The 115,343-nt window shown below is 27.3% G+C and carries 112 protein-coding genes and 2 other annotated features (1 of these 114 running past the window's edge); of the genes, 85 read left to right on the top strand and 27 right to left on the bottom strand.

Going from position 1 to position 115,343, the window contains the following annotated elements:
• Both Q3304_RS05750 and Q3304_RS05745 read left to right on the top strand, forming a co-directional pair.
• On the top strand, window positions 1-458 hold the end of the coding sequence (locus Q3304_RS05750; protein ID WP_219673078.1) for a DUF917 domain-containing protein. Its footprint begins 622 nt before the window's first position; 458 of the gene's 1,080 nt are visible here — the last part of the coding sequence; its start codon lies beyond the left edge, outside the window; the stop codon is at window positions 456-458.
• A 19-nt stretch (window positions 459-477) separates the two neighbouring features.
• On the top strand, window positions 478-2,022 hold the full coding sequence (locus Q3304_RS05745) for a hydantoinase/oxoprolinase N-terminal domain-containing protein (RefSeq protein WP_407814899.1): 1,545 nt from the start codon (window positions 478-480) through the stop codon (window positions 2,020-2,022).
• A gap of 75 nt (window positions 2,023-2,097) precedes the next feature.
• On the opposite strand, the gene Q3304_RS05740 is transcribed toward Q3304_RS05745, so the two are convergent.
• The 5 genes from Q3304_RS05740 to Q3304_RS05720 all read right to left on the bottom strand — a co-directional run bounded on the left by Q3304_RS05740 (window position 2,098) and on the right by Q3304_RS05720 (window position 6,447).
• Window positions 2,098-2,382: a hypothetical protein gene (locus Q3304_RS05740; protein ID WP_021384547.1), complete on the bottom strand. Its 285-nt coding sequence runs from the start codon at window positions 2,380-2,382 to the stop codon at window positions 2,098-2,100.
• Window positions 2,383-2,444: 62 nt separating this feature from the next.
• Window positions 2,445-3,209 carry a 1-acyl-sn-glycerol-3-phosphate acyltransferase gene (locus Q3304_RS05735; protein WP_054270200.1) on the bottom strand — a complete coding sequence of 255 codons (765 nt, stop codon included), beginning with the start codon at window positions 3,207-3,209 and terminating at the stop codon, window positions 2,445-2,447.
• Between the two features lie 275 nt (window positions 3,210-3,484).
• On the bottom strand, window positions 3,485-4,594 hold the full coding sequence (tnpB, locus tag Q3304_RS05730) for an IS200/IS605 family element RNA-guided endonuclease TnpB (RefSeq protein WP_407815415.1): 1,110 nt from the start codon (window positions 4,592-4,594) through the stop codon (window positions 3,485-3,487).
• 729 nt (window positions 4,595-5,323) lie between these two features.
• On the bottom strand, window positions 5,324-5,596 hold the full coding sequence (locus Q3304_RS05725) for a DUF3795 domain-containing protein (protein WP_407814049.1): 273 nt from the start codon (window positions 5,594-5,596) through the stop codon (window positions 5,324-5,326).
• Between the two features lie 41 nt (window positions 5,597-5,637).
• On the bottom strand, window positions 5,638-6,447 hold the full coding sequence (locus Q3304_RS05720) for a helix-turn-helix domain-containing protein (RefSeq protein WP_407814048.1): 810 nt from the start codon (window positions 6,445-6,447) through the stop codon (window positions 5,638-5,640).
• 311 nt (window positions 6,448-6,758) lie between these two features.
• Here Q3304_RS05720 and Q3304_RS05715 point away from each other — a divergent pair, with 311 nt between their 5' ends.
• Window positions 6,759-7,040 carry a hypothetical protein gene (locus Q3304_RS05715; protein WP_003420428.1) on the top strand — a complete coding sequence of 94 codons (282 nt, stop codon included), beginning with the start codon at window positions 6,759-6,761 and terminating at the stop codon, window positions 7,038-7,040.
• 338 nt (window positions 7,041-7,378) lie between these two features.
• Window positions 7,379-7,783 carry a hypothetical protein gene (locus Q3304_RS05710; RefSeq protein WP_407814047.1) on the top strand — a complete coding sequence of 135 codons (405 nt, stop codon included), beginning with the start codon at window positions 7,379-7,381 and terminating at the stop codon, window positions 7,781-7,783.
• A 135-nt stretch (window positions 7,784-7,918) separates the two neighbouring features.
• On the opposite strand, the gene Q3304_RS05705 is transcribed toward Q3304_RS05710, so the two are convergent.
• From Q3304_RS05705 to Q3304_RS05695, 3 genes are all read right to left on the bottom strand, one after another.
• On the bottom strand, window positions 7,919-8,113 hold the full coding sequence (locus Q3304_RS05705; RefSeq protein ID WP_054270207.1) for a hypothetical protein: 195 nt from the start codon (window positions 8,111-8,113) through the stop codon (window positions 7,919-7,921).
• A 268-nt stretch (window positions 8,114-8,381) separates the two neighbouring features.
• Entirely contained in the window at window positions 8,382-10,001 is a 1,620-nt protein-coding gene (locus Q3304_RS05700) for a Na/Pi cotransporter family protein (RefSeq protein ID WP_054270208.1), read from the bottom strand.
• A 308-nt stretch (window positions 10,002-10,309) separates the two neighbouring features.
• Window positions 10,310-11,050 carry a helix-turn-helix transcriptional regulator gene (locus Q3304_RS05695; protein WP_407814046.1) on the bottom strand — a complete coding sequence of 247 codons (741 nt, stop codon included), beginning with the start codon at window positions 11,048-11,050 and terminating at the stop codon, window positions 10,310-10,312.
• Window positions 11,051-11,198: 148 nt separating this feature from the next.
• On the opposite strand from Q3304_RS05695, the gene Q3304_RS05690 reads away from it, so the two are divergent.
• From Q3304_RS05690 to Q3304_RS05660, 7 genes are all read left to right on the top strand, one after another.
• The gene (locus Q3304_RS05690; RefSeq protein WP_407814045.1) at window positions 11,199-11,948 is read left to right on the top strand and encodes an AAA family ATPase; all 750 of its coding nucleotides are present in this window, start codon (window positions 11,199-11,201) and stop codon (window positions 11,946-11,948) included.
• Window positions 11,949-11,990: 42 nt separating this feature from the next.
• On the top strand, window positions 11,991-12,881 hold the full coding sequence (locus Q3304_RS05685) for an ABC transporter substrate-binding protein (RefSeq protein ID WP_407814044.1): 891 nt from the start codon (window positions 11,991-11,993) through the stop codon (window positions 12,879-12,881).
• A 16-nt stretch (window positions 12,882-12,897) separates the two neighbouring features.
• On the top strand, window positions 12,898-13,878 hold the full coding sequence (locus Q3304_RS05680) for a FecCD family ABC transporter permease (RefSeq protein WP_407814043.1): 981 nt from the start codon (window positions 12,898-12,900) through the stop codon (window positions 13,876-13,878).
• Complete coding sequence (locus Q3304_RS05675) at window positions 13,878-14,672, top strand: ABC transporter ATP-binding protein (protein WP_407814042.1); 795 nt, start codon at window positions 13,878-13,880, stop codon at window positions 14,670-14,672. The genes Q3304_RS05680 and Q3304_RS05675 overlap by 1 nt, the downstream gene beginning before the upstream one ends.
• Window positions 14,673-14,769: 97 nt before the next feature.
• Complete coding sequence (locus tag Q3304_RS05670; RefSeq protein ID WP_407814041.1) at window positions 14,770-16,047, top strand: nitrogenase component 1; 1,278 nt, start codon at window positions 14,770-14,772, stop codon at window positions 16,045-16,047.
• Window position 16,048: 1 nt separating this feature from the next.
• Entirely contained in the window at window positions 16,049-17,254 is a 1,206-nt protein-coding gene (locus Q3304_RS05665; RefSeq protein ID WP_407814040.1) for a nitrogenase component 1, read from the top strand.
• A 194-nt stretch (window positions 17,255-17,448) separates the two neighbouring features.
• Window positions 17,449-17,640 (top strand): hypothetical protein, encoded by a 192-nt coding sequence (locus Q3304_RS05660; RefSeq protein ID WP_407814039.1) that lies wholly within the window; start codon window positions 17,449-17,451, stop codon window positions 17,638-17,640.
• A gap of 86 nt (window positions 17,641-17,726) precedes the next feature.
• Here the strand turns inward: Q3304_RS05660 and Q3304_RS05655 are convergent, their stop codons facing one another.
• The gene (locus Q3304_RS05655) at window positions 17,727-18,539 is read right to left on the bottom strand and encodes an Mrp/NBP35 family ATP-binding protein (RefSeq protein ID WP_054270210.1); all 813 of its coding nucleotides are present in this window, start codon (window positions 18,537-18,539) and stop codon (window positions 17,727-17,729) included.
• Between the two features lie 419 nt (window positions 18,540-18,958).
• Between Q3304_RS05655 and Q3304_RS05650 the strand changes: the two genes are divergently transcribed.
• The 4 genes from Q3304_RS05650 to Q3304_RS05635 all read left to right on the top strand — a co-directional run bounded on the left by Q3304_RS05650 (window position 18,959) and on the right by Q3304_RS05635 (window position 22,509).
• The gene (locus Q3304_RS05650; protein ID WP_407814038.1) at window positions 18,959-20,110 is read left to right on the top strand and encodes a GNAT family N-acetyltransferase; all 1,152 of its coding nucleotides are present in this window, start codon (window positions 18,959-18,961) and stop codon (window positions 20,108-20,110) included.
• Between the two features lie 78 nt (window positions 20,111-20,188).
• Window positions 20,189-20,875, top strand: a complete 687-nt coding sequence (locus tag Q3304_RS05645) for a B12-binding domain-containing protein (RefSeq protein WP_407814037.1) — start codon at window positions 20,189-20,191, stop codon at window positions 20,873-20,875.
• Between the two features lies 1 nt (window position 20,876).
• Window positions 20,877-21,899: a uroporphyrinogen decarboxylase family protein gene (locus tag Q3304_RS05640; RefSeq protein WP_407814036.1), complete on the top strand. Its 1,023-nt coding sequence runs from the start codon at window positions 20,877-20,879 to the stop codon at window positions 21,897-21,899.
• A complete protein-coding gene (locus Q3304_RS05635; RefSeq protein ID WP_407814035.1) occupies window positions 21,889-22,509 on the top strand; it encodes a hypothetical protein in 621 nt (206 codons plus the stop codon). The genes Q3304_RS05640 and Q3304_RS05635 overlap by 11 nt, the downstream gene beginning before the upstream one ends.
• Before the next feature lie 126 nt (window positions 22,510-22,635).
• On the opposite strand, the gene Q3304_RS05630 is transcribed toward Q3304_RS05635, so the two are convergent.
• A complete protein-coding gene (locus Q3304_RS05630; protein ID WP_407814034.1) occupies window positions 22,636-23,322 on the bottom strand; it encodes a YjjG family noncanonical pyrimidine nucleotidase in 687 nt (228 codons plus the stop codon).
• 13 nt (window positions 23,323-23,335) lie between these two features.
• Complete coding sequence (locus Q3304_RS05625) at window positions 23,336-23,881, bottom strand: helix-turn-helix domain-containing protein (protein ID WP_054270216.1); 546 nt, start codon at window positions 23,879-23,881, stop codon at window positions 23,336-23,338.
• Between the two features lie 232 nt (window positions 23,882-24,113).
• On the opposite strand from Q3304_RS05625, the gene Q3304_RS05620 reads away from it, so the two are divergent.
• The 8 genes from Q3304_RS05620 to Q3304_RS05585 all read left to right on the top strand — a co-directional run bounded on the left by Q3304_RS05620 (window position 24,114) and on the right by Q3304_RS05585 (window position 34,623).
• On the top strand, window positions 24,114-25,361 hold the full coding sequence (locus Q3304_RS05620; RefSeq protein ID WP_407814033.1) for a GntP family permease: 1,248 nt from the start codon (window positions 24,114-24,116) through the stop codon (window positions 25,359-25,361).
• An 82-nt stretch (window positions 25,362-25,443) separates the two neighbouring features.
• Window positions 25,444-27,438, top strand: coding sequence for an ATP-binding protein (locus tag Q3304_RS05615; protein WP_407814032.1), 1,995 nt, complete (start codon window positions 25,444-25,446; stop codon window positions 27,436-27,438).
• Window positions 27,438-28,760 carry a sigma-54-dependent transcriptional regulator gene (locus Q3304_RS05610; protein WP_407814031.1) on the top strand — a complete coding sequence of 441 codons (1,323 nt, stop codon included), beginning with the start codon at window positions 27,438-27,440 and terminating at the stop codon, window positions 28,758-28,760. The genes Q3304_RS05615 and Q3304_RS05610 overlap by 1 nt, the downstream gene beginning before the upstream one ends.
• 281 nt (window positions 28,761-29,041) lie before the next feature.
• Window positions 29,042-30,328, top strand: a complete 1,287-nt coding sequence (gene grdG, locus Q3304_RS05605) for a sarcosine reductase complex component B subunit alpha (protein WP_407814030.1) — start codon at window positions 29,042-29,044, stop codon at window positions 30,326-30,328.
• 84 nt (window positions 30,329-30,412) lie between these two features.
• Complete coding sequence (gene grdF, locus Q3304_RS05600; RefSeq protein ID WP_407814029.1) at window positions 30,413-31,720, top strand: sarcosine reductase complex component B subunit beta; 1,308 nt, start codon at window positions 30,413-30,415, stop codon at window positions 31,718-31,720.
• Window positions 31,721-32,021: 301 nt separating this feature from the next.
• Window positions 32,022-32,738, top strand: coding sequence for a LytTR family DNA-binding domain-containing protein (locus Q3304_RS05595; protein WP_223195665.1), 717 nt, complete (start codon window positions 32,022-32,024; stop codon window positions 32,736-32,738).
• Window position 32,739: 1 nt separating this feature from the next.
• A complete protein-coding gene (locus Q3304_RS05590; protein WP_407814028.1) occupies window positions 32,740-34,098 on the top strand; it encodes a sensor histidine kinase in 1,359 nt (452 codons plus the stop codon).
• A gap of 90 nt (window positions 34,099-34,188) precedes the next feature.
• A complete protein-coding gene (locus Q3304_RS05585; protein WP_407814027.1) occupies window positions 34,189-34,623 on the top strand; it encodes a hypothetical protein in 435 nt (144 codons plus the stop codon).
• Window positions 34,624-34,842: 219 nt separating this feature from the next.
• Here the strand turns inward: Q3304_RS05585 and Q3304_RS05580 are convergent, their stop codons facing one another.
• Window positions 34,843-35,067: a ferrous iron transport protein A gene (locus Q3304_RS05580; RefSeq protein ID WP_021384566.1), complete on the bottom strand. Its 225-nt coding sequence runs from the start codon at window positions 35,065-35,067 to the stop codon at window positions 34,843-34,845.
• Between the two features lie 97 nt (window positions 35,068-35,164).
• The gene (locus tag Q3304_RS05575; RefSeq protein ID WP_407814026.1) at window positions 35,165-36,385 is read right to left on the bottom strand and encodes a sodium/glutamate symporter; all 1,221 of its coding nucleotides are present in this window, start codon (window positions 36,383-36,385) and stop codon (window positions 35,165-35,167) included.
• Window positions 36,386-36,635: 250 nt separating this feature from the next.
• Here Q3304_RS05575 and add point away from each other — a divergent pair, with 250 nt between their 5' ends.
• From add to Q3304_RS05550, 5 genes are all read left to right on the top strand, one after another.
• Window positions 36,636-37,625, top strand: a complete 990-nt coding sequence (add, locus tag Q3304_RS05570) for an adenosine deaminase (RefSeq protein ID WP_407814025.1) — start codon at window positions 36,636-36,638, stop codon at window positions 37,623-37,625.
• Window positions 37,626-37,696: 71 nt separating this feature from the next.
• A complete protein-coding gene (locus Q3304_RS05565; protein WP_407814024.1) occupies window positions 37,697-38,437 on the top strand; it encodes an EcsC family protein in 741 nt (246 codons plus the stop codon).
• A 196-nt stretch (window positions 38,438-38,633) separates the two neighbouring features.
• Window positions 38,634-39,785 carry a double-cubane-cluster-containing anaerobic reductase gene (locus Q3304_RS05560; RefSeq protein WP_054270229.1) on the top strand — a complete coding sequence of 384 codons (1,152 nt, stop codon included), beginning with the start codon at window positions 38,634-38,636 and terminating at the stop codon, window positions 39,783-39,785.
• Window positions 39,786-39,809: 24 nt separating this feature from the next.
• Complete coding sequence (locus tag Q3304_RS05555) at window positions 39,810-40,565, top strand: acyl-CoA dehydratase activase (RefSeq protein ID WP_054270230.1); 756 nt, start codon at window positions 39,810-39,812, stop codon at window positions 40,563-40,565.
• 192 nt (window positions 40,566-40,757) lie between these two features.
• Entirely contained in the window at window positions 40,758-43,145 is a 2,388-nt protein-coding gene (locus tag Q3304_RS05550) for a cell wall-binding cysteine protease Cwp13 (protein ID WP_407814023.1), read from the top strand.
• 215 nt (window positions 43,146-43,360) lie between these two features.
• On the opposite strand, the gene Q3304_RS05545 is transcribed toward Q3304_RS05550, so the two are convergent.
• Entirely contained in the window at window positions 43,361-43,594 is a 234-nt protein-coding gene (locus tag Q3304_RS05545) for a hypothetical protein (RefSeq protein WP_054270232.1), read from the bottom strand.
• 277 nt (window positions 43,595-43,871) lie between these two features.
• Between Q3304_RS05545 and Q3304_RS05540 the strand changes: the two genes are divergently transcribed.
• From Q3304_RS05540 to Q3304_RS05480, 13 genes are all read left to right on the top strand, one after another.
• On the top strand, window positions 43,872-44,462 hold the full coding sequence (locus tag Q3304_RS05540; RefSeq protein WP_223195669.1) for a TetR/AcrR family transcriptional regulator: 591 nt from the start codon (window positions 43,872-43,874) through the stop codon (window positions 44,460-44,462).
• Window positions 44,463-44,575: 113 nt separating this feature from the next.
• The gene (locus tag Q3304_RS05535) at window positions 44,576-45,421 is read left to right on the top strand and encodes an ABC transporter ATP-binding protein (protein ID WP_054276655.1); all 846 of its coding nucleotides are present in this window, start codon (window positions 44,576-44,578) and stop codon (window positions 45,419-45,421) included.
• Window positions 45,418-46,101 carry an ABC transporter permease gene (locus Q3304_RS05530; RefSeq protein ID WP_407814022.1) on the top strand — a complete coding sequence of 228 codons (684 nt, stop codon included), beginning with the start codon at window positions 45,418-45,420 and terminating at the stop codon, window positions 46,099-46,101. Before Q3304_RS05535 ends, Q3304_RS05530 begins: the two co-directional genes overlap by 4 nt.
• Window positions 46,098-46,814: an ABC transporter permease gene (locus Q3304_RS05525; protein ID WP_407814021.1), complete on the top strand. Its 717-nt coding sequence runs from the start codon at window positions 46,098-46,100 to the stop codon at window positions 46,812-46,814. Before Q3304_RS05530 ends, Q3304_RS05525 begins: the two co-directional genes overlap by 4 nt.
• Window positions 46,815-46,910: 96 nt before the next feature.
• Window positions 46,911-47,165, top strand: a complete 255-nt coding sequence (locus Q3304_RS05520; protein WP_054276657.1) for a helix-turn-helix transcriptional regulator — start codon at window positions 46,911-46,913, stop codon at window positions 47,163-47,165.
• The gene (def, locus tag Q3304_RS05515) at window positions 47,146-47,601 is read left to right on the top strand and encodes a peptide deformylase (protein WP_054276658.1); all 456 of its coding nucleotides are present in this window, start codon (window positions 47,146-47,148) and stop codon (window positions 47,599-47,601) included. Before Q3304_RS05520 ends, def begins: the two co-directional genes overlap by 20 nt.
• A 51-nt stretch (window positions 47,602-47,652) precedes the next feature.
• On the top strand, window positions 47,653-48,114 hold the full coding sequence (locus Q3304_RS05510) for a pyrimidine dimer DNA glycosylase/endonuclease V (protein ID WP_407814020.1): 462 nt from the start codon (window positions 47,653-47,655) through the stop codon (window positions 48,112-48,114).
• Window positions 48,115-48,167: 53 nt separating this feature from the next.
• A complete protein-coding gene (locus Q3304_RS05505; RefSeq protein WP_074179394.1) occupies window positions 48,168-49,070 on the top strand; it encodes a radical SAM protein in 903 nt (300 codons plus the stop codon).
• 353 nt (window positions 49,071-49,423) lie between these two features.
• On the top strand, window positions 49,424-50,254 hold the full coding sequence (locus Q3304_RS05500) for a class I SAM-dependent methyltransferase (RefSeq protein ID WP_054270241.1): 831 nt from the start codon (window positions 49,424-49,426) through the stop codon (window positions 50,252-50,254).
• A gap of 249 nt (window positions 50,255-50,503) precedes the next feature.
• Window positions 50,504-51,730 carry an RtcB family protein gene (locus Q3304_RS05495; protein WP_167640195.1) on the top strand — a complete coding sequence of 409 codons (1,227 nt, stop codon included), beginning with the start codon at window positions 50,504-50,506 and terminating at the stop codon, window positions 51,728-51,730.
• A gap of 19 nt (window positions 51,731-51,749) precedes the next feature.
• A complete protein-coding gene (locus tag Q3304_RS05490) occupies window positions 51,750-52,511 on the top strand; it encodes an EFR1 family ferrodoxin (protein WP_407814019.1) in 762 nt (253 codons plus the stop codon).
• Window positions 52,512-52,542: 31 nt separating this feature from the next.
• On the top strand, window positions 52,543-53,325 hold the full coding sequence (locus Q3304_RS05485; RefSeq protein WP_407814018.1) for a PhzF family phenazine biosynthesis protein: 783 nt from the start codon (window positions 52,543-52,545) through the stop codon (window positions 53,323-53,325).
• A 167-nt stretch (window positions 53,326-53,492) separates the two neighbouring features.
• Window positions 53,493-53,912, top strand: coding sequence for a YjdF family protein (locus Q3304_RS05480; RefSeq protein ID WP_054270245.1), 420 nt, complete (start codon window positions 53,493-53,495; stop codon window positions 53,910-53,912).
• A gap of 101 nt (window positions 53,913-54,013) precedes the next feature.
• Here the strand turns inward: Q3304_RS05480 and Q3304_RS05475 are convergent, their stop codons facing one another.
• Window positions 54,014-54,280 carry a DUF1294 domain-containing protein gene (locus Q3304_RS05475; RefSeq protein ID WP_054276665.1) on the bottom strand — a complete coding sequence of 89 codons (267 nt, stop codon included), beginning with the start codon at window positions 54,278-54,280 and terminating at the stop codon, window positions 54,014-54,016.
• 225 nt (window positions 54,281-54,505) lie between these two features.
• Here Q3304_RS05475 and Q3304_RS05470 point away from each other — a divergent pair, with 225 nt between their 5' ends.
• The 23 genes from Q3304_RS05470 to Q3304_RS05360 all read left to right on the top strand — a co-directional run bounded on the left by Q3304_RS05470 (window position 54,506) and on the right by Q3304_RS05360 (window position 83,085).
• Window positions 54,506-55,207, top strand: coding sequence for a B3/4 domain-containing protein (locus tag Q3304_RS05470; protein WP_054270247.1), 702 nt, complete (start codon window positions 54,506-54,508; stop codon window positions 55,205-55,207).
• A 73-nt stretch (window positions 55,208-55,280) separates the two neighbouring features.
• Window positions 55,281-55,889 carry an NUDIX hydrolase gene (locus Q3304_RS05465; RefSeq protein ID WP_054276666.1) on the top strand — a complete coding sequence of 203 codons (609 nt, stop codon included), beginning with the start codon at window positions 55,281-55,283 and terminating at the stop codon, window positions 55,887-55,889.
• Between the two features lie 437 nt (window positions 55,890-56,326).
• Complete coding sequence (gap, locus tag Q3304_RS05460; protein ID WP_021384519.1) at window positions 56,327-57,343, top strand: type I glyceraldehyde-3-phosphate dehydrogenase; 1,017 nt, start codon at window positions 56,327-56,329, stop codon at window positions 57,341-57,343.
• Window positions 57,344-57,728: 385 nt separating this feature from the next.
• Window positions 57,729-58,898 (top strand): hypothetical protein, encoded by a 1,170-nt coding sequence (locus Q3304_RS05455; RefSeq protein WP_054270249.1) that lies wholly within the window; start codon window positions 57,729-57,731, stop codon window positions 58,896-58,898.
• A gap of 367 nt (window positions 58,899-59,265) precedes the next feature.
• Window positions 59,266-63,519 (top strand): acyl-CoA dehydratase activase-related protein, encoded by a 4,254-nt coding sequence (locus tag Q3304_RS05450; protein ID WP_407814017.1) that lies wholly within the window; start codon window positions 59,266-59,268, stop codon window positions 63,517-63,519.
• A gap of 147 nt (window positions 63,520-63,666) precedes the next feature.
• Window positions 63,667-64,161, top strand: a complete 495-nt coding sequence (locus Q3304_RS05445) for a methylated-DNA--[protein]-cysteine S-methyltransferase (protein ID WP_407814016.1) — start codon at window positions 63,667-63,669, stop codon at window positions 64,159-64,161.
• Window positions 64,162-64,275: 114 nt separating this feature from the next.
• Window positions 64,276-64,653, top strand: a complete 378-nt coding sequence (locus Q3304_RS05440) for a C-GCAxxG-C-C family (seleno)protein (RefSeq protein WP_054270252.1) — start codon at window positions 64,276-64,278, stop codon at window positions 64,651-64,653.
• A gap of 216 nt (window positions 64,654-64,869) precedes the next feature.
• Entirely contained in the window at window positions 64,870-65,313 is a 444-nt protein-coding gene (locus Q3304_RS05435; protein WP_407814015.1) for a SufBD protein, read from the top strand.
• A gap of 560 nt (window positions 65,314-65,873) precedes the next feature.
• Entirely contained in the window at window positions 65,874-67,181 is a 1,308-nt protein-coding gene (locus tag Q3304_RS05430; RefSeq protein WP_054270254.1) for a hypothetical protein, read from the top strand.
• Window positions 67,182-67,266: 85 nt separating this feature from the next.
• Window positions 67,267-67,529, top strand: a binding site (T-box leader).
• Window positions 67,530-67,655: 126 nt separating this feature from the next.
• Window positions 67,656-68,459, top strand: a complete 804-nt coding sequence (locus tag Q3304_RS05425) for an amino acid ABC transporter substrate-binding protein (RefSeq protein ID WP_054270255.1) — start codon at window positions 67,656-67,658, stop codon at window positions 68,457-68,459.
• 37 nt (window positions 68,460-68,496) lie between these two features.
• Window positions 68,497-69,108: an amino acid ABC transporter permease gene (locus Q3304_RS05420; RefSeq protein ID WP_021384590.1), complete on the top strand. Its 612-nt coding sequence runs from the start codon at window positions 68,497-68,499 to the stop codon at window positions 69,106-69,108.
• Window positions 69,109-69,139: 31 nt separating this feature from the next.
• On the top strand, window positions 69,140-69,811 hold the full coding sequence (locus tag Q3304_RS05415; RefSeq protein ID WP_054270256.1) for an amino acid ABC transporter ATP-binding protein: 672 nt from the start codon (window positions 69,140-69,142) through the stop codon (window positions 69,809-69,811).
• A 284-nt stretch (window positions 69,812-70,095) separates the two neighbouring features.
• Window positions 70,096-70,458, top strand: coding sequence for an arsenate reductase family protein (locus tag Q3304_RS05410; protein WP_074179406.1), 363 nt, complete (start codon window positions 70,096-70,098; stop codon window positions 70,456-70,458).
• A 633-nt stretch (window positions 70,459-71,091) separates the two neighbouring features.
• On the top strand, window positions 71,092-71,793 hold the full coding sequence (locus tag Q3304_RS05405; RefSeq protein WP_407814014.1) for a DUF4253 domain-containing protein: 702 nt from the start codon (window positions 71,092-71,094) through the stop codon (window positions 71,791-71,793).
• 384 nt (window positions 71,794-72,177) lie between these two features.
• Complete coding sequence (gene larE / locus Q3304_RS05400; protein WP_054276672.1) at window positions 72,178-72,981, top strand: ATP-dependent sacrificial sulfur transferase LarE; 804 nt, start codon at window positions 72,178-72,180, stop codon at window positions 72,979-72,981.
• Window positions 72,982-73,034: 53 nt separating this feature from the next.
• Window positions 73,035-74,183: a class I SAM-dependent RNA methyltransferase gene (locus tag Q3304_RS05395; protein WP_054270260.1), complete on the top strand. Its 1,149-nt coding sequence runs from the start codon at window positions 73,035-73,037 to the stop codon at window positions 74,181-74,183.
• 159 nt (window positions 74,184-74,342) lie between these two features.
• On the top strand, window positions 74,343-75,722 hold the full coding sequence (locus Q3304_RS05390) for a hypothetical protein (RefSeq protein WP_407814013.1): 1,380 nt from the start codon (window positions 74,343-74,345) through the stop codon (window positions 75,720-75,722).
• A 28-nt stretch (window positions 75,723-75,750) separates the two neighbouring features.
• A complete protein-coding gene (gene walR / locus Q3304_RS05385; RefSeq protein ID WP_054270262.1) occupies window positions 75,751-76,449 on the top strand; it encodes a cell wall metabolism DNA-binding response regulator WalR in 699 nt (232 codons plus the stop codon).
• Between the two features lie 2 nt (window positions 76,450-76,451).
• Window positions 76,452-77,885, top strand: coding sequence for a cell wall metabolism sensor histidine kinase WalK (gene walK, locus Q3304_RS05380; protein ID WP_074179386.1), 1,434 nt, complete (start codon window positions 76,452-76,454; stop codon window positions 77,883-77,885).
• Window positions 77,886-77,906: 21 nt separating this feature from the next.
• Window positions 77,907-78,644 carry a tRNA pseudouridine(38-40) synthase TruA gene (gene truA / locus Q3304_RS05375; protein WP_054270264.1) on the top strand — a complete coding sequence of 246 codons (738 nt, stop codon included), beginning with the start codon at window positions 77,907-77,909 and terminating at the stop codon, window positions 78,642-78,644.
• A gap of 113 nt (window positions 78,645-78,757) precedes the next feature.
• Window positions 78,758-78,965: a binding site (T-box leader), on the top strand.
• A gap of 259 nt (window positions 78,966-79,224) precedes the next feature.
• On the top strand, window positions 79,225-80,424 hold the full coding sequence (locus tag Q3304_RS05370) for an argininosuccinate synthase (protein WP_054270265.1): 1,200 nt from the start codon (window positions 79,225-79,227) through the stop codon (window positions 80,422-80,424).
• 238 nt (window positions 80,425-80,662) lie between these two features.
• Window positions 80,663-81,715: a BtrH N-terminal domain-containing protein gene (locus Q3304_RS05365; protein ID WP_407814012.1), complete on the top strand. Its 1,053-nt coding sequence runs from the start codon at window positions 80,663-80,665 to the stop codon at window positions 81,713-81,715.
• A gap of 206 nt (window positions 81,716-81,921) precedes the next feature.
• Entirely contained in the window at window positions 81,922-83,085 is a 1,164-nt protein-coding gene (locus tag Q3304_RS05360; protein ID WP_407814011.1) for a TipAS antibiotic-recognition domain-containing protein, read from the top strand.
• A gap of 119 nt (window positions 83,086-83,204) precedes the next feature.
• On the opposite strand, the gene Q3304_RS05355 is transcribed toward Q3304_RS05360, so the two are convergent.
• The 5 genes from Q3304_RS05355 to Q3304_RS05335 all read right to left on the bottom strand — a co-directional run bounded on the left by Q3304_RS05355 (window position 83,205) and on the right by Q3304_RS05335 (window position 86,967).
• Window positions 83,205-83,585 carry a DUF4363 family protein gene (locus tag Q3304_RS05355; RefSeq protein WP_407814010.1) on the bottom strand — a complete coding sequence of 127 codons (381 nt, stop codon included), beginning with the start codon at window positions 83,583-83,585 and terminating at the stop codon, window positions 83,205-83,207.
• 2 nt (window positions 83,586-83,587) lie between these two features.
• Window positions 83,588-84,247 (bottom strand): DUF421 domain-containing protein, encoded by a 660-nt coding sequence (locus Q3304_RS05350; protein WP_054276677.1) that lies wholly within the window; start codon window positions 84,245-84,247, stop codon window positions 83,588-83,590.
• Between the two features lie 107 nt (window positions 84,248-84,354).
• Complete coding sequence (locus Q3304_RS05345) at window positions 84,355-85,326, bottom strand: exonuclease domain-containing protein (RefSeq protein ID WP_407814009.1); 972 nt, start codon at window positions 85,324-85,326, stop codon at window positions 84,355-84,357.
• 39 nt (window positions 85,327-85,365) lie between these two features.
• Window positions 85,366-85,713, bottom strand: a complete 348-nt coding sequence (locus Q3304_RS05340; RefSeq protein WP_054276678.1) for a hypothetical protein — start codon at window positions 85,711-85,713, stop codon at window positions 85,366-85,368.
• A 297-nt stretch (window positions 85,714-86,010) separates the two neighbouring features.
• Window positions 86,011-86,967: an L-threonine 3-dehydrogenase gene (locus tag Q3304_RS05335; protein WP_407814008.1), complete on the bottom strand. Its 957-nt coding sequence runs from the start codon at window positions 86,965-86,967 to the stop codon at window positions 86,011-86,013.
• Between the two features lie 446 nt (window positions 86,968-87,413).
• Between Q3304_RS05335 and Q3304_RS05330 the strand changes: the two genes are divergently transcribed.
• The 3 genes from Q3304_RS05330 (at window position 87,414) to Q3304_RS05320 (ending at window position 88,804) form a co-directional block, all read left to right on the top strand.
• Window positions 87,414-87,782 (top strand): C-GCAxxG-C-C family (seleno)protein, encoded by a 369-nt coding sequence (locus Q3304_RS05330; RefSeq protein ID WP_054270273.1) that lies wholly within the window; start codon window positions 87,414-87,416, stop codon window positions 87,780-87,782.
• A gap of 414 nt (window positions 87,783-88,196) precedes the next feature.
• Window positions 88,197-88,442, top strand: a complete 246-nt coding sequence (locus Q3304_RS05325) for a hypothetical protein (RefSeq protein ID WP_407814007.1) — start codon at window positions 88,197-88,199, stop codon at window positions 88,440-88,442.
• 98 nt (window positions 88,443-88,540) lie between these two features.
• Entirely contained in the window at window positions 88,541-88,804 is a 264-nt protein-coding gene (locus Q3304_RS05320) for a DUF1883 domain-containing protein (RefSeq protein WP_054270275.1), read from the top strand.
• A gap of 313 nt (window positions 88,805-89,117) precedes the next feature.
• On the opposite strand, the gene Q3304_RS05315 is transcribed toward Q3304_RS05320, so the two are convergent.
• Together Q3304_RS05315 and Q3304_RS05310 are read right to left on the bottom strand one after the other, a co-directional pair.
• Window positions 89,118-90,065 carry a 4Fe-4S dicluster domain-containing protein gene (locus tag Q3304_RS05315; protein ID WP_407814006.1) on the bottom strand — a complete coding sequence of 316 codons (948 nt, stop codon included), beginning with the start codon at window positions 90,063-90,065 and terminating at the stop codon, window positions 89,118-89,120.
• 2 nt (window positions 90,066-90,067) lie between these two features.
• Complete coding sequence (locus tag Q3304_RS05310) at window positions 90,068-91,699, bottom strand: FAD-dependent oxidoreductase (protein WP_407814005.1); 1,632 nt, start codon at window positions 91,697-91,699, stop codon at window positions 90,068-90,070.
• 129 nt (window positions 91,700-91,828) lie between these two features.
• On the opposite strand from Q3304_RS05310, the gene Q3304_RS05305 reads away from it, so the two are divergent.
• Window positions 91,829-92,746: a LysR family transcriptional regulator gene (locus Q3304_RS05305; protein WP_167641123.1), complete on the top strand. Its 918-nt coding sequence runs from the start codon at window positions 91,829-91,831 to the stop codon at window positions 92,744-92,746.
• Window positions 92,747-92,863: 117 nt separating this feature from the next.
• Here Q3304_RS05305 and Q3304_RS05300 read toward each other — a convergent pair whose 3' ends face one another.
• The 3 genes from Q3304_RS05300 to Q3304_RS05290 form a co-directional block, all read right to left on the bottom strand.
• Window positions 92,864-93,445 (bottom strand): TerD family protein, encoded by a 582-nt coding sequence (locus tag Q3304_RS05300; RefSeq protein ID WP_054270279.1) that lies wholly within the window; start codon window positions 93,443-93,445, stop codon window positions 92,864-92,866.
• Between the two features lie 42 nt (window positions 93,446-93,487).
• On the bottom strand, window positions 93,488-94,054 hold the full coding sequence (locus Q3304_RS05295) for a TerD family protein (RefSeq protein WP_074179380.1): 567 nt from the start codon (window positions 94,052-94,054) through the stop codon (window positions 93,488-93,490).
• A gap of 307 nt (window positions 94,055-94,361) precedes the next feature.
• Window positions 94,362-95,222, bottom strand: a complete 861-nt coding sequence (locus Q3304_RS05290; protein ID WP_054270281.1) for a YitT family protein — start codon at window positions 95,220-95,222, stop codon at window positions 94,362-94,364.
• Between the two features lie 148 nt (window positions 95,223-95,370).
• Between Q3304_RS05290 and Q3304_RS05285 the strand changes: the two genes are divergently transcribed.
• Window positions 95,371-96,261 (top strand): MBL fold metallo-hydrolase, encoded by an 891-nt coding sequence (locus Q3304_RS05285; RefSeq protein ID WP_407814004.1) that lies wholly within the window; start codon window positions 95,371-95,373, stop codon window positions 96,259-96,261.
• Between the two features lie 268 nt (window positions 96,262-96,529).
• On the top strand, window positions 96,530-98,287 hold the full coding sequence (locus Q3304_RS05280) for a cell wall-binding repeat-containing protein (RefSeq protein WP_407814003.1): 1,758 nt from the start codon (window positions 96,530-96,532) through the stop codon (window positions 98,285-98,287).
• A gap of 84 nt (window positions 98,288-98,371) precedes the next feature.
• Here the strand turns inward: Q3304_RS05280 and Q3304_RS05275 are convergent, their stop codons facing one another.
• The gene (locus Q3304_RS05275) at window positions 98,372-98,974 is read right to left on the bottom strand and encodes a flavodoxin family protein (RefSeq protein WP_054270283.1); all 603 of its coding nucleotides are present in this window, start codon (window positions 98,972-98,974) and stop codon (window positions 98,372-98,374) included.
• Window positions 98,975-99,598: 624 nt separating this feature from the next.
• Here Q3304_RS05275 and Q3304_RS05270 point away from each other — a divergent pair.
• A complete protein-coding gene (locus Q3304_RS05270) occupies window positions 99,599-100,810 on the top strand; it encodes a diaminopimelate decarboxylase family protein (RefSeq protein ID WP_407814002.1) in 1,212 nt (403 codons plus the stop codon).
• Window positions 100,811-100,939: 129 nt separating this feature from the next.
• Here Q3304_RS05270 and Q3304_RS05265 read toward each other — a convergent pair whose 3' ends face one another.
• The gene (locus Q3304_RS05265; RefSeq protein ID WP_054270285.1) at window positions 100,940-101,419 is read right to left on the bottom strand and encodes a hypothetical protein; all 480 of its coding nucleotides are present in this window, start codon (window positions 101,417-101,419) and stop codon (window positions 100,940-100,942) included.
• A gap of 243 nt (window positions 101,420-101,662) precedes the next feature.
• Between Q3304_RS05265 and Q3304_RS05260 the strand changes: the two genes are divergently transcribed.
• The 14 genes from Q3304_RS05260 (at window position 101,663) to bcp (ending at window position 115,286) form a co-directional block, all read left to right on the top strand.
• Window positions 101,663-101,860 carry a hypothetical protein gene (locus Q3304_RS05260; RefSeq protein ID WP_021384623.1) on the top strand — a complete coding sequence of 66 codons (198 nt, stop codon included), beginning with the start codon at window positions 101,663-101,665 and terminating at the stop codon, window positions 101,858-101,860.
• 33 nt (window positions 101,861-101,893) lie between these two features.
• Window positions 101,894-102,865, top strand: a complete 972-nt coding sequence (locus Q3304_RS05255; protein WP_407814001.1) for an MFS transporter — start codon at window positions 101,894-101,896, stop codon at window positions 102,863-102,865.
• Window positions 102,866-103,116: 251 nt separating this feature from the next.
• On the top strand, window positions 103,117-103,677 hold the full coding sequence (locus Q3304_RS05250) for a TetR/AcrR family transcriptional regulator (RefSeq protein WP_407814000.1): 561 nt from the start codon (window positions 103,117-103,119) through the stop codon (window positions 103,675-103,677).
• Between the two features lie 270 nt (window positions 103,678-103,947).
• Window positions 103,948-104,325 carry a BlaI/MecI/CopY family transcriptional regulator gene (locus tag Q3304_RS05245; protein ID WP_054276690.1) on the top strand — a complete coding sequence of 126 codons (378 nt, stop codon included), beginning with the start codon at window positions 103,948-103,950 and terminating at the stop codon, window positions 104,323-104,325.
• Window positions 104,326-105,937: 1,612 nt separating this feature from the next.
• Window positions 105,938-106,279 carry a LytTR family DNA-binding domain-containing protein gene (locus tag Q3304_RS05240; protein ID WP_054276692.1) on the top strand — a complete coding sequence of 114 codons (342 nt, stop codon included), beginning with the start codon at window positions 105,938-105,940 and terminating at the stop codon, window positions 106,277-106,279.
• A gap of 128 nt (window positions 106,280-106,407) precedes the next feature.
• Complete coding sequence (locus tag Q3304_RS05235; RefSeq protein ID WP_223195487.1) at window positions 106,408-106,845, top strand: DUF1653 domain-containing protein; 438 nt, start codon at window positions 106,408-106,410, stop codon at window positions 106,843-106,845.
• A 200-nt stretch (window positions 106,846-107,045) separates the two neighbouring features.
• Window positions 107,046-107,687, top strand: a complete 642-nt coding sequence (locus Q3304_RS05230) for a histidine phosphatase family protein (RefSeq protein ID WP_284181913.1) — start codon at window positions 107,046-107,048, stop codon at window positions 107,685-107,687.
• A 23-nt stretch (window positions 107,688-107,710) separates the two neighbouring features.
• Window positions 107,711-108,964, top strand: coding sequence for an NAD(P)/FAD-dependent oxidoreductase (locus Q3304_RS05225; RefSeq protein WP_407815176.1), 1,254 nt, complete (start codon window positions 107,711-107,713; stop codon window positions 108,962-108,964).
• 48 nt (window positions 108,965-109,012) lie between these two features.
• Window positions 109,013-109,663, top strand: a complete 651-nt coding sequence (gene cmk, locus Q3304_RS05220; protein WP_407815175.1) for a (d)CMP kinase — start codon at window positions 109,013-109,015, stop codon at window positions 109,661-109,663.
• 48 nt (window positions 109,664-109,711) lie between these two features.
• Entirely contained in the window at window positions 109,712-110,308 is a 597-nt protein-coding gene (locus Q3304_RS05215; protein ID WP_054270294.1) for a 1-acyl-sn-glycerol-3-phosphate acyltransferase, read from the top strand.
• Window positions 110,309-110,321: 13 nt separating this feature from the next.
• Window positions 110,322-111,161: a 4-hydroxy-3-methylbut-2-enyl diphosphate reductase gene (locus Q3304_RS05210; RefSeq protein ID WP_065388390.1), complete on the top strand. Its 840-nt coding sequence runs from the start codon at window positions 110,322-110,324 to the stop codon at window positions 111,159-111,161.
• A gap of 252 nt (window positions 111,162-111,413) precedes the next feature.
• Window positions 111,414-112,559 carry a putative manganese transporter gene (locus Q3304_RS05205; protein WP_407815174.1) on the top strand — a complete coding sequence of 382 codons (1,146 nt, stop codon included), beginning with the start codon at window positions 111,414-111,416 and terminating at the stop codon, window positions 112,557-112,559.
• Between the two features lie 292 nt (window positions 112,560-112,851).
• Complete coding sequence (gene ade / locus Q3304_RS05200; protein ID WP_407815173.1) at window positions 112,852-114,549, top strand: adenine deaminase; 1,698 nt, start codon at window positions 112,852-112,854, stop codon at window positions 114,547-114,549.
• A 272-nt stretch (window positions 114,550-114,821) separates the two neighbouring features.
• A complete protein-coding gene (bcp, locus tag Q3304_RS05195) occupies window positions 114,822-115,286 on the top strand; it encodes a thioredoxin-dependent thiol peroxidase (RefSeq protein ID WP_021384605.1) in 465 nt (154 codons plus the stop codon).
• Window positions 115,287-115,343: the final 57 nt, after the last annotated feature.

Below are 115,343 nucleotides of genomic sequence, written 5' to 3'. Positions count from 1 at the left end.
TAGCTGAAACTATAGGAGGATTTTTGCTTGAAAATAAGTCTGATTCAAAAGGTGCTGTTGAGAATATATTGAAAGAATTAAAAGGATATAAGTTATTTGAAGGAAAGGTAATTGATATTAAGAGAGAATTGAAAGGTGGATTTACTAGAGGGCATGCTTTTTTTGCTGGAATTAATGAATATGATGGAGAGTATTCTATATTATTTCAAAATGAGAATTTAATTGCAAAAAAAGGTAATACACCACTTTGTATTACACCAGATTTAATAGCAGTATTAGATTTAGAAACTGGATTTCCAATAACTACAGAAAGAATAAAATACGGTTCTCGTGTTATGGTAGTAGCTTTTCCTTGTAATGAAAAATGGAGAACAGAAAAAGGAATTGAGACAGTTGGACCTGGATACTTTGGATATGATGTGGAATATAAAACAGTAGAAGAATTACAAGGAAAATAAAGTTTAGGAGGAAATTTTGATGTATCGTGTAGGAATTGACGTTGGAGGAACAAATACAGATGCTTGTATACTGGATGGGGAATTAAAAGTAATTCATTCAGTTAAGGTAGCAACTACAAAAGATGTTGAAACAGGTGTTTATAATGCTTTAAAAAAAGTTATAGATGAAAGTAAGATTGACCATTCTTTAATAAAGTATGCTATGCTTGGTACAACTCATTGTACAAATGCTATTGTAGAAAGAAAAAGACTTAATAATGTAGCAATGATAAGAATAGGAAAGCCAGCGACAACTGCTATTCTTCCTTTTATAGATTGGCCAGAAGATTTAAGAGAAAAGATAGAACTAGATTCAATACTAGTGTCTGGTGGATATGAGTTTGATGGTAGAAAGATAAATGAACTTTGTAAAGAAGAAGTTGTAGAATTTTGCAATAAAATAAAAGACAGAGTGGAAAGTGTTGCAATAAGTGGAGTATTTGCTCCAGTAAATAAACAACAAGAAGAGGAAGTTGCAAAGTGGGTTAGAGAAATTTTAGGTGATATTCCCATATCTTTATCAAATGAAATAGGCAATATAGGTATACTAGAAAGAGAAAATGGAGCCATTTTAAATTCTGCATTATCTCAAGTAGGTAAAGCAGTATCTTTAGGATTTGAAAAAGCACTTAAAGATTTAGGTATAGATGCACAAATTTATTTTAGTCAAAATGATGGAACATTAATGAATTTAGAGTATACAATGAAATATCCAATTTTTACAATTGGATGTGGAATAACAAATTCTATAAGAGGAGCTTCTTTCTTATCAGAAGTAAAAAATGCAATAGTATTGGATGTTGGAGGAACTACAAGTGACCTAGGTGTACTATATAATGGATTCCCTAGAGAATCATCAATTCCAGTTACAATTGGAGGAGTACATACAAACTTTAGAATGCCTGATGTTTTAACTATTGGGCTTGCTGGTGGGACATGTGTAAAAGGTGAAAAAGATAATATAAAGATAGGTCCTGAAAGTGTTGGTTACAAAATAACTGAAGATGCAATAATATTTGGTGGAGATACTTTAACTTTGTCAGATGTTGTTACAAGGTTAGATATGGCATTTGAAGATAGAAAAACTAATGTTGAACATATAGATAAAGAGTATTGTGATGAGGTATATAAAAAGGTAATTTTAAAGCTAGAAGATGCTGTAGACCAAATGAAAACTAGTCAAGATGATGTTGAGTTAGTTTTAACAGGTGGAGGAAGTATAATTGTTCCTGAAAAATTAAAAGGCATAAGTAATGTTATAAGACCTCCTCATTATACTGCTGCAAATGCTATTGGTGCTGCATTAGGACAAATAAGTGGAGATGTAGAAAAGGTGTATAGCTTAGATAAAATGTCTAGGGAAGATGCTATAGAAGATTCAAAGCAAGAGGCAGTAAATAAAGCTCTAAAGGCTGGTGCTAAAAAAGATACTATAGAAGTATTAAACATAGAAGATGTTCCACTTGCATACCTTCCTGGAAATGCACTTCTTATAAAAGTAAAAGTTGTTGGTGATTTAATTTAAAAAAGAATTTAATTATTTTTAAAATTATTTTAAATATCAAAAAATCGGTGCTTAATTTGTACCGATTTTTGTTTTTTAATAAAGAACTCGTTTTTTTGCTTCTGCTATAGCTCTAGCAGCACTTTTAGCTTGTATTCTTTTTTCTTCTTCTTTTTTGAACGCATTTATTGTTTCATTTAAATTCTTATCATGTTCATTTTTTTCCTTATCTTCATTTTCTCTATATACCAATACATAATTTATTATTGATTCATTTATTATCTGGGATATACTCTTATTTTCATTAATTCCTATTCTTTTAACCTCTTTGAGTAATGTTTCATCAATATGAACCGTTGTTTGTTTTGTGTTTTTTGCCATGTTAATCACCTCTTAAAAAGAATTTTAACATTAAAATTTTTTTTAGTCAATAAATTTTAATATTAAAATTCTTTAAATGTTTTATTTGATTTTCTAAAGCTTTCTATTGCTTTTATCATATTATTTTTTATATTTTCACCTAGTACAGAAGATTTTAGTCTAGGATTTTCAATATGGTCATAAATCGGTTCTAAAAATTCAACTTCAACAGGAAGAGAATTAATCTTGCCAATAGGTTGATATCCTTCATAAGTATCTTTTGAGTTTTTTATTACCAGTGGAACAATAGGGCATTTTGCTTTGTATGCTATTTTTAAGGCCCCACTTCTAAAATCTGATACCAATGAATTTGGTTCTTTAATCCATGTCAAATCTCCTTCTGGAAATACAGCCATGCTTTGACCTTTAAGTATATTTTGAGAAGCTTCAGATATACTTTTTATACCTTCTCGATTGTTTTTTCTGTTTACATATACACATCTTAATAGTTTTGCCCATTCTTTAAATATAGGTATATTTCTCCAAACTGGTTCGTCTGCAATTACACATCCAATTGGTCTTTCCACACTTGCTGCTAATATAAAACTATCAAGCATACTAGAATGATTTACAACAAATAGAAGAGGTTCTTTTGGTAATGTTTCTTTTCCAATTATATTAAGGTCTATATTTACTATATCTAAAGATTTTCTAGCTTGCTTTTGCATAAATTCAAATTTTTCTTTTAAGCTAAATTTATCAGGATTCTTTTTAATTTTAATAAGTCTAGGTATAGAAGATGTAAAGCCTATAAGTTGATATGTAGCAAATTTTAAGTAATTATTCATAAAATTATCTCCTTAAAATAAAATTATTTATTACTGTAAAGATTTTAACATAAAATAAAATTTAAGTCTATTTTAATTCAGTTATATAATCTATATTTAAAATAGACAGATATTAAAATTTTATACTTTTAATTTTCCAGTTATATTCTCTGAACCTCCCATGACTGAAGTCACTGGGTTCCTGCTTCATAGAATTTCGCATACTAAAATATGTCTTACCAATTCTCCACAGGCTATCCCCGTAGTTCCTACGGTTCTTACATAAGTTATTTATTTTAAACTGTTATTAGTCTTAATCCTTCTTTTAGTATATTTATACTCGCATTTATATCTCTATCGTGAGTTACATTACAACAAGGACAAATCCATTCTCTTATATTTAAATTCTTCATTTCCTCGTTTTTGTACCCACATTTATTGCATATTTGTGAACTTGCAAAGAATTTACCTACCTTTACAATTTGTCTACCATACCAATTAGCCTTATATTCTAATTGACGAACAAATTCTGACCATGACACATCAGAAATTAAGCGAGATAGTTTACGATTTCTAGTCATATTCTTTACTTGTAAATCTTCTATGCAAATAATATCATTCTCTCGTATTAATTTAGTAGATAGTTTTTGTAGAAAATCCTTCCTTTGATTAGCTATATGTTCTTGAAGTCTTGCAACTTTTAATCTTGCTTTATTTCTATTTAAACTACCAATTGTTTTTCTCGATAGTTCTCTTTGTAATTTAGCAAGTTTGTTTAATGACTTCTTAAGATACTTAGGATTTTCTATAAAGTCTCCACAACTTGAGATACAAAATTCTTTAATTCCTAAATCTAAACCTATCTGATTATTAGTATTTTCAAATGCTTTAATATCTATATCAGTACAACATAATGATACATAATATTTACCACTTGGTTCTTTGGATATAGTAGCATTAAGTATTCTCCCTTGAGGTATTTGTTTATCCCTTACTTTAACCATACCAAGTTTAGGTAATTTTATATATTGACTAAGGTACATAATATTTCCATTTGTAAAGTTCGTTCTATATGAAAATCTATTAGTTTTCTTTGATTTAAATTTAGGAAATCCTGTATTTTCTTTAAAGAATTTTTTATATGCGTTTTCTAAATCTTTTAAGGTGTTTTGTAGTGAAAATTTATCAGGTTCTTTAAGCCACTCTAATTCTTTTTTTAAATTGGTCAAATCAGAACTACACTGTTTATAAGTAAAAGTTTCTTTATTGTTTTCATAAACTTCTATTTTTTTAGCAAGATATTTATTATATACAAATCTACAACATCCAAAAGTTTTGTTAATTAACTCTTGCTGTTTTTTATTTGGATACATTCTAAACTTATAAGCTTTTTCCACTACTATCACCTCACTTTACTTGTTTTTTATGATTTTTCATCACCCATCCTAATATTAACAAGTACAATTTTTTAAAACAAGTTTTTTGAAGGTTTTTATATTTATTTTTAAATAACATATGTAAGAACCGTAAGTCCTAACTTTTATCATTTTTGAGGTTGTCGTTCACATAAGTTCGCTACTACCTATGCAGTTCTCTTATGAACTTCTTACACTTTCATGTAAGCACAGACTATATCTTATCCTTCGGCATTATCCGTTAAGGTCTACCCACTTCCACTACCAATAGCTTGTAGTGTACTTCCCTTAAGAGGAATAGTCGTTGAAGTTTCTCCTACTTAGGAGCTTACCTGCTGATTGCCCATTTTAAAGTACTTAGGGTTTAACCTTATACCATCTAACCAATTTTTTCTACTTTCGTAACTTTTACACTTAGGTTTATTTTTCACACTTAGGTTTATTTCATCCTTATGTTTTAGTTTGGTTAGCTTTAGGGGTTTCCAGCAATTCAAGTAGTATTGGATAGGTTCTATCCTATCTCTACATATAAGTTTCCCTATATGCTGACTATTTTAGCTACTAACTCATGACTAAAGTCACAAGTGTGCGTAGCTATTTTTCAATCAATAAATTACTATTCTATTAAATTAACTTAATAACCTTTAAATTAAATTATAAAAACTGTTGTAGGTTATCAACAACAGTTTAAAAAGATTTACTTTATAATATAGAGATATATTAAGTCGTAATGCTAGAACTAGCCCATTCTTTACACTGAGCAATTCTTTTTCCATCATCACCTTGTTCTTTATCATATGCAAATTGATTAAGCATTTCACATGGAAATGTATCACATAGACCACAATGTGTAAGATTTTTATTTTCACAACATGATTTTACAGGGCATTCTTCACCCCAAAAAGGTTTATAAATATATGTACATCCTTTGCAATTGACCTTTCCTTTGTACTCACATTCATAACATAAAATTCCACATCTTGATTCTATCATTGTTACTCACTCCTTAAATATAAATTTTATATGATTGTACATCAAAACTTATACTTTTCATTGTAAAAATCGGACAAATTTTTTATATAGGTTGTTGGATTAACCCCACAGATAGATTTAAAATCATTTATAAAATGGGATTGGTCATAATATCCAATATCTTGAGCTAAAGTTGTAAATGGCATATTATTATTTTGTACTTCTTGTAATACAAGATTTATACGAAGTAATCTAAGATAGGATTTGATACTCATTCCAAGAGAATTATTAAAAATCCTATTTATATGACGTTCACTATAACAACTGATTTGAGAAATATTTTTAACTGACATAATGGAGTTCTGTTTTCTTGCATTTTCAAGGATTGGGATAGTCATATCTATTATATTTGATTTGAACAAGTATGACAAAAATAACATATCTAATTCTTCTATTAATTCTTTTAGAGTGCTCGTTTTTTCAAAAATAGAATTAATCTCTGAGCTAAATAATGTATTAAAATCTTCAAGTTTAATTTTTAAGTCAGTGGATTCTCTTTGAGAAAAACCTGTTAAATAATATACTCCACCTGGACGAAACTCAACAAATACTCTAAATAGTACACTTTCTATGTCATTTTTTACAATTATAGTTTTCGTTGTAGCTCCCCAAAATTCACTATCCATACCCTTTTTATCAAATTCAAATATCATACATCCACTAGCATCAGGTATTAATGTAAGATTTTCTTTAGTATTTATATCAGGAATAGATATTGTATAGTGTGCTATATATGGTCTTAATAATTTATGTGGCAAAATATATGTATACTGTTTGCAAGTATTTAAAATATTATTGATTATTTTATTCATAAGTAAATCCTCCTAATATATTAAGAACAAATATGCCAATTTATTTTAATATATAATAAACAAAATTTGATTCAACTGAAATATTTTAATAATATGTTCTTGTTAAATTCAGATACAATAATTGTAAGGTAAAATTTCAAAATATACAATTATTATAAATTATAGATGCCACTAAATGTATATTAAATAAGAGTAAATATAAATCAAGATTAGAAAATAATAGTGTTACTTTCATAATAAACACATATAAAGATATTTTTAAGAATAAAATTTATTATTAAATAAAAAATAAAGGAGAGTGGTTTAATAGCATGGCATCAAAACAAACACCAAGAAACAATTTAGAAAAGTTTTTGAGAATAAGAGTTTTATCACATACAGGCGATAAAATACATATAAAATTACCTGTAAATTTTGCAAAGAGAATGATTGAGAATAATGCTTTGGATTTATTTAATGGAAAAGATGATGTAGTTGATGGTAAAAAGGTTACTGAGATATTAGTCAAAGCATTTGACTATGACCTAACTGGAGAGGTAGTTCACTTGGAAAGAAAAAATGGAGATATTATTAAGGTCTCAATCGTGCAATAGACCTAATTTATATGAATTTTATTTTGAAAAAATATAACTAATTAAGAATTAGTAGGAAAGTTCAGCTTATTGTTAGTATATAATACACATTTATAATTTATAGATGTGTATTTTTTGTATGTAAAGTTTAAATGTATATATTATTAAAATATTACCATTTTGGAAATAGATGTAAATGTATGTTGTATAGTATAATATAAATAGTATATTACTTTGTAAAGTTAGCAAATAAATCCAAGTTAAAAAATAAGTTAAAGAATACAGTGTTATTAAGTAGAATATTGGGAGTATTTTTTATAGCCAAAGGGTCAGAACTAGAAAAAGTGGAGGAGGAAAACATGTTTACAGATGGAAGAAGCAAGAAAGTAGTTTTTATAGCACATTGTTTATTAAATCAAAATGCTATTTCAGATGGGACTGCCATATATCCTGCAACATTTAAGGATGTAATTGAATTATTTGTTAATGAAGAAGTAGGTATTGTTCAATTACCATGTCCAGAACTTAGTTGTTTGGGAATTGATAGGGGAAATGAAAATGGTGCTAATCGTTCTCCAAATTGTGGAGTTGATACTACTTCAGACAATGATGAAGAAATCAATGGTAAGGGTTTGTTTATGTCAGAACTTTATGAAAAACTTGAAAAAGAGAATTTATCAATTCCAATGATAGGATTAAAGAGTACAGATGACTACATAGTGAAGATAACAACATTAATTCAAAAAAATGAGTTATTACATTGATTTGGTACTTATTTTTGGAATAAGATTTATTATTATAAAGGCAGAATAATAAAAAAACGGGACGTAGTAGCCAAGTGCTGGCAAAGACGCCCTGTTTTTTTATATAACCTAAAAATATGTACTTTTTTAAATTTATTATATTCTTTTAAATTGAATTTTTTCATCTGAACACAAAGTTTCAAACCTGTATGTATCTGTCATCTCATAAAAACCAAAAAATATAAAACCATCACGAGAAGTAAATTCATATTGAATATTTTCACTTTTCAGTGTCTTTTCTACTTCACTTATTTTTTCACTATATATAATGTCCACCATATAATTTATCATTGTAGAATCCCTCCTATTAATATGACAATATTCAAATATATAATAACATATTTAGATGATACAATTGTATTAAAAATGAAATAAATCTATTATATTAAGGTATTAAATTTTTATTAAAATGCTTATGAATAATCTAAATAATAATAGTTTGATACTAAATAAGATAAGAATTTGAATCTTGAATAAAAAATAAGAAGCTATAAATAATATAAGTATCATTTATGGCTTCTTATTTTTTATTTATTAGGATTACATATAAAAGCAATCACTATATTTTTTGTTTAAGTTTTAATACTTGTTTTACGATATTTGTTGAATGGTCAGAAATTCTTTCTAAATTAGTAAGTAAGTCAAGATAAAGCACACCAGCATCTATTGTACAACTTCCATTATTTAATCTAATCATGTGTGAATTTCTAAAAGTTTTTTCTAAGTAATTTACTTCATTTTCAACTTCTAAAACCTTGTTTGCTAACTCAAAATCTTTAACATCTAAAACTATTAAAGCATCCTTGAAGTTAGTCATAGTTTTATTGTATATTTGGTATATTTCTTTTATTGCACTGTCAGAGAAGCTAATATTCATTTCTTTAACACTCATAGCTAATTCAGCTATATTTTCTGCATGGTCAGATACTCTTTCAATATCATTTACAGTGTTAAAAAGTAAATCTGTTCTAAAACGTTCATCATCTCTAAGAGGTTCTTTAGAAAGTTTTAATAGATAGTTCAGTATATCTTTTTGTAATTTATTGACAACTTTTTCTGATTCAAAAGTTTTATTAATATCATCACTACTCTTATTTAAGAATCCTGCAATTGCATGTTCTAAAGAATTTGTAGCTTTGTGTCCCATTCTTACAACTTCTTGTACAGTATTACCAAGTGCTATAGATGGAGTACTAAACATTCTTTCATCTAAGTACTTAGTATTATTTACTACTTCTGATTCAGTTTCTTTAATAGGTATAAGTTTACTTGCTAATTTAACTATGTATTTAGAAAATGGTAATAATATTATAACATTTGTAAGGTTAAATAAAGTATGTGCATTTGCTATTTGTCTAGCCGTATCAGTTGGGTCAAAATGAGTAACTATAGCTGATATAGGCTTATTTAAAATAAGCATAAATATGATTGTACCAATTACATTAAAACTTAGATGCATTACAGCTGCACGTCTAGCATTCCTGCTTGCACCCACACTTGATAAAAGTGAAGTAACACAAGTACCAATATTATCTCCATAAAGGATAGGTAAAGCAGCTGATAGAGGTAGTATTCCTTGAGAAGCCAAGGCTATTAACATACCCATAGATGCACTTGAACTTTGTATAATACCTGTTATAGCAAATCCTGCTAATATACCTAATAGAGGATTTTTACTAAAATATAAGAGTACATCAGTAAATGCTTTATATTCAGCAAGTGGTGCCACTGCATCTTTCATAAATTCCATTCCTGTAAACAATATACCAAAGCCAATAAGTATTTCAGATAAATGTTTTGTTTTTTGATTTGATGTAAATAAATAGAATACAATACCTACACCTAGAGCAATTGGTGCTATTCCTTCAAGATTAAATGAAACTAATTGGGCAGTAACTGTAGTACCTATATTTGCCCCCATTATTACACCAATAGCTTGACTTAGATTCATTATTCCTGCATTTACAAATCCTACAACCATAACCGTAGTAGCACTTGAACTTTGTATAATACCTGTAACAACTGTACCTACCAGTACACCCATAACAACATTACTTGTTAAGAGTTCAATAATTTTTTTTAATTTGTCTCCTGCCGATTTTTGTAAACCTTCTCCCATTAAACTCATTCCATAAAGAAAAAGTCCAAGTCCACCGATAAGACTAATTGCTATATTCACGATATTTCCTCCCTTAAGAAATTAATAAATTTTTTATCTGAATTATAAACTTTATTAACTAAAATTTATCGTTTCCTTAATATAGAATAACAAATTTTGTCAATAAAAATATTAATGTTTTGTTAAGTATACGTTAAGAGAATGTTAAATCTTTAAGTTGTTGTTAATTTGAGAAAATTCACTATATATAGTAATTTAAAGACTTTAACTAAGATTTGGCTTATTTTATGTATAATTGATTTAACAAAGAATTAACCATATTTGTAAAAATCATGTAAAAAATATCATTCTTTTTAGAATTATATTTTTTAATTATAAATATTCTTATATTCAATTGGTGTAAGATTATTAAACTTTTTAAAAACCATGCTATAGTAGTTTTGACTATTGAATCCAACGAGTACAGCAACATCTAAAATAGATAAATCTTTTTTTAGTAAGTATCTTTTACTCTTTTCAACTCTGACTTTATTCAAAAAATTAGTAAAAGTATATCCACTTTCTCTTTTGAATAGAGAACAAAAATAACTTTTATTAAGTTGTAGGTCATTACATACATCAGTTACTGTTATGTCTTCTGAGTAGTTTTTATGAATATAATCTATAGTTTTCTTTACATAAAAACTAAGAGCTGGTTTATGTTTCATTTTATCATGACATATCTCCAATAAGAGATTGGATATGTAATTTAAACATGATAAAGGCTTAAATGGTATGTCAATAAACTCAATGTCATTATTGATACAGGACTTAAATGGACCTACAATAAAATAACCACTAGAGACATCAAACTTATGTATAGGCATAACTAAAAAATGTAGGTCATCACAAAAACTTAACATTACATAGGAAAGATTTTTATTAGATATAAAATCTGTACTATTTATGTTATTAAATATATTTAAACTTAGAAAATATGTTTCTAAAGTAGAATTATATCCAATACTGCAAATCTCTTTTAAGTCCTTACTAACTGCTTTTGTGGGAATATTACAGCAGTCAAAAAAATCGTTAATAATGAGTTCCATATCATCTTTAAAATCTTTCAAAAAATCACCTCTTTTAAATTTATACAAATATTTTTATAAAAAAACAAATATAGTTAAGAATTAAAAAAATATATCGATTAAAATAGTTATTGCGAATGATAATTAATTTCGTTAAATAATATTATGATGTAAGAGAGGTAGAAAGTCAATGAAAAAAATAGCTATTTATGGGAAAGGAGGAATTGGAAAATCAACAACAACTTCCAATTTATCAGCATCACTTTCTCGTTTAGGATATAAGGTAATGCAAATAGGGTGTGACCCAAAATCTGATTCAACGAAAAATTTAATGAAAGGCAAATTTATACCCACAGTACTTGATGTAATGAAAGAAAAAAAGGAAGAATTAAAGCTTGAAGACATAGTGTTTGAAGGTTATGGAGGAGTATTATGCATTGAAGCTGGAGGACCAACTCCAGGTGTAGGATGTGCAGGAAGAGGTATAATAGCAGCTTTTGAAAAATTAGAAGAATTAAAAGCATTTGAAATATATAATCCAGATGTAGTAATTTATGATGTTTTAGGAGATGTTGTTTGTGGCGGTTTCTCAATGCCAATAAGAAATGGATTTGCAAAGGAAGTGTACATAGTAACTTCTGGAGAAATGATGTCAATGTACGCTGCAAGTAATATATCTTTAGCTGTAGAACAATTTAAAAACAGAGGATATGCTTCTTTAAAAGGTCTTATATTAAATGCCAAGAACGTTGAAAATGAAAGGGAATTAGTTGAAAAATTGGCAGATGAAATAAACAGTGAAGTTTTTCATTATATACCAAGAAATAAAATTGTACAGCAGTCCGAAAATAACGGACGAACTGTTATAGAAGAAGATAAAGATAATGAAATGTCAGAAGTATATATAAATCTTGCAAATAAAATTATGCAAGATAATTAAAGAATATATGTTTAAAATAAAGTTTATTATGGAGGAAATTTTATGAAATTAAAAAAATTATGCTCGGTATTTTTACTTAGCTCACTAATATTAACAGGGTGCTCAAAACCATCAGATAGTGAATCTAAAGAAACAAATAATAATGTAAATGTAGTTTCTTCTACAGTCGCAGCGACACAAGTACTAGATAAATTGGATGCTACATTGGTAGGGATACCAACAACTAAATCTGAGTTACCTGAAAAATATAAAAATTTACCAGAAGTAGGACAGGCTATGAATCCTGATTTAGAAATTGTAGCATCTCTAAAACCAGATGTATTTGTGGTTGATAGTATGTTTAAAGAAAATGTTGAAAAAAGCATGAAGGAATATAACTTAGATACTTTTTATTTTGAGACTGGTACATATACAAAATTCCTTAAAAGTATAGAAAGTTTAGGAGAAAAAATAAATAAACAGAGTGAGGCAAAAAAACTTATTGATGAGCTAGAAGGAGTAGAACAATCTGTATTAGCAAAATCAAAAAAACAAGCAAAAAAACCAAAGGTAGCAATATTATTTGGTGGTGGCAATAATTTTATGCTAGCTACAAAAAGCTCATATCTTGGGGACTTAGTAAAAACAGTAGGTGCTGAAAATATAACTGATAATATAACTGATAATGTAGAGTCAGGTTATATACAATTTAGTTTAGAACAAATTTTAAAAGAAAATCCAGATTATATACTTAGATTTGCACATGGAAATATTGAAGAGACAAAGAAAGCATTTGATGAGTCTTTTGAAAAAAATCCTGCGTGGGCTACATTAGATGCAGTGAAAAATGGGAAAGTCATAGATTTAGATTCAAGTATATTTAATGTGTCTGCAAATATATATGTTAAAGATTCAATAAATAAATTAGGAGATATCTTCTATGGAGATAAATAAATTTTAGGTGGGTAATATGGATAATAAAAAAATTTTATTAATAATTACTGGTATGATAACTGTAATTATTTTGCTAATTCTTTTTTCTACTATAGGAAGTGTTAATTTAAGTATTAGAGAAATATTCGATGCACTGATAAATGAAAATAGTCCAATGGTTACTACAATTGTATATAAGATGAGATTGCCTAGGAACATCTTGGCAGCATTAGTTGGAGCAAATTTAGCTGTTTCAGGTCTATTATTACAAGCTGTTATGAAAAATCCATTAGCAGACCCTGGTATAACAGGTATATCAACAGGAGCAAGTGTGGCTGCTATTATAATATTGCTTCTATTTCCACAATACACAAGTATATTACCAATAGTTGCTTTTATAGGAGGTCTTATATCTTGTGCAGTGGTCTATTTAATGGCATATAAAAATGGCCTTAGACCAGAGAGAATCATACTAGCTGGTGTAGCAGTAAACGCTATATTAGGTGGTGTGATATCATATTTATCAACTATGTATAGTGAAAGAATCCAAAGTGCAATGTTATGGTTAAATGGTAGTTTGGCAACAAAAACATGGCTAGATGTAAATATGTTGATATGGTATTCTATTGCAGGACTTATAGGGGCGGTTTTCCTTATCAGAAGTGCAAATGTACTACAATTAGGAGATGATGCAGCTACAAATTTAGGTTTCAATGTAAATAGAAGTAGATTTGTAATATCATTAGTAGCAATATTTCTAGCTGGAGTCTCTACTTCTATAGTAGGGGTTATTAGTTTTGTAGGTCTAATAGTGCCACATATAACACGTATGTTACTTGGTAGCGACCATAAATATACAATCCCATTCAGCATAATCTTAGGAAGTATAGTTTTATTAATTGCAGACACATTGGCAAGAACAATAGGAGGCTCGATAGAGATTCCAGTGGGTGTTATTATGTCCATAATAGGAGGTCCATTCTTTTTATACTTATTAAGAAAGAGAGGCAGTTATTAATGTTTAATATAAAAGATATTACGATAGGATATGAAGATAAAATTATCATAGACAACCTGAGTGTAAGCATAAAAAAAAGTGAAGTAGTTTCTATATTAGGACCAAATGGTTCAGGAAAATCTACACTTCTTAAAGCATTGTCTAGAATTCTGAAAATCAAACGAGGCGACATATATATTGGTAAAAAGAATATAAAAGTCATGAGTAATAAAGAAATCTCAAGACAAGTGGCATTATTAGCTCAGCATAATGTCTCTTTAAAAGATATAAAAGTAAAAGACTTAATATACTATGGAAGAATACCACATAAAGGTTTTTTTGAAGGCAAAAATAAGAATGATGATGAGATAGTGACTTGGGCAATGAAAAACACAGGTCTTGAAACGTATAAAGATAAATTGGTAAGTAATCTATCTGGAGGCGAAAGACAAAGGGTATGGTTAGCAATGGCTCTTTGTCAAAAGCCAGATATACTTTTATTAGATGAGCCAACAACATATTTAGATATATCTCATCAATTAGAACTTATGGAACTTATAAAAGATATAAATAAAAAGTTTAAAATGACTATAATTATGGTTTTGCATGATATAAATCAAGCAAGTAAATACAGCGATAGACTTATTATCATGAATAAAGGTTCCATAGTAGCAGATGGTCATCCTAATAGTGTAATAAGTGAAAAAATAATAAAAGATGTCTATAAAGTGAAATGCGATATAGATGTAGACCCAATTAGTAAAAAGCCTAGGATTCATCCAATAATGCTATGTAGAAGAACTAGCAGTATATGAAAATATAAATAACTAATAATTAAAGAATAAAAGTTACTGACCATGTAGTTTTATAATCTTAAAACTATATGGTTAATGAGATTAGAAAGGAAAAAATATGTATACTTTAGATGTATTAAATAGATTAAAAGATATAGATTGTGATAAAGATATAAAATCTCTATCGTATGCTGTATTCCCAGGGACACATTGTCCATTGTTTGGAGTTGTATTGACTGCATCATATATAAAGAATATGGCTCTTGTAATAGTGGGAACTAATGAATGTACTTACTATAGTAAAAATTTTGCATATCACAGACAATCTGGTAAAGATAGTATTTATTCAGTAGTATTAAAAGATAAAGATATAGTTTTTGGAGCGGAAAAAAAAGTAGTAGAGGCTGTAAAGTATATTTCAGAAAACGAAAAATTTGACGCAATAATGATAGTAACTACATGTGTACCAGAATTAATAGGAGAAGATTATAATGCCTTATCTAGTGAATTGGAAGATATGCTTGGGATACCTGTCTTGACAGTTAATACAGAGCATTATACTTGTAATTCTCATATACTTGGTATGACTAGAGCTTTAAAAAGTCTATCATCAGTTATGGAGCATTATAAAGATAAAGAAGGAGTTAATATTTTAGGTCATAGACAAGAAAATGTAGAAGATACAGAACTTATAAAACTGCTTACAAAAGAAGATGTAAAAATAAATTGTGTAATTCCATCTAAATGTACTATAAAAGACATTAAAAGAGCATCTAGTGCTAAATTAAACATAGTAACAGATATGATAGCTTTGGATTTGGCAGAAGATATGAAAAATAAATTTGGAATAGAGTACATATATTATGATAAAAACATGAAAGAATCAATTATAATAGAAAACTATAGCAAGCTTTGTGAACTTTTGGATATAGATTTACAAGATGAATTATTAAAGCAAAGGCAAATATACAATTCATTATTGAGTGAATGTAGATTTTTACTAGAGGGTAAAAAATTAATTTATGGTAATACACCAATGATGGCATTTGAAACGGTTGATTTTTTAACTGAGTTGGGATTGATTCCAGAATTTATTCAGGTAAGAGAGCTTTATGAACAAGATAGCTTATTTAAAGATAACATAATAAAAAAAGGATACAATCCATATGTAAGTAGAATTGCAAATATAGCACCACTTAGAAATTTGTATGAAAATATAAATGCAGATATTTATATAGGACATGAAAATCCAATGTTATTAAGAGAAAAAGGGCTTATGCAAATAACACTAGATGAACATGCACAAAAAATAGGTTTTGAGCTTCCCATAGGAATAATGGAAACTCTAATTAAACTATTTGATGTAAAAAAATCTGCAAGAAGGGAAGTGGTTTAAGATGGAAATATATAAATACTTTCCAAATCCTTCTGATAGAATGGGAATAATATTTACACTATCATCAATAAATGAAGCCTGTGTTATAGAATTTGGTCCATCAGGTACAACTCATTATGCAATAGAAGCAATTGGAAGTCTGAATGGAGAAGATAAGGCTAAAATTTATTCAACCCATATGAGTGAAAGTGATGTTACTTTTGGAAACTATGATAGATTAGAGAAAGCTATAATTGAAATAGATAATAATATCAGACCTAAGTATATTTTTGTAATGGCTTCATCTGTATCATCAATTATAGGGACAGACATAATAGGTATATGTAACGTTTTAGGTAAGTCTGTGAACAGTAAACTAATTCCAATTACAACAGGTGGATTGAGAGAAGATTATAATCAAGGAGTAGAAGAACTTATATATATATTAGCAAAAGAAGTTGTTAAAGATAGTAATGAAAAATTTGATAGTTTTAATATAGTTGGATGTAATATAGACCAATTTAATTTTTTATCAGATTGTGAAGAAATAAAAAGGATGATGAAGACGTTTTTTAAAAAAGATGTAAATGTAACTTTTACATCATATACATCAATAGATGATATAGAAAATGCTTCTACATCAAGTTTAAATATAGTGCTTAGAAAAGAAGGTATAAAAGCAGCTGCTTTTATGAAAGATAAGTACAATATACCATATGTATATAAAAAACCATATGGTATAAAAAATATTGGAGAGTTCATAAATGAAATACAAAAAGTAACTACATGGGATTTAGATAAAAATGCTTATGAAGCTGAAGTATCTATTATAAAAAAGTATTTGTTTAACATAAAAAGGAAGTTTTATTTTTATGAAGAAAGCAAAAAATGTGCTGTATTTGGAGATTATGATACTGCTTTAGGTTTCAGGGATTTGTTAGAGGAATTAGGTCTTGAAGTTGATAGAGTTAATATATTGCATAATGCAGATTGTAATGATAAATCTGTGTATATTGGAAACGATGAACTAGATAGAAGTAAATATTTAAAAGAGAGTGACTTATTAATACTATTTGGAGATGGTGCTAGTATAGATATGCAACACAATTCAAAGTTGGATATACAAATAAGTAATCCGAATCTAAAAAGTGTAAACATATATCCATATACTCCATTTGTAGGATTAAGAGGAATTCTTTATATAATCGAAAAAATACTAAATATATAATATCAAGGGCACAGATAATATGTAAAAATACTTATTATGAATAGATTTAATATAAATTAATGTATATTTTATTAAAATAATTATTAGTTATGTTAGAAATCCTAAGATATTGGATATAATATAATAAACAGGTAAATTTTGTAATTAAAAAAGTACCTAGTTTATCTTAAATATAGGGGAAGTGGGGATATTTTATGGGAAGATTAATGGAACTTATAGAGAGAAAATTTTTAAAAGATGTAGAGCTTTTAGAATTGGAAGACATAGAAAATGTAATAGAATGTAAAATGACACAACCATATAATGCTCATTATAATGAATATTTGGTAAAAGTAAAAAATAGAGATATTATAGAAGAATATTTTGTGTATTTAAAACATAGATAAGCATAAAAGAGGTCTGTATTTATTTGTATTGTTGCAAAATAAAGACAAGCCTCTTTTACGTTAAATATAAACTATAAAATTGCTATTTATTTGATTTTTTCAACAACATTAGTTAATATTGAATCTAAATCATCGCTAATTTCTGTAACACCATTATGAGTAATATCTATGATTTCTTTAGTCATAGGAAGTTCTCCTAAAAGTTCTAAATCTAAATCATTTAAAAATGTCTCAGTAGATTCTCCATCAAATAACTTGATTTTTTTAGAACAATCAGGACATTGGATATAACTCATGTTTTCAATAACTCCAAGAACATTTATGTTCATTTTTTTAGCCATATTAACTGCTTTTGATACAATCATAGATACTAAATCTTGAGGTACAGAAACCATAACTATTCCACTTATAGGGATAGATTGCATAACTGTTAATGCAACATCTCCAGTACCAGGAGGCATATCTATTAATAAATAGTCTAATTCCTCCCAAAGAACATCAGTATAAAATTGTTTTACAACTCCTCCAAGTAAAGGTCCTCTCCAAACAACAGGTTCATTTTCATCATCTATCATAAGGTTTATAGACATTACTTTTATGTTGTTTGCATTTTCTACAGGATAAATATAAGAGCCATCAGAATAAGCTTTTACATTTTTTACACCCATAAGTCTAGGAATACTTGGTCCAGTTATATCTGAATCTAATATACCAACCTTATATCCCATTTTATTTAGCTTATTAGCAAGTAAAGCAGTTACAGTTGATTTTCCAACCCCACCTTTTCCACTCATAACACCAATTATTTTTCCAAATTTATTGTTAGGGTTATTTTCAATAGAACAATTTGATTGACTATTACAATTTCCCTTTGATGGACATGAATTACAATCTGCCATATCTATTACCTCCAAACTTTAATATTTATTAGATTATTTGTAACCTACATATACTATTTTAGTACAATTGAATCATAAAGTCATTATTTAAAAGTAACTTAGAATATTTTCTGTTGGTTTGTTTGTAATTTATAATAAAAAAAGAAGGTAATAAAAAATTATAACCTTCTAAAAAAGTGATTATTTCAACTGACCTATAGATATTAATCATATAAATATATGGAAAACATTTCAATATATTATGCATAACTGGTCATTTTATAAGTGTAACTGGGAATTAGATGTATATTTTATAAAAATTTGATAAAAAAACAATTAAAAATAGCAAAGAAAAAAGATATAATTAGAAATGTAGTAGTAAATGTTTTATTATAGATAATAGTGTTTAAGTATTTTAAATAATATTTGGAGGAATATAGATGGAATTAAGACCAAGAAGTGCAAAATTAGAAGAATTCGATAAGGTAATAGAATTAATAAACTATGTATTTAGGATATCAAGAAATCATAAACCAACTATGATGGAGGAGTTCCCTCTCTTATTAAATAAAAATAATATAGAAAATATGATTATAATATCAGAAGATGATAAAATAGTTTCAGATGTAAATTATTTAATTCAAGATGTATATATTCAAGGAAATAGGCTGAAAGTTGCAGCTATAGGCGGGGTGTGTACTCATCCAGATTATGAAAAAAAAGGCTATTCATCTAAGGTATTGGATAAAGTAGAAGAAAAAATGTTTTATGATGGTGTAGATATTGTAATCATTTCAGGAACAAGAACTTTGTACAGTAGAAGAAATTGTAGTTTGGTAAAAAGCTTCTACAAATATACAATAAAACCTGAGAATGTGAAAATACCATATGAAATAGTTGAATTTGATGAAACTAATTTTGAAAACGATGATGATTTAGACAAAATGATTGAACTATATAATCAAAATAGTACTAGATTTATAAGAAGTAAAGATGAGTTCAAAAAATTATTACATGCAGCAACTATTGCTTGGGGACCAATTGATTATAAGAAGGTATTTATAAAAGAAAATAATAATAGTATAGGATATTTAATAATAAGAATAATAAAAAAAGAAAATTCTATTGTAGGAGAAGTGGCTGAGATAGGGTTAAACTCTGTAAATGTTGAAAATATATTGAAATACGTAACAAATAAATTTGGTTTAGAATATTTAGATTATAAAGTACATGTAAGAAATCTTAAAGACCAATTACAAGGTAATGAAATAAAAACTTTGGATTATCAACAAGGAACTATGAAAATAATAAATTTTGTAAAATTGTGTGATAACCTAAGAAGTTATTTTAATCAATATATAGATTCTGAATTATTAAAATATATGGAGTTTAAACAAGTTGAAAATAAATATATTATTAAATATAAAGAAGAAGAACTTGTAATAGAAAGTTTGGATAAACTTAATAAACTGTTTTTTGAAAAAAACGAAGAGCAATACAATGAATTTAAACATTTAAAAAATATACATGAATTTGCAACAAAGGTGTTTCCTTTAGATTTTCCATGGACTGCAAATTTAAATTATCAATAATTGTGTGCTTTTCGACTGTATTCAATAAAAATGGATTATGTTTAAAGAGAGCTCTTATTAAATAACGTAAATTAGTTTATGTTAAAAAAGAAATTTTGTAAGATACTAGAAGGGATGAAATATTATATGGACATACTTGATGATATAGCAGAATGCATATTAAATATGGGTGTAGACAATATAGAAAATTTAGTGAAAATTGCTATAGATAAAAATATTGACGTAGAAGATATTTATGAATATGGTTTAAACAAAGGTATGATAGGAGCTTTAGATAAATTTGAGAATAAAGAATACTATCTTTCAGAAGTTATAGTATGTACAGATGCATTAAATAAAGGAATTAATCTTTTGAAAGGAACTGGAAAAGTAAAGGAGAAATCAAAGGGAGTAATTCTGATGTCTGTAGTAGAAGGAGATACCCATGAGATAGGAAAAAACATTGTAAAAGTAATGGTAGAAGCTACTGGATATAAAGTTATTGATTTAGGTGTAAATAGAAAAAGTAAAGATATAATAGAAGAGGCTATAAAAAACAATGTTGATATAATAGGCTTATCTTCAATGATGACAACGACTATGGAGAACATGAAGTCAGTTATAAATGAGCTTAATAGGATTAAGATAGATAAAAAACCAAAAGTAATAATTGGTGGAGGTTCTGTAAGTATGGAGTTTGCAGAAGAAATAGGAGCAGATGGATATAGCTCAAATGCTCCAAAAGCAGTCAAATTAATAAACAAACTTATAGGAGGTGAAGTTTAAGATGTTTTCAAATATGACTTTACTTCAATATATAAATAGTGAGGATAGAGGCTTCTTTCTGCCTGATATGGGTACAAATGGATTATTTTTAATAAATAAAAAGGCATATGAAGTGTATGATAGTGTAGATACTCAGTTAGAATTAGCAAAGACTATGGACAAGTATTTTGAATCAGATTTTATATATTCATTCTGTGATGGGATTACGTTTTGTGAGACTTTAGGTCTAGAGACACTAAGACCGGATTATGATTTTCCAAGTGTATTAACACATACTATAACTGATAGGGAAAAATTAAGAAAACTAGAAGTTCCAGACCCTTATACAAGTGGACGTATGCCACTTAATATAGAAAGTTTGTCACTTATATCAAAAAGTATAAAAAAACCATTGTATGAAGCTATACAAGGTCCATTTACACTTGCAGGCCAATTAGCTGGAGCTACACAACTTTTGAGATGTATAATAACTGATAAAAAATTTGTAGAAGAGCTATTGGAATTTACAACTGAGTTGGTAAGAAGATATGCTGTGGCTGCAAATAAAGCAGGAGCTAAGTATATTTCAATAGCAGAACCAACATCAGTGACTTTAAGCAAAGATAGATTTGATGAGTATATAGTAAAAAATTTAAATAAAATATATGATGAGCTTGATTGTTGGAAAGGGATGCATATATGTGGAGATACTAGGGAATTATTAGACAATATGTTAAGTTGTAATATAGATGCAGTAAGCTTAGACCAAATTTTGGACTATGAAGAAATTGCTCCAATGATTCCTAGAGATATAGTATTGATTGGTAACTTGGACCCAATAAAGCTTCTTAGTCGCTCTAACCCAGATAAGATTAGGAGAGAGACACTAAAGTTGTTAAAGAAGATGAGAGGATATGACAATTTCTTATGTAACTTTGGATGTAACTGTTTAAATACTACTCCAGTAGAAAACTTACAAGCAGCTATAAAGTCAGGAAGAATTAGTTATAAAGAATTAGATAGGATTGATATTAATGAATTATAATAGTAATAAAGATAAATCTTTTTTAGAATCTCTAAATCTAGAAGACATTTTTATAGATAAGAACATTGTGCTAAAGTTTTTGGGGTATGGAAATAGGAAGGCTCCAGATACGATTAATGAAATCGTTGAAAAAGAAATAAAAAATATAAATGATAGCTTAGATATTAAGATATATATGAGTGATATTGATATTGATAAAATGCCTAAAAAGTGTAAAAAAGCATTTGCTATACTATACACAATAGGAGATAAGATTGACATCAAGATGAACGACTATATGGAAAATTGTAATATGATGGCAGGGTTAGCACTGGATAAAATAGGAGTAGTGTGTTTAGATTGTATTAATGAAAAAATAAAGAGAAACTTAAAAGAAGAATATAATAATCTCAATATATCATACGAAATATATCCAGGAGATAAAGATTTTGAGATTGAGAAACAGAGAGAGATTTATAACTATATAAAAAATAAATATAATAATGTAGAAATAGAAATCAATGATTATCACCAACTATCACCTATAAAGAGTGTGGCAATGCTTATTTTAATGGGAGATGAGGAAAATCTCGAATCAAGATGTAGTAAATGTACTCAAAAATGCTTTTAGCTATTTTTAAGATTGAAACTTGTTTTATGTATAAATTGCAATAATTTTTTTAGTTACTATATTTATAAACTAAAAAAATTATTGCAAAATAATAATATTCCACTTGATATATTGGTAATTCACAAACTAAATAATTTTCTTCAACTCAATCAGACTACTTATTTCATAAGTTGGTGAATAGTTAGTATTATTTATACTGTTATTGAAATTTAACCAACAAGTATCTATTCCTGAATTTATTCCTCCTAAAATATCTGATGTTAAACTATCACCAATCATTAATACAGAAGATTTATCACAACAATCAAATTTTTTAAGTGCATATTTAAATATTTCAGGATTTGGTTTTGATACTTTTAATTCCTCAGAGACAATTATTCCATCGATATACCCTTTTATTTCTGAATTTTTAAGCCTTTTGTTTTGAACTTCAGATATTCCATTTGTTATTATAATTATTGTGTATTTTTTCTTGAGATATGATAATATATTAACTGCTCCTGGAATTAAAAATGTACATTCACTTAAAAAATTTAAGTACATTTTGCTAAGAGTTTTAGGGTCAACATCTAATTTCATTTCATCTGCAAAAAGTTTAAATCTAAGCAATTTAAGTTCGTCTAAAGTTACGATATTTTTTTCAAGGTCAAGCCAAAGTTTATCACTTATATTTCTATATATTTCTATACATTTCTCATAATCAAGTTTCAAACCAAATTCAGATAGGAGTCTTTTAAAAGCATGTGATTCACTCTTCTTAAAATCAAATAAAGTATCATCTGCATCAAAAAATATAAATTTATATGTTTTCATAAGTTTTATTCCTCTATAAAATAACTGCAAAAATTACTTTACTTTCGCTATTTGAATTGTTTTGCCATTTGTGTTTTGTTCCCAGAGGAACTTTAACACTATCTCCTTTGAATAGAGTGAATTCATCATCATCCATAAAAAGTTTGACTTCTCCATCCAAAACATATGCAATCTCGTCTCCATTGTGAGTAATCCTATCTACACAAGAAGAGGTATTTGGAGCTAAATCCATAATTGCAAATTCTAAATTGCTACTAGAGTCTGGAATTAAAACTTCATATACAACGTCATTGCTTCCAGGCAAAATAACTTTTTTTCTACTATCATGTCTTACTATTAAGCTTTTTTTATCTACCTCAGATACAAAAAATGTAAATAGAGGAACATTTAGAGAAGATGCTATAGACTTTAATGAATTTACAGATGGATTAGCAAGGCCTCTTTCTATTTGGCTTAATAATGATGGTGTAACATCAGCTAGTTTTGCTAAATCTCTAATACTTAAATTTTGTTTTTTTCGAACTTCAGCTATTTTTTCTCCTAAATTTAAATCATTCATATGAATATCCCTTCTTTTTCATTTTAAAAAATATTATCCTAAAATAATCAAATAAAAAAATTATACAGTATGAAATTATTATAACATATAGAATGTATTTTTGAAAAAATAATGTTCAATCTAATTGAATAAATTAAAATATAATTGACAAGTGAATACAGAATACTTAAAATATATTTAAATAAAATTAAATTAAGTAAAAAATAATTAACCTATGATAGGAGGGAGTATTATGCAAATAACAACTTTTGGAGCTATATTTGGCTTATTAGTAGCAATTATTTTAATTATAAAAAAATTTCAAGCTGTTTATAGTTTAATGTTAGGAGCATTTATTGGAGGAATAGTTGGAGGAGCAAATATAACACAAACTGTAGATTTTATGGCAACTGGGGCTATGAACATTTCACCATCAATTCTTAGAGCTTTAGCATCAGGAGTATTAGCAGGAAGTTTAATAAAAACAGGGGCAGTAGATAAAATATCAGAACAGATTGTAAAAATATTAGGAGAAAGGAGAGCTTTGCTTTCAATTGCCGCTTCAACTATGGTACTTTCTGGAGTAGGAGTAAATTTGGATGTATCTATAATAACAGTGGCACCTATAGGATTATACATAGGAAGAAAATTAAATTATTCCAAACTATCAATACTTTTAGCAATGTTAGGAGGAGGGAAAGCAGGTAATATCATATCGCCAAATCCGAATACTATAGCAGTGGCAGGTAACTTTTCTGTTAACCTATCTAGTGTTATGATTGCTAATATAATTCCAGCAATTGTTGGAATTGTGATTACAATTATTTTAGCAAGTATGCTAACAAACAAGGGGAATAAAGTAGAATCATACGAAATCTTAGAGCAAAGAGAAAATTTACCAAGCTTATTTAAATCATTATGTGGTCCAGTTGTAGCAATATTCTTATTGTTCCTGGGGAATATATCTCCAATAGTCATAGACCCTATGATAGCTCTTCCAATAGGGGGAATAGTAACCTTAATTGCCACAGGAAATATGAACAATTCAAGAGAGTATTTAGCCTTTGGATTATCTAAAATGCAAGGTGTTTGTATATTATTACTTGGAACAGGAACTATTGCAGGAATTATACAGGTTTCTGAATTGCAACAGAGCACAATAAGTATCCTGCAATTTTTAAATATGCCACAATTTTTATTAGCACCAATTTCAGGTATACTTATGTCATTAGCAACAGCTTCATCAACAGCTGGAGCTACTATAGCATCATCAACTTTTTCTGATGCTATAATAAATGGAGGTCTGTCACCAATTTCAGGAGCATCAATTGTAAATGCAGGCTCTAGTGTGTTTGAGCAATTACCACATGGCTCATTATTCCATACTAGTGCAGGCAGTATAAATATGGATATAGGAGAAAGGTTTAAATTAATTCCATATGAAGCATTAATAGGAATAGTGATGACTATAGTTTCAACATCTATCCAATTAATTTTATAATAAATACAAATATTTAATGAAAAAGTAGGATTTTGTTATTAAATATTGAATTTAATAATAAAAAGAAGATTGGAGTTTTAAAGTGAATAAAAAAAAGATAGTTATTATGGGCATTATTTATTCTTTTTTAGTGGTATTTTCACTTACAAATATGTATGTAAATACGGAATATAATCTCAATATATTTGAATATATTAAAAAATCACTACCATTTACAAAAGAAGAAAAAGAATGGTTGGAGGAACATGATAATTTGGTGTATAGTTCTGACCAAAGTTCTCCTCCTTTGAGGTATGAAGGTAAAGAAGATGGGCAGTATAAAGGAATCATTGTCGACTTAATGAATTCTTTGTCAATTCAAATTGGTAAAGACTTTTATTTTAAACCAAATACTTGGTGGAAAGAATCTTTCATAAATTCGGTAGATAATAGTATAAAATTCTTCGATTTAATTCCATCAGAAGAAAGAGCAAAAAAATTTATATTTACAGACCCAATATATACTTTAAGTGCAAATATACTAAAAAATGAGAAATCTCAAGACATAAGTAGTTATATGGATTTAAAGGGAAAGACAATTGCGATACCAGAAGGTGACTATTCTATAAACTTTTTAGAACAAAAAGTTAAAAACATAAATATAGTATTAACTCCAGATATAAAGACTGGGGTTAATCATTTAATATCAGGGAGAGTAGATGCAGTTGTAGGTGATGAACCAGTATTACAATATTATATAAGTAATTATGGACTTTCAGATAAATATGATGTTTTAACTAATCCTATTTATACTAAAAAAGCTGTTCTTGCTGTACCTAAACAATATGAAGAATTGGTCAGTATTCTAAATAAAGGGATTTTCAAACTTCAAAAAAATGGAGTATATAAAGACTTAAAGAAAAAGTGGTATTTTGCATATAATGATGTTGATGATATATTGTATGAAAGAGGAATTGTGCCAAGTATTTATCTTTTTATAGGTATAATTTTAATATCAATTTATATTTTTTATAGCTATACATATTTGTTAAAGATAGAAATAAAAAGAAAAACAAAAGAAGTACTAGAAAATAAAAAGACTTTAGAAGCTACATTTAATAGTATTACAGATATAATAATGCTTATAGATGAAAATTACAAAATAGTAGAATCAAACAAAGTTCTATCTGATTTTGTGAATGAAATAAGTTACAAAAGAGAAGATTTAATTAACCTTATGAAGAGAATTATTGAAAAAACATTTTCTGAAAGCACCCATAAAACAAATGAAATTGAATTACATAATAAGATTTTAAAGATAAGTACTTTTCCTGTAGAATATAAAAAAAATAATATTGAGTATATAGTGGTTCTAATTAAGGATATAACGAAGGATAAGATAGTAGAGGCAAAGTTACTTAGGGAGAACAAGATGATATCTATAGGTCAGCTAGCTTCTGGTGTAGCACATGAGATAAGAAATCCTCTAGGGATAATAAGAAACAATTGTTATCTTTTAAAAGATGATGTTACAATGGAAGAAGTAAATGACTGTGTAAAATCTATAGAAAGTAATGTAGATAGAGCAAGCAACATAATAACAAACCTGTTAAATTTCGCAAGAATATCGGATGATAATTTAGAAAATATAAATATAAGAAATTTTATTGAAAACATAGTGAAGCTTCAATATAAAATCTTGCAGTTAAAGAATGTTGAAATAAAAATAGAGTGTAATAAGAATTTAGTATGTTATATAAATGGAGAATCACTAAAACATGTATTTATAAATTTAATTTCTAATTCGGTAGATGCAATACATGAAGGTGGGCAAATTATTATAGACTGTTATGTAGAAAACAATTATTTGTTTATAGATTTTAAAGATAATGGTGAAGGAATAAAAGAAAATGCTTTGAAGGATATATTTAATCCTTTCTATACGACAAAACCAATAGGTGAAGGGACTGGTTTAGGCTTATACATTACTTATAATGAAATTAAAAAGAATAATGGAGATATAAGTGTAAAAAGTAAATTAGGTATTGGAACTTGTTTTCATATAAAGATTCCACTAAATAAAGAGGTGACTATATAATGAAAATACTAGTAGTTGATGATGAGCTAGAGTATGGAACGGTAATGAAAAAAATTCTACAAAAGAATGGTTATATTGTAGATATAGCACTAAATGGGGAAGAAGCTATAAGTATCATTAAAAAAGATAAGAATTATGACTTGGTTTTATCTGATGTTATGATGAAAAATATGGATGGGGTACAGCTATTAGACAGAATTAAATCTATTAATAAGAGTATAGAAGTTATATTAGTTACAGGATATGGAAGTATTGAAAATGCAGTTGATGCTATGAAAAGAGGTGCGCTATCTTATTTTATAAAGAGCAATCCTATTGAAAATTTATTAGAAGAAATTGAAAAGGTAAAAGCAGTGAAAGCATCAATTTCTACACAAAAGAATAATTTAGAGTTTACTTTAGAATCTAAAAATAGGAATTTCAATGATGTCATAAAAATTGCAGAAAAAGCTGCTTGTAAAGATGTTAATATATTAATTTTGGGAGAATCTGGTGTGGGGAAGGATATACTAGCCAGGTACATACATAGTATAAGTCCAAGAAGGAACGAGATATTTGTACCTGTAAATTGTTGTGCTTTTTCAGAAAATTTATTGGAGTCTGAGTTGTTTGGTCATGAAAAAGGTTCTTTTACAGGAGCCGTGGATAGTAGAAAAGGTAGGTTTGAGCTTTCAAATAAAGGAACTTTATTTTTAGATGAAATAGGAGATATACCTTTAAATGTTCAAGTAAAATTACTGAGAACACTTGAAGATAAATCTATAGAGAGAATAGGAAGTAATAAATCAATTAAAGTTGATTTTAGGTTAGTTTGTGCAATGAATAAGGAACCAAAAGTAGAAATATCAAACGGAAATATAAGAGAAGATTTTTTTTATAGAATAAGTACAATCACAATAACTATACCACCATTAAGAAGTAGAAGAGAAGATTTAAATACACTTATAGAATTTTTCTTAAATAAGTATCAAAATGAACATGATAAAAAGGTATATTCAATTGATAAGGAAGTAATGGATTTTTTATTAAATTACAATTATCCTGGAAATATAAGAGAATTAAAAAATATAATAAATAGGCTTGTAGTCTTAAGTGAAGAAGGTAATTTATCAAAAGATAATTTAAATTTAATATCAAATAATGTGTATATAGATGAAAAAATAAGTATTAGACCTCTAAGAGAAATAAGAAAAGAATTTGAATGTGAGTATATTGAAAAGGTTTTATCTTTATGTGGAAATAATGTGTCAAACACAGCTAAAAAATTAGAAATTAGTAGAAGGCAATTAACTAATAAAATATCAGAATATAATATTAAGTGAGAAAAAAACTTCTCATTAAATGAGAAAAAAACTTCTCAAACTCTATTAGAAGATAAGTAGAAAAAACATACTTATCTTTTTTTATTATAATTTTAAAATTTAAGATTTACAATAATTATTGTTAAATTCAATACTTATAAAACTTAGAAATGAAAATCTCTATAACATTAATAAATATAATACACATCTTAAATAATTGGCATAGAAAATGCTTTATATATGAATAAACGTAATAATAAATACTTTTAATTGCGATTAAATATATTAAGGGGGATTTTCATATGAAGCTAGAGCTAGGGAATATATTTATAAAAAATGTTGAATTTGGAGAAAAGACGGAAGTAAAAAATGGAGTATTATATGTGAATAGTAAAGAAATAGAAAAAATAGCCTTGGAAGATGAAAGAATTGTAAATGTAAATGTTGAACTTGCAAGACCTGGTGAGTCAGTAAGAATAGCTCCAGTTAAAGATGTAATAGAACCTAGAGTTAAAATTGGAGATGACAGTAAAATATTTCCTGGAATTATAAACAAAGTAAAGACTGTAGGAAGTGGAAGAACACATGTACTTTTAGGAGCTTGTGTTGTAACTTGTGGAAATATAGTTGGATTTCAAGAAGGTGTAATTGATATGAGTGGCCCTACTGCTAAATATACACCTTTTTCAAAAACAAATAATATATGTATTGTTATAAAAGCAAAAGATGGTATAGGTACTCATGACTATGAGGAAGCAGCTAGAATTGTTGGATTGAAAATAGGTGCATATATAGGTGAAGCAGGAAGAGAAGTTGAGCCAGATGAAATAATTGTATATGAGACAAAACCATTATTAAAACAAGTAAAAGAATATCCAGACCTACCAACAGTAGCATATGTTCATATGTTACAATCACAAGGACTTTTACATGATACTTATTATTATGGAGTGGATGCTAAACAAATAATTCCTACTTTTATGTATCCAACTGAAATAATGGATGGAGCTATAATATCTGGAAACTGTGTAGCACCATGTGATAAGGTCACTACATTCCATCATTTAAATAATCCAGTTATACATGACTTATATAAAAGACATGGAAAAGATTTAAACTTTGTAGGTGTTATTTTGACCAATGAAAACGTATTCTTAGTTGATAAAGAGAGAAGTTCTGATATGGTGGCAAAATTAATAGAGTTTTTGGGTGTTGATGGAGTACTAGTTACAGAAGAAGGTTATGGAAATCCAGATACTGACTTAATGATGAATTGTAAAAAGTGTAGTGAAGTTGGAGCAAGTGTAGTTTTGATAACAGATGAATTTCCTGGGAAGGATGGAAAGAGTCAATCTATAGCAGATGCTACTAAAGAAGCAGATGCAGTTGTTTCTTGTGGTCAAGGGAACTTAGTGGTTCATTTTCCAGCAATGGAGAAAATTATAGGAACTTTGGAATATGTTGAAATGATGATTGGTGGGTATAAAGGGTGTTTAAATGATGATGGAAGTATGGATGCAGAACTACAAATAATAATAGCTTCAACTATAGCAAATGGTTATAATCATCTGACAGCAAGATATTATTAAATAAATGGTTGAATATAGAGTTTTGTTAGAGTAATAATTGGTCTAATTAATGTATAACTATAAAGTGTTTTGGAGGGTTAAGATATGAGTAAAATCAGAGTGGTTCATTATATAAATAATTTCTTTGCTGGTATAGGAGGAGAAGAAAAAGCAGACATTCCACCAGAGAAAAGAGAGGGAGCAGTAGGACCTGGAATGGCATTTCAAAGTCAATTTAATGATGATGCAGAAATAATTTCAACTGTAATTTGTGGAGATACGTATTTTGGAGAGAATATTGAAAGTGCAACTCAAGAACTTTTAAAAATGATAAAAGACGAAAAACCTGATTTATTTGTTGCAGGGCCTGCGTTTAATGCAGGTAGATATGGAGTAGCTTGTGGAGCTATTTGTAAAGCAGTTGAAGATGAGCTAAATATTCCTGCAATTACAGGAATGTATAAAGAAAATCCTGGAGTAGACATGTTTAAGTTAGATTTACACATAATATCTACTGGAAATTCAGCAGCTAGTCTTAGAAAAGTAGTTCCAATAATGACAAAGCTAGGTCTTAAACTGGTTAGAGGAGAAGAAATAGGTCCTCCTGAAGAAGAAGGATATATAATGAGAGGAATAAGAAAAAATTTCTTTCATGAACTTAGAGGTTCTGAAAGAGCAATTGATATGTTGGTTAAAAAGATGCAGGGAGAAAACTTTGAAACTGAGTATCCAATGCCTGAGTTTGATAGGGTTACACCTATGAAGCCTATTAAGGATTTATCTAAAATAAAACTTGCACTAGTAACTTCTGGAGGGATAGTTCCGATTGATAATCCAGATAAAATTGAGTCTTCAAGTGCTACTAAGTATGGAATTTATGATTTAACAGATATGGATTCTATGTCAAATAAAGATTTTACAACTATACATGGAGGTTATGATAGAGCATATGTACTTGAAAATCCAAATTTAGTTGTTCCACTAGATGTAGTTAGGGAACTTGAAAAAGAAGGTATAATTGGAGAATTGGCAAATTATTTTGTTACTACTACAGGAACAGGAACAAGTGTTGGAAATTCCAAAAGGTTTGGGGAAGAGTTTTCAAAGAAACTTTTAGAAGATAATGTGGATGCTGTAATTTTAACATCTACATGAGGTACTTGTACTCGTTGTGGAGCAACGATGGTAAAAGAGATAGAAAGAGCTGGTATAGCAGTTGTTCATATTTGTACTGTAGTACCAATATCACTTACAATAGGAGCTAATAGGATTGTTCCAGCAGTGGGAATACCATACCCACTTGGAAATCCTAATCTAGGAGAAGAAGAAAGTAAAAAGATTAGAAAGAAGATAGTTTTAAAAGCTTTAAATGCCTTAAAAGAGGATATAGAAACTCAAACCGTATTTGAATAATAAAAATAATATAACACTTTAATTAAAATTGATATCATAAAATAGTTTTTTTAAATTATTTTATGATATCTTTTTTTATTATGCAAATTTAAATATAGTAAGAATTATTTATATATGTATAAATTAGGCTTATAAAATGATAAATTAATTTGACTTAATCTTGATACATAAATTTAAATTAGATATACTATGAAAAGTGAGGTTGTTACATTTTGGAACATATATTCAACATGTTAGAACAGTTTAATTGAATAGAAAAAATTAACTTTATATAATAATTAGAATAATAACAAGAAAGAAGGTGTATATATTGATTTCAATTGCCATTTGTGATGATGAATCATACATGTTAAATCATATAAAAGAAAATGTACAATTATATATGAAGCAAAATAATCTACTGTGTAATATAGAACTTTTTGATAAAGCAGAAGATTTACTATACAATCACGAAAAGTTTAGCATTATCTTTTTAGATATACAAATGAAAGAGATTAATGGAATGCAGACAGCTAGAAAATTAAGAGCATATGGTAATGATTGCTTTATAGTTTTTGTTACAGTTTTAAATGAATTTGTATATGATGCTTTTGAAGTAGATGCTATAAATTATCTGATAAAACCATTATCTAATGAGAAACTATATAAAACCTTGGATAGGATAGTTATAAAACTTGAGAATAATGAAAATAATTATATCACAATACAAAGAGGTTATTCATATTGGCGATTGAAAATTGTAGATATTTTATATTGTGAAGTCATAAAAAGAAAGATTTACGTTCACTTAAAAAAAGAGACTATAGATTATTATGGAACCATTGATAATTTAGAGAGAAGTTTGCCAACAAACTTTTTTAGATGTCACCGTAGCTATATAATCAATTTGCAATCTGTATATGGGTATGAAAATGGTAATGCAGTTATGGAAAATGGAGACAAGATACCAGTTTCTAGACTACGCCAACAAATATTTTCAGAAGCTATGCTTGAATTTATGAAAAATAGGAGGAGATAGTATGATTAATTTATTTTCTTCTGATTTATTTTTAAAGTATAGTTTTTTATTTTCTTTTATCATATATAGACTTTTGATGGTAATATTGCAATACTATTTTCTAATTAGTTTTACAAATACTAATTCAAAACATTGGAGTTTTATTTTGTATTCGCTAGTTTCATTTCTGTTAATCATCATAGGTACATATTTTAATTTAAATAATTTATTTTCTTCACAGATTCTATTTCTTCTTATGACTTTTTTATTTGTGAATTACATCATAAAAAAATCTACAGTTTTATCTATAGTATCATCTCTATTAGTATATATAATTGAACAGTTAGTATATGGATTTACAGCTCCATTAAATTATCTTATATTTCTTAGTAATGCAAATACAAATATTTATAAATTTTATATAAATGTTGGGATATCATCTTCAATTACTATTATAATAGCTGGATTTATATATTGCTATAGTGCTAAAAAATTTAATATTGAAGTTGTAAAATTTGATAAGTATTTAGCAATTTTAATAACTCCATTGTTATTTATAATATTATTTATGAGAGCATTTAAAAGTAGTTCATATATAAATATAGATACAAAACTTCAGACTGCAAAATTGTTGTTAAATACATCTTTGACTGAAGCAATACAAGCTTTTCTTTTTTCTATAATTGGAACTATATGTGTATTTTTTTCTCTATTTACATTTAAGAAACTTATGCAATCTTTAGAAGCAGATAAAGAGAAGGAAATTATGAATCAACTAATTTATGCTCAAAAAAGCTATATTGAAGAAGCTAAGTCACGGTTATCACAAACTATATCATTTAGACATGATTTTAAGAATCATTTAGCTATTGTCAATGGATTATTGAAAAAAGGACAAATTTCAAAAGCACAAGATTATTTAAATAAACTTGAAAAAGTGACAAGTGACCTGTCTTTTTCTTGCAATACACAAAATGTTATCATTGATGCTCTTTTTAATAATAAATTGAGTGTAGCAAAACAATTAGGAATACAGGTGGATTGTGAAGTAATCATACCACAAGACACTAATATGAAGGATTTTGATCTATGTATAGTATTTGCAAATGCTATTGATAATGCAATTAAAGCCTGTAGGCTTGTAGATAAACAAAATAGGTATTTAAAGCTTTCTAGCAAGCTAGAAGGTGGATTTTTTTTGATAGAAATAAAGAATAGTTATAACCCAATAAATAATTATACAAGTGGCTCAGGTATAGGAATTTCAAATATAAAAGAAATTGCAAAGAAATATCAAGGAGCTATAAGTATAGATAATACATCGGATTATTTTCAAATAAGTATAATGTTAGTTATTTCATTACAACATATTGGTATTTGAGAACAATTCAGTTGAAAATAAACTTTGTAAGCAATACTATGTATTTAAATAAAAAAGTTTAACATATAGAGAAAATAGGAGGTTGCTAAAATGAAAATAGGAAATATAAGTGGTCAAGCACCAATTACAAATAGTTCAGATAATTGTCAGACTGAGATACAAAGTTTAGAACAAAAGAAAAAAGTATTGCAAGATGAAATAGAGAAAGTAAAAAGTAATAAGAGTATTGACAGTGAAACAGCCAAGTTAAAAATAGAAAGTTTAAAAAAAGAAATAGAAGAGATTGAAAATAAAATTCAAGAGCTAAAAGGAAATAAAGCACAAGAAGCAAATGGAGAACAAAATAATATTTCAGAAGTAAACAAGGACCTATTAGAGAAAGGGAAAGAACCTTTTACTAATGAAAATATAAAAACATTGTATGATGTTTTTGAGAGAAGTGATGAAGGAGAGCAATGGGATAATACATATAGTCTTGTTCAAGATGATAAAGATTTAAAAGTGAAATTTAATAGACCAATATAGTTTATTTATAAAAATAGTTTTTATTTTGTACTATTAAGGAATAGTATCCATAGATATATTTATTTGCAATTAACATACCTATGGATATTTATATGTGGTTTTATAAGAGTATTATTTATGAGTCTGTATTAATGATTTTTATACTGATGTAGTATCAATTTAAGGTTATCTATACACATAAAAAAAGAGATTTTAAAATCTCTTTTTTATTCTTATATATTAATTATTTTTTAAATTTATATTCTTTGCATCGGATTTTCTAATAGCCAAATCAAATCCTCTAAATCTAATCACTATAGGGTCATTAAGAGGAGCTATCTTTTTAACTTCAACCTCAGTGCCATCTATTAATCCTAAAGCTAGAAGTCTTTTCATAAGTTTTTCATTCCCAGCTATATTGTCTATAACTCCCTTTTGTCCAAGTTTTAAATTGTAAACAGTCATTATTAACACCTCCTAATGAAAATCATTATCAAATTCTATATTTATAATATATAACAAAAATAGCAAATTGTCAATATATAACAAAAAAATAAACATACTAACTTAGTATGTTTATGAAAAATAATATACAAGGGATACTGATAACATCTAGCAAAAATCCACTTACTAGTGGAACTACCAAAAATGCTTTTGGAGAATCACCATATTTTTGTGTCAAAGAGCTCATATTTGCTAAGGCATTTGGAGTAGCCCCTATTCCATGTCCAATTAAACCACTTATTATGATGGCAGAATCAAAGTCTTTTCCAAGAATTCTAAAGCAGATAAATACTGAAAATAGGATTATAAAAATCACTTGGAAAGTTACTATTAGAAGAATAGGAGGTAATAATGTAGATAATTCAAATAAATCTATATTCATAAGTGATAAAGTCAAAAAAATTCCTAATGAAAGTTCTTTTAGAAAATTAATAAGTTTAAAATTTAATTTCAGTATATTTATTTTATCATTTAAATTTCTAAAAATAACGGCTGAGAACATACAAGTTACGACAGAAGGTAAAAGAATATTAAACATTATATAAAATATTCTACTTATGATTTCTCCTGTATTTATGCAAATAAATATGATAAGTACCTGTTCTAAAAATATAGTTGGTGTTATTGTTTGAGAGAAGTCATTATTTCTTATTTTATTTGTCTTTCTATTGTAATTAGAATTTAATAAATCTATATCTGTTGAGGGTTTTAGTTTATATTTGTTTATTAAAAATCTAGCTACAGGACAGCCTAATATACCACCTATAATAAGTCCTATTGTTGCAGCAGATAGGCCAACTCCAACTGCTCCATTTACACCAAGATTTTCTATTGTAAGTCCAAATGCAGCAGAATAACCATGACCGCCTTCCATAGATACATTACCACACATAAGTCCTAAAAGAGGTTCAAGTTTTATAATCTTTGATATTGTAATAGCTAGGATATTTTGACAAAATGCAAGTACTCCACACAAAATCCAATATCTAAATAATACACTACCACCTTTTTTTATAAGGTTTATGCTTATTTCAATTCCTATTGTTGTAAAAAAGAAGGTTATAAAATTTGGCATTAAATTTCCACTTACAGATATATCTGCTAAATTAAAGTATTTAAGAAATAAGTTTAAAAAACAAAATAACAGACCTCCTATTACTGGAGCAGGTATACAGAAATTATTTAAAAAGTTAATTCTATTCTTTAATAAATTACCAATTAAAAAAAATAACATAGATAGTGTTAAGGTTTGTACCATATCAAGAGTTAAGGTAATCAAAATAAGTCCTCCTTTGTAATTTAAAATATTAATTGTATAATTTAAATTCTCATGTACTAGAATTTTATTATCAAATATATATTAATAAATGTATATTAATAAAAATCAGTAGATATAATTAGATAATCATAAATTAAATTAAAATATTTTAAAGAGATATAATTTTTTTAGAATGAAAAACCTTAGTATATTGATATAATAGAAATAAGACTTAAAAATATGTTTAGAATGTTATTAGTAGGAGGATAAAATGTTTAAAAATTTACCTAAGATAGATTTACATTGCCATTTAGATGGAAGTGTTAGAGTAGAAACTATGTTTGACATAGCTATTAAAGAGAAAATAGATTTACCTTCAGATAATATTGATGAAATAAAAAAATTAGCAAAAGTTTCTTTTAATTGTACTTCACTTGATGAATATCTAGAAAAATTTGATTTGCCTTTAAAAGTAATGCAATCTAGGGAAAATTTAAAAAGAATTGCTTTTGAACTTTTGGAAGATGCAAGTAAAGAAAATGTAAAATACATTGAAATTAGATTTGCACCATTACTTCACACCCAAAAAGGTATGAGTATTAAAAGCATAATTGAAAGTATAATAGAAGGTATTAGAGAAGCTGAAAGTATTTATGATATAAAAGGAAATTTGATATTAGGTTGTATGAGAACTATGACTTCAAAAGAGGCATTATTAGTAATTGAAGAAGGAAAATCATTTGTAAATAAAGGTGTTGTTGCAGTAGATTTATGTGGGCCAGAGAAAGAAGGTTTTTGTAAGGAATATGAGGGGGCTTTTAAATTAGCAAGAGAATATGGATATAAAGTTACAGTACATGCAGGAGAAGCAGCAAGTGGAGAAAATGTTGTAGATGCGATAAATATTTTAAAAGCGGATAGAATTGGTCATGGTGTAAAAATTAACAAACATAAAAAGGCCTATAATTTAGTTAAAGATAAAAAAGTATTACTTGAATTATGTCCAACTAGTAATGTACAAACTAAAACGGTAGATTCTTATGAGACACATCCATTTTATAATTTTTATAAAGATAATTTACATGTAAGCATAAATACAGATAACAGGACTATATCGGATATAAGCTTAAATTCAGAACTAAATGTTATATTTAGTACATTTAAATTAGGATTAGAAGATTATAAATTAATGTACAGAAATACAGTAGAAGCTAGTTTTGCAGATGAAAAAACTAAAAAGTATCTAAATAGCTTAATTTAACAGATTAAGCTATTTAAACTTTAAATCCACTTAATGAATCAACAAAAATATATTAGATTAGGAGAAAAAACGTGAAAAGTTATGAAGACATCTTTTATATTAAACTAGCTAAAAAAGAACTTGAAGAATGGAAGAAAAATATATTAAAGAAACCTTCAATATTTGATAAGGCATCAAAAGGTATACAAAATAAAGTTAATGGAGTATTGCCAGATAAATACCATGAAGTAATAACTTCTTCGATAAAGGGAATGACAAAGACTGTGTTGTTTGGGTACAAATACGCTACAAAACCACCAATAAGAAATATGACATTAGAAGAAAGAGAAAAATTAGTTTTAGAAAAAGCTAAAAATTACAAAACTACTGCAATGATTGAAGGAGCAGGAACAGGGGCTGGAGGAATTCTATTAGGCCTTTCTGATTTTCCCCTACTTCTAGGGATTAAAATAAAATTTTTATATGATGTTGCTTCAATATATGGTTATGATGTTAAGGATTATAGAGAAAGAATTTATATATTAAGTATATTACAATTGGCTTTCTCTAGCCAACATCATATAAATGAAACTTTTAAATTGATGAATAACTGGGATGAATATGTGAAGAGTTTACCAGAAGATATTAACGATTTTAATTGGAAGACATTTCAACAAGAATATAGAGATTATTTAGATTTAGCTAAATTTCTGCAACTAATGCCTGGAATAGGAGCATTTGTAGGATTTTATGTGAATGGAAAATTAATTGATAAACTGCATGAAACTGCTGTGTATGCTTATAGATTGAGAATTAGAGAACTTAATTTATAAGTATAACAAGAGATAAAATTGATTATACAATATATCTATATATACTTGGATTTGCATTGATAAAAACGATTATGGATAAAAGGTAAATCATGATAGAATTTAATGTAAAGGCTTGTATTTTGATGGAAAAATTTAGTTCTTACTGTTAAAAATACAAGCTAAACTATGAAGAAAAGTAATTGGGAGGAATATTTTCATGACAAATTTGCCAAAACAATTTGATAGCTTTAATGAAGCTAGACAAAAAGGATTTATAAATGCAAAGGAACTTAAAGAAAGTGGGAAAAAGATGGTTGGAGTTTTCTGTACCTTCACTCCAGTTGAAATTCCAATGGCAGCTGGTGCAACTGTAGTAGGTGTATGTGGAGTTAGTGAAGAGCCAATACCAGATGCAGAAAGAGTACTTCCAAGAAATCTTTGTCCTTTAATAAAATCAAGTTATGGGCATGCAATAACAGATACCTGTCCATATTTCTATTTTTCTGATTTATTAATAGGAGAAACTACTTGTGATGGTAAGAAAAAGATGTATGAAGAACTTGCAAAGGTTAAACCAACTTATGTAATGCATCTTCCAAATACATCAAAAGGTGAATTTGCCTATAAGCTTTGGAAGGATGAAATGATAAGATTAAAAGATGAGGTTGAGAAATCCTTAGGTGTGACTATAACAGAAGATGATATAAGAGCTGCTATAAAAGATAAAAATGAAGAAAGAGAACTTTTAAAAGAGTTTTATGCACTTGGTAAATTGCAACCATCTGCACTTACAGGGCTTGAGCTACATAATGTTTTATATCAAGCAGGCTTCAAATTTGACCGTACGGAACTTAAGCAATCTTTAAGAAAAGTCATAGATGATATGAAAGAAAGATATGAAAAAGGAGAATGTCCAGTTAAAAAAGATAAGCCAAGAATATTAATAACAGGTTCTCCTATTGGTGGAATAAGCGAAAAAATAGTTAAGACTTTAGAAGATGCAGGAGCTTCAGTTGTGGCATATGAACTTTGTGGAGCTATTAGATCAAATGATTTGTTAGTTGATGAAGAAATAGAAGATGTTTATGATGCTTTAACACAAAAGTATATAAACATAGGATGTTCTTGTATGATGAATAATGATAATCGTATTGAATTATTAGATAGAATAATAGATGAATATAATGTTGATGCTGTAATAGATGTAGTTTTACAAGCATGTCATACATTTAATATAGAAAGCTATAGAATAAGAGAATTTGTTACAAAAGAAAAAAACAAGCCATTTATGTCTCTTGAGACTGATTATTCAAAATCAGATACTGAACAATTAAGAACTAGATTTGAAGCGTTTGTAGAGATGTTGTAGGAATACATAAAAGTAGGAGGAATTATGTTTAGTATAGGAGTGGACTCAGGGTCAGTGGCAACAAAAGGTGTATTATTCGATGGTGAAAAAATTATTAAGAAAATAATTATACCAACTGGATGGAGCCCTAAAAGTACATCTAAACAGGTCTATGAGTTGTTAAGTAGTGAAATTGATAAAAAAGATATAAAAAAAGTAGTAGGAACAGGTTATGGAAGAGGAGTAATGGATTTTGCTGATAAGAAAGTGACAGAAATAACTTGTCATACTAGAGGAGTTTATTTTTTAAATAGGAATATAAGGACTATTTTAGATGTAGGTGGTCAAGACAGTAAAGTTATAAACTTAGATAGAGATGGAAATGTATTTAATTTTATAATGAATGATAAGTGTGCTGCAGGAACTGGTAGATTCTTAGAAATTACTTCTAATCTTTTGGGAAGTGATATAGAAAGTATTGATACATTAGCTCAAGGACATAATCCAGTTAATATATCTAGTATGTGTACAGTTTTTGCTGAATCTGAAATTGTAAGTCTTTTAGCTCAAAATATTTCTACTGGAGAGGTAGCAGCAGGGATACTTAAATCTATTGCAAATAAATCTACTTCAATGCTGGCAAGAGGTGAGATAATAGATGAAGTTGCATTTACTGGAGGACTTGCAAAGAGTAAAGAATTAGTAAAAATGATAGAAGAAATACTGGACAGAAAAATTTTTATTGCAGAAGATACTCAAATAATGGGAGCCTTAGGGGCTGCTGTAATAGGGTTTAGATAAAATATATTAAAAATAAAACAAGAGAACTGGATTTATTTGGGATAAATCCAGTTTTTTATTTTATTTTGTTTATTTATAAAGGGAAACTTTGGTATAATTGATTTAAATGATTATATATTTGTAAATAATTTATATTTAGTCATATATAACATTAAAGTTTTTAAAATTAGCTCAAAGTGAGGGGGAGAACGCGTGAAGAAATTTGCTTCAAAAAAAGTAGCAAGATTTGTTGCACTATTTTTAATATCTATTTTAGTAATGTCAACAATTCCTGTATCAGCTGACAGTAGTAGTACATTGAATCAGATAAAAAAAGCAGAATACAGTGAAACTTATAAACAATATCTAAAAGATGCTAAAAATGGACGTACAGAAAAATATAATGGTATTATACCAAATCCATATCAACTGGAAGGTACTCAAATTCAGAGTAAAGGAAGAACCGCACCAGCATCTTATGACCCTAGAAAATTAGGTCTTATGACATCAGTAAAAAATCAAGAAAATCTAGGAATATGCTGGGATTTCGCTGCAATGGCAACTTTAGAGAGTTTCTTGAAATTAAATAACTATGGAGATTATGATTTATCAGAAGAACATCTAAGATGGTGGGCTTCAGAGGGTGAATATGGATGGACTGTAAATGACATGGATGGTGCTTTAAATTATGAAGCTATGGGCTATTTAACATCTTGGTCAGGTCCTAAATTGGAAAAAGACATTCCATACAATGGTAAAGTATCTAAAGCACAAGGAGCTACAAAGCCAACTAATATGAATACAGCTCCAACTGTTTTTAATGTAACAGATGCTGTATGTGTAAGTAATGATATAAATTCTACAAAAAATGCTATATTGCAGTATGGAGCAGTAACATCTGGTTATTATGAAGATATTAAATATCAAAGTGAAAATCAAAATGCATACTATTGTACAACAAAAAGTTTTAATACTAATCATGCTATTTCAATTGTGGGTTGGGATGATAACTATTCTAAAGACAATTTTAATGCAAACATTAAACCATCAAAAAATGGTGCTTGGCTAATAAAAAATAGCTGGGGAGATTATAATTCTGAGAATGGATATTTCTGGATATCTTATGAAGATAAAACACTTATGTCTGATATAGATAACTTTTCAATCAAAGGTGGTCAAAAGCCAAATGATGACGAAAAAATGTATCAACATGACTATGCAAGTATTGTTCCTTTAATTTCAAACAAAATAACAGCTGCAAATGTATTTGATTTTAATAGAGGTGATGAGACTCTAAAATCTGTAATGTTCTTAACTGAGAGTATAGGGGCTAAATATGAAGTATATTATGCTCCAGTAGTAAATGGTATACCTCAAGAGAATAATATGAAAAAGTTAAAAGAAGGTACTGCACAATATTCAGGATACATAACAGTTCCAATTGATTCTTTTGATATACCAGCAGGAAAAGGAGCAATTGTAGTCAGTATAGAGGCAAAAAATGGAGAATCAACTATAGGCTCTGAATCAAATGTACCAGGATACGATACATTTAAAGCAAAAGCTAATTTAGGTGAAAGTTACGTTATAGATAGTACTGGAAAATTCTTTGATATAAATAGAGATAGCAACTTCTATCCATGTAATTTCACTATAAAAGCTGTTACAGAAAAGTCTTCTGGAGAGAGTATACCAAATGAGTCTTTAATTGGTAGTGATAGATATGAAACTGCTATCAAAGTTAGTCAAAATGGTTTTAATTCTTCAGAAAATGTAGTTTTAGTAAATGGAGGTTCAATAGTGGACGCATTAGCAGCAACTCCTTTTACATCTGCTATCAATTCGCCAATACTATTAACACAAAAAGAAACTTTGAATTCAAAGACTAAGGCTGAGATACAAAGATTAGGTGTTAAGAAAGTATACTTAATAGGTGGAGAGAATTCTATAAGTAAAGAAATTGAACAACAATTAAAAAACTTAAACATATCAATAGAGAGAATATCAGGAAGTGATAGATATAAGACAAGTTTACTATTAGCTCAAAAACTAAATAGTATAAAAAGTGTTTCTCAAATAGCAGTTGTTAATGGAGTAAAGGGATTAGCTGATGCAATTAGTGTAGGAGCAGCTGCAGCAGAAAATAATATACCAATTATACTTGCAAATGAAAAAAGCGAATTGCAAGGAGCTGATGACTTTTTAAATTCATTAAATATAGATAAATCTTATATTATTGGAGGAACAGTATCTTTATCAAGTAATTTAGAGAGTAAATTGAAAAATCCAATTAGATTATCTGGTAGTAGTAGAGATGAAACTAATTCCAAGATAATAGATAATTTTTATAAAAAAGATACTTTAAAAAATGCATTTGTAGTTAAAAATGGAATTAAGAGTCAAAATGATTTGATAGATGGCTTGGCAGTTGGTCCTCTAGGGTCTAAAACTGGTTCACCAGTAATTTTAGTTGGAGACAAATTAGCTGATAGCCAAAAAGAAGTTCTTAAAAACAAGACTTTAGAAAAAGTAACTCAAGTTGGTGGTGGAGCAAATCAAAATGCATTTAAAGAGTTAGTAAAATTAAAGAGTGCTAAATAAGATACTTAAATATTAATATGTATTAGTAATTTTTATTAATAAGAGCTGAAAATAATTATTTTAAATTATTGATAAATAAAATAATCAATAATTATAAAATTTTATTTTCAGCTTTTAATTTGCATATTATACATTTAAAAACACAAATAAAAAGGGTTATTTTATACAGAAAATTTTGCATTTTATATATAAATAACCCATATATAATTAACTTTTTATAGTGTTCTAATAGATATTATTGAGCTTAATGGTAAATATAATGTGTAAGTTTCGTTTAAAGTTGGATTAGAGTCATCTATATATCTTGAGCAAAGTGTAATTGATAAGCTGTCTGCTTCTATAATTTCACCATATAGAGGACAACTGCTAAAATAAGAATGCACTTCAACATATTTATTTAAGTTTTCTTGTACATAATCTTGAAAACGGTTCTTTGTAGTAGTAGTCATGAAATCAACTCCTTTATTTTTTATTAAAAATGAAATTTTTAAAAAGATGAATATGATTACTTCTATTAGAAACTAAGTTAAAAAATAAGCAAATAGATATGAAAATTAGAATAATATATTATTTATACTTATATTATAACACTATAGAATAAAAAATGCTATAAAAAATTCAGAATTTTCGAAGATTTTTAAGTATATTAATAAAGCTATTGACAGTTAATAAAAAAAGTATTATATTGACTATATAAAATATTTTAGTCAAAATGGAGGAGAAAAAATGCCTAAATCATATTCTGATAAAGAAAGAGAGTATATAATAAAAAGGCTTAAGGAAGAAGCAAGTTTATGTATGGAGCAATATGGTATCAGAAAGACTACTGTTGATGAGCTTGTAAGAAGGGTAAAAATACCAAAAGGAACTTTTTATTTATTTTTTCAATCAAAAGAAGTACTCTTTTTTGAGGTACTTAGAGATATACATGATTCTATACAGAAACAGATTCTGTACGAAATAGGGAGGATAGATGAAAATATTACATGTGAGCAATTGACAGAGATATTTATGAAATTTTATAAACTAGTTGATAGTACTTCGATTTTAAATATTATGGTAAGTGGAGAACTTGAAATCTTAATGCGAAAGTTACCAGATTCTATAATAGAAGAACATTTCAAACATGATGATTTTGAAATTGGACAGATTATATCTTATATACCAAATGCAAAAAATAAGGATATAGAAAGCTTTAGTGGCGCTTTTAGAGCAGTTTTTCTTACTATGTTATATAAACGAGAAGTTGGAAGTGATTGCTTTGAAGATGCTTTAAGGTTAATGATACATGGATTAGTTATACAACTTATAAAGTAGAGTTTAACTTTTGTTTGCTAATTGTTTTTATAGAGAATAGTTAACAAACAAAAAAATTATCTTTTATTGACTATATAATTAAAATGGTCAAAAAGTAGAAAGGATGGTATAAAATGATTAAGGTTGATAATTTATCATTTAGTTATACAGATAAAGATTTTTTACAAAATATTAACTTTAAGGTAGGGAAGGGGGAAATACTAGGATTCTTGGGTCCATCTGGGGCAGGAAAATCAACACTACAAAAGATTCTAATTGGCATGATAACCAATTACAAAGGAAGTGTAGTTGTTAATGGAATAGAAAGTAAAAAATGTTCAAATAAATTTTATGAAAATATAGGTGTTGATTTTGAATTTCCAAGTTTGTATGAAAAATTGACTGCAATAGAAAATCTAAAATATTTTGGTTCTTTATATTCCAAAAAATTGCTACCTATTGATGAACTATTAAAATCAGTAGGTTTAGAAAATGAAGGAAATAAAAAGATATCTGAATATTCAAAAGGGATGAAATCTAGACTAAATTTTATAAAAGCTCTATTACATAATCCAGATATTTTATTTTTGGATGAACCAACAAGTGGTCTTGACCCATCAAATAGCAAAATTATGAAAGACATAATTTTATCAGAAAAGTCTAAAGGTAAAACTATTATCTTAACAACTCATAATATGCTGGATGCAACAGAGCTTTGTGATAGGGTAGCGTTTATTGTAAATGGAAAAATATCTGCATTAGATACACCACATAACCTTATCATGTCAAAAGGAGCTATAAAAATCAGATATACTTATTTTGATAATGGAGAAAAAACTTCTGAATGTTTTTTGAACAATACTAGTAATGACAAAAACTTGAATATGCTTATTGAAAAAAATAAACTTTTATCAATACATAGTAGCGAACCAACATTAAATGATATTTTCATTGAGATAACAGGGAGGAACTTACAATGAGACTAAAAAACCTTATAGTAGGAGATATAAAGTTTCAATTTAAATATGGTTTTTATTTTTTATATATTATTTTAAGTATTATATATATTTGTGTTATCAATGTATTTCCGACTTTTATGAGAGAAAAGATAGCCATAATTATGATTTATTCTGACCCAGCAGCGATGGGATTGTTTTTTATGGGGGCTATTGTGCTTCTTGAGAAAAGTCAACGAGTTTTAAATTCTTTAACTGTATCTCCAGTAAAAGTGTCAGAATACATTTTATCAAAGGTAATTTCACTAGGAATAATATCTAGTATTGTTGCTATATTTATTGCCAGTGCAGTAAATTTAGATAACATTGTAATAGTAATTATAGGAACTTTTTTTTCTTCTGTTATATTTTCTTTACTTGGATTGATGATTGCAAGTAGAGTATCTAGCTTAAATAAGTTTATTGTTTCAACTATTCCTATTGAGATTATATGTTTTGTTCCACCAATACTCAATGTATTTATTGATACAAAATCATATATAGATTTTTATCCTTTTAATGTATGTATTTCTCTTATTAGTGGGGATAAAAGTTTTATAGTAATTAATATTTTAATTTTAATATTAATGATAATAATAACTTATTTTATAACCTATTATTTTATTTGTAGTAGTTGGAAAAAGGTAGGTGGAATAAAATTATGATAAAGATTATAAATGCTTTTAAACAAGAGTTTGGGCAAGTTAAAAGAGATGCCATCCTTTTTGTAGTATGTGTTTCTCCAATACTGTGTGGAGTATTTATAAAATTTGGAATACCATTAATACAAGATATATTGTCTGATAAATTTTACTATCAGTTAAATTTAAAGTCATATTTCTTGATGTTTGATTTGCTTATGGCTTTTATTACACCTTTTATGTTCTCCTTTGCTTCTACAATGGTCATATTAGGAGAGATTGATGACAATATTTCAAGGTATTTAATAGTAACCCCACTTGGTAAAACTGGTTATCTTATTTCAAGACTTGGAATACCAACTATTTTAGCATTTGTTATTACAGTAGTTTTATTAATGATTTTTTCTTTAACTAAAATCACTTTCTTGTCAAACATATTAATTTCTTTAATAGCTTTGTTACAAGCAACCATTACATCAATGTTGGTGATTTCTTTATCCTCAAATAAATTGGAAGGAATGGCTATTACTAAATTATCAGGTGTTTTTATAATGGGTATTTTAGCACCATTTTTTATTTTTAATAGAGTACAATATATTCTCTTTTTCTTGCCAACATTTTGGTTGTCAAAGGCGTTTAAGGAAAGTAATTATATATATGTATTTATTTCATTTTTTATATCATTAGTATGGGTTTTTTTACTATTTAAAAAATTTAGTAAAAAAATAATCAAGTAAGACAATTTATAGAATGAATGTAAGGTTAACTTGACATTGAGGTTGAAAAATGTTACATTTGAAATGTAAGGTTAACATTACATGAATGGAGTATGTATGAAAAATAAAATAAAGATATTAAGAGAAAAATTAGGTTTAACACAAGAACAACTTGGCATATTAGTTGGAACGTCTAGACAGGCGATAAATGCTATAGAAACTGGTAAAAATGAACCTTCAATATGGTTAGCATATGATATTTCAAGTGTTTTTAATGAGCCAATTGAGAGTGTATTTTTATTTGAAGAAAGTGAAAGAAAATCAAGAGCACAGATAAGTAGGGGGGAACATTATGGCTCTAAGAGAGATTAGAACTTTTGATGATGAAATTTTAAGAAAAAAGAGTAAGTATGTAGAAAATGTAGATAATAAGATAAGAGAGATATTAAATGATATGGCAGAGACTATGTATAATACACCAAATGGTGGAGGACTGGCTGGATGCCAAGTAGGAGTATTAAAACGATTAGTTGTTATAGATTTAGGAGAAGGTCTTATTAAGCTTGTTAATCCTGAAATTGTTAAAGAAGAAGGAGAACAAATTGTTGTTGAAGGTTGTCTAAGTTTTCCTGAAACATGGGGAAAATTAAAAAGACCGAAAAAAGTTACAGTACAAGCTTTAAATGAGTATGGTGAAAAAATAGAAATTAAGGGTTCAGGTTTTATGGCAAAATGTCTTTGTCATGAGATAGACCATTTAAATGGTATAGTTTTTACAGATAAAATTATTGAACATGTAAAGTTATAAGATATACTTAGGATTAAATTTAGAAAATATTTTATAGTGAGGAGTTAAATTATGAGATTATGGCATAAGGATTTAATTGATGTATTACCTAAAAATCAATTAGTGAGTCAATGGAGAGAACTACTTGCTATAAAAGGTTCTATAGATAAAAAAGGTACACCAAATCATCTATTGGTTAATAAGGTCTTGGATTATAGTATAGATGAGTTTAAGTTTTATACAAGAATTATACATGATGAAATGTTAAAGAGAAATTATAAGCCTAATGAACTCAAATATATAAGTATATTAAAGTGGGCAAATAACAATTTCTCAAATGATATATCTAAGGTGCATAGTTTAAGTTTAGAGAATCTATATAATTCTTGGCACAATAAAATATATTTGAGGCAGTGCTTATATAATTTAGAAGAAAAAGCGACCTGTGGAGGAATACCCATGGATGAATGGAATATATTACTTTATAAATATGGTGAAGATTATAAATTATGGTCTGGAAATTACCTACTCTAATTAATTATTATGATTTAATATTGTGATATTATTATGTATAAAGAGGTGATTATTTGTATACTAAGGTAAAATATATTCCAATAGATTGTGAAATAGCTTGTAATAAATTAAAAAGAAGTATGCCCTATAAATGGGATTTAAATATTTATCGTGGATGCGAGCATGGATGTAAATACTGCTATGCTATTTATTCTCATAAATATATTAATTCTAATAATTATTTTGAAGAGATTTATGTGAAAACGAATATAGTAGAAAAACTTGAGAAACAACTTAGAAGCAGTAAGTGGAACAGAGAAGTAATTAATATAGGTGGTGTTACAGATAGCTATCAACCAATAGAGGAAGATTATAAAATTATGCCAGAAATATTAAATCTATTAATAAAGTATAAGACACCAGCTATTATTTCCACAAAATCAGATTTAATCTTGAGAGATTATGATTTGATTGACAAATTATCTAGGATTACATACATAAACATAGCATCTACAATCACAACAGTAAATAAAGATATACAAAAACTTATTGAACCAAATGGTGTAGATTCAATGAGAAGGTTTAATATGTTAAAAGAGTTCAGAAAAACTAACGCATCAGTTGGATTGCATATTATGCCAATTATACCGTATATCACAGATGATTTTGAGAATATAAATTCTTTATTTACATATGCAAGAGAATGTAATGTACATTACGTTTTGCCTGGGATATTGTACTTACGAGGGCTAACTAGAGGTGTCTTTTTTGACTTTGTTAAAAAAGAGTTTCCTGAATTATTTAATAAATTATCAATACTATATAGTACAGGCTCAGCTAATAGAGAGTATAAAAATCAATTGTATAAAATGGTCAATGAACTTAGAAACAAACATTATTTATCAAGTAGTTACTCTAAGGTAATGAATGAAAAATTAAAAAAAACACAAGATGTACAGTTATCTTTTTTTGATTAATTTCAGATATAAAAAATATTTTTAGAGAAATAATTGTGAAATGTTTAAATTAAATCTTATTGACAAATATAAACATTAAATATATAATTAATTCATAAAATAAAAATATGAAAGGATGATGTTGTTCGGTGATACTTGATATCATAAAATCGTTGATATAAGTATTTCTGGAAAAGAGTGAATAAAATCAAATTTAATAAGCAAACAAAGTTAAACTACAGTTTTATTGTTGTGCTTAAAAATATTTGGTTCTATTTTACTCTTATTTAAACTCATCTTTTTGAAGTTAAACCACAGAGTAAACTCTGTGGTTTTTTTATTTTAAAAATAAAAATTTTAAGGAGTGGTATGTTTTGTTGAACAAATTATGTATGTATTTAGAAAGACCAGAGCTTTACAAAAGAAGTGAAATTAATTTTTGGAATGACGAGTACATTTCAAAACAATTATTAAAAGCTCATTTAGATGTTGACTTTGAAGGAGCAAGTAGAAATTTTAACTTTATTGAGGATTCTGTAAATTGGATAGCTACAGTTGCAAGTCCAAAAGATTATCCTAAATTAATTGATTTAGGGTGTGGCCCAGGATTATATGCAGAGAGATTTGCGCAAAAAGGATATAAGGTAACCGGAATTGATTTCTCAAAACGTTCTATTAAATATGCACAAAATAGAAATAAAGAAACGAATTTAAATATAAACTATTTATTTCAAAGTTATTTAAGTATGAATTACAATGAAGAATTTGATTTAGCTACTTTAATTTATTGTGATTATGGAGCTTTATCAACTGAAGACAGAAGATTGTTAATGGAGAAAATTTATAAAAGTTTAAAACCTGGAGGAAAATTGATATTAGATGTATTTACAATAAATAAATACAATGATTTTGAAGAGATTAAGAGCTGGGAAATAAATGAAGATGGGGGATTTTGGAGTAGCGAAAGATATATGTGTATACAAGATAATTGTAAATACAGTGATTATAATACACTTGAGCAAACCCTTGTGATGACAGAAAAACATGAAAATGTATTTTATATTTGGAATCACTATTTTTCAAAAGAAAGTTTTTTATTAGAAATTCAAGATATTGGATTTAAATCTGTTGAGTTTTTTAGTAATGTTAAAGGTGAGGCATATTCTGATGATAGTATGACTATGGGATTAGTTTTACAGAAATAATAAATATTTCTAAATGGATAAATAAAAACTTGAAACCGATAATAATAAAATAATATAAGAAAAGCACATATATTGAAAAATGGGAATTTTTATGTTACTTTTAATACATTATAAATTTACTTATACAAAAGTAAGAGTTAATATTTAGATTGTTATTTCTATATAAAATTTATTTAGATATCTTTTAAAACAATTAATGCTATTAAAAGTAACATATATCTCAAAAGAGCTAAAAAGGATGTGATATTGATGTTAGAGGTTCAAGGAAAGTGTAATAAAGCAAAAATATTTACAGATAATGTAGATAGTACAACTATAAGTCAGATAATAGAATTATGTAATCAGGAGTTTACAGCTAAGTCTAAGATAAGAATAATGCCAGATTGCCATGCAGGTGCTGGTTGTGTAATAGGTACTGTCATGACAATACAAGATAAAATTGTTCCAAATCTTGTTGGAGTTGACATAGGTTGTGGTGTTTTATGTGCAAATCTAGGCAAAATCGATTTGGATTTAAAAAAAATAGATGATTTCATAAGAGAGAAAATACCTCATGGATTTAATATAAATAAATATAGTAAGGCAAATTACAAAAAAGAAATAGAATCATTATACTGTTTAAAAGATATAGGAAAAGCAACTGAGGAATATAACAGGGCAATTGGGAGTCTTGGAGGAGGAAATCATTTCATTGAGTTAGATGAAGATAATGAAAAAAATAAGTATTTAATAATACACTCAGGTAGTAGGAATCTTGGAAATAGAGTAGCAAAATGCTATCAAAAAAAAGCTTATGATTATTATATCAGAGCCAACAATGAATTTGAAGACGATAGTAAAAGACTTATAGAGAAGTATAAAAAGGAAAATAGAGAAGATGAGATTCAAGATGCATTGATTAGGCTTAAAAAAGAGCATAACTTTACTCCTAAAATACCAAAAGATTTATGTTATTTAGAAGGAAGATTAATGGATGATTATCTTCATGATATGGATATTATACAGAGATATGCTGAATTAAACAGAGATACAATGGCTAAAAGAATAATTGAAGAATGCATAGGTCTTAAATTTAATGATTTAGAACATTTTCAAACTATACATAATTATATAGAAATTGAAAATAAGATATTAAGAAAAGGAGCTATAGCAGCATATGAAGGTAGAAAATTACTAATTCCTATAAACATGAGAGATGGTGTTATATTGGGAGTAGGCAAAGGCAATTTAGATTGGGTTAATTCTGCACCTCATGGTGCAGGACGCATACTTTCAAGAGGAGAAGCTAAAAGAAATATAAATATGAAAGATTATGAAGAATCTATGAAAAATATATTTACAACAAGTGTAAATATTAAAACTATTGACGAAGCACCTCAAGCGTACAAACCAATTGATGAGATTGTAGAAAATATAAGAGATACGGTTGACATAATTAATATATTGAAACCTATTTATAATTTTAAATCAAATTAATAATTGTAGGAGTAAATCGATGTTAGGAATATATTTTAGTGGAACAGGTAATTCAAAATACTGTGTAGAAAAATTTTTACAAGAATACGATACAACAGCAAATTCTTATTCTATTGAAGATAGTGAACTTTTAAAATACATCCACAATCATGAGGACATTGTTTTGGGTTATCCTGTACAATATAGTAATGTACCTAAAATATTAAAAGATTTTATAGTCAATAATTCATCCTTGTGGAATGGGAAACGTATTTTTATTATTGCCACTATGGCTCTGTTTAGTGGAGATGGTTCTGGTGTTTTATCTAGAATATTTAAAAAATATGGAGCTACTACTGTTGGTGGGCTACACATAAAGATGCCAGATAGTATAGGAGATGAAAAGGTATTAAAACATTCTTTGGATTACAATAGAAATTTAGTAATAAAAGCAGAAAATAAAATAAAGAAAGCTAGTAAAGATTTGAAGTATGGGATACCACCAAAAGATGGGTTAGGTTTTTTGTGTCATATTGTAGGACTATTTGGACAAAGACTATATTTTATTAATAAAATGAATCGATATACAGACAAACTAAAAATAAATGATGATAAATGTATCATATGTGGTAAATGTATTGATTTATGTCCAATGAATAATTTAGTAATTAAAAATGAAATGGTTGTTTCCAATAGTCAGTGTACAATGTGTTATCGGTGTGTAAATAATTGTCCGAAGCAAGCAATCACATTATTAGGTAAAATGCTTGTTGAACAGAGTAATATTGAGAAATACATATAAGAAAATTGAAATTAGGAAGTGAATATAAGGAATGGAATACTACATAGTTGATGCATTTACAAGTAAATTATTTAAAGGAAATCCTGCTGGAGTTTGTGTACTTGACAAGAGGTTGCCTTTGGAATTAATGCAGAAAATAGCAGAAGAAAACAATCTGCCAGAAACTGCATTTATAGTCAAAAATAAGGAAAATTATGAATTACGATGGTTTACTCCTAAAGCAGAAATTGATTTATGTGGGCATGCAACTTTGGCAGCAGCTTATATAATATCAAATTTTATTGATAGTAATATTCAAAAAATAGAGTTTGTTACTCAAAGTGGAAATCTTAAAGTTACACGAAATGGGAATCTATATGAGTTGACATTTCCAAAACTAATGCCCACTGAAATAGAATTATCACCACAACAAATTGATTTGATAGGTTGTATACCAAGTGCTATTTACTCTTCAAGGGATTTAATTTTACTACTAAATAGTGAACAAGAAGTTATAAATTATGTACCTAATTATGCAAATTTGCGTAAATTGACAGATTGGTTAGGTATAATAATTACAGCACAAGGGAGTAATACAGATTTTGTTTCAAGATATTTTTGTCCAGAATTAGATTCAGAGGACCCTGTAACTGGTTCATCTTATTGTAATTTAATTCCGTATTGGGCTGAAAGATTGGGAAAAAATAAAATGGTAGCAACACAACTGTCTAATCGAGGTGGTATAATTCAGTGTGAATTATTAGAAGATAATACTGTTAGAATTTCTGGTGAAGCAGTTTTATTTATGCAGGGAACAATAAAAATCGATACTTAGAAATTAATTGATATCAACATTGACAATGATTATTAAAAAAGATAATATTTAATTTATAAAGATAAAAACACAGTCTGGTTGGTAGTCCAGACGCAGCAATTGCTGTCAGTAACCTGCCTCCTTGGTTGTCCGTTCTTTAGAAAGTAACTAAATAGGAGGAACTAGCAATGGACAAAGTTAGTGGAAAATTGACAGTTTTATTTGAAGAGCCATTTTGGATAGGTGTATTTGAAAGACAAGATGGTAAGAAATATGAAGCATGTAGAGTAGTTTTTGGAGCAGAACCTAAAGAGGTAGAAGTATATGAATTTATACTTGAAAGATTTTTCTCATTAGATTTTGGTAGTATTAAGTTAGAAAAGAATATAACCAAAGACAAAGTTGGATACAAAAGAATGCAGAGAAAAGTAAAAAAGGAACAAGAAAAAGAAACTATAGGAACTAAGGCTCAAAATGCCCTTAAGCATCAATATGAAGAAAGAAAGCAGGATAAAAAAATTCTAGCTAAAGATAGGAAAGAAGAAGAAAAAGAAAGACTTTTCAATTTGAAACAAGAAAAGAGAAAAGCCAAACATAAAGGTCATTAATTTTAATTAGATGTCTTTTTATGAATTGCTAGAAAAAGGTGTATGAAATCAAAAGTTTCATACACCTTAATTTATTGGAAAAATAAAGTTTTGTATTTCAATTACTTTAAAATATAAAAATATATTAATAATAATTGTAGGAATATTATAAATGGTATTCCAAACGTAAATTTAATATGCTTAGTTTTATGTCTAAAAGAATACATACCAGTTATAGAACCTATACTGCCTCCAATTACAGCCATAGAAATAAGAGTGGCTTCTTTTATTCTCCATTCATTTTTAATTGCTCTTTTTTTATCTATATACATTGAAAAGAAAGCAATAAAATTAATAACTATAAAATATATCAAAATAAAATTTTTCATAATCTAACCTCCATAAAAATATATTATACATTATAAAGTAAGAGTTCTGTTTTTGAAAGTTAAATTTGCAATTAGTACATATAAGATATTTGGAAAGATTAAATATAACATTAATTGGAAAATTTAAAAAACTTAAACAATTGATAAATAGGGGGTATATTTATAAGACATAAAGTGATAAAATTTACTTAGAAAATAATGTAAATAACAGGAGGATAAGACAAAATGAAATTTATAGTAGAAAAAGAAGTCTTTGATAAATTAGAAAATGTATGTTTTGGGGTAGTAGTAGCAAAAGGGATAGATAATACTAAAGAAATTGAAAGAATAAGTAATCTTTTAGATATAAGTATAGATAGAGTAGAAGATTACTTTAAAGATAAAAAAGTGAAAGAATCAGAAGAAATCATACCATATAGAGAAGCCTTTAGAAGCTTGGGAATGAACCCAAACAAATTTATGAGCTCAATAGAAGCAATGACAACAAGAGTTGCTAAGAATAAGAAACTTCCTCATATAAATCCTATTGTAGATTTAGGAAATTCTATTTCTTTAAAATATTTACTTCCAATGGGTGCGCATGATATGGATTTTAGAAATGATGATGTATATGTTAGATTTTCAAAAGAAGGGGATAAATTTGTTCCATTTGGAGAAACTGATGTTGAGTTAATGGAAGAGGGAGAATTAATCTATTCTGTTGGAGATATGGTAAAAACTAGAAGATGGATATGGAGACAAGGAGAGGAAGGAAAAATAACTAATAGTTCAAAAAATATATTTTTCCCTATAGATGGTTTCACTGATGCTAATTTGGATAAAGTAATGAGTGCAAGAGAAGAATTAGCGAAGTTATTAAAAGAAATCTTTGATTGTGAGATTAAAGTAGGTTTTGTAGATAAAGATAATCCAGAAATGGAAATATAATAAGGTAAATATTTATTAAGGCATCATATTTATATTTGCTTGATGGTATTAAAAAAGAAAGGTCGTAGTAAATTTGAAAAAAACTATAATAAATAATGTAAATCCATTGATTGAAAATAAGTTTATAGGACTTTTTGAAATTGAGTATAAGAATAAATTGAATGAAGATAAGGTTTGGATGGTAGCATCAAGAAAAAGTCATGAAGAACTAAAACGCATTTATTTGAAAAATGAAGAAGATAGTGCAGATGCAGTTGTAATAGTGGGACTTCATAAAAGTAGTGGAAAACTGATTTTGATAAAACAATTTAGAGTACCTATCAATGACTATATATATGAATTACCAGCAGGGCTTGTTGATGAAGGTGAATCTATAGGGACTTCTGTTGAAAGAGAACTTAGAGAAGAAACAGGACTTACTCTTTTAGAAATCAAAAAAGATAAGAGTAAAGATAAAGTATACTTATCTCCTGGAATGAGTGATGAATCTGTTGCATTTATCTATTGTATATGTGATGGAGAGATAACAGATGAATTTTTAGAACCTGATGAAGACATTGAAGCTTTTTTAATCTCGCAAGAAGAAGCCAAAGAGATTCTAGCAAGTAATCATAAAATAGATACAAAAGCATTTTTAATTTTACAGATGTTTGTAAGTTTAGGAACTAAATTATTTGAATAGTTATAGAAAAGAGATTATAGATATGATTAAAGTTTATTTTAGTTATAGAAATTATAATCTCTTTTTTGTGTATTAAAGTTTAAAAGTTTATATATTTTTGGGCTAAATAATAATTTATCTGTTTTTTATTATTTTAAATTAAAAAAGAGTATCTAATATAGTATATTTTATGAATAAGTATAGTTTAAAAATTCAAAAAAAAGATGGCGAAATATGTCCCAAGGGACATTGAGTAAAATAAATGACTTCAGACCTCGCATGATAAAAAGTATATACTAAATGAGGGTTAAAACAGATAAAAATGATACACTAATTCTCTTTTGATAATAAAAAAACATAGAATTTAATTATTTAATCAAGAAAAAGTATTGAACAAATGATTTGTTTAGTGTACAATAATCATGTAAAAACATAGTAATGGAGGGAGACATTTCATAATGAAAATTAAGGTAGGAATGAACGGATTTGGAAGAATAGGAAGAGCTGTATTAAGAATAGCTCAAGAAGAATTAGGAGATAATATAGAAATTGTAGCCATAAATGCAAGAGCAACAACAGAATCTTTGGCACATTTATTTACATATGATTCATGCTATGGAACTTTTAGAGGTGAAGTAGAAGCAAAAGATGAAGATACTTTAGTAGTAAATTCTAAGGAAATAAAAATATTAAGATATAATGACCCAGAAGAATTACCATGGAAGGAACTTGGAGTTGATATAGTAATAGAATCAACAGGATTGTTTACACAAAGAGAAAAGGCAGAAAAGCATATTAAAGCAGGAGCAAAAAAAGTAATTATAACAGCTCCAGGAAAAAATGAAGATATAACTATAGTTATTGGAGTTAATGAAGAACAATATGATAATGAAAAGCACAATATAATTTCAAATGCATCTTGTACTACAAATTGCCTAGCACCATTTGCTAAAGTATTGGACGAAAAATTTGGTATAGTAAAAGGCTTAATGACTACAGTACATTCATATACTAACGATCAAAGAATATTAGATAAGAGCCATAAAGACTTGAGAAGAGCAAGAGCAGCGGCTGAATCTATAATACCTACCACTACAGGAGCAGCAAAAGCTGTGTCAAGAGTATTACCACAATTAGAAGGAAAATTAAATGGTTTTTCACTTAGAGTGCCAACACCAACAGTTTCACTTGTTGATTTAGTGTGTGAACTTAAAGAAAACGTTACAGTTGAAGAAGTAAACTCTGCATTAAAAGATGCTGCTGAAGGAGAATTAAAAGGAGTTCTAGGATATTGTGACAAACCACTTGTTTCTATAGACTTTAGAGGAGATTCTAGATCATCTATTATAGATGCTCTATCCACAATGGCTATAGAAGACAATATGGTTAAAGTAGTGTCATGGTACGATAATGAATGGGGATATTCATCAAGAACAGTTGATTTAGTAAAATATATAGCTGAAAAATTACAATAATACATAACTTTTTTAAAAAAAATTTAAAAAAAATTCCATAAAATTATCAAAAAAGATTATGAAAAATATTGAAGGAAAAATTTTTTCATAATCTTTTTTGTTTACTATAAAAGATACAAGTTACAACTTATAGGTGGATATTAGGTCGTTAGAGTAACATGTGTATAATTAGTAAGGAATCATACTTTTTCTAAAATGAAGGATAAGATGTCGAAAGCTTGCATAAATCTGAAAAATTTTTATTATTAAAATACTGATTTTAATTTTAATTATGATAAAAAAATGACAAATAAAGTTGCAAACAGTAATATTTATAAGTATAATTAAAAAAGAGAAAAGGTTTTGTTAAACTTTACAACAAAAGAAAAAGAAGGGATGATTCAAAATGGAGAAGTTAACAGACAGGAGACAGGTTAAGGCAGTAAGCATGGAAACTTTTGTTTTCTTAATATTACTAGTAGTTGGTTTTGGATATGTTGGTAGTATTATGGGAGCTGGAATGATGTTCAAAGTAATAATGAGTACAGCACATGCTTTACTATTAGAGACAGTTTTCTTAATTATGGCTATGGCAGTTCTTGCAGGCGCATTAAGCGCACTACTTTCAGAGTTTGGAGTAATAGCATTAATTAATAAAATTTTCGCTATATTTATGAAGCCTTTGTATGGATTGCCTGGTGCTAGTATAGCAGGAGCTATAACAACTTATTTATCAGATAATCCAGCTATTATACCTTTTGCTAAAGATAAAACATTCACACAGTACTTTAAAAAATATCAAGTTCCAGCATTATGTAACTTAGGAACAGCTTTTGGTATGGGACTTATCTTAACAACATTTATGATTTCACAAGGTACAGAATATGTACTTCCAGCATTAATTGGTAATTTAGGTGCTGTTATAGGTAGTATAGTAAGCGTTAGAATAATGTTGACATTTACTAAGAAATTTTATAAATACAATCCAGAGGAAGATAAAGCAACAGGGTCACTAGAGAAAAAAGCCGAATTTAGAGAAGTCAGAGAAGGAAATGTGTTCCAAAGAGCTTTAGATGCAATTCTTGAGGGTGGTAAAATGGGAGTAGATATGGGAATGGCTATAATCCCAGGTGTCCTAGTAGTATGTACATTAGTCATGCTATTAACTTTTGGACCATCTACAGACCCTGTTACAGGTCAAGAGGTTTATACAGGAGCTGCATATGAAGGAATAAGATTACTTCCAGTTATTGGAGATAAACTTGGATTTATATTAGAACCATTGTTTGGATTTACATCACCAGAAGCAATAGCTTTCCCTATAACTTCACTGGGAGCTGTTGGAGCAGCAATGTCTTTAGTTCCAGAATTTATAAAATCAGGAGCTATAACTCCTAATGATATAGCAGTGTTTACAGCTATGGGGATGTGTTGGAGTGGATATTTAAGTACACATATTGGTATGATGGATGCATTAAATGCTAGACAATTAGCAGGTAAAGCTATTCTTTCTCATACAATAGGTGGTTTATGTGCAGGAGCAGCAGCCCACTTCATATTTATGCTCGTAGGATAAGTATAGTTAATAAAATATAGTATATAAGAAATGGTTGTTAGTGTACAAGAAGAATTTGTACGCTAACAACCATTTTTTGATGAATGAAGATAATATATAAATATTAAGTAGATATTAGAGTTACGTTATATTTATGTAAAAAGTAACAAAAATCTGTAGAAATTTATGACAAAATTTAGTACACTAACTATATGTTCTTATTTAAAATTTAAGGTTAGGATTGGGAATTACCTAGTAGAGTAAGCTTGATTAATAAAACAATCATAAAATAAAAATATTAGTCATAAAGATTATAGAATAACTTACTTAAAATAAAGCCATAGAACTTACAAAAATTAAAAAAAGCATATAAGTATGGAGGGATACAATGGATGAATTATTTCATATAGGAATTGATGTAGGTTCTACAACGGTGAAGGTTGTGGTACTTAATAATAGTAATAATATAGTTCATAAAGAATATAGAAGACATTATTCTGATGTGAAAAAATCAGTTAAAGAAGTACTAAATGGTATATATGAAAAATTGGGAAATATAAATACTAAGATTGTAATAACTGGTTCAGGTGGAATTGGAATATCTAAAAAACTAGAAGTAAAATTTGTTCAGGAAGTTATATCTAGTACAAAAGCAATAGAATATTTCCATCCTGAAACTGATGTTGTCATAGAACTTGGAGGTGAAGATGCAAAAATAACGTATCTGAGTGGAGGAATAGACCAAAGAATGAATGGGATATGTGCAGGTGGTACAGGAGCATTTATAGACCAGATGGCGTCACTTTTAAAGACAGATGCTAGTGGATTAAATGAGCTAGCAAAAGAGTACAATGTTATATATCCAATAGCTTCAAGATGTGGTGTTTTTGCTAAAACAGATATTCAACCTCTCATAAATGATGGAGCTAAGCAGACTGATATCGCCATGAGTATCTTTAATGCTGTTGTCGTACAAACTGTAAGTGTTCTTTCTTGTGGAAGAAAAATAGAAGGGAATGTAGCATTTTTAGGCGGTCCATTGTACTTTTTATCTGAGCTTAGAGAAGCATTTAAAAGAGTATTAGATTTAAAAGATGAAAATATAATTTTTCCAGAAGATGCACAACTTTATATCGCTATTGGAGCGGGATTATTATCAGTAGATGAAGACAGTATAAATTTAGAGTCTCTAATAGAAAAGCTAGATAGTATAGAGAATATTGAAGATGGAGAAGTAAATTTATTAGAACCATTATTTAGAGATAAAAACGAATATGAAGAGTTTTCAAGAAGACATGAAAAAGAAAAAATAAACTATGTAGATATAAATTCAATCAAAGGTAATTGTTATTTAGGAATTGATGCAGGTTCCACTACTACTAAAGCAGCTCTTATTGATGAAGAAGGAAGACTTGTATATTCTTATTATAATAGTAATGAAGGAAATCCATTAAAAACTACTATTAAAGTTATAAACGAAATATATGATATATTGCCAAAGGACGTTAAAATACTGAGCTCAACTGTAACTGGATATGGAGAAGGTCTTATTAAAAAAGCATTAAAAATTGATAATGGAGAAATAGAAACTATAGCACATTATAAAGCTGCTAAATTTTTCAATAAAGATGTAGATTTTATACTTGATATTGGTGGCCAAGACATGAAGTGCCTAAAAATAAAAGATGGAGTAATTGACAATATAATATTAAATGAAGCTTGTTCTTCAGGTTGTGGCTCATTTTTAGAAACATTTGCAACTTCTCTATCTATGACAATAGAAGAATTTGCACATGAAGGGATTTATTCTCAAAATCCTGTAGACTTAGGTTCAAGATGTACTGTGTTTATGAATTCTAGAGTAAAACAGTCTCAAAAAGAAGGAGCAAGTATTGGAGATATATCAGCAGGGTTATCTTATTCTGTAATAAAAAATGCTTTGTTTAAAGTAATAAAAATTAGAGATTTAAATGAAATTGGTAGCAATATTGTTGTACAAGGTGGAACATTTTATAATGATTTGGTGCTTAGAAGCTTTGAAAAATTAATTGAAAAAAATGTAATTAGACCTAATATTTCAGGCATTATGGGTGCTTTTGGTTCAGCACTTATAGCAAAAGAAAAGTATGAAAGTGGCTATCAAACATCTTTATTATCTAAGGAAGAATTGAATAATATAAAGCTAGAATCAAGTGTAACTAGATGTAAAGGATGCTCAAATCATTGTCTTCTTACTATAAATAAATTTTCTGATAATGAAATTTTTATTTCGGGAAATAGATGTGAGAAAGGTGAAGCTATCTATGGTGATAAAAAAATAGGACTAGAAAAGAAAAAACCAATAAATTTATTTAAGTACAAATATGATAGGATTTTTAGATATAAACCACTAGAAAAAGAAGAAGCAAAAAATGGAGAGATTGGGATACCAAGAGTATTAAATATGTATGAAGATTATCCATTTTGGTTTACTTTTTTCAATAATATGGGATTTAGAGTTGTACTTTCAGATAGGTCATCAAAACGATTATATGAAACTGGTATAACTAGTATTGCTTCTGAAACAGTTTGCTATCCAGGAAAATTAGTTCATGGACATATAGAAAACTTAATTGCAAAGGGCATAAAAAATATATTTTATCCAAGCGTAACGAATGAAAATAAAGAGGATTCAAGCGCTGATAATTATTATAATTGTCCTGTTGTAATATCATATTCTGAAGTAATAAAAAATAATGTGGAAAATATAAGAAATAAGAACATAAACTATATAAATCCATTCATAAGTCTAAATGACAAAGAAAAATTGAAAAAAAGACTTTATGAAGAATTATCAAAAAGTTTTTCAGATATAAATATAACTAAAGAAGAAATTAATAATGCAGTTGATAAAGCCACTGATGAACAAAATTCCTTTAAAATGGAAATACAGGCTGCAGGAGAAAGAGCGCTTAAAGAAATAAAAGAAAGAGATATGAAGGGGATTGTGTTATGCGGGAGACCATATCATATAGACCCAGAAATAAATCATGGTATGCCAGAACTTATAAACTCATTAGATATGGCAGTACTTACTGAAGATTCAATATGCCACCTAGCAAATATACAAAGACCTCTTAGAGTTGTAGACCAATGGGTATATCATTCAAGATTGTATAAAGCAGCAAGCTTTGTGAGAGATAAAAATTATTTAGAATTGGTTCAACTTAATTCATTTGGATGTGGATTGGATGCAGTAACCACAGACCAAGTTCAGGAAATACTTAATGAAAAATCAAAGATATATACTATCATAAAGATTGATGAAGGCAACAATTTAGGTGCTGCTAAAATAAGAATGAGGTCTTTAAAAGCAGCCATGTTTGAAAGAGAAAGCAAAAATATAGATGTTAAAAATATAAAGATAAATAGGATACAATATGCTAAAAATAATCAAATAACGAACAAACATACTATATTAGCTCCACAAATGTCTCCAATACATTTTCAATTTCTTGAAAAGGCTGTGAATTTAAGTGGTTATAATATAGAGGTTTTAAAAGATACAGATAGCAATGTAATTGAAGAGGGACTAAGATATGTAAATAATGATGCTTGTTATCCAGCTATAATAGTTGTGGGTCAATTAATAACAGCATTAAAATCTGGTAAATATGATTTAAATAACACCTCTGTTACTATAACTCAGACTGGTGGAGGTTGTAGAGCTACAAATTATATTGGATTCTTGAGAAAAGCTATGTATGATGCTGGATTTAAAGATGTTCCTGTAATAGCACTTAGTGTAAATGGAATAGAAGATAGCGGAATAATGGATAATATATCACTAAAATTAATCAATAGACTTTTTATGGCAGTTGTATATGGAGATTTATTGATGAAGGTACTTTATAGGGTGAGACCATATGAAAAGGTAACTGGAAGTGCAAATGCTCTATATGAGAAATGGGTTGATATATGTAAAACCTCTCTTGTCAAAGCAAAGATTTCTGTATTTACTAAAAATATAAAAGATATAGTAAAGGAATTTGATAACTTAGAGATACTTGATGTAAAAAAACCAAAAGTAGGTTTAGTAGGAGAAATTTTAGTGAAATTCCATCCAATCGCAAATAATAATTTAGTAGATATATTGGAGCGAGAAGGTGCCGAAGCAGTTGTTCCAGACCTTACAAATTTCTTCTTAAGTTGTGCATTCAATACTATTTATAAACATACTCATTTAGAGGGAAGTAGAAAGAGTAGAATTATAGGAGAAGCATTTATATACATAACTGGAATATACCAAAGGGTGTATAAGAAGGCACTTGATAAGAGCAAAAGATTTTATGCACCAGGGAACATAAAGACTGTTGCTAAAAATACAGAACCAGTAGTGTCATTAGGTAATCAAACTGGAGAAGGTTGGCTTTTAACTGGAGAGATGGTTGAGCTTTTAAATGAAGGTGTAGAAAATATTATTTGTATGCAACCTTTTGGATGTTTGCCTAATCATATAATTGGTAAAGGTTCTATAAAAGAATTAAAAAGATTGTATAAAAATGCAAATATAATACCTATTGATTATGACCCTTCTGCAAGTGAGGTAAATCAGCTTAACAGGATAAAACTTATGCTTTCTAAAGCTTTCAAAAATATATAAAATTGATGTTTTGATATATTAAAAGTTAATAAATTAAAAAAATATTATATATTAAGCAGTTATAAAAGAAGAGTTATCCTATTTTTTAGGGTAACTCTTTATTAGTTAAAAAATTATATGTATACTAAAGTAAAGGGGGAAAGTTATATGAATCTAGTATATGATGTTTATCAATCTAAAATAGGAAATTTGTACATATTAAGTGAAGATGGTTTTATAGTCAGCATAGATATAGGAGATGAAAAGTTTAATAAATTAAAAGATGAATATATCAAAAAAGGAATTGAAATAAAAAGAAGCAAGGAAGATTTAAAAGAAGCTATAAATCAGATAGATGATTATTTTAAGGGAAAAAGAAAGGCATTTGATTTAGATATTCGTATTGAAGGGACTGAGTTTCAAAAATCAGTTTATAGGGAAATGTTAAAAATACCATATGGAGAGACCTTGTATTATTCAGATATAGCACAAAATATAAATAATCCAAAATCGGTGAGAGCAATAGGACAAGCAAGTAAAAGTAATAAAATTCCAATAATAATACCTTGCCATAGAGTGGTTGGTAAAAATAATATTGGTGGATATATGGGAAATCATTCTGATTTGAAAGAGATACTATTAAACTTAGAAAAAAGTATATAATCTAGAAAAAAGTGTTTTTGTTGTTAAAATTTGATATAATAATGGTAAAAAGAAGTGTTTTTTACAAAAATATCAAAAAAATATTTTAATTTATAAATACGAGGGGGAATTTTAATGTGTAATAAAGTTATAGCATCAAAATATCATGAAAAAGGTTTTAATTGTGCAGAATCAGTTATAAAAGCATATAATGAGGAATTTAATACAGATATACCAGTTTGTTTAGGAAGTGGACTAGGTTCAGGTTGTGGAGTTGCTAGTTTATGTGGTGCAGTAAATGCCTCAAATATAATAATTGGATATGTAAAAGGCAGAAATCATGAAGATGAAAGTACTAAAGCTAAAGTGTATGCTAAAGATTTGACTACAACAGTAAGAAAAGAGTATGGCTCAGAACTATGTATAGACTTAAAAAAAGATTTAGTTGCATGTAGAGAGATAATGGATTTTGCATATGATAGTCTAAAGGAAACTTTAAAAAAAGAATTATAAAAAAATAAGCTATCAAGTATAAATTATTTGATAGCTTATTTTTTTAGCCTATAATCAATAAGTTTATAATATTTTATGATTACTGTTTGTAAATAAATAGTAAGTGATTTTAGTAGAATTTTAGAAATTTTTTTAATATAGACATTTATTTATATCCATTCTTGGATATATTATACTTTGTTTAAATAGATGTTTGTTATGAGGGAGATGAGAAGATTGGAAGATATAAATTTACTTATTAACAAATTATATTCAAAAAATCACAATGAAGCATATAAAACTTTTTTGTTTTTAGAAAATGAAAGTATGAAATCAAATATTACATATTGTTTTTTTGATTCATTTTTAGAGATGCTCAATAATGAAAGCTCATATATTAGGGCAAGAGGACTTCTATTAATAGCAGCAAATGCTCAATGGGATACCGAAAATAAAATTGAAATAAATATAGATTGTATTTTAAGTCACATTGCAGATAAGAAACCCTCTGTTTCAAGAATGTTTATTAAATCATTACCTAAGATTACAAAGCATAAAAAAAATCTTATCCATCGTATACAAATGGAGTTAAGTAATGCAAACATAAGTATTTATAATAACAATATGAAACCATTAGTGGAAAAAGATATAAGTGAAGTTTTATCTAAGCTTGAAAATTGATGGAAGTAAAAGACTATTAATGTAATGATAAAGTTCTATACATCAAAATAGAATATTTTCAGTTTTATGGCAGCTTTGAAACAATAAATCAAAGCTGCCATTTTTGTTTGAAAAATTATTTAAAAAAAGATAAGATTATTAGTTTTTTAACTAAATAATGTACATATGAGGTCTTATGTAATATGTTATAAGATATTTGATAAATTAAATGTTTTCTTTGACAATACATATATAGTGATGATAATATCTAAATGAATAAAAACAAAGGAAATAAATATATAATATGAAATTATAAAACTATGCTATAATTACAAGGAAGGATGTAATAAACTGTAGAAATTGCAAGTAAGTAATATAAATTTTTAAAGAATTAAATTTAAATAAATTACATAATGTATTAAATAAACGATGATACTAGAATGACACTATTTTTATAAGAAATTATTAAAGTACATAAGTAATGAAATAATACGCTAAATTATATAATAGATTGAGTTTTACTAAATAAAAAAGAACTACAATCCCTATGTTATTATACAAAAGCAAAGGTGGGAATTAAAATGAAAGCAATTGATGATGCTATAACATCAGAGTATTTAAGCTATGGTATCAATGAAGATATTAATATCTATGAAGGTCGGTTTTGCATATATTTAGATAAAAAATATAGATGTAATGGAAAAATTTATTATAAAATGACACCTCCAATATCTATAAACTTTAAGGCAGATATAGGTTGTATTGAAGAAATAGATAATGATGATGATAATTTAGCTTTAGATTATGATAATGCTATTCTTGAAGTTCATGGTTATAAAATCATTTCCATAACAATAAACACTTTAAGTGATGTTACTATAGAAGGATATATCAATGATGACTGTATAAAATCCAAAAACTCTTATGTTGAACATGTAGATTTTAATATAATCAACTTAGATAAAATACCAGGCAAACTCATTAAATATAATGATAAAGTATATGCAGGTAGAATCGAATTTGATATAAATGATTATGTTGTGACTATAGATAAAAGATATGATTATAGAAAAGAACTTAAGTCAGATTTAAGGTCTAAGTCTGGAGCAATAATAACTCATATAGGTAGAGTTAGAAGAAAAGATGGTAGAATTTTTAGAACAAACAATACAATAAATCTTTTAGATAGAATATCAACAGCTTTGAGTTTTATGTGTGGAAGGTATGTTGGATTTTGTTTGGCCAAAGGATATAGAAGTGGAAATGAAGTCTATAGAATATGGAATGAAAATCAGATATCTCCATTTAGATATGTACCAACATGGTCAGATACACTTTCAAACTATCATAATATGGAGAAATATATAAGTCTTATGTGCAAAAAATTAGAAGATTTTTATTATGGTTCTGCCATAAAAAGTGTTACTGACTGGTATATAGAATCTCTTGGAAGTGTTACTATGGAAAATAACATAATATCTGTACAAATTGCACTTGAAACTCTATCATATGTAATTTTAGTAGAGCAAAATAAAATACTTACAGATGAAGCTTTTGATTGTAACTTAGCATCTAAAAATATAAGACTATTACTTGATACATGCAAAATACCATATGGAAAACATGAATTAAATATATTTGATAATACAATAAAAAACAAGTTTGATGATGGGGTAGATTTAGTGATTTATTTAAGGAATAGTATAGTTCATCCAAGCAGGAGAACTCATAGAGCTGTGTTAGAAGTTGAAGATATTTGGAATATAATCTCAATAGGAACAAGATATATTGAGCTTGTTTTACTCTTTATTTTGGGGTATAGAGGTGAGTATTCCAATAGATTAGTAGAACGATGTTATGGTGAAGTAGAAGTTGTTCCTTGGAATTAAATTTTTATATTTATTTTAAAATATATATTGACAGATATTGCCTTATGCTATAAAATCAATATCATAATAACAATTCAAAACAACATTAAATGCTAAGAAAAGAAATAGTAGAAGTAGTTAATCTTAAACAGAGAGTTTCCGATTGGTGAGAGGAGCAATAGATTTTACTTTGAACACATCTTTGAGCAGAACTCTGAAAGAGTAAAGATACTTCATTAGGAGCTTTCCGGAATCCTTGCACCCGTTATAGTGCTAGAGTATAATTATTTTATTGTACTTAAAGAGGTTAGTGTCGTGAGGCATTAATGAACAGAGGTGGAACCACGAGAGTCAACTCCCGTCCTCTAGCAGAAGCTAGAGACGGGAGTTTTTTTAATATAATTTTTTAAGCGCGCAGAGAATTATATTGCAACAGATATACTTTTTAAAAAATAATCAAAATATTTAAAAATTTAAAAGATGAGGGAGAATATTATGAAAAATATATTAAAAAAATTAGGAATATTTACAATTATGTTAGGCTTAGTAAGTGGAATGGCAGGTTGTTCAAAATCAAATGATGAAAAGGGCAAAGATGCTTCAAAAGAAGCAAAAAAAGAAGTAATTGTAGGGTTTGATAATACATTTGTTCCAATGGGATTTTTAGATGAAAAAGGAGATACTGTAGGATTTGATGTAGAGTTAGCTAAAGAGACATTTAAGAGACTTGGAATGGAAGTTAAGTTCCAACCAATAGATTGGTCAATGAAAGAAACTGAGTTAAATGACTCAAAGACTGTAGATGTATTATGGAATGGGTACTCTATAACAGATGAAAGAAAGAAAATAGTATCATATACAGAACCATATTTACAAAATAAACAGATAATAGTTACTTTAAGTGATTCAAAAGTAAATTCAAAAGCAGATTTAAAAGATAAAGAAGTTGGAACACAACAAGGTTCAACAGCACTTGATGCAGTGGAAAAGGATAAAGATTTCATGAATAGCTTAAAAGGTGGAGCACCAGTTCTTTATGATACTTATGATAAAGCACTTAGAGATTTAGAAATAGGTAGAACTAGTGCAGTTGTTGGTGATGAAGTTTTAATTAGATACTATATGGGTCAAAAAGGTGAAGATAAATACAAAGTGTTAAAAGAAGATTTTGGATTAGAAGATTATGTTGTAGCAACTTCTAAAGAAAATCCAGAACTTTGTAAGAAAATAAATGAAACATTAAAAGAAATGAAAAAAGATGGAGCTTTTGACAAAATTTATGATAAGTGGTTTAAGTAAAAGATAGATTAGCTGTTAAGAAGGGGGCACTATAGGCATGTTACAAGGTTTAGAGATAGTTATAGCAATGTTTTGTATAACATTGATAGTATCAATTCCATTGGGGATTGCAGTTGCATTTTTAAGATTATCAAAAAATAAATTAATAAGTGGTATTACACAATGTTATATATTAATAATGAGAGGGACACCTTTACTTTTACAGATGATAGTCATATTTTATGGATTACCTCTTTTAGGAATTGTATTTGACAGATTTACAGCTGGAATAGTAGCTTTCTTCTTAAATTATGCAGCATATTTTGCAGAAATATTTAGAGGTGGAATACAGTCAATCGATAGAGGACAATATGAAGCTTCAAAAGTACTAGGATTTGATAAATTTACAATGTATAAGAGAATAATCTTTCCACAGGTTTTTAAAAGAATACTAGCACCTATTTCAAATGAAGTAATCACATTAGTAAAAGATACATCTTTAGTATATATATTAGGATTAAATGATATTTTAAGAATATCTCAAATAGCAATGAACAGAGAAGCAAGCTTATTACCACTATTTGAGGCAGGGGCAATATATCTTATATTTGTAGCTATACTTACTAAGGGATTTGAATTACTTGAAAAAAAATATTCTTATTATAGATAAAGTTACAATATTATAGGAGGAGGTTTTTTACATGCTGAAAATTAAAAACTTAAATAAATCATTTAAAAAAAATAAGGTACTTAAAGATATTTCTTTTGAGTTAGAAGAAGGTCAAATTGGAGTTTTACTTGGAAAATCTGGTGCAGGAAAGACTACAATATTGAGATGTATAAATGGTCTTGAAGAATTTGATAGTGGAGAGATTATAATAGATAATGAGATAATAAAAAATAAGAAAGATATGACAAAGATACGAGGAAAAATAGGTATGGTTTTCCAAAATTTTAACTTATTTCCTCATATGACAGTTCTTGAAAACATAATTGAGTCTCCAGTTAATGTATTTAAAGTTCCTAGAAAAGAAGCTGAAGAGAGGGCTAGAGAACTTTTAAGATTAGTTGATTTAGAGGATAAATTAAATTCCTATCCATTTGAATTATCAGGAGGACAGCAACAGAGAGTTGCAATAGCTAGGTCATGTGCACTAATGCCAAAGGTTCTTTGTTTTGATGAACCTACTTCTGCACTTGATATTGATACTATTCAAAGAGTAGTCAATATAATGAACAGACTTAAAGATAAAGGGATGACTATACTAATAATTACGCATGATGTTGTTTTCTCAAATAATGTTGCAGATAAGATTATAAGTATAAAAGATGGTATAGTAGAAAATGTTCAAATCAAAGAAAAAATTGTTTAATATTTTATAAATGGAAGTTATAGGAACATTTATAATATAAATAGGGGCTAAGTAAAACAAATACACTATGCCCTTTTTTTATTTAAAAATTTAATCTAATATTGAGTGATTAATTAGGTTTAATATATTATAAAAGAATAATTTAAATATTTAATATAAATTAATGATTGTTTTAAAATAGAATAATTTTTTATATTGAAAGCCTAGGATGATTGTGATATAAATTGGTTATAATATGCAAATTATGGGTATAAAAATAAAAAATTAGAAAGGATTTTAATATGATGATTAAATTATATGGATATACAAAGTGTTCTACTGTTAGAAAAGCAAAAAATTGGCTTAAAGAAAATGATTTAGAATTTGAAGATATAGACATGGTTCAGAATCCTCCAAGTAAAGATGAATTAGAAGCAATCTACAAGACTAGTGGATATGATATAAAGAAATTTTTTAATACAAGTGGTATGAAATATAGGGAATTGGGTCTTAAAGATATTGTAAAGAGTGAATCTGATGATAAACTTTTAGAAATATTAGTAAGTGATGGAATGCTTATTAAAAGACCATTGCTTTTTGATGGTGAAAATGTACTGTTGGGTTTCAAAGAAGATGTTTGGAAAAGTACTTTATTAAAAGAAGATTAGAAGCATGTAGGTGTATTGATTAAAATAATTGATACACCTATAAATTTATACATCAACTCTGATTTTTATATATAAATTAGCAAATATATCTATCTAATTATTAGATTCGATAGAATAGAAGAACTATATGAGATTATATATAAATATATTATCAAATCTAAGTTCTGATTTTAATCTATTGATTCCTGCAATTTTATATGGGATTTTAAAAGACTACATTTAAAATCTAAGTATTACAACAAGATTTATTCTTTTAAGTATATCTGCTAATATTAAAATATTATTCTTAACAAATTTAAACCCTAAAAACTTCATATCAATAAACATATTATTTCTTATACAAAGAATATCATTTATTTTACTTAAAATAGTATAATATACAACGAATTATTACAAAATCACTTATTATTAACCATGAACATGTGTTTTGTGCTATTATATTTATATAAGGGAATTGTCATAAAAAATATCTTATTTATGCAAAAAATAAAATTAACTTTTGTCTTATGTAAGTATATTTTATAAACTGCATCTATACTTATAGTTTTACAAATAATAATAGTATTTAAAAACTTGACAACAAAAAAAGAAAACTTTCAAAAGAATTAAATCTAAAAAGAATAGGAGATAAGTATGAGTATTGAAGATTTATATGGTTTTGAATGTGTTCCTGTGAACAATGATATTGATATTGATGATTTATTTGAAAAAATGAGAGAAGATGGAAAAGAAAATGGATATACGCCGATTATAATTATTGATGAAAAAGTAGGGTTATTAAGAGAAAATATAGATATGATTAATAAAGAGTATGGTTCTCTTGAAAACTATAGAAAATATTGTTTAGAGAAATGTAATGAGATTGATGTAAATGAATTCTTCAATTCTAGAAAGTGTGAGATTCCAGAATTGCTAACAGAGTTAATGGGTTCTGAGGACACTTTTTATGATTATAAAAATTTTAGTCCAATTACAAACATAGATATATTTCAAGAAAATAACAAAGTTTACATAGCCAAAGTTCCAACAATTAAACCATATGAAGTATTTGCATATATACCAATTGGTGGATTTAATGATTGTCCTAGTGATGAAGAACATATAGCTATTGCAAAATATTGGTACGAAAAATATGGAATATTTCCAATTGCAATTGGAAGTGATACGGTTCAATATTCTGCAAAAAATCCAATTGAAGATAATAAAAAATTTGATGACTTGTGTATTGAATTAGTCCTCTACTGTGAAGACATTATTGTACAAGGATATGAAACATTAAAAGTTCTTAAAGAAGTACTACAGCATTCTACAATATGGCTTTTTTGGTGGGATTAAGACAAATACATGTAAGCTATAAGTATTAAATTAAAAGTTTTAGAAAATTCATATGATAGTATCTTTTTTGTGATTTACAATTATAACTGATGGAAAAATAATTATCTTAAAACAAATTTGTGCATTCAGCCATGAGGATAGCTATTTCCACTTCATGGCTTTTAAACATATTACTATATTACACTATTTCATTTTTAGTATACAGTGTATTACAGTAATATGTTTAAATTATACAGGTTTAAAAATTCTTTGATATTGTAATTAACGTGTTTAAATATAATTCTATTTTATAAAATAAATACTTTATATGTTATAATCATTAAGAATGTAAAAAATAATATAGTATTTTATTGTTCATGTTTTTCTAGATATGGAGGTTGCTTTATGAATGAAGAAGAAAAATTAGAAAAATTAAAGGAAATACTACTTGAATTAGGAAGTGTTGTAGTTGCTTATTCTGGTGGAGTAGATAGTAACTTTTTACTTAAGGTAGCAAAAGATACATTAGGGGAAAATGTTATAGCTGTAACTATACATTCAATGATGCATTCAAGTAGAGAGATTAAAGAAGCTAAACAATATACTAAAAATTTTGGTGTTAAACATATCATCTTAAATATAGAAAACTTTGATTTAAAGGAGTTTAAAGAAAATGGTGCTGATAGATGTTACCATTGCAAAAAATATATATTTTCTAAAATAAAAGAGGTAGCAAAAGAACATAATATAAAGTACATAGTAGATGGAACAAATATAGATGATTTAGGAGATTATAGACCTGGGCTTAAAGCATTGAGTGAGTTAGAAGTAATTAGTCCACTAAAAGAAAGTAGTTTGAAAAAAGCTGAAATTAGATTACTTTCAAAAAAATTAGGATTAAACACTTTTAACAAACCATCATTTGCATGTCTTGCAAGTAGAATTCCTTATGGAGTTCAAATAACAAATGAAAAACTAAGAATAATAGAAAAGAGTGAAGACTATTTATCTGATTTAGGTTTTTCTCAATTTAGAGTGAGAATGCATGGAGATATAGCTAGAATAGAGGTTGACCAGGAAGAATTAGGTAAATTTTTTGAAAATAACAATTTTAATAAAGTTGATACTAAATTAAAAATATTTGGCTTTAAATATGTTACACTAGATATGTCAGGGTATAAAATGGGAAGTATGAATTTAAATGTGTAGATTGTTTAAAAAATAAATAAGTTTTGTAATTAATATAGGAAACAGGAGGTTTTATGAAAAATTATACATTAATATCGCCATGTTTTTTTGGGATGGAAAAAATGCTGGCTAGAGAAATTACTAATTTAGGATATGAAATAATAAAAACAGAAGATGGAAGAATAACATATAAAACTGATGAGTTTGGAATAGCAAAATCAAATATGTGGCTAAGATGTGCTGAAAGAGTACATCTTAAAATTGCTGAATTTGAGGCAAAAAGTTTTGATGAATTATTTGAAAATACAAAAAGAATAAATTGGTCTCGATATATACCTTATGGAGCTCAATTTCCTATATCAAAGGCTTCTTCCATAAAATCAAAATTATACAGTACACCAGATGTACAAGCTATAGTAAAAAAAGCTATCGTAGAAAGCTTAAAGAAAAGTTACTTGGAAGAAGGTTTGCTTAAAGAAGATAAAGAGAAATATCCTATCTTTGTATTTATACATAAAGATAAGGTAACTATTTCTATAGATACAACTGGAGATGCTTTGCATAAGAGAGGATATAGAGAAAAAGCAAATAAAGCACCAATAAGAGAGACTTTAGCTTCTGGGCTTATTTATTTAACACCATGGAAAGCAGGTAGAATTCTAGTGGACCCTATGTGTGGTTCTGGTACTATATTGATTGAAGCCGCTATGATAGGTATAAATATGGCACCTGGTTTAAATAGAGAATTTATATCAGAAAAATGGAGAACTCTTGATAAAAAAATATGGTGGGATATAAGAAAAGATGCTTTTAATAAGATAGATAATGAAACTAAATTTAAGATTTATGGATATGATATAGATGCAGAATGTATAGATATAGCTAGAGAAAATGCTGAAATAGCAGGTGTAGATGAATATATAGAATTTAATATAGGAGATGCAACTCAATTTAAAAGTGAAGATGAGTTTGGATTTATAATTACTAATCCTCCTTATGGAGAAAGATTAGAAGATAAAGATAGTGTTAAACAATTGTATAAAGAGCTTGGTTATGCATTCAGAAGATTAAAAAATTGGTCGTATTATTTAATAACATCTTATGAAGATTTTGAATATGAATTTGGACAAAAGGCAGATAAAAAAAGAAAATTGTATAATGGTATGTTAAAAACTAACTTTTTCCAATATCCAGGTCCTAAGCCTCCTAGAAACAATAAATAGCTTTCATATTATTTATGGATAAAAAGTATAAAGTTTTATTAAAAAAAATATAAAGTTTTATTAAAATAAGTAAAACATTATAACGACTTGAAACGTCTAATTATTGTGAGGAGATTTTTGTGAGCAAAATTCAAGATTGATAGGATTAGGAGGAGTTAAATGAAAGTATTAAAACTTATTACTGTAGTAGCCCTAATGATGCTATTTGTTACTGGATGTAATATTAAAACTGAATCTCCAGAACAATTAGCAAAGATACCTGATTATGATGATACAAAAAAAGTACTGTATGATGGTATTGACCAGTTACTAAAACCAGATTCATCTATGATATTACCTTCTAATGCAAAAGAAGTAGGAAAAATAAATAAAGTGGATTTAAATGGTGATGGAGTTGATGAATTAGTAGTATTTGAACAAAAAGAAGATTTAAGTAATAATGTAACTCAGGTAGGGTTTGTAACTTTAAGTTATAATGGAGAAAAATATGTACTTGGTGACCATTTTTTAGAAAATGGTGAGTCAATAGAGTATGCTAATTTTTATGATTTGGATTCAGATGGATATAAAGAAGTGGTTTTACTGATTAAATCCAAAGATAAAACTAATATGAATATATATAAAGTAAAAGATAATGAAATAACAAAGGTGTATGATTTAGATGCGTCATGGCTTCCAAACAAAGACGATTTTAATGACATGAAAGTGAAAATTGGATATATAGATGGAGATGACAAATTGGAAATATTGATGCTTCATTTGAATAATAAAACTAATGAAATGTTTGCAAGTGTCGCAAATTTTGATGGGAATATGAAAATCAAGGATTATGTTAAGTTTGAAAATGTGAAGAATTTGAGTGAACTATATATAACTTTAGGTAATGTTGCTTCATCTATTGGAAATTCGTCTGCAGCCATAAAAGGAGCTGTGCTTGATATTCCTATATTAAAGGATAATAACTATATTACACAGATACTTTATATGAAAGATGGAAAAATTAAAAAAGCTTTTAGTGATTATGATAAAACTATTACTAAATCTTATTACATACCTGTAGATGATATTGATAAAGATAAGATTATAGAAATACCTATAGTAGCAGGAAACAATAGAAACACTTACAGTTCTAAAGCATCTGCAAATATAAGTTGGTATAGATGGAATGGAAAAGAAGATGCTAGTTCAAGCTTAATATTTACAAGTCAGATATATTATAACTATAAATATAATTTTAAATTGTTTATTCCAAACAATTTATTTGACAAAATACTTGTTGAACAAGAATTTGTTGGAGAAAAAGCAGTATTTAAATTTTATTATTTTGACTATTCAGATCGTAAGAATTTGTTTAATATAGTAGTAGAGAGTAAAAATAAACTTGAAGATAGAAAAAATCCAAATGCTCAAAATTCTATTGTACTTCAAGAGAGTGATGAATATACTTTCTTGCTAGTCATAAACAATGCAAATGAAATGGATAAGCTAGATATTACTATAGACGCACTAAAAGAATATTTCTCATTAATATATGGTTAATATTATACTCAATTGGAGGTTTTATTTTATGAAGGAAAAAATACTTATACTAGAAGATGAAATTGGGATTAGAAGTTTTGTTAGTATAAACTTAAAAAGAGAAGGTTATGAGATAGTTGAGGCAGGTACTGGGAGAGAAGCTATAGAAAAAATGACAACAGAAAGTGACATTACAATAGCTCTTTTGGATGTAATGCTTCCAGATATAAGTGGAATAGAGGTATGCAAATTTATAAGGGAAAATTTTGACCAAGTAGGAATAATAATGCTCACTGCTAAAGCCCAAGAAGATGATAAAATAGAAGGATTTATTTCAGGAGCAGATGATTACATCATAAAACCATTTAGTATAAAAGAACTTTTAGTCAGGGTTTCTGCTCTTCTTAGAAGAGTAGCAAAGGATGATTCAAGTGTTAAGTCAAGTGAGATAGTTTCTCCTCCATTTATACTTGATATAGATAAGAGAAAATTATTTAAAAATGGAAAAGAAATTGAGCTTACTCCAACTGAATTTTCAATAGTGAAATATTTGATATCAAATGCTAAGCAGTCATTAAGTAGAGACCAGATACTAGATGAAGTTTGGGGAACTAATTATTTATATGATTTTAAAATAGTAGATGTAAATATAAGAAGGATAAGAAATAAAATAGAGGATGACCCATCAAAACCAAAATATATACAAACTATTTGGGGTTATGGATACTGTTTTAGAAAGGAAGAATAATAGTGTTACATTTTGAAGGTCTGAGAAAAAAAGTAATAAAAAACTACTTTATAATAATTATTATAATGGTTACTCTGTTTGAAGGATTGTTTATGTTTTATATACAAAACTATTACTATGATTCTGTCAAACAACTACTTGAATCTGAAATAAAATATGCTGATGAATATAACGCTATTACAATGGAGACTACAAGCTTTGAGAAAAAAGTAAAAAACATATTTGATAAGCAACCATTAACTAAGAATTCAGAATTTGGAATTTCAATAATAGATAAGGATAAAAATATTATATTAGACCAATATGGTTTTAAGAGTAAAGAAAAAGCAAATTATGAAGATGTTAATAATGCACTAAAAGATATAAAGACAAAAAACTTAACACCATATACCTATAGAATAGCAGATACTGGAGAACATGTTATGAGTATTTCTCTGCCACTTAAGGTAAATAATATAATAGAAGGTGTTGTTAGATATACAGTTTCATTAGATGCTATTGATAATGCAATATTAAAGCAAGCTACATGGCTTATATTAGCTGGTATATTTATACTTATTATAGCTATACTAATAAGTCTTAAATTTGCTGAGACTCTTATAAAACCATTACGAGAATTAAAGAAATTTGCAAATGAATTGGCTGTAGGAAATTATAATATAAAGTTAGAAAATATGAAAATTGTAGATGATGAGATTGGCGATTTGGCACAGACATTTGAACATATGGCACATGAGATTGATAAGAGTGAAAAATTAAAAGAAGAATTTATATCTTCTGTATCACATGAACTAAGGACCCCTCTTACATCAATAAAGGGATGGAGTGAAACTTTAGGTTATGAAAGTATAACAAGAGAAGAGCTAGACTTAGGTCTAGGTATTATACAAGATGAAACAGAAAGACTTATAAAACTTGTGGAAGAATTATTGGATTTTTCAAGACTTTCTTCAGATAGAATAAAACTTCATGTTGATATAGTTGATGTTGAAGGTTTAGTTGTAGGTGTTGTGAATCAGCTTAAAGTTAAAGCAGCTGAAAAAGATATAGCACTTTTGTTTGAATTTGAAAATGAGTTTATAGAGAATATTCAAGGAGATAAGAACAGATTAAGACAAGTTCTTATAAATTTAATACAGAATTCATTTAAATTTACTGGTCAAGGTGGTTACATAAAAGTTGTAGCTTCTCAAAATGAAGATATAACAACTATATCAGTTGAAGACAATGGCTCAGGCATAGAAAAACAAAATCTAAATAAAGTATTAGATAAGTTCTTCCAAGAAGATTACAATAAAGCTGGTAGTGGGTTAGGTCTAGCAATTAGTAATGAAATTGTAAAACTTCATGGTGGAAGAATGAAAATAGAAAGTGAAAAGAATGTTGGAACAAAAATAACTTTTAATATAAAAAATAAATTTGCTAAACAAGCATAAATTCTTAGAAAGAGGATTAAGATGAGAAACATAAAAATGATAGTAGCATATGATGGCTCAAGATATAAAGGGTACCAAAAACTAGGTGATAATAATATGACTATACAAGAAAAACTTGAAACTGTCTTAAGTAAAATGACAAATGAAACAGTTGAGATAATTGGTTCTGGAAGAACTGATATGGGAGCTCATGCTAGAGGACAAGTAATAAATTTTAGAACAAGTTGTACAGAGTCAGTAGATAAAATCCAAAAATACTTATATGAATATTTACCAGAAGATATAGTCGTAAAAACTGTTGAAGAAGTTGATGAAAGATTTCACTCAAGATATAATGTAAAGTCAAAGACTTATATGTATAAAATTGACAATAACAAATATCACAATCCTTTTATAAGAAAATATGCTACTCATGTAAGTAAAAAATTGGATTTAGATAGAATGATAAAAGCAAGTGAATACTTAATAGGAGAACATGATTTTACTAGTTTTGCTTCTTCTAAGTCTAAGAAAAAATCGAATATAAGAGAGATTTATTCAATAAATATAAAAGAAGATGATAATGTTATAGAAATATACATTGAAGGAAATGGATTTTTATATAACATGGTAAGAATAATAGTGGGAGCTTTGATAGAAGTAGGTCTTAAAAGAAAAGCCCCACAAGATATTAAGTCTATGCTTGAATCTAAGGATAGAAGTCAAGCATCAGATACAGCACCAGCTAAAGGGTTATGTCTTTGGAAAGTGAGATATTAGTGAATAAAGTAGAAAATCTTCTTAAAACAAAAATAAAATAAATTATATAGTTGACATAAATGGAAAAATAAACTATTATATATTTTATAAGAGAGATATGAAAAACTTTATATTTAAATCCTGTGAGAAAGAGAGTAACTTTTATGCGTTTTATAGAGAGCTAAGGATGGTGGAAGCTTAGCAAATGAGTATTAGTGAAAAGAACTTTGGAGGATGCTAATTGAATTTAGTATGTTAGTAGGTAATCTCGCCTTAAGAGAAAGAGTGGATAAGTTTATCTTATCAATTAGAGTGGTAACGCGGATATATTTCGTCTCTTGGTTTTTCCAAGAGGCGTTTTTTAATATATTTAATTACTAATGTTTATTTAGTATGTCGAACGTTTACTAATTGATTAGCTAAGTTTATCAATAAGAGTGGTACCGCGGATATTTCGCCTCTTAGTATTTAAAAATACTGAGAGGCTTTTTTAGTATTAAAATGATTTTAAGTTAATTTAAATTCTTAAAATCATTCAATATTAAGAATTGCTATTAAACAAAAAATAAAAATCATAATTTAAAATTGGGAGGAATTAAAAATGAAGGAAAAAGTAGTATTAGCATATTCAGGAGGACTTGATACATCAATCATAATACCTTGGTTAAAGGAAAATTATGAAGATATAGATGTTATAGCTGTTTGTGGAAATGTAGGTCAAGAAGATAAAATGGAAGATGTTTATGAAAAGGCTTTACAAAGTGGAGCATCAAAAGCATATGTGGATGATATAAGTGAAGAATTTGTAACTGAAACTATATTCAAGGCTGTAAAAGCAGAAGCTAAATATGAAGGAAAATACTTATTAGGTACTTCTTTAGCAAGACCTATAATAGCTAAGAAACTAGTTGAAGTTGCTCATAAAGAAGGTGCAAAATATATATGTCATGGTTGTACAGGAAAAGGTAATGACCAAGTTAGATTTGAAGCTACAATTGCAGCTCTTGACCCAACTATAAAAGTTATTGCACCTTGGAGAATATGGGATATAAAATCAAGAGAAGATGCTATAGACTATGCAGAAAAGCACAATATAAAGGTAACAGCAACTAAAGCTAAAATATATTCAGTAGATGCTAACCTTTGGCATGTATCAACTGAAGGTGGAGATATAGAGCATCTACAAAATGAACATAAGAAAGATGTTTACAAACAATGTGTAGACCCAGAAGATGCATGTGATGTAGCTGAATATGTAGAAGTTTACTTTGAAAAAGGTGTTCCTAAAAAGGTAAATGGTGAAGAATTATCTCCAGTTGCATTAATTCACAAATTAAATGAATTAGGTTGTAAACATGGAATTGGTGTTATAGATATAGTTGAAAATAGACTTGTTGGTATGAAATCAAGAGGTGTATATGAGACTCCAGGAGGAACAATTCTTTATGAAGCACATAATATTTTAGAAAGTGCTACTTTAGACAAGGATACATTACATTTTAAACAAATGGTATCTTATAAATATGGAGAACTTATTTACAATGGATTATGGTATTGTAAGTTAAGAGAATCTATAGATGCATTTATGGAGCAAACTCAAGATAATGTTACTGGAACAGTAAAAGTTAAACTTTACAAGGGTAATATAAAACCTGCTGGAATATTTACTGAAAATGCTCTTTATGATGAAGGAATATCTTCTTTTGGAGACAGTGAACTTTATGACCACAAAGATGCAGAAGGATTTATTAATCTATTTACTTTACCATTAAAAATTAGAGCTATGAAGGCTGGAAAATAATATAATAAGTTGATTAAGAGTGTATAAAAACTGTTTCTAGTTTTTATATGCTCTTTTTTTATCTAGATTTATTATGTTACACAATATAATAAGATATAGTGTAATTCAAATAATTTAGTAATAGAAAAATGTAATTTCCTTAAATATAAATTTCATAGGCATAAAAGTTATTGACTCTCTCACTGTAAGAGGGTTTATACTAAATCTAATAAAAATTTATAGTAAGGAGAACGAATATATGAGAAAAATAATTGAAATTAAACATCATTCACATGATTATGAGTGCATGTGGAATGGTATAGAAGATTTATATATGAACAAAACAGGTGAATGCCTTCCAAATGATTTTTTCTTTTTATTATCAGGTTTTGGTTACTTTTGTTATATGAAAACAGATAAAGCAGAATTGAAAAGAATGGTAGCTTTGGGAGATGGAAGAACAAAAAAGATGTATGAATTTTTAGCACCAATTGTTGGTTTTGAATACAAACATCATGAATTTAGAAGATATGAGCGAGCATTAAAAAAAGCAAAATATGAAATTGATAATGGGTATCCAGTTATTTTAGGAGCCTTAGATATGTATCACTTACCATATTATCAGAAATTATACCATAAAGAACATATTCCTTTTCATTACATATTAATGGTAGGATATGATGATGAAAAAGAAAGAATATACCTGTATGATTGTGGAAGGACTGAGTTATTATACTTATCTTATGAGGAATTACGCCAAAGTATGAATTGTAGTTATTTAGGATTGAGTAAGGCGAATACTATTTGCACAGTTAGAATGACTGGTTTAAAGAGTAAATATGAAATTGCAAGAGAAGCACTTGCTATAAGGAGTAATTTGTTTTTAAATCCACCTAAAGGATTTTTGGGATACAAAGGTTTTGAAAAGTTTATCAAAGAATTGCCACAATGGAAAAATGAACTGGAAAAAGATGATTATGATAAGATATTATCTAATATGGTTATGTTTTTTGGAACAGTACCAACCGTTCCAAATGCAATTAAGGGAATTAAAGAACCAGATAGCGTCAAATTTAAAGGAGGTTTTGACAAAATGAGTAGAATGCTTAACCAACTTGGAGAAGAATATAAAAATGACACCTTCATACAAGGAGCTGAGATATTTGATAAAAGTGCTACTATGATTGAGATAATATCTAATATTATAATAGATTATTTAACTCAAAAGAGTGATGATACAGGACAACTTCCTTTACTTTTTTCTGAGATTTTGAAGAATATGAAAGAAGTATATTCGATATTAGATGTATAAAAAATATATATGTCTTTCAAAGGGTATTAACTTTACAGAAGATAGGCTAATTCATATTCTTTGTAAAATATTTTAAATGAATACAGTTGTTTATAATAAAGATATTTTTATTGACCCTGACATAACGTAATAGTGTAATATGAAAATATAGCATGGATGTATTAGTAAATATTGATAGCTATAAAATCAAGTTTTGAGGTGTTGATATGAGAACAGTAAAGCAGGTTTCAGATTTAACAGGAGTAAGCGTAAGAGCATTACACTACTATGATGAAATAGGTCTTTTAAAACCAAATAAAATTACAGATGTAGGGTATAGACTTTATGATGATGAAGCTATTAAGACTCTCCAACAAATTTTATTTTTTAAAGAGATTGACATACCTTTGAAGGAAGTTAAAGAGATAATGTCAAGCCAATACTTTGATAAAGTAGAAGCTTTAAAAAATCAAAAGAAATTACTCATTTTAAAGCGAAAAAGATTAGATGAATTAATAGAGCTGATAAACAAAACTATAAAAGGAGAGAGTACTATTAATTTTAAAGAGTTTGACATGAGTGAGTATTTTAATGTACTAGAAGAATTTAAAAAAGATCATAAAAATAAGATAATTAAAATTTATGGTAATGTAGAAAGATATGATGAACTTATTGAAAAAGTTAAATCTAGTGAGGAAAAAATTGCTAAAATGGCTATAAAACAATATGGAACTATTGAGAAGTTTGCAAAAGCTATAAAAACAAACTTTAGCAGTGATATATTGAGTTTAGGAGAAAAATTTGATATATATAAAAATGATTGTTTGAAAGAAAAACATCCTAAATTAAAAGAATTATATAGAGAACTTGTAGAAGACTTAAGCAAGAATCCTTATTCAAAAGAACTTCAAGAAATAGCGAGAGAGATAACAGATATATCTAAGAAAGATTATGAAATTTTTTACATGGATACTGGAGATGATAATTGGTACAGTATGGTACAAAATTATTTGGTAAATCCTATATGGATAAAAAATATAGATGAAAAATATGGAGATGGAGCAGGAAAGTTTATTGGACAAACCTTAGAAATTTATTTAGGAGATAAAAAGCCTAAGATAAATATCTTGCATGAAAAACTAGTATCAGATTTGAGTAGAGATTGCTCATCAAAAGAAGTTCAAAGTATTGTCGAAGAAATAGACAATGAAATGAAAAAGAGCAATGAATTTTATAAAATAGATAATGGAGAGAGATATTTTGATTATATGGCAGAACTTTATTTATCAAATTCTACATATATAAAAATAACTGATAATAAATACGGTGATGGTGCATCTAAGTTTATTGGAGAAGCTTTTAAATTTTATTTTGATAGTAATAATTTATAAGTAAAAAACAACAATTATTGCAGAGCTTGAAGCAAAAAGTATGTATATATTGTTAATATACTTCATGAAAACAAGGATATAGATTATATTACTTGTATCTATATCCTTAGTTTAAGTTGTTAAAATATATAGTTTACATCAAATTTAACACTTTCAACAATATTTCCTAAATATGTTTTTATACTTTCGACTTCTTCTAAAGACCTTAATTTATTTTCAGTATAAATTGTCTTATCAAGAATATTAAACTTTAGACCTATTTCATCAAAGTACTCATGATTTAAAACTTTGTACCAATGATTTCTTTCTTTATCCCATCTTGTAGATATAGAATCAGCTTCTTTTTGAGCTTTTTCCCAATCCTCATTTTCTATATATTTTTCCAAAACAGACATATTATTTTTATAGCCATCTGTAAAGTCGTATAGTTTATTATTGACGTAAAATCCAAATAATAAGAATAAAATAGCCCATGTTATAACAAATGTTGTAGATTTCAATATTAATCACCCTTTTTATTTTGAATAAATATTTTGTCGTTTTCGTCTAAAACACAAATAAGAACATCTTTAAAAGTTTCTATATGGTTAGATTTTAAGATACCCATTAACCAATTAGTGTCTTTTTCAGCCATGTCTAGATTTTCATTTATTATTCTACCATCCAATATAAGTGGAATTGGTAAATGATTAAATGCTCTTGGAGGAGTACTATTATAACTTGATGCTGGTACAACACTTAAATTACCATCAGTCTCTAAAATAGCGTACTGTACATCCTTTAAATTGAAATACCCCTGAATTCTAAGTTGTTCTAATAATTCATCTATACTAACTCTTTCTTTTTTTAGTTCTTTATATACAATTTTCCCCTTATCTATAAGTATAGAAGGTTTACCTGATAAAAATGAACTTAATTTTCTACTTTTTAATGATAGGAATGAAATTAGAGTCTGCATAATTACAAGCCCAGTTATTGCTGCAACGCCATTTATAATTGGTATATTATTATTTTCCATTGGAACAGATGCAACTTCCGCAATTAAAAGTGTTATAACTAAATCAAAACAGTTCATTTCAGCTATCTCACCTTTTCCCATGACTCTAAGCGCAATTAGCACTGTTATGTATAATATAATACTTCTTATTAATACTACTGTCATATCTATCAATTACTCCTTTAAAAAATATTTGCATTTAGTTATTATGTCCCATATAAGAATTTTAATTCAAAATATAAAAAACACCTTAAGTAATTAAATTCAATTATTTAAGGTGTTTTTGATAATTTTAATATTAAATTTTTTATAGATTTTCTATTGCTTTTATTTATTTTAATGACAGATTCAGCAAAATTATTTTTGTCTCCTAATTTTAAAATAAAATCAGGATATTCTTCAAATTCGTTGAGTTTTATTAATTTAAAAGAAGAAGACAGATTTTTAAAGTTAATAATTTTAGAGTTATTTACTAGTACGCTTCTTTTTTTAAAATAGATTTCTTTTTTACTTATATTCAGTATATTTAATATTTGTTTGAGATAAATTATTATATCTTCTGGAGTTTTCTCGAATTTAAGTTCAAAATTTTCATCTTCGAAGTATGGAATATAATATAAAGGAGTTTTGATAGGAGGTAATTTATTATATAATTCTTCAAGAGTATTAATATCTTTAGGATAGTTAAGGTAAAAGCTTTTACATACATTCATTAAATCCATAGCATCTGAAAGAGAGTTATGTTTAATTTCTCCTTCTACAGAAAAAATCTTTTTCATATTAAGTAAAGATAATTGTCTAGATAAGATTCTATTATTGTATGTAATGTGTTGAGATATAAAAGGTTGAATATCAATCATCATATTAAACAACTCTAAGCATTTACCAGTATATTTACATACTCTAAATGAATTTAGAAGACCAGCAATGTCAAAATCACCCCAATTGTATATTGTAATATCATTAAATTTGCAAAACCATCTATAAAAATCATCCATAACATATAAAAGGTTAGGAGCATTATCAATATCTAATTGATTTAGCTTAGTAAGCTTTTTACATTTATTTGAAAGTATTTCATTGTATTTTGGTTTAACCAAAGAATAATAGTCGTCCATTATATTAAATTCATTATCAACCAAAACTCCACCAATTGAAATTAATTCAGCTCCATTATATTCTAATTTATTTTTATTATCATCTAGCATATTAAATTCAAAGTCTATAAATAACTTGTATTTCATAAATATAAAGCACATCCTCATGTATATTATTTAGTGTAACTAAGCATCATAAGAATCAATCGATATAATGATTCTAAACATCAAAGGCTCATTACAACTTTTATTTATTTCATAATTTAATTCAAATAAATCTTTTAGTATGTAATTTATAAGTATTCTTTCCCAACCCATTTTTAAATTCACTTTAGAGTTTAGCAATGTGTTTTCTATTTTTTTAAATATTTCTATATTTGCTGGGATTATACTAAGTTCAATACTACTTTTAAATGGATTAGACTGTAAATCAGTTATAAGTATGTCTTTTAATTCTTCTGTAAGCTCAGAGATTAAACTATCACCTATATATTTTTTAATTATTTCCTCTCTAATTTCCCTTAAGTTTAGCAATATTAGTACCTGCTACTTACATTATATTATGAAAAGTGTAGTAAAATTCAAGTAAATTTTTTATTACACTTAAAATAGTAGCTTTTCCTTTCATTTTAGTTTTTAAGATTATTTTGTATAATTAACACATAAAAAACTATTAATATTAATGTATAAGAATAATAGGTTGTTAAATGTTTGAAATAAATTATATTTAGGATTCAGAGAAAAAGTATATAAAATAACATCTTATAGATTTAATTTATAAAAATAAAATATCTTATTCCCTGAATTCCTTTAAAATCGAGAGATTAGTTATTATTTACCAATTCCTCTTTCTGATAATTTTTCTAACATATCTTTAGTCATTTTATCTAAATTATAATTAAATTTAAAGTTCCATTCTTCTACTGCGCTACTGCTATCTAGAGAATCAGGCCAAGAATTAGCTATACTTTGTCTTACTGGGTCTACATCATACTCCATTACAAAGTCAGGGATATATTTTTTTATAGAAGCAGCTATTTCCTCAGGAGCAAAACTCATAGCAGTAATATTGAAAGCATTTCTATGAATAAGTTTATCAGCTGGAGCTTCAATTAAATCCACTATTGCCTGAAGTGCATCAGGCATATACATCATATCCATTTTAGTGCCTTTTGCTATATAAGATTTATATTTCTTATTTTTTAATGCTTCATAATATATATCAACTGCATAATCTGTAGTTCCTCCACCAGGAGGAGTAACATAAGAAATAAGACCTGGAAATCTAACACCTCTAGTGTCTACTCCAAACTTTGAGTGATAATAATCACATAGTAACTCACCAGAAACTTTAGTTACACCATACATAGTATTAGGTCTTTGTAGTGTATCTTGAGGAGTCATATTTTTTGGAGAATTTTCACCAAATGCGGCAATTGAACTAGGTGTGAAAAATTTACAATCTAGTTCTCTAGCTATTTCAAGTCCATTTATTAATCCATTCATATTTAAATTCCATGCCTCTAAAGGCTTGCTTTCAGCAACTGCAGAAAGTAGAGAAGCTAGATGAATTATAGTGTCCACATCGTATTTTTTAGCAATTTCAAAGAAGCGGTCTTTATCTGTAACATCTAATATTTCAAATATACCAGATTCACACACAGTGTTTCCATTTTTTATTCTTCTTGAACTAGCAATTACATTTTTATCTCCATATTCGTTTCTAAGTTTTATAGTTAATTCTGAACCTATTTGTCCTAATGCACCTGTTATAAGTATTTTTTTCAATTTGACAACCTCCTTGGGGTTTGATTTATGTAGTATTGCTTATTTTTATTTTAGCAAATCTTTTGTTTAAATACAAAGGATTAAACTCAATAATATATTGTTTAATTTAATAGAGTTCAATTACTGTTTAAAAAAGTAATATTCAAAGACGTATTACATAATACTGGTGAATTAGATTAAATTATTATAAATAGATATAGATTGTGTGACTAAGTCACAGAAATTAAAATAAATTTAAGATATAATAAAATCATATCATTTGAAATATTTAGTAGAGGCAATTTCATAAATAAAAAGTAATTTAGATTTAGAAAGCTATAAACTTAGATATTGTAAACATAAGTTAGAGTTTATAGTTGTAGAAATGTTATATAACAATATTGATATTATTATAATATTAAACAGTAATAAAATATATAAAATAAAATCTGAAAGGAAGTATAAAAATGACAAGACCATCAATATATCATAGCCAAGGATACACTTGTGCAGAAGCGTTAATAAAGTCTTATAATGAAGAACATAACACAGATATACCCATTTCAATAGGAAGTGGTATGGGGGTTGGAATTACTGTTGGAAGTGTCTGTGGAGCTGTAAATGCAGCTATTGTCATAATCGGTTATCTAAATGGAAGAAAGAGTAATTTGGATGAAAATATGGCAAGAAAGTATTCAAGAGAATTAATGAATAGAGTAAGAGATAGATACAGCACAGAAATATGTGCATCCTTGAAGAAAAATAAAGTAAGTTGTGAAGAAATAATAAATTTCACATATGATGCTTTAAATGAAATGCTAGAAAGTCAAAAATAATCATAGAGAACAAGTATTTTATATTTAATAAAATACTTGTTTTTTTTATTATTTTCAATATATTATAATTTAAAAATCAATTTTATTATATTTTAATCGAAATAATTTACTTAAAACGATAATAATTGATAAAAAAATATAAATACTGTAATTAAGAAAATGTAAATGATTTAATATTAAGTGAGTTGTTATATTTATTAATATAAAGTGAAATAAACTAATGAGTAAATTTATAAATTATAAAGAAATATATAAGAAAATAAAAGAGATAATTAATGCAATATAAAGTAAAAAAGCAAAAAAGTATATAATTTATTTATAAAATAAAGAAAAAATAGAATTTTAAGATAAAATGCAAAGATTATATCATAATATGGTATAATTAGTAAAAATATAGAGATTGGAGGAATTGATTTGTTTATAGAGGAAGAATTAGAAGGATATATATTAAAATGTAAAATATCTGAAGACTTTAAAGATAAGCCCGGATATAGTGATGAAGAGTTTTACGTTACAGTCTATAAAGATGAAAGTTCTGACTCTGGGTATTATGCTTTACTAGAAAATAAAGAAGAAAAAGTAGTATGGGATGGAGAAGTCGTTGCCAATAATATTTTTAATAAACTTTGGGTTGTAGTAGACAAAGCTAAAGCTGGATAATAATGTAATTATATAGTAATTATAATACTTTAAATGGATTTTTATATATATGAGATGAGTAAATAACAAAGATTATTCGATACTGGAGGGGTAGTTCAATGGAATATAGTTATAGCAAGATGAATCTAAAAAAAGGGGATATTGTAGAAGTAAATTTAGAGAAACAAGCTAATGTAATATTGCTAGATCATATAAATTATGTGAAATTTAAAAATCAAAAAAATTATGATTACTATGGCGGGTTTGCCAAGAAAAATCTATGTAGAATGAGAGTACCTAATACAGGAACATGGTATTTGGTTGTAAATCAAGATGGAAATAGTGGAATAGTTGGTTTTTCAATTAATACAATTCAAAATTAATTTGATTAAAAAATAGCTACACACTCTCGTGACTTTAGTCGTGAGTTAGTAGCTAAGGTAGTCAGCATATAGGGAAACTTATATGTAGAGATAGGATATAATCTATCCAATACTACTTGAAAATATCAGAGATTATTACTTATTGTGTATTTTATATAATTAACATAAAATTAATAAATAGTTATTATAAAATAATAATTTGTAAAGATATATTTGTATATACCTTTACAAATTATTTATAATACTTAATTTTTTATTATTCTTAACTAAATTATATATGTTAGTAAAATTTATACTATTAAAATATTTATTGTTAACATAAAGCTCCACCTTTAAGGTGTAGAGGAGCATCAAGTATGTCTTCTTTTCTTTCTAAAACATCATCTGATAAAAGCATATCTATAAATTTATCAACACCAATCCTGTCAATTGTTATTCCAAAGCGTTCTCCTGTTTTACCTTGTTCTCTAAATAAAAGAATTGTTTTTTCAATTAAAGTCATAAGTTCTTGTTTTGAAAACAATCTATCGATTTGTGTTCCAGGACGAACAGATTTTCCCCATTTTCCTCCTATATACACTTTATAACCAGATTCTTTTTCTTCAATACTGTCAAAATTACAACTTTCTATGCATTTTCCACAGTTATTACATAAATTACTATCTATTTCAAGTTTACCTTTATCTGTTAATTTAGCTGCTTTGACAGGACAGACTTCCATAACAGCACATTTTTTACAACCAACACAAAGCTCAGAGTCGTAATCAGGTACACGTTGACCAACAATTCCAAGGTCATTTAAGTCAGGTTTAATACAATTATTAGGGCATCCTCCGACACCAATTTTAAATTTATGAGGTAGCTTTACATCATACCAACCTTTGTAAAATTCTTGATGTATTTCAGCAGCTAGTGCCTGTGTATCAGTTAAACCATGAACACAAACAGTACCCTTACAAGCTACAACAGGACGAACTCTTGAACCAGTTCCACCTGTGATTAGATTTTCACTAGCAATAAATTCACTTAAAGCTTCAATGTCTTCAAATTTTACACCAGGTAACTCTACTGTTAATCTAGTAGTAAATGCTAACTGACCATTTCCGAATTTTTCAGCAGCTTCTGCAATCTTTTTTGCTTGAGATGTATTTATTACGCCATTTACAGTTATTATACGCGCTGCAAAATGTTCTCCATCTCTGCTTGGTAAAAAACCTCTACCTTTTAATTCTTTTTTTTGTTCTGCTGTAATATTACTCATAATTACTCCTCCATTACCTTAAGATTTGGATAAAATAGTATTCCACCTTCAAGAACTTTAGTATTTGTATAGCCAAAGCGTCTTAAACGATTTTGAGCCATATAACTATTTTTACCTTTTGCGCATATAAGAAGGATTTTTTCATCCTTAGAAAGACCTTCAATTTCTCCATTAATCTCCCCAACAGGAAGATAACGTAAGCTAGGAATAGAAGGAGCTTTTGAAACATCTATTTTAGTCCAACTATCAAAGTCTTCTATTTCATCAAGTAAAACACTATCAAGTTCTCCATTAAGTTTGTTTTGTAAAACATTTACTGCTACTACAAATGGATGAATAGCAGTTGAAAAAGGTGGTGCATATGCAAGGTCCATACTTTCTAATGAATAAAGGTCAGCTCCTAAAGTTATTGCAGTGGCAGATATATCTACTATTTTATCGACAGCTCCAGGTCCCATAACTTGAACACCCAATAATTTTCTAGTATCCTTTTCAGCAACCATTCTTATAATAAAATTAGATGCACCTGGATAATAGTGAGCTTTGTCATCAGTAGCTATAGTTACAGAACAAACATTATAACCTTCTTTTTCAGCAGTTTCTTTACTTAGTCCTGTTTTTCCTGAATTGAGTTCAGGTAATTTTACTACTGTTGTTCCAAGGACACCATTGTAGGTTTTAGATTTACTAGATATATTTTGTGCACAAATTCTACCTTCATGATTTGCAGATGAACCCATAGGTGACCATGTAGGTTTATTTGTTAAAGCATTTTTTACAAATGCACAATCTCCAACTACATATATATCTTTATCGTTTGTAAGCATATATTCATCTGCAATAAGTGTTTTATTTGGAGCAAATTCTAGACCTGTATCTTTTAGAAAGTCTGTGTTAGGGCGAATCCCAACTGACATAACTACTAAATCTGTTTTAATGACTCTATTTTTAGTACGAAGTTTTTCGACCTTATTTTGACCTTCAATGCCTACAACTTGGTCACCTGTAAAAATCATTATACCTTTATCAGCCATATGATTTTCAACATATTCAGCAAAGTCGGTATCAAATCCAGGCATAACATGTTCAGCCATATCAATAACACTTACACGTATGCCCATTGCAGAAAGGTTTTCAGCGATTTCAAGACCAATAAAACCTCCACCGATAACAACAGCTCTCTTAACACCATCTCCAATAGAATCTCTTAGTGTTATAGCATCATTTGGAGTGCGCATAAAGAATACTCCAGATAAGTCAATGCCAGGTATTGGTGGTTTTATTGGGTCTGCTCCTGTAGCAATTACAAGTTTGTCATAGCTTAAATTTTCTTCTTTTCCTGTTGAAATCGTTTTCAAAATTACTTGTTTTGTAGCTCTATCAATAGAGGTAACTTCAACACCACAACGAACTTCTGCTCCTGTTAGCTTCGAAAAACTTTCAGGTGTATTGACAATTAAAGATGATTTATCTTTAATTATATTGCCAACATAGTATGGTAGACCACAACCAGCATAAGAAATATCTTCACCTTTATTTAGAATTGTAACAGAGCAGTTATCACCCATTTCACGTTTTATTTTTGCAGCAGTCTTTGTTCCAGCGGCAACTCCACCTATAATCAATACTTTCACAATATATCACACTCCAATCTCTTTTATAACTCTATGCTAAAATTATAGTTCTTGACAATACATTTGTAAAATACTAAAATATTAATAAAATCATAAGTATTTACTAATGTTTGCTAAGGTTGTGATAATATGACTATTCGCAGTCTTGAGATATTTGTTAAGGTTGCCGAGTGTGGTAAAATGAGTGAAGTAGCAAGAAATATGTATATTACACAGTCATCAGTTAGTCAAGTCATTTCAGAAATAGAAAAAGAGTATGGAGTTAAGTTATTTGAAAGAATTTCAAAAAAATTATATTTGACAGAAGCAGGAAAAAAACTTCTTGGATATGGGAGGCATCTTTTATCTATAAATGAAGAAATGAATGATTGCATGAAACACTGTGCAAAAAATATTCGTATAAAAGTTGGAGCTACAGTAACTGTTGGAACATGTGTAATAAGCCCAATAATACTAGAGTTATATAAAGTAAATCCTTTGATAGAACCAGAAGTATTTGTAGAAGATACAAGGTTGATTGCAAAGAAACTACTTAATAGTGAATTAGATATTGCCATTGTAGAGGGCAAAATAAAGCATCCAGATATTGTTACAAAAAGCATTATTAATGACCATTTAGTACTTATATGTTCTAATAAGCATGAGTTTTACAAAAGAGATTACATAAACGTTTCAGAACTTTCAAATCAACCATTAATTATGCGTGAGTTGGGAAGCGGCACAAGAGCACAGTTAGAAAATCAGTTAAAAGAATTGAAAATTCCAATGAATATTAGATGGTCATGTTATAATTCTGAAGCTATATTGAGAGCAGTTGTAGATAATTTTGGTATTGCAGTTATATCTGAATTACTTGTTGACGATTATTTAAAAAAGCATCTTTTATGGTCTTGTGATATTGAGGGTATCAATTTACAGAGGACATTCGACATTGCATATCATAAAAATAAATTTTTTACAGAAAATATCTCATCATTTTTTGATATTTCAGTAGAGTTTGGAAAAAAGCAAATGAGAAAAAAGAATAAAAAAATGAATGTTTTATAACATATTAAAAATAAAATAGGAAATAAAAAAAGAGTATATTAATATACTCTTTTTTTATTCGCCTATGCTATTAAATAGATTTAGTTTAAAAAATATCTTTACTATTTTAAATTAATATTAACCTAAATTAACACCAAAGTTTCCACATAGTCCTGCAAGACCATCTTCGAAACCAGAACCTAAAGCATTGAATTTCCATTCTTCATTATGTCTATACAATTCTGCAACTACTATTGCTGTTTCTATGCTAAAATCTTCACCTAATTCATATTTAATAAGTTCTTCGTTAGTTTCTTCATTGTAGATTCTTATATATGAATTTTCAACCTGTCCAAAATTTTGTCTTCTTGTTACAGCTTCGTTTATAGTAACTGTAAATGATATTTTAGCAATGTCTTGTGGTATTTTAGATAAGTCTACATTTATTTGTTCATCATCACCATCACCAACACCTGTTCTATTATCACCCATATATTCAACTGCTCCAGAAGCATGTTTTAAATTATTGTAGAATATAAAGTCTCCATCATTTGTAACTTTACCATTAGCACCAGTTAAAAATGCAGAAGCATCTAAATCAAAATCAAAGCCACCATCATACTTATTAGTATCCCATCCTAATCCTACTACTACTTTTTTAAGACCAGGGTTAGTTTTTGTTAAACTTACTTTTTGTCCTTTTGCCAAAGTTATACCCATTTAAAACAACTCCTTGTTATAAATTTTTTATTGTAATTATTATTAACTATATAAATTAGTTAATTCACGAAGTTCTTCATTTTGGCCAATACCTAAAGCATTAAATTTCCATTCTCCATTTCTTTGATAAATTTCACCTGCCAAAACTGTGACTTTACCAGAAAAATCTTCTTGAAGGTTATACTTAAATAGTTCTTGTTTAGAATTTGCATCAATTAATCTTATAAAAGAATTATTCATTTGACCAAAATCTTGATTTCTTTTGTTAGCTTTGTATATAGAGACTCCAAAAATTATCTTATGTACATATTCTGGAATACCATCTAAATTGACCATTATCTGTTCATCATCACCTTCACCTCTTCCAGTTAAGTTATCTCCAGTGTGTATAATAGCTTTAGAAGGATGCTTAAGATTCCCAAAATAAACTAAATCACTCTTAGAACTCATTTTATCTTGGCTAGTCAATGCTATTGCAAAAGCATCTAGGTCATAATTTTTTTTACCTAGTTTGTTCATGTCCCATCCTAATCCTACAATTACATTTTTTACAGGATTATTGTCTTTTACTAAACTTACTCTTTGTCCTTTTTGTAAACTAACACTCATTTTTAGTTCTCCTTTTTGTATTTTAAGTTTTATTGGTAGTTATAAGTGTAAGAATCATATTAGCTCTATTATATACATACTTAGACTAATTTGGCTATATCTATAAACTATTTAATTGTATAATTACGTAAATATTTTTTAAGTTTAAGTATAGCTAGAAAAATTTATATAAAATCTGGAGGTAGTTATGATGGAAGTGTTTTGGATTATTGATAATAAAATAAAAAAGAAATTTAAAAGCAGACATAATTAACATATAAAAAGCTCTGTTTATATATGTTAATTATGTCTGCCATTTGTTTTATATTTATTCTATTTTTTTAAATCCATTACCCAAAGCTTCATGTATATCTGTAATTATGATAAATGCATTAGGGTCGACATTTTTTACTAATTTTTTTAATTCGACAACTTCTTTTTTCTCAACCACCACTAAGAGCACATTCTTATTTTCTCCAGTATAAGCGCCTTCGCCCTTTAGGATAGTTGCACCTCTATCTAAATCTTCCATTATTTTTTTGCTTATATCTTTTGAAAGGTCAGATATGATAGTAAATGATTTTGAATAATTAAATCCTTCAATAAGTAAGTCACTGACTTTTACTAAAATGTATAAAGCTACAGTTGAATAAAGTGCAATTTCAACCTGTCTATTTACTATACCTGATAGAACTACCACAACACAGTCAACAATACCCATCAAAACAGGTATACTAAATGTAGGAAAATATTTATTTAGTAGGAGTGCCATCAAATCAGTTCCACCTGTAGAGCCATTTATTCTAAAAATAAGACCTTGACCAACTCCCATTAAAATAGAACCAGATATAATTGCAAGATACATATCATTTGTGATATCTAGTGTAGCCATATTTGCAGTAAGCTTAAGTGCTATAGTAAGAAAAATTATTCCTAAAACTGTTTTAAAACAATCTTTCTTTGAAAGTATTTTGTAAGCAAATATGAATAATGGAACATTTAAAATTAAATTGACAATCCAAAGTTCTATACCAAATAGTGCATTTAAAATAACTCCAAGCCCTGTTATACCACCAGCAGCGATTGCATGTGGATTAAAAAACATGTTAAGAGAAATTGCCATTAATATACAGCCTACAATTAATATTAAAATTTCTGAAAAAGTTATTATATCTTTTTTCAATAACATCACTCCTTATATATAGATTATAATATATATTATATAGTTTTTCCAATTTTTAATAAAAAAAATAAAAATATATTATAAAAATAATTTGATTGGAATTTTCTGAAAATTAATGCTATAATTAAAAATAAATTTAAAGGGAGGTTATAAAATGGCTAAATTAACTCTAGAACATATAAAAGGAAACACGTATTATATTCCACTCCCTACAATAGTAGGTGTATATGTAGATGGTAATGATGCAACTTTAATTGATAGTGGAAATAACAAAGATACTGCTAGACAAGTCTTAAGATTGTTAGAGGAGCATAATCTAAATCCTAAATTAATAATAAACACTCATTCAAATGCAGACCATATAGGAGGAAATGCATATTTGAAGAATCAAACAAAATGCAAAATTGCTACAACTAAAATGGAAGGATATTTTACAGAAAATCCAATACTAGAATCAGCATTTTTATATGGAGGCTATCCAAGTAAAGCACTGAAAAATAAGTTTCTATTAGCAAAAGAAAGTGAAGTTGATTATATTATACCTTCAAATGGAAAAATTGTAGATACAGAACTTGAAGCTATTTCTCTTCCAGGTCATTATTTTGAAATGATTGGTATTAGAACTCCAGATGATGTTTTGTTTGTTGCAGATAGTCTTACACCAGAAAATATAATTACCAAATATCATTTTTTCTTCCTATTGGATATAGAATCACAATTTAAGACATTAGAAAAAATGAGAAATTTAGAAGCAGATTTCTTTGTTCCAAGCCATTCTGTTAAAACTAGAGATATAAAAAATTTAATTGATATTAATAAAAATAAGATGGAAGAAATAATAGATAATATTAAAAAAGTCTGTTGTGAAGCAATTATGATTGATGAAGTTATTGAAAAAATGTGTGATTTGTATGGTGTTAAACTTGATGCTAATCAATATGTATTAGTTGGAAGTACAATACGTTCTTATATAACATATTTATATGAGAATAAAATGGTTGAATACGTGTTTGACGGTGGCAAGATGTTGATAAAAACTGTATAAACATTAGTTAGAAAGTAATGATAAAAATTAAATTTACTATCAATTTATCACAAAAAATAAACAACAGTACCTCTAAAAGCTTATAAAAGTCTTAAATATAAATTTGTTTTTTACTTTATAACAAATAAATTTTATAATGAATAAGATAAAATAATTGGTATAAATTGACTTATAATTTTATAAAAATAGATGCTTGATTATAAAATTATGTTATAATTTGTAAATAAGAGGATAGATTATAAGCAAATTAAAGAATTTATAGGGGGAAATGGTAGAGATTATGAATAAAAAATTCAAAAAATTCAGTAAAAAAATAAGTATATCAACCTTGGCTTTGACTATGTTTCTTTTTAGTAATCTAACTGTAAACGCACAGTTTAAAGAGGATTCAATAATAGGAAATGACAGATATGAAACAGCAGGGCTTATAGCAGACAAGCAGAATTATGATACTGTAATATTAGTTAATGGAGATAAAAGTTTATCTGATGGACTTTCATCAAGTGGATTGGCTGGAGCTATTAATGCACCTATACTTTTAACTAAAAAAAATGAGATACCAAAAGCTACTTCGACTAGACTAGACAATAAGACTTTGAATACTGTAAAAAAAGTATATATAATTGGTGGCTACAATACTATTGAAAATTCAGTAGAAAAAGATATAAAAGGAAAAGGTATTGAAGTTGAAAGAATAAATGGAAATAATAGAATTGAAACTAGTTACAATGTAGCAAAAAAAATAAATGAAGTTGGTAAGGTAAAAGAAGTCATGCTGACAAATGGATTTGTAGGAGAGGCTGATGCTATGAGTGTAGCACCTGTAGCTGCAAAAAACAAAGGAGCCATAATACTTACAGATGGTAAATCAATTCCATTTGGCACTGAAGACTTAAATGTGTACGCAATAGGAGGCAAGTCTGCAATAAGTGAAGACTTAGTAAAGAAAACTAATGCAACTAGAATTGGTGGCAATGATAGGTTTGAAACTAATAAAAAAGTGATAGAGAAGTTTTATAATGGAGCAACAGATTTTTACATAACAAAGGGGTATCAATTGGTAGATGCGCTAACACTATCTCCTCTAGCTAAAGAAAAACCAATCGTTTTAGTTGCTGATGGAAGTAACAAAGGTATTTTAAAAGGAGCTAAAATCATAACAAAAGTTGGAGGAATTGATGCTAATACATACAAACAATGTCTAGATGTAGTGGAATATAATGATATGAACATAACTCCAAACATTGTAAAACACCTAACTTCAATTGAAGGGAATGAAGTTTCTGAAGTATCTATAGAAATAGATAATTTAGGTGTAGTTGTTGAAAAGACAAATACTGATAAATTTGAATTTGACTATGTAAGTGTGACTAATGAAAAAAATTGTACTTTTTCTGTGAATAAAGAGAGTTCTTCCAATAATGTGAAGGATGGAAAATTGTTTTTAAGTGCTAAGAAAAAAATAGAGAAGCAAGATAGACCTTTACAAGATATGAATGGCGATAATATGATAAATGCAAATAAAGATAAAATGGTAAATGTTATAAAAATTGGGATTCCTGATAAAGAGTATTCTAATTTTAATGTAGAGGTAGAAAGAGGAACAGTAGAACTTTATAATATTAAAGGTGGAGCTACAGTTAATGTTAATGATGGAATTGCAAAAATTGTCGATAATAGTGTTACATATCCATTTAATATAAATACTAATGATGGTATTTCAGCTGTAACAGCTGAAACTATATCATCTGAAATAAAGTTTAGGTCAAATGATGGAATTGTAGATGTAACAGCTACAAATATAAGTGGAGATATAAGCTTGTATGGAAAAGATGGCAAAGATAACTTTGATGGAATCTTTAAATTAAACTTGAAAAAAGAACCATCAAATTTACACTTGAAGTTGATAGGCAATGGGTTAAATAAGTTACCTGATGGTTGGTCTAAAGATTATATTTTAGGAAATGGGCATCCAGTTATTGAGGTTAAAAATAATGGCATAAACAATATAACACTTGGTGAATAAAATATATGAAAATAAAGCTTATATAATTTTTAAATTATATAAGCTTTACTTAATTATCAATATTTTACTTGTGGCATTATGTACTTAACAGTTGTCTACTTTAGTTGAATTATCTAAGATATTATAAATTTGTTTTGCGAATTGACGAGAATGTTCTTCTTTTTCTCTATCCATGAAACTAGGTTTACCTAAGTCACGCTCAACAAGCATTCCGATATATTTTAATTGAGAATGTTTACAATATCTCTTGATACCGTTTTCCCAGATGTCAGCACCTTTTTCAGGTTTATATCCACATGTTGTAATAAGTGCTAATGATTTTCCTGCCCATAATGCAGGTCCTTTTTCATCACCATAGTATTTGTTCATTCCATACACCAATCTATCAAGTAATGATTTCATTGGTGAAGTGCAGTACCAAGAGTAAATTGGAGTTGCAAAAACAAGTAAATCACACATAAGAATTTTTTTGAAAATTTTCTGAACATCATCTTCATGATAACATCCAAATTCAGAAAAATTTTTCTGACATGTCTTACATGCAGTACAAGGTTCTATCTTACAATCATATAACCATATTACTTCAACATTTGCATTATAATCTTCTAATTCCTCAATAAAAGGTTTTAGAATAGCAGCAGTATTACCTTTTTTCTTAGGACTTCCCATGAGAATACATACTTCCATATTGACACCTCCACAGTATTTTAAAATAGTTTTTAATTCTATAGCAATGTTTGTATAATAAACTTTTAAAGACAAGCTACATAGAATGAAGTTTATTTTATCATAATATCTTAAAATCAATAGTATTATATAAGTGATTTAAAAAAAACAGCTATATTTGTAACTATATAGAATGATAATAAAATTAAAATCATCCATATAAAAATATGATTCTTATATGGATATACCTTATTAAGTTTTTTCCCAATACGCACAAGTAAAATGTACATCAAAAAATATACTAAAAAAACCATTAAGAATTTCATAAATAACCTCACAATTTTAAAGTTTAATATAGTTTTAGGATACTATTATAATATGATAACAACAATATCCTTTTTAAGTTTGTAATAAATTTGAAATAAATTATTTAAAAAAGTAAGTAAAAATGACTATAAATTTATAGAGAATACTCAAATAATGTTTTTAAACTATATCTTTTAATTAAAGGAAATCATTTACAGTATAAAGAACTATAGTTAATTAGATATATAGAGTATTTAATTATGATAATATATAGTAGAATATATTATAGGAATAGAGTTATCTAATTTATGAATACATTTATAGGCTTGGAGGTAAAATATGTGCTTAAATGAAGAAATTCAATTTATAGAAGAACATGCACCTTGTTACATATATGATGAGACTAGTATAATCGAAAAGTGTAAAGAACTAAAAAATAATATTTTAGGTTTTGATTTTTTATACTCTATAAAAACAAATCCATATAATGAAATTGTAAAAAGTATTGTAGCACAAGGTTGTGGGGCAGATGCTGCATCAATTAATGAGGTTATACTTTCATCAAAATGTGGAGTTGCCAAAGATGATATATATTATTCATCACCAGGTAAAACAGAATCTGACATAGAAATAGCTTTAGATAAATGTATAATTATTGCAGATAGTATCACAGAAATAGAACTTATAAATAAAATCTCAAAGAAAATCGATAAGAAAACTAAAATAGGAATCAGAATAAATCCTAATTTCACCATGGATGATGATAATGCTATATCAAGTAAATTTGGTATTGATATAGAAGATATTGACAGTGTCTTTAAAATGCTAAGCATTTGTGATTATATATCTGTAGTTGGAATTCACATACATATTAAATCTCAAGTATTGGATTTTGAAAAGTTGGGTTGTTATTATGAAAAATGTTTTCTTATAGCTTTAAACCTAAATAAAAGTAAATATATTAATATCGAATTTATAAATTTTGGCAGTGGGCTTGGAGTAGTGTATGATAATCTTAGAGAGAGTCCTGTTAATCTTAAAGAACTTTCAAGGTTAACTAAAAAGATTGTCTTAACTAATTCAAATACATTGAAGGCAAGACTTCTTATTGAATCAGGACGCTTCATAGTTTGTAAAGCAGGTAATTATTATGTTAAGATTGTAGATATCAAAGTATCAAGAGGGAAAAAATACCTTATTGTAAAAAATGGACTTAATGGATTCATGAGACCAATTATTTCTAATCTAGTTGAAAAAGTTACTTATGGGGTAGAATTAGAAGGTCAAGAACCACTATATACATCAAATAGTGCATTCTCTGTTTCAGTATTAAATAATATAAAAGAAGAAGAGTATGTAAATGTTGTTGGAAATCTTTGTACTTCATTAGATGTGATAGCGAATAATGTTAAATTGAAAAAAGCAAATATAGGAGATTTGATTTCTATTAGTAATGCTGGAAGTTACTCATATTCATTATCTCCACTATTATTTTCTAGTTATGAGATTCCAAAACAATATTATAAGAGAAAAGACGGATATATTGAATAAATTATGTTTTAAATATTTAATCTAGAATAGATATAAATTTTTAGGTATAGTGATGGCTACAAATATAATTTTAATTTAGAGCGATAAAAGGTATAGAGAGTATAATAACTCTTTATACCTTTATTTATTTTAAGAATTTACTACTTCAACAATTGTACCTTCTGGAAATAATGTTCTAAAAATAAATCTAACTAATGGCCCTGCAATTAACAGTTGTAGTGGTAATGCAACAATAAAATTGTTGGCTATATTTATAATCCATATAGTGATAAGTGTATTAGGACCCCCAATTGATTTAATAGCTCCAAATAAAGACATACAGATGACCATTCCACAAACCATACAACTCGATATAACAATAGCTTTTATAATTTGTTTAGCATCTGGATTTATAATACGAAATGCTATTTTTTTTGCGATATTAGAAACAATAAACCAGTCAAAAATCATAGCTATAACATATGTAGTTGGAAAATCCAACCAAGCACTTTTAAACGTATCTAATGAGAATTTATCATGTATAGAAATATTGTAAACGCTCATAAAAAATACCATAAAGGCACACATAAGTACTGTAAATATTAAACTTTCTTTTCTATTTTGTGGCATATTCATTTACCTCCAAGTGTAATTTATTTATATTAGGATTATACATGAAGAAAAATTTTGTCGTAAGTAAATTTTTTAAAATTTGAAATTTATTTTTTGAAATAGACATAAATGAAAATAAAAAAATTTTATTTTTTATAGTTATCCATGGAAATTGGTTTTTCTTAACTTTATAATTAATAATATAAGGTAATAAAATTATAGTGTTGCCAAAAAATTAAAATATAGGGGGTGTAGTTCTATATGGAATTGTGGAAAAGAAATTTATTTGTATGTTGGATAGGGATGTTCTTTAGTTCTATAGGTATGAGCCAAATAGCACCTATACTTCCACTATATATTAAACAGTTAGGTGTAACTGATGTTGGTTTAATACAACAGTATTCAGGTATAATTTTTGGATGTACTTTTGTAGTAGCAGCATTTTTTTCGCCAATTTGAGGTAAAGCTGCTGATAAATATGGAAGAAAGTCAATGCTTCTACGTGCAAGTATTGGTATGGGAATAGTGATATTTACCATGGCATTTGTACAAAATGTTTATCAGCTATTAGGATTAAGGATTCTCCAAGGCGTTTTTACGGGTTATGCTACTGCATGTACTACACTGATTGCAACTCAGACAGATAAAAATCACTCTGGTTGGGCTTTAGGTACACTTGCAACAGCATCAACTACTGGTTCCTTAATTGGACCGACAGTAGGAGGATATATAGAATCAATTTTAGGGCTTAAAAGTGTTTTTATTATAACTGGAGGATTATTATTCGTATCATTTATTATATCTATTCTATTTGTAGTAGATAATTTTAAACCTAAAGAAACAACAAAGTCAATTTCTATAATTAAAGAACCATTAAATCCATTGCCAAATAAATTTTTAATTGCATCAATTTTTGTAACTACATTTATTACTCAGCTAGCGTTGTATTCTATAGAACCGATTGTAACAATATATATATCACAGCTTACAAATTTTGCATCAAACGTAGCTTTAATAGCAGGATTAACATTTTCTGCATCAGGATTGGCAAACTTATTAGCAGCTCAAAGGCTTGGAAAAATATCAGACAAAGTAGGGCCTCAAAAGGTATTACTGATTTCACTTTTATGGGCAGGAGTTATATTTATACCACAAGCTTTTGTAAGAACTGCATGGCAATTGATGTTATTGAGGTTTTTATTAGGATTATCAGTAGCAGGGCTTAATCCTTCTGTAAATAGTTTATTAAAAAAAATTGCACCAGAAGAATATGTGGGGAAAATATTTGGATATAATGCATCTGCTCAGTATATAGGTTGTTCATCAGGAGCTTTTTTAGGGGGACAAATATCAGCACATTTAGGTATTAGGACAGTATTTTTTTCAACAAGTTTATTGTTATTTGTGAATGCATTTTGGATGTATAAATTTACTGGTTTATTTACTAAGAATGATGTAAAATAAACTTTAAATTTTGATGAGTAGATAAGACATGCTTTAGTATTATATAAAAAACTAATTAAGATTATATATAAAAGAATTCATTTTCATGAATTCTTTTGTTCTTATTAACCTAAAAGTTGTGCTTTGATAACTTCCTTGTGGCATTTGTTTGGCTGTTGTATAATTATAGAAATTATAAAAATATAGACTTCAATATATTTGAAGTAAGTGTTTCATTATATTTTTAAAAAACGATATGGAGGAATTTAATAATGCAGGTTGAAAAAAAAAAATCTATCGCAGAACAGTCGAGAATATGTCTAATTGAATCTTTATTATCTTTGATGTCAAAAAAAGATTATAGCAGTATAACTGTAACAGAAATTGCAGAGAATGCCTTACTATCACGAAGAACATTTTATAGAAATTTTAACAGTAAGAGAGAAATACTTGAAACATATTGCCAAAATTTATGTCAAGAATATATTGAATGTTTTAAGAATGAGAGTGATTTATCATTAAGTAATGTAACAGAACTATATTTTTCATTTTGGCAAAAACATGTTGAATTTTTAACTATGCTAAATAAAAATCATCTAATGTTTTTTTTATTAGAAAAGTATAACGAGTTTCTTCCTATTATCTATAAAATCTATAAAGGAGATGATAATAAGTTTAATATTCAAGAAGAAGTTACATATGCTATACTCTTTGTTTCTGGAGGATTTTGGAATATACTATCTGAATGGCTAAAAAACGGATTTGCCCAGACACCCAAAGAGATGTCTGAGATAATTCTAAAATCTATGAATTTATTTATAGATGGTAAATAATTATAATATATAAACTAGAGCTGAAATTTTGTTCATGAAAACCTTCCTTCTAGGATATTACATTTGTGATATAAAATATGTTTTACTATAATCCACATAATTTAATTTCATGATGTAGAATAAACGATTCTTATGTAATTTATTATAGAATTATATCAAGAAATAGCCTATGGTAAAAATTGGAAAATATTATTATCGACAAAATCTTTGACTTAAAAACTATATTGCGATAGTATTAATTTAATAAAAGTATGAGAGGGGCGTTAGGCTATGACAATTTCAAAAATACCACAAGCAGAATTAAAAGTTATGAAGTTTATTTGGGAAAAAAATGATACAGTAACATCAAAAGAAACTATTGAAGCTATGGAGCAAAAATATGGATGGAAACAAACAACTACATTAACACTTTTATCAAGACTTGTTAAAAAACATTTTTTAAATGCAGAAAAAATAGATAGATATACTCATTACACAATAGTTGTTGGTCATAAAGAGTATTTAAGCGTTGAGACAAAAGATTTTTTGAGTAATATACACGATAATTCTTTACAGAGCTTGATTTCAGCATTACATGATGATGAAGTTATTGATAAAGATGCATTAGATTTATTTGAAAGTCATTTTAAAAACTTAGAAGAGGAGTAATTATATAAGTTAAAATTCTAAGTTTTTAATAGATGGCTGAAAAAATCCATAAATGGTATTATTTAATCAGTTACTCACTATTCATAAAGTAATATTAAATAGGTCCTAATTTAGTAGAGTACCTAAAACAATTGGAATAGGGAGTATCAAATTAAATGATACCACTTATCCTAGTAAATATCGATTTTTTAACATTTAAAATGATTTTATAACATATCAATATTCCTAAGTCTAAGTTATTATTTTTATTCAATCATATTAAAATCTACTTTATTATTTTTAATTGTTTAAAAGATAAATTTGTTTTTCCTATTTATATATGAGGTAAATGTAAGAAATACTTTTTATATATTTAAAATTTATTGTTATTAATTAGATTATTAATACGTCACAACTTATTTTAAAAATTTATTAAAAAAATTAAGTAATTATACCAAATCTAATTGTATCTTTGTGCTATAATTAGTATGTATTTTTTATTATATTATTTTATAAAAAAAATATAATTTAATTATTACTGAGGATATTATTATGTTAGATACATTTATAACACTTGTCTCTTCCATTGTAGAAATATGGGCATGTAAAAAAATTTTTGATTATACAAGTAAAGCAAAAGTTAATTTTAAAAAACTAAATATATATTTCTTAATTTCTGTTTTTATTATTATTTCTTCTTTCTATATAAATATTGGGGCGGATAATAGAATTTGGATATGCATACTTATAACTGTTATTTTCTATAAGCTTAATTACAAAGTCAATATATATAAATGTCTAGTAATTTCTTTTTTTTATTGGTTGGTATTGATAGGTATAAATGCATTAAGTATGCTATTAGTAGTCTCCATAAATAATTTGGATAATATGAATATTTTACTTAGTGGAAATTTATATAGGTATGAAGCTATATTCTTAGGGAAATTAATCTTAGTTACATTGCTTTATGTTTATAAAATTTCTAGTAAAAATTTTAAAATTAGTAAAAAAGAGATATACATATGTGTTCCTATTATAGCAAATTTATTGTCATTTTTTATACTCTATGATTATATTATCAATCTTGTGAAAATTTCTCCAGAGAAAAGAATTGCTTTTTTAGCAATAGTTTTCTTATTAATACTATCTAATATTTCAATATTTGTATTAATACGTATAATACTTAAAATTAAAGTGAAAAAAATAATATAAATTATTTACATAAAAAGGAGATAGCAAATATATCCAAATGCTATCTTCTAACATAATCCATTTCAACTAAAAATTCACTTATAAATAGATATATTGTATAAACAAATTAAGCTACCAATTCAAATATAAATTCTAATAAAATTCATTTAGAGAAAAAGTTAATAATTACTTTTTTATGTATAATTTTACATGGACTTATAGAAAGGTTATTTTATTAAAGACAGATATAAGTATAAGTAGAAATATAATTTAAAAAGGTGCTTTTAACTTTAAAAAATAATGTTAAAAAGTAAACATATACCATAACCTAAAAAGCAAGACTTTAAATCTTTTAAATGAGTCAATCTTACATATATTTCCGATAGATTATATTGATAAAAAACACTAAAATTAAATTAATAAAGTACTTGGAGGGATGTAAATGAAAGATGAAAATTTTATTAATATTGAATACGAAGATAAACGTTTTTCAATTAATATCAAAGAGATTTTGTACATAGAGAAACAAGAATATGAATCAAAGATTTATACCGAAAATGGTAATTACGAAGTTGGAGAAAATGCTCCTAGTATAAGAAAATTAATGAAAGAAGAAAATTTTTTCAAATGTAGTAATAGTTATATTGTAAATTTAGATAAGTGCGAGTTTTATCTTAGCAATAATTGTATTTTTGTAAATAATAATTTTATAAGAATTTTGGGTTCAGAAAGAAAAAAGAAGTTAAAAAAGAAATTAGAGAAATTATATGATTATGAAGATTAATTTTGAGAGGCTGTATTTTATACAGCCTCTTTATTTATTATATTATTAATAAATTTCAAGTTATGATAAAATATAAAACAAGTAACTTATTTAAATATAAAATTCTTTTTAAGAGAAAGGAAAAAGATATGGGAGATTATAATAAAATAGTTGAATCAAAAGATGATGTAGATACGAATAGAAGAAAATTAAAATATCCTTGTATCTATAAACATTTTAAAGGAAAATACTATGCTACAATGGGGCTTAGTAAGGCTACCAACAATGATGATATAGAAAATATTTGTAAATTATACAGCAAAGAAGATTTAAATAAAAACGAAAATAAATATAAGATAGTTATTAGGCACACTGAAAGAGAAGATGATATCTGTGTATATATAGATTTAGATGGAAAGTTTTATCATAAGGAAGAAAAAGACAAAAATGATTTAGTTCTATATAAGACTTTATACGATGATACAGGTATATTTGCAAGACCTTTGGATATGTTTTTATCAAAAGTAGATATAGATAAATATTTTAATCCAATCCAGAAATACAGATTTGAAGAATTCTATAAGTAATATGTGAAAATTATTTTTTATAAATTTATAAAAGCTCTATTATAGAACAATAACTTGTGTAAATATAAAAGAGATTTATTGAAGATAATATACTAGATTAAATTATAAAATAGAACAAAGTAAAGTATTATATGATATAATTAAGTTTTGAGAAGTACTAATTTATATTTAATAAAAATGGGCATATATTAGGAGGGCATATGGGAAATACTTTTTATATAGTAAGACATGGACAAACAGATTGGAATCTTTTAGGGAAAACACAAGGACATGGTAATTCGGACCTTACTCCTCAAGGGATAGAACAAGCAAAAGAACTTTCTGAAGATATTGGAAAATATTCGATTGATTATATTTTTAGTAGTGACTTAGGAAGAGCAATGCAAACAGCTCAAATTTTAGGGGATAAACTTAACCTTGAAGTTCAAAAAACAGAAGCACTTAGAGAAATGGGTTTTGGAGTTTGGGAAGGACTTTTAATAAAAGAGATTCAAAAAGATTATTCAGATATATATTCAACATGGAGAAATGAACCACACTTAGTAAACATACCAGAAGGAGAAACTCTTAAACTCATAAAAGATAGAGTAGATGCTTTTATAAAAGAATTAAATGAAAAATATGATAATAAAAATATAATTCTTGTTACTCATTCAATCACATTAAGAGTTATGTTATTATCATTTTTAGAATCAGGTATGGAAAATATATATAGAATCAAGCAGGATAATACTGCTTTAAATATAGTAGAATTTAAAGATTATGGCCCTGTTATAATAAAAATGAATGATACAAGCCATATAAAAAATCATGTAAAGATAAATAATTCTGCATTAGAGTAATAATCAATTATAAGGAGAAGTTTATGAGTAAAGTTATAGTAGTTGGTGGAGGTGCTTCTGGAATGATGGCAGCTCTATCAGCTTCGAAAAATAATAATGAAGTGATACTAATTGAGAGAAATGGAGAATTAGGAAGAAAACTAAGAGCTACTGGTGGAGGTAGATGTAACTTTACCAACAATAGAGAGATAGAAGATTTTTTTGATAAAGTTGTTAATAATAAGAAATTTCTCTATAGCAGTTTCTACTCATTTACAAATAAAGACCTCATTTCGTATTTTGAAAGTAGAAATTTAGAATATAAAATAGAAGAAGAAAATGATAACAAAGTATATACTAAAAATGATAAATCCATAGAAGTGATAGAAGTACTAAATAAAGATTTAATCAACCACAATGTTAAGATAATGTACAATAAAAAAGTTATAGACATCATAACTGAAGACATAACTTCAGAAAATGATTCTAATAAAGACAAATCAAAGTGTCTAATAAGAGGAGTCATTTTAGATAATGGAGATAAGATATTGGGAGATAAGGTCATTATATCAACTGGAGGAGTGAGTTATTCAAAAACTGGTTCAGATGGTTCAATGTATAAGATTCTTCAAAATCATGGGCATACATTAAATAGTCTATATCCAGCCTTAGTTCCACTTACAATAGAAGAAAAATGGATTAAAGATTTACAAGGAATATCTATGAAGAATGTGGAAATATCTTGTAAGATTAAGAAAAAGAAAATATCAAAGACAGGAGACATGTTATTTGCACATTTTGGAATAACAGGACCCTGTGTGCTTATAATGTCATCTTATATTAATAAGACTATTGATAAAGAAAAGGTAGAATTAAATATAGATTTCTTACCAAGTTTAAATGCTGATGAAATCTCTAGTATAATCAGAGCATTTCCAAACAAAAATATCATAAATAATCTTAAACAAATACTACCTCAAAATTTCTTAAAAGAAATTCTTACGCTATTATCTTTAAATGATAAAAAAGCAAGTGATTTATCTAAAGTGGATGAAATTAAAATCATTGAGTATATAAAAAATATGAAACTGACTTGTAATGGAACTACAGGTATAAACACTGGTATGGTTACTTCTGGTGGAATATCAGTTAAAGAAATTAACTCTTCCACTATGGAGTCTAAATTAATTAAGAATTTGTTTTTTACAGGTGAAGTAATTGATATAGATGCAGAAACTGGAGGATACAATTTACAAATAGCTTTTTCAACTGGATATCTTTCGGGTATTAGTGTATAAGTGTAGTTTTTAACTAACAATTAAATATGAATAAATAGAGGTGTATATATGGGTAATTTAGTTATAGCTGTAGATGGTCCAGCAGGAGCTGGAAAAAGTACAATAGCTAAAATAGTAGCAAAAAAGCTAGATATAAATTATATAGATACAGGTGCTATGTATAGAGCAGTTACTTATAAGTGTTTAAAAAGTAATATTGATGTCAATAATGAGAAAGAAGTTATTGAGATAGCTAAAAATTCGGATATAGATTTTAAGAATAATAATATTTACTTGGACAAAGAAATTATAAATGAAGAAATAAGAACAATAGAAGTAAGTAATAATGTTTCTGCTGTAGCCAAGATAAAAGAAGTAAGACAGTTAATGGTTGAAGTTCAACGCAGAATAGGAACAAAAAGTTCAGTAATATTAGATGGTAGAGATATAGGTTCATATGTTTTCCCAAATGCAGATTATAAATTCTTTTTAGTAGCTACTCCAGAAGAAAGAGGAAGTAGACGTTATAAAGAACTTTGTAATAAGGGATATAATACTACTTTAAAGGAAGTAATTGGAGATATAATAAAACGAGATGATATTGATTCAAACAGAGAATTTGCTCCATTAGTGAAAGCTAATGATGCACTAGAAATAGATACTACAGGGAAAACAATAGAAGAGGTTGTAGATGAAGTTGTCTCTAAAATAAATCTTTAGTTTGATGTATCATAATAAAATATAATGTAGTATTGAAGGGAGATAAACGTGAATTTTTATAGATTTGCAATAACTATTTTTAAAGGTTTTTCTAAACTGTTTTTTAAGTATGAGGTTATAGGTGCTGAGAATATTCCAGATAGAGGAAATATAGTAGTAGCCTCAAATCATAAGTCTAATCTTGACCCTGTATTTTTGGCTGCTGCTATAGAAAATAGAGAAATAGCTGCAATTGCAAAAAAAGAATTATTTAAAATTAAGCCATTAGGATTTTTATTAAAAAAATTGCATGTTATGCCGATAAATAGAGAGAAGCCAGATGTATCTACAATAAAAACTATTTTGAGGTCTATTAGAGATGGTTATATATTAGGTATATTCCCAGAAGGGACTAGAATTAAAGGGGATTCTTTTGGTAAAGCTAAGGCAGGTCTTTCTGTATTTACAATAAAGAGTAAGTCTAAAGTTGTTCCAGTATCGATAATATCTAAATATAAACTATTTAGTAAAGTAATTGTATATATTGGAGAACCGATATCGTTTGAAGAACATTTTAAAGAAAAATTGAGTAATGATGACCATGAAAGAATATCACAAGAGATTTTAGAAGTAATAAAACAAAATTACTTTAAATATTCAAAATAAGGGGGGAAAACCTGTGAATGTAAAAATAGCAAGACATGCTGGCTTTTGTTTTGGAGTTAAAAGAGCAATGAAAATGGCATGGGATGAAGTAGAAAAAAATAATTCTGGTATATATGCTCTAGGACCTCTTATTCATAATAAACAAGCAGTAGCAAAATATGAAGAAAAAGGTCTTAAAACTGTAGATGAAATTGATATAATACCAAATTATGAAAATATGATAATCAGGTCTCATGGAGTTCCTGAGAAAATATATAAAGAGGCAAAAGATAAAAAACTAAAAATAGTAGATACTACATGTCCATTTGTAAAGAAAATACATACAGTAGTAAGCGAGTATCATAATAAAGGCTATGAAATAATAGTTATTGGAGATATGAAACATCCAGAAGTAATAGGCATAAATGGATGGTGTGAAAATTCAGCAATAATAATAAAGACTGTAGAACAGATGGAAAATATGGACTTGGATAATTCAAAAAAATATTGTCTTGTGGCACAGACTACGATAAATCCAGATTTATATTCAAGTATAGTTGCTAAACTATCAGATAAACTGGAAAAAATTGTGTTTAATGATACTATTTGTTCAGCTACAAAGACAAGACAAGAATCAGCTAAAGAGTTGGCTAGAGAAGTTGATTGTATGGTAGTTATAGGGGGCAAACATAGCTCTAATACTCAAAAATTAGTAAAAGTTTGTGAAGATTTAGTTCCAACTTTTGCAATAGAAACTAAAGATGAATTGGATGTAGATATGCTTAAAAGATATAAAACATTAGGCATTACAGCGGGAGCATCTACACCTAATTGGATAATAGAAGAAGTTGTAACATTCATTGAAAATTTATAAGTTCAGTAGATAATACAGCATGTGGACATTGTTATAACATAGAACTTATCTATTTATCATATGTGATTTCATACTACATGTGATAAATAGATAGCCTAATATCAAAAAGTGTGTATCTTAATGTATGAGAAATTAATAATATAAGATGCGCACTTTTTAATATTAAGAATATAAAAGATAAATTGATATTGATTATCAATAACAAATAAAATATAATATAATTATTGTGAAATTAGGTAAGGAGGTAAATTAATGGAAATGCTAATATCTGCTTCTGAAGAAGCATTTTTACATGTAGGTTCTATGATTGGATTTTTTATTTTGTTATTTGGATATATTAATTATAAAACTAGTGGGAATTTTACTAATATAATATCAAAAAACAGAAAACTTCAACCTTTGATAGGGGCTTTAATTGGAGCTATACCAGGTTGTGGGGGAAGTTTAGCAATAATGCCATTATACATAAATGGGAAGTTGAGCTTTGGTGCAATAATCGCAAGTTTAATAGCTAGTATGGGAGATGCTGCATTTGTACTTATCTCAGCGAATATTAAGATGTATTTTTTTGTTACAATAGTTAGTACTATTACAGGAATAATAACTGGGCAGTTAGTAGATTGTTTTAAACTTGAAGAAAAATTAGGATTAAAAAAGCGAAGAGAATTGGATAAACACAGTATAAATAAAACCAACTCTAAAGAAGCACATAATCATGATGAAATAATATTGGACAATCTTGCTAAATCTCATGGCAACACAAATAGACTTGCATTTATAATAACACATGGGAAAGGATATAAAATTTATATAGGAATTGTATTAATAGGTTTTATATTTATGTTGCTTGCTCACTCTGGGATTAATCTACCTATAATTGAGAAGCTACATTCCTTAGAAGAAGCAATTGCAGTTATTGGAATATTATTTTCAATAATTTATATGTGGTGTTTTAAAAAAGTATTTAAAAATTCCAACCAAAAAGAAGAGGAAAATAAAAAGATTTCTCTAAGAGAAATGCTTATACACTCTGTTGGTGAAATATCATTTGTAATTACATGGATTTTTATTGCATATCTTATTTATGATTTGATAATATTAATTTTAGGTGGAGATGAATACTTAGTCAAACTAGTATTATCAACTGGCGTAATAAGTGTATTTATAGGTGCAGGTCTTGGACTTATTCCAGGGTGTGGTATACAAATTGTGCTTATGTCATTCTATTTGAAGGGAACTATACCACTTGGTGCAGTTATAGCCAACTCTATCTCTCAAGATGGAGATGCACTTTTTCCACTTCTAGCAATGGATAAAAAATCGTCTTTATGGGCCATGATTATTACCACTATACCAGCAATACTTGTAGGTATGATAGTTTATGTATTTTTAGGATAAAGATGATTATATACAGATAACTAAGAATGAATAATACAAGTTTATAAATTTATATTTCAAGATTAATAATAAGCAAGTGTAAAGTAAAAATTTAATATGACTGAGCTATTAAAGAGAACATGAGGGATAATATTATTTCTCATGTTCTCTCTGTTTAATTAAATGAATATTGGAACAAATTTCAAGTGATACTTTTTATTAAAACTCATATATAATATATATTAATAAATTAAATTATAATATGTAATACAACAAGTATATTGATATAAAAAACTTAAGAGGAGTTGTAAAAATGAGTACTTTAAAGAAAAAGTGTGATGTAGCAAGTGGAAGAGATAAAGCTGACATTGTACTTAAAAATGGAACAATCATAAATGTATTTACAGAAGAATTGATAGTGGGAGATGTGGCAATAGTGGAAGATACTATTGTTGGTATTGGGGATTACAATGGGAATGTAGAAATTGATTGTAGTGGTAAATATATATCACCTGGCTTTATTGATGCACATATGCATATCGAATCTACAATGGTAATGCCAATTGAATTATCAAAAAAATTATTGAAATCAGGTACGACAACTATCATCGCTGACCCACATGAATTGGTTAATGTAAAAGGAGCAAATGCAATAGATTTTTTATTAGAATCGACAAAAGATATACCACTTAATGTATATATTATGATGCCTTCATCTGTACCTGCGACAAGATTTGAAACTAATGGAATCGGTAAATTTTGTGCAAAAGACATGGAGAAGTACATACAGAATCCTAGGATTTTAGGATTAGGAGAGGTAATGTGCTTTAATGATGTTATAGATTCTGAAAAAGAAATCTTAGATAAATTAGAACTTTTTAAAAGTAAGATTGTAGATGGGCATGCTCCAAATATAAGTGGGAAATCACTTCAGACATATGTGTGTGCAGGAATAGAAAATGACCACGAATGTATAACTTTTGATGAGGTATATGAAAAATTGAGAGCAGGTCTAAGGATTTTAATAAGGGAAGGTAGTGCAGCTAAGAACTTGAAATCTATAGTAAAGGGATTGTTAAATCATAACTTACCAATTGAAGAATTTATGTTTTGTACAGATGATAAGCATTTAGATGATATAGAAAAACAAGGTCATATAAGATGGAATATAAAATGTGCAATTGATTTAGGTATGGAACCTATCAAAGCCATAAAGATTGCAACATATAATTCGGCAAAAGTATATGGGTTAAAAAAGATTGGAGCAATAGGAGCTGGTTATAAAGCTGATATTGTTGTGTTGAATAGTTTAAATGAAATGGAAGTGGAGAGTGTTTATAAAGATGGTAAATTGGTAACTAAAGAAATGTTCTCTAATTACAATTATGAAATTAAAGACAAGGAGTTACTCAATACAGTTAAATTTAAAGAGATTAGTAAAGAGAAAATACAGTTAAAATCAAATGAAAAAAATTATGTGATGGAAATTGTACCTTATCAAATTTTAACAAATAAATTGTATGAATCCATACCAAATGTAGATGGATATTTTATTCCAAATAAAGAGTATTCAAAGCTTTGTGTTGTTGAGAGACATAGAATGACTGGGAATATATCAATTGCACCACTAAAAGGCTTTGGAATAAAAAATGGAGCAATAGCCACTACTGTGGCTCATGATTCTCATAATATAATAGTTGCAGGAGATAATGATGATGACATAATAATTGCAATAAATTATTTGAAAGAAATTCAAGGTGGTTATGTAATTGTATCAAATGGAAAAGTTATTGCACACCTGAATCTTCAAGTCGCTGGATTAATTAGTACTCTTCAAGCTGAAGAAGTACAGGAAACGACTGACAATATGTTGGAGATAGCAAGAAATATGGGAGTGCCAAAGTATGTAGACCCTTTTATTACGCTTTCTTTTATGGCGCTTCCTGTTGTTCCACAAATAAGACTTACTGATTTAGGTTTGTTTGATGTTGAAGAATTTAAATTTATATAGATTATAATATTATAAAAATAACAATAAACAGACAGTATTTAATATATATTGAATACTGTCTATTTTAATTAGTCTGTTATTTAAAGAGATTTTAAGTTTGAATAATAGACTTAAAGTATTTTTACTTATTTTTAGTATATAAATATATGAAAATTATATATTGATGAATTTTTATACATAAAAAATAAAATATTTTATTTACGAACAGATATATGGGGTAATAATATATACATAATATAAATTTATCAATAAAAACAAAAGGAGAGATATATATGTTGAGTATAGGAACAAAAGCACCAGAATTTACATTAGAAGATAAAGATGGAAATAAAGTAAGTATGTCAGATTTTAAAGGAAAAAAAGTAGTAGTATATTTTTATCCTAAAGATAATACACCAGGTTGCACACGCCAAGCTTGTGCTTTTAGGAACGCGTATGATGGGTTTAAAAAGGATGATGTACAAGTTATTGGTATAAGTAAAGATAGTATAAAATCACATCAAAAATTTGCAGAAAAACATGAACTGCCATTTATTTTACTTTCTGACCCTGATTTAGTTGCTATTAAAGCCTTTGATGTATGGAAAGAGAAAAAAATGTATGGAAAAACTGCATTGGGAGTTGTGCGAGCAACATATATCATAGATGAAAATGGAATTATTGAAAAGGTATTTGAAAAAGCAAAGCCAGATACAAATGCACAAGAAATTCTTGAATATTTGGAAAAACAGGAGTAATAGAAATTTATGATTATAATGTTATCACCAGCTAAAAATATGAAGCATGTAGAAACA

This window comes from Clostridioides sp. GD02377 (genome assembly GCF_045899875.1).
In the GTDB taxonomy this organism is placed as follows: Bacteria; Bacillota; Clostridia; order Peptostreptococcales; family Peptostreptococcaceae; genus Clostridioides; species Clostridioides difficile_A.
Note: the sequence above shows the minus strand (reverse complement) of the source record. Positions and strands in the feature narration are given on the sequence as shown.

Excerpts from the sequence above, each read along its gene's own strand:
- Q3304_RS05745 (WP_407814899.1), top strand. The coding sequence starts at position 478 with ATGTATCGTGTAGGAATTGACGTTGGAGGAACAAATACAGATGCTTGT.
- Q3304_RS05740 (WP_021384547.1), bottom strand. The coding sequence starts at position 2,382 with ATGGCAAAAAACACAAAACAAACAACGGTTCATATTGATGAAACATTA.
- Q3304_RS05735 (WP_054270200.1), bottom strand. The coding sequence starts at position 3,209 with ATGAATAATTACTTAAAATTTGCTACATATCAACTTATAGGCTTTACA.
- Q3304_RS05725 (WP_407814049.1), bottom strand. The coding sequence starts at position 5,596 with ATGATAGAATCAAGATGTGGAATTTTATGTTATGAATGTGAGTACAAA.
- Q3304_RS05720 (WP_407814048.1), bottom strand. The coding sequence starts at position 6,447 with ATGAATAAAATAATCAATAATATTTTAAATACTTGCAAACAGTATACA.
- Q3304_RS05715 (WP_003420428.1), top strand. The coding sequence starts at position 6,759 with ATGGCATCAAAACAAACACCAAGAAACAATTTAGAAAAGTTTTTGAGA.
- Q3304_RS05710 (WP_407814047.1), top strand. The coding sequence starts at position 7,379 with ATGTTTACAGATGGAAGAAGCAAGAAAGTAGTTTTTATAGCACATTGT.
- Q3304_RS05705 (WP_054270207.1), bottom strand. The coding sequence starts at position 8,113 with ATGATAAATTATATGGTGGACATTATATATAGTGAAAAAATAAGTGAA.
- Q3304_RS05690 (WP_407814045.1), top strand. The coding sequence starts at position 11,199 with ATGAAAAAAATAGCTATTTATGGGAAAGGAGGAATTGGAAAATCAACA.
- Q3304_RS05685 (WP_407814044.1), top strand. The coding sequence starts at position 11,991 with ATGAAATTAAAAAAATTATGCTCGGTATTTTTACTTAGCTCACTAATA.
- Q3304_RS05680 (WP_407814043.1), top strand. The coding sequence starts at position 12,898 with ATGGATAATAAAAAAATTTTATTAATAATTACTGGTATGATAACTGTA.
- Q3304_RS05675 (WP_407814042.1), top strand. The coding sequence starts at position 13,878 with ATGTTTAATATAAAAGATATTACGATAGGATATGAAGATAAAATTATC.
- Q3304_RS05670 (WP_407814041.1), top strand. The coding sequence starts at position 14,770 with ATGTATACTTTAGATGTATTAAATAGATTAAAAGATATAGATTGTGAT.
- Q3304_RS05665 (WP_407814040.1), top strand. The coding sequence starts at position 16,049 with ATGGAAATATATAAATACTTTCCAAATCCTTCTGATAGAATGGGAATA.
- Q3304_RS05660 (WP_407814039.1), top strand. The coding sequence starts at position 17,449 with ATGGGAAGATTAATGGAACTTATAGAGAGAAAATTTTTAAAAGATGTA.
- Q3304_RS05655 (WP_054270210.1), bottom strand. The coding sequence starts at position 18,539 with ATGGCAGATTGTAATTCATGTCCATCAAAGGGAAATTGTAATAGTCAA.
- Q3304_RS05650 (WP_407814038.1), top strand. The coding sequence starts at position 18,959 with ATGGAATTAAGACCAAGAAGTGCAAAATTAGAAGAATTCGATAAGGTA.
- Q3304_RS05645 (WP_407814037.1), top strand. The coding sequence starts at position 20,189 with ATGTTAAAAAAGAAATTTTGTAAGATACTAGAAGGGATGAAATATTAT.
- Q3304_RS05640 (WP_407814036.1), top strand. The coding sequence starts at position 20,877 with ATGTTTTCAAATATGACTTTACTTCAATATATAAATAGTGAGGATAGA.
- Q3304_RS05635 (WP_407814035.1), top strand. The coding sequence starts at position 21,889 with ATGAATTATAATAGTAATAAAGATAAATCTTTTTTAGAATCTCTAAAT.
- Q3304_RS05630 (WP_407814034.1), bottom strand. The coding sequence starts at position 23,322 with ATGAAAACATATAAATTTATATTTTTTGATGCAGATGATACTTTATTT.
- Q3304_RS05625 (WP_054270216.1), bottom strand. The coding sequence starts at position 23,881 with ATGAATGATTTAAATTTAGGAGAAAAAATAGCTGAAGTTCGAAAAAAA.
- Q3304_RS05620 (WP_407814033.1), top strand. The coding sequence starts at position 24,114 with ATGCAAATAACAACTTTTGGAGCTATATTTGGCTTATTAGTAGCAATT.
- Q3304_RS05610 (WP_407814031.1), top strand. The coding sequence starts at position 27,438 with ATGAAAATACTAGTAGTTGATGATGAGCTAGAGTATGGAACGGTAATG.
- grdG (WP_407814030.1), top strand. The coding sequence starts at position 29,042 with ATGAAGCTAGAGCTAGGGAATATATTTATAAAAAATGTTGAATTTGGA.
- Q3304_RS05590 (WP_407814028.1), top strand. The coding sequence starts at position 32,740 with ATGATTAATTTATTTTCTTCTGATTTATTTTTAAAGTATAGTTTTTTA.
- Q3304_RS05585 (WP_407814027.1), top strand. The coding sequence starts at position 34,189 with ATGAAAATAGGAAATATAAGTGGTCAAGCACCAATTACAAATAGTTCA.
- Q3304_RS05580 (WP_021384566.1), bottom strand. The coding sequence starts at position 35,067 with ATGACTGTTTACAATTTAAAACTTGGACAAAAGGGAGTTATAGACAAT.
- add (WP_407814025.1), top strand. The coding sequence starts at position 36,636 with ATGTTTAAAAATTTACCTAAGATAGATTTACATTGCCATTTAGATGGA.
- Q3304_RS05560 (WP_054270229.1), top strand. The coding sequence starts at position 38,634 with ATGACAAATTTGCCAAAACAATTTGATAGCTTTAATGAAGCTAGACAA.
- Q3304_RS05555 (WP_054270230.1), top strand. The coding sequence starts at position 39,810 with ATGTTTAGTATAGGAGTGGACTCAGGGTCAGTGGCAACAAAAGGTGTA.
- Q3304_RS05545 (WP_054270232.1), bottom strand. The coding sequence starts at position 43,594 with ATGACTACTACTACAAAGAACCGTTTTCAAGATTATGTACAAGAAAAC.
- Q3304_RS05540 (WP_223195669.1), top strand. The coding sequence starts at position 43,872 with ATGCCTAAATCATATTCTGATAAAGAAAGAGAGTATATAATAAAAAGG.
- Q3304_RS05535 (WP_054276655.1), top strand. The coding sequence starts at position 44,576 with ATGATTAAGGTTGATAATTTATCATTTAGTTATACAGATAAAGATTTT.
- Q3304_RS05530 (WP_407814022.1), top strand. The coding sequence starts at position 45,418 with ATGAGACTAAAAAACCTTATAGTAGGAGATATAAAGTTTCAATTTAAA.
- Q3304_RS05525 (WP_407814021.1), top strand. The coding sequence starts at position 46,098 with ATGATAAAGATTATAAATGCTTTTAAACAAGAGTTTGGGCAAGTTAAA.
- Q3304_RS05520 (WP_054276657.1), top strand. The coding sequence starts at position 46,911 with ATGAAAAATAAAATAAAGATATTAAGAGAAAAATTAGGTTTAACACAA.
- def (WP_054276658.1), top strand. The coding sequence starts at position 47,146 with ATGGCTCTAAGAGAGATTAGAACTTTTGATGATGAAATTTTAAGAAAA.
- Q3304_RS05510 (WP_407814020.1), top strand. The coding sequence starts at position 47,653 with ATGAGATTATGGCATAAGGATTTAATTGATGTATTACCTAAAAATCAA.
- Q3304_RS05495 (WP_167640195.1), top strand. The coding sequence starts at position 50,504 with ATGTTAGAGGTTCAAGGAAAGTGTAATAAAGCAAAAATATTTACAGAT.
- Q3304_RS05490 (WP_407814019.1), top strand. The coding sequence starts at position 51,750 with ATGTTAGGAATATATTTTAGTGGAACAGGTAATTCAAAATACTGTGTA.
- Q3304_RS05485 (WP_407814018.1), top strand. The coding sequence starts at position 52,543 with ATGGAATACTACATAGTTGATGCATTTACAAGTAAATTATTTAAAGGA.
- Q3304_RS05480 (WP_054270245.1), top strand. The coding sequence starts at position 53,493 with ATGGACAAAGTTAGTGGAAAATTGACAGTTTTATTTGAAGAGCCATTT.
- Q3304_RS05475 (WP_054276665.1), bottom strand. The coding sequence starts at position 54,280 with ATGAAAAATTTTATTTTGATATATTTTATAGTTATTAATTTTATTGCT.
- Q3304_RS05470 (WP_054270247.1), top strand. The coding sequence starts at position 54,506 with ATGAAATTTATAGTAGAAAAAGAAGTCTTTGATAAATTAGAAAATGTA.
- gap (WP_021384519.1), top strand. The coding sequence starts at position 56,327 with ATGAAAATTAAGGTAGGAATGAACGGATTTGGAAGAATAGGAAGAGCT.
- Q3304_RS05455 (WP_054270249.1), top strand. The coding sequence starts at position 57,729 with ATGGAGAAGTTAACAGACAGGAGACAGGTTAAGGCAGTAAGCATGGAA.
- Q3304_RS05450 (WP_407814017.1), top strand. The coding sequence starts at position 59,266 with ATGGATGAATTATTTCATATAGGAATTGATGTAGGTTCTACAACGGTG.
- Q3304_RS05445 (WP_407814016.1), top strand. The coding sequence starts at position 63,667 with ATGAATCTAGTATATGATGTTTATCAATCTAAAATAGGAAATTTGTAC.
- Q3304_RS05440 (WP_054270252.1), top strand. The coding sequence starts at position 64,276 with ATGTGTAATAAAGTTATAGCATCAAAATATCATGAAAAAGGTTTTAAT.
- Q3304_RS05430 (WP_054270254.1), top strand. The coding sequence starts at position 65,874 with ATGAAAGCAATTGATGATGCTATAACATCAGAGTATTTAAGCTATGGT.
- Q3304_RS05425 (WP_054270255.1), top strand. The coding sequence starts at position 67,656 with ATGAAAAATATATTAAAAAAATTAGGAATATTTACAATTATGTTAGGC.
- Q3304_RS05420 (WP_021384590.1), top strand. The coding sequence starts at position 68,497 with ATGTTACAAGGTTTAGAGATAGTTATAGCAATGTTTTGTATAACATTG.
- Q3304_RS05415 (WP_054270256.1), top strand. The coding sequence starts at position 69,140 with ATGCTGAAAATTAAAAACTTAAATAAATCATTTAAAAAAAATAAGGTA.
- Q3304_RS05410 (WP_074179406.1), top strand. The coding sequence starts at position 70,096 with ATGATTAAATTATATGGATATACAAAGTGTTCTACTGTTAGAAAAGCA.
- Q3304_RS05405 (WP_407814014.1), top strand. The coding sequence starts at position 71,092 with ATGAGTATTGAAGATTTATATGGTTTTGAATGTGTTCCTGTGAACAAT.
- larE (WP_054276672.1), top strand. The coding sequence starts at position 72,178 with ATGAATGAAGAAGAAAAATTAGAAAAATTAAAGGAAATACTACTTGAA.
- Q3304_RS05395 (WP_054270260.1), top strand. The coding sequence starts at position 73,035 with ATGAAAAATTATACATTAATATCGCCATGTTTTTTTGGGATGGAAAAA.
- Q3304_RS05390 (WP_407814013.1), top strand. The coding sequence starts at position 74,343 with ATGAAAGTATTAAAACTTATTACTGTAGTAGCCCTAATGATGCTATTT.
- walR (WP_054270262.1), top strand. The coding sequence starts at position 75,751 with ATGAAGGAAAAAATACTTATACTAGAAGATGAAATTGGGATTAGAAGT.
- truA (WP_054270264.1), top strand. The coding sequence starts at position 77,907 with ATGAGAAACATAAAAATGATAGTAGCATATGATGGCTCAAGATATAAA.
- Q3304_RS05370 (WP_054270265.1), top strand. The coding sequence starts at position 79,225 with ATGAAGGAAAAAGTAGTATTAGCATATTCAGGAGGACTTGATACATCA.
- Q3304_RS05365 (WP_407814012.1), top strand. The coding sequence starts at position 80,663 with ATGAGAAAAATAATTGAAATTAAACATCATTCACATGATTATGAGTGC.
- Q3304_RS05360 (WP_407814011.1), top strand. The coding sequence starts at position 81,922 with ATGAGAACAGTAAAGCAGGTTTCAGATTTAACAGGAGTAAGCGTAAGA.
- Q3304_RS05350 (WP_054276677.1), bottom strand. The coding sequence starts at position 84,247 with ATGACAGTAGTATTAATAAGAAGTATTATATTATACATAACAGTGCTA.
- Q3304_RS05345 (WP_407814009.1), bottom strand. The coding sequence starts at position 85,326 with ATGAAATACAAGTTATTTATAGACTTTGAATTTAATATGCTAGATGAT.
- Q3304_RS05330 (WP_054270273.1), top strand. The coding sequence starts at position 87,414 with ATGACAAGACCATCAATATATCATAGCCAAGGATACACTTGTGCAGAA.
- Q3304_RS05320 (WP_054270275.1), top strand. The coding sequence starts at position 88,541 with ATGGAATATAGTTATAGCAAGATGAATCTAAAAAAAGGGGATATTGTA.
- Q3304_RS05315 (WP_407814006.1), bottom strand. The coding sequence starts at position 90,065 with ATGAGTAATATTACAGCAGAACAAAAAAAAGAATTAAAAGGTAGAGGT.
- Q3304_RS05305 (WP_167641123.1), top strand. The coding sequence starts at position 91,829 with ATGACTATTCGCAGTCTTGAGATATTTGTTAAGGTTGCCGAGTGTGGT.
- Q3304_RS05300 (WP_054270279.1), bottom strand. The coding sequence starts at position 93,445 with ATGGGTATAACTTTGGCAAAAGGACAAAAAGTAAGTTTAACAAAAACT.
- Q3304_RS05295 (WP_074179380.1), bottom strand. The coding sequence starts at position 94,054 with ATGAGTGTTAGTTTACAAAAAGGACAAAGAGTAAGTTTAGTAAAAGAC.
- Q3304_RS05290 (WP_054270281.1), bottom strand. The coding sequence starts at position 95,222 with ATGTTATTGAAAAAAGATATAATAACTTTTTCAGAAATTTTAATATTA.
- Q3304_RS05285 (WP_407814004.1), top strand. The coding sequence starts at position 95,371 with ATGGCTAAATTAACTCTAGAACATATAAAAGGAAACACGTATTATATT.
- Q3304_RS05280 (WP_407814003.1), top strand. The coding sequence starts at position 96,530 with ATGGTAGAGATTATGAATAAAAAATTCAAAAAATTCAGTAAAAAAATA.
- Q3304_RS05275 (WP_054270283.1), bottom strand. The coding sequence starts at position 98,974 with ATGGAAGTATGTATTCTCATGGGAAGTCCTAAGAAAAAAGGTAATACT.
- Q3304_RS05270 (WP_407814002.1), top strand. The coding sequence starts at position 99,599 with ATGTGCTTAAATGAAGAAATTCAATTTATAGAAGAACATGCACCTTGT.
- Q3304_RS05265 (WP_054270285.1), bottom strand. The coding sequence starts at position 101,419 with ATGCCACAAAATAGAAAAGAAAGTTTAATATTTACAGTACTTATGTGT.
- Q3304_RS05260 (WP_021384623.1), top strand. The coding sequence starts at position 101,663 with ATGGAATTGTGGAAAAGAAATTTATTTGTATGTTGGATAGGGATGTTC.
- Q3304_RS05255 (WP_407814001.1), top strand. The coding sequence starts at position 101,894 with ATGCTTCTACGTGCAAGTATTGGTATGGGAATAGTGATATTTACCATG.
- Q3304_RS05250 (WP_407814000.1), top strand. The coding sequence starts at position 103,117 with ATGCAGGTTGAAAAAAAAAAATCTATCGCAGAACAGTCGAGAATATGT.
- Q3304_RS05245 (WP_054276690.1), top strand. The coding sequence starts at position 103,948 with ATGACAATTTCAAAAATACCACAAGCAGAATTAAAAGTTATGAAGTTT.
- Q3304_RS05240 (WP_054276692.1), top strand. The coding sequence starts at position 105,938 with ATGAAAGATGAAAATTTTATTAATATTGAATACGAAGATAAACGTTTT.
- Q3304_RS05235 (WP_223195487.1), top strand. The coding sequence starts at position 106,408 with ATGGGAGATTATAATAAAATAGTTGAATCAAAAGATGATGTAGATACG.
- Q3304_RS05230 (WP_284181913.1), top strand. The coding sequence starts at position 107,046 with ATGGGAAATACTTTTTATATAGTAAGACATGGACAAACAGATTGGAAT.
- Q3304_RS05225 (WP_407815176.1), top strand. The coding sequence starts at position 107,711 with ATGAGTAAAGTTATAGTAGTTGGTGGAGGTGCTTCTGGAATGATGGCA.
- cmk (WP_407815175.1), top strand. The coding sequence starts at position 109,013 with ATGGGTAATTTAGTTATAGCTGTAGATGGTCCAGCAGGAGCTGGAAAA.
- Q3304_RS05205 (WP_407815174.1), top strand. The coding sequence starts at position 111,414 with ATGGAAATGCTAATATCTGCTTCTGAAGAAGCATTTTTACATGTAGGT.
- ade (WP_407815173.1), top strand. The coding sequence starts at position 112,852 with ATGAGTACTTTAAAGAAAAAGTGTGATGTAGCAAGTGGAAGAGATAAA.
- bcp (WP_021384605.1), top strand. The coding sequence starts at position 114,822 with ATGTTGAGTATAGGAACAAAAGCACCAGAATTTACATTAGAAGATAAA.